Below are 115,343 nucleotides of genomic sequence, written 5' to 3'. Positions count from 1 at the left end.
GCCATGCAGATCAGGGAGGGCCGGGTGCGCGGGCTCCGGCTGCACCTGGACCGGCTGGACAGCGCGAACCGGGCACTCTTCGAACTCCCGCTGGACGGCGGGCGGGTACGTGAACTGATCCGGCACGCGCTACGGGGCGCGGGGGTCGCGGACGGCTCGGTGCGGGTGCACGGGTTCCTGCCGCCGGGCGCCACCGCGACGACCGTCATGGTCACGGTGCGCGGACCGGCGAGGATGCCCGCGGAACCGAAGAGCATGATGTCGGTGCCGTACGCCCGCGCCGTGCCGCACCTCAAGCGCCCCGGCGAGTTCGGCCAGACGTACTACGCGAATCTCGCCTCCCGCGCGGGCTTCGACGATGCGCTGCTGACCCTGCCGGACGGCTCGGTGACCGAGGGGGCGTTCACCAACATCGGTTTCTGGGACGGCGATTCGGTCGTCTGGCCACAGGCTCCCGCGCTGCTCGGCACCACCATGGCACTGCTGGAGCAGGAGTTCCCCGGCACCGGGATCCGGTCGCGGCGGAGTCCGGTGACGCTGGACGGGCTGGCGGCCTACCGGTCGGCGTTCGTCACCAACTCGCAGGGCATCGCGCCGGTCCGGCGGATCGATGACACCGCGTTCACGGTGGACGAGGAGCTGATGACGCGGCTGGCGGCGGCCTACGACGGGGCACCCAGGGACACCGTCTGAGCGCTGCCGGCTCCGGCGGAGTGCGGGGGCGGGCCGCCGAGAGGGGACCATGGAAGGCATGGAGATCCCCACCGAAGGCCCGCAGTCGCGCATGCAGATCCACATCGAGGGCTCACGCCTGCCCGGCCGCGCCTGCGGGCCCGGCGGTGACTTCGACGGGTACGAGAACATCCACGTGGGCGTCCAGCGCAAGGACCGGCCCGGCGAACTCCTCGGGCTGCTTCCGGGCGACGCCCCGTCCGCCTCCTGGACCCTGGACTGCACGGCCGCCGCCACCGCGGACGGGGTCGGGATCAGCGGACCCTACGTGCAGAACAGGCTCGGCGGGCGGTTCGTCTACCTGTCGTGGGGCACGGTCGACGGGAACGGCCTCTTCTCGATGTTCCGGCGGGCCAAGCTGATGTTCTCCGACATCGGGGCGGACACCCTGCGGGCAGCCGCGCGCTCCGGCCACCTCACCGCCCGGCTGCCGCTCTCCGACGCCAAGGGCCAGCCGCTCTGCGCCCGGGTCCGGCCCCCGGTCGTCGAGTGGTCCGCCACCGCGCCGGAGTGAGCGCCCCGGCCTCCGCGGGGGACACCGGGCAAGGAGCCGCCCTTATCGGGCCCAGGGGGGGCGGGCCCGATAAGGGCGACGGCCGGGGGCGGCAAGGGGGCGCCGTCCCGTGGGGGGTGTGATGCGTGTGCCCCTCGATCACGAGGTCATGCATGTGATGTGCGCCACATCCACTGCGGGCGCCATCACCCGATCGGCACCGGCTGCGGAAGGAGGCCGCACCTCCCCCGCCACGACCGCCCTGACCTGCACGCATACCGCGTGGCAAGGAGGCTGCGCCGGTCCGGACGGGTGACAGCTGACTCGGTGTCAGCAGGCGTGGGCGGCCACCCGGCCGTTAGCTCGGAGCCAGGACCCACCCGCCAGCGCCCCTTGCTCGGAGGAACCCCCCATGCGCAGTCCTGCCCGCCTCGTGACCGGCACCGCCGCCGCGGCCCTCACCGCCGCCGCGCTCGGCCTCTGCGCCGCCGCCCCGTCGGCGTACGCGGACGAATCGGGCCCGCTGGAGATCACCCCGGCGAGCGCGGCCCCCGGCACCACGGTCACCGTGAACACCAAGGCCTGCGGGAGCGACACCGGCGCGACGGGCGACGCCGGCTCCCTGGAGGCCTCGCGTTTCGCGCTGGCACCGGCCACCCTCAAGGAGGTCCTGGCCGGTTCGTTCCGGGTGCCGGGCAATGTCGAGCCCGGCCCGTACAGCATCGACGTGGCCTGCGAGAACGGCAAGAAGGCCAGCGGCCGGATCGAGGTGGAGGCGGCCGGCACCACGGGCGAGGACGGCGCCGCCTCCCGGACGGCCCCGGCCCCGGACGGTTCCGACGACCGCTCCCCCGCGGACACCGGCGACTCCTCCGCGTACGACTCCTCCACGTACGACTCCCCGGCCGATTCCCCGGCCGCCGATGCGGGCACCGACCCCTCGGCCTACGACTCGGCCGGGCTCGACGAGGCCGAGGCCGCCGGTTCCGCCCTCGTACCGGACTCCCCCACCGCTCCGGGCCAGGACCCCTCCAGCGAGCGGCCGAGCCCGTCCGGGCACGAGAGCACCGGCACGCACGACAGCTCCGCCGGACGCGACGACAGCTCCGCGTCCCACGACAGCTCCACCGGGCGCGACAGCTCCTCGGACCGCGAGACGCCCTCCGGCCACCGCACCTCGGCCGCCCCCACCGCCCCCACGGGGCACGTCAAGACCGGTATCGGCGGCAGCGTCGGACCGGACACCACCCAGATCGCGGCGGGCGCCGGCGTTCTCGCCGCGACCGCCGTCGGCGGAGCCTGGCTCCTGCGTCGCCGGGCGAGCGGCACGCGGGACGCCGGCTGACGGAGACTTCCACCTCTCCGTACCGCCTGGTCTCCGTCCCGGTGGCCCAGCGCCACCGGGACGGGACCGCACATCCACCTTCGTCACCCGGAGGACGACCGTGTCCCAGAAGGCCAAGGGCTGGCTGCTCGTCATCGCGGCGCTGGCCGGTGTCTGGCTGATCCGGAACGGCGCCGAAACCCGGCTGACCCCGCCGGGCCCGGCCTCCGCAGAGGCCTTCGCCGCCGGACCGGAACTGCTCCCGGGATCGCCGGTCGCCGAACCCCTGCGCCCCTCGGCCCCCGTCCGCATCCGGATTCCCGCCATCCGGGTGGACGCCCCGATGATGCGGCTCGGGCTCGGTCCGGACGGCAGCCTCGATGTGCCTCCGGCGGGGAACACCGACATCGTCGGCTGGTACAAGGACGGCACCCCGCCGGGCGCCAAGGGCAGTGCGATCGTGGCCGGCCATGTCGACAACGCGCAGGGCCCGTCCGTCTTCTACGACCTCGGTTCACTGAAGAAGGGCAGCACCGTCGAGGTGGACCGGCAGGACGGCCGGACCGCCGTCTTCGCGCTCGACGCCATCGAGGTCTACGACAGCGAGGACTTCCCCGACAAGCGGGTGTACGGGTCCTCCGGACACGCCTCGCTGCGGCTGATCACCTGCGGCGGCGGATTCTCCGAGTCGACGGGTTACGAGGGCAACGTGGTGGCGTACGCGCACCTCACCTCGGTGCGCTGACGCCCGGCCGCGCCCCGGCGCTCACCCGTTCCACTGGTCGAAGGCGAGCTTCGCGACCAGCGAGAACACCACGACCAGCAGCACCCCGCGGACGAACCCGCTGCCCCTGCTCAGCGCCATCCGCGCCCCCATCAGGCCGCCCGCCAGGTTGAACACCGCCATCAGACCGGCCAGCTGCCACATCACATTGCCCTGATAGGCGAACATCGCCAGCGCGCCGGCGTTGGTGCAGACGTTGACGATCTTCGCGGTGGCCGAGGCCGTCACCAGATCCAGGTGGAGCACCGCGGTCAGCGCCAGCACCAGGAAGGTGCCGGTGCCCGGCCCGAACAGGCCGTCGTACAGGCCGATGCCGCCGCCGACCAGGACGATCGCGGTGACGGTGCGGGCCCGGGTGACCCGCGGAGCCGTACCCTCCTGTGCCGTCCTGCCGAACCGGGGCCGCAGCATCACGAACGCCGCGACCGCCAGCAGCACCACCATGATCACCGGGCGGAGCACATCGCTGCTGATCCCGGCGGCGAAGAAGGCACCGGTCATCGATCCCGCCAGGGCCGCGAGGCCGATCCGCAACGCCGTGCCGACCCTCACCGGCGCCTTGCGGGCGTAGGTGACGGCGGCGCCCGACGTGCCGACGATGGCGACCGCCTTGTTGGTGCCGAGGATGTGCGCGGCGGGGACGTGCGGCAGCCCCAGCAGCAGTGCGGGCAGCAGGAGCAGTCCGCCGCCGCCGACCACCGCGTCGATCCAGCCGGCCGCGCCCGCGGCGAGGCACAGCACGACGAGGGTGGTCACGGTTATGTCAGGCATGATCGCGACCCTAGGGAAACGGCACGTGTCGCGTCCAACCCGTTCCCGCCTCACAAGCCCCCTCACAGGCCGCCGCCACCGGCGCTGAGCGCAAGGTTCCCGCCGGGAAACAGCGGAGATCCGGACGGGTAACACCCGCCGGACACGCTTCCCTCATGAGCAGACAGGCCGGGCTCCCCCGCTCCGGCGGCTCCACCCGCTCACCAACGACGGAGGCTCCCGAGATGCCGGTGTCCACTTCCCCGACCGCCCGCGCCTCCCGCTCCGCGGCCGTGCCGACCCTCGTGGTCGTCGGACACGGGATGGTCGGCCAGCGGTTCCTGGAGGCCCTCGCGGAGCGCGGGCTGACCGCCGCGGCCGGCACCGCCAGGGTCGTCGTCCTCTGCGAGGAGCCGCGCGCCGCCTACGACCGGGTCCGGCTGTCCTCGTACTTCTCCGGGCGCACCCCGGACGAACTGTCGCTGGCCGAGCCCGGCTTCATGGCGCGGCACGGCTTCGAGCTGCGCCTCGGTGACCCGGCGGAGTCCGTGGACCGGGCGGCGCGCACCGTCACCGCGCGCTCCGGCGAGACCTTCGGCTACGACACCCTGGTCCTGGCCACCGGCTCCTACCCGTTCGTCCCGCCGGTCCCCGGCAGGGACACCGAGGGCTGCTTCGTCTACCGCACCGTCGAGGACCTGCTCGCGATCGAGGAGTACGCGAGGACCGCGACGACCGGCGCGGTGGTCGGCGGCGGACTGCTCGGACTGGAGGCCGCGGGCGCCCTGAAGGGGCTCGGCCTCGACACGCACGTGGTGGAGTTCGCGCCCCGGCTGATGCCGGTGCAGGTGGACGAGGGCGGCGGCGCGGCGCTGCTGCGCACCGTCGAGGACATGGGCCTGACCGTGCACACGGGGGTCGGCACCCAGGAGGTGACCGCGGGCGAGGACGGCTCGGTGAACGGCGTGTCCCTCTCCGACGGCTCCGCGCTGGCCACCGATCTGGTGGTCTTCTCGGCCGGGGTACGGCCCCGCGACCAGCTGGCCCGGGAGTGCGGTCTGGCGGTCGGGCAGCGCGGCGGCATCGTCGTGGACGAGGAGTGCCGCACCTCGGACCCGGCGGTCTTCGCGATCGGTGAGTGCGCTCTCGCCCCGGACGGCCGGGTCTACGGACTGGTGGCGCCGGGCTACGAGATGGCACAGACCGCGGCCGAGGTGATCGCGGGCGGGAAGGCGTCGTTCACCGGTGCCGATATGTCGACGAAGCTGAAGCTGCTCGGAGTGGACGTGGCGTCCTTCGGCGACGCGCACGGCACCGCGGAGGGCTGCCTCGACGTGGTCTACGCGGACGCCCGCTCCGGCGTGTACAAGAAGCTGGTGATCGGGCGGGACGGCACGCTGCTCGGCGGGGTGCTCATCGGGGACGCCGACCAGTACGGCGTGCTGCGGCCGATGACGGGCACCGTCCTGCCGGTCGCCCCTGAACAGCTGGTGCTGCCCGCAGGCACGGGCGGCCCGGCGGTCCTCGGCCCCTCCGCGCTGCCCGACGACGCGGTGATCTGCTCCTGCCACAACGTCACCAAGGGCGCGGTCCGCGAGCACACCACACTGCCCGAGGTGAGGAAGTGCACCAAGGCGGGTACCGGCTGCGGCAGTTGCGTCAAGGTCATCGGGCAGCTGCTCCCGCAGAGCCGGGACAAGGGCCTGTGCGGCTGCTTCCCGTACACCCGCGGCGAGCTCTACGAGATCGTCCGCACCCTGGAGATCACCTCGTACGCCGAGCTGCTCGACGCGCACGGCCGGGAGGCGGCCCGGGGCGGCGACGGCTGCGAGGTCTGCAAGCCGACGGTCGGCTCCGTCATCGCCTCGCTGGCGCCCACGGTCGGCGCGAGCGGCTATGTACTGGACGGCGAGCAGGCCGCGCTCCAGGACACCAACGACCACTTCCTCGCCAACCTCCAGCGCAACGGCTCGTACTCGATCGTGCCGCGCATCCCCGGCGGTGAGATCACTCCGGAGAGACTGATCGTGATCGGCGAGGTGGCCCGGGACTTCGGCCTCTACACCAAGATCACCGGCGGCCAGCGCATCGATCTGTTCGGCGCCCGCGTCGAACAGCTGCCGCTGATCTGGACCCGGCTGGTCGACGCGGGCTTCGAGTCGGGGCACGCGTACGGGAAGTCGCTGCGGACGGTCAAGTCCTGTGTGGGGCAGACCTGGTGCCGCTACGGCGTGCAGGACTCGGTGAAGATGGCGATCGACCTGGAGCTGCGCTACCGGGGCCTGCGCTCCCCGCACAAGCTGAAGTCGGCGGTCTCGGGCTGTGCCCGGGAGTGCGCGGAGGCCCGCGGCAAGGACTTCGGGATCATCGCCACCGCCGGCGGCTGGAACCTGTACGTGGGCGGCAACGGCGGAGCCACCCCGCGCCACGCGGACCTGCTCGCCCAGGACCTGTCCGACGCCGAACTGGTGCGCCTGATCGACCGGTTCCTGATGTTCTACATCCGCACCGCGGACCGTCTTGAGCGCACCTCCACCTGGCTGGACCGCGTCGAGGGCGGCCTGGACCACGTACGCGACGTCGTCGTGCACGACTCGCTCGGGCTCTGCGACGAGCTGGAGCGGCTGATGGCCGACCACGTCCGCGGCTACCGCGACGAATGGGCCGAGACCATCAACGACCCGGAGCGGCTGCGCCGCTTCGTCACCTTCGTCAACGCACCCGACGCACCCGACCCGTCGGTGAGGTTCGTCCCGGAACGCGATCAGGTCAAGCCCGACCTGGACATCCTCGCCGGCCCGGTCCTCGCCGTCCGCACGCTCGAAGGGACCGCCTCATGACCGCCCGGACGACTACCGGGGCGGTGGAGACCGCGCGGGACACCCGGGTCGTGCGGCTCGCCGTCGGGGACGACTGGCTCGCCGTGTGCGACCGTTCGCTGCTCACCCCCGGCCGGGGGGTCGCGGCACTGCTCCCGGACGGCCGGCAGGTCGCGGTGTTCCTGGACCGTGCGGGACGTACGTACGCGATCGACAACCGCGACCCGTTCACCGGGGCCTGCGTCCTGTCGCGGGGCCTGGTCGGATCGGACGGCGGACAGCCTTTCGTCGCCTCCCCACTGCTGAAGCAGCGCTTCGACCTGGCGACGGGTGCCTGCCTGGACGACGACGGGGTCACCGTCGCGGTCTTCGAGGTCCGCGCGGACTGAACGGACTGAACGGACCCAGCGGACCGGACGGCCGGACGGGCCGGGCCGAGCGGCGGGCGGAGCCTGAGCGGGCGGACCGGGCCTGAGCGGGCGGGCGGAGCGGCCCCTTCCGGTCATCGGGCCGTCCGGTCGTACGCTTGATCCATGACCCAGCGCCGGTACGCGAACGACATTCCCGACCAGAGCGGCCGCACGGCCGTGGTGACCGGAGCCAACAGCGGTATCGGGCTGATCACCGCGCGGGAGCTGGCACGGCACGGTGCCCGGGTGCTGCTCGCCTGTCGTGACGAGCGGCGCGGCAAGGAGGCGGCGGCCCGCATCCGCGGCGCGGTGCCGGACGCGGACGTGGAGTTCGCCGGGCTGGATCTGGCCGATCTGTCGTCGGTACGGGAGTTCGCCGCGGCGTACACCCCGGACCGGCTCGATCTGCTGATCAACAACGCCGGGGTGATGGCCCTTCCGTACCGGAGGACCGCCGACGGGTTCGAGACCCAGTTCGGCGTGAACCACCTCGGGCACTTCGCCCTCACCGGGCTGCTGCTGCCGAAGCTGCTCGCCACCCCGGGCGCCCGGGTGGTGAGCGTGTCCAGCGGTCTCCACGCGCTGTCCAACATCGACATGGGCGACCTCAACAGCGAGCGGAACTACCGCCGCTGGATCGCCTACGGCCGCTCGAAGACGGCCAACCTGCTGTTCGTCCACGAGCTGGCCCGGCGGACCGCCGCCATCGGCAGCGGGCTGGTCGCCGCCGCCGCGCACCCGGGCTACGCGTCGACCAATCTGCAGACGGCGGGCGTCCGGATGGAGAACCGCAGGGCGGCGGAGCGGGTCATCGAGTTCGGCAACCGGATCATCGCCCAGCCGGCGGCCGCGGGCGCCCTGCCCACCCTGTACGCGGCCACCGCGCCCGGTGTCCGGCCCGACTCGTTCACCGGCCCGAGGCTGCTGGGGTGGCGCGGCGAACCGGCTCCGTCCTGGCGGGCGGGCTGGACGCTCAACGACGTGGCGAGCGAGCGGCTGTGGGTGGCGTCGGAACAGCTGACCGGGGTCACCTTCGCGGGCCTCGGGGTCTGATTTCGCCCGAGGCCCCGGCCCGGTGTGCTCAGCCCTGGCCCTCGACGGCGGACGGGTCCATCCACACGACCTCCCAGTTGTGGTGGTCGGGGTCCTGGAAGGACCGCCCGTACATGAATCCGAGGTCCTGCGTCTCACCGGCGGGGAATCCGCCGGAGGCGAGGGCGGTGTCGACCAGCTCGTCCACCTTCTCCCGGCTGTCGGCGCTGAGCGCGAGGATCACCTCGGTGGTCGTCGAGGCGTCCGCGATCTCCTTCTTGGTGAATTCCTTGAAGCGCGGTTCCTCCAGCAGCATGGCGAAGATCGTGTCGCTGATGACGAGACAGGCGGTGCGCTCGTCGCTGAACTGGGGATTGAACGAGTAGCCCAGTTTCCCGAAGAATCCCTTGGTCGTCTCCAGGTCCTTGACCGGCAGGTTCAAGAAGATCATCTGCGGCATGGCCGTCTCACTCTCCCGATGGGTCGATCCTGTGCGCCTGGCGTGAACGCGTTACGACAGTTAGACGCCGGGGCCGCCGGAAACTCATCGGTGCCGGGCGGGGAACGTACGCGAGCCGGGCCCCGCACCCTCACGACACGGCGAGCGGGGCGCCGCCCCGGAGCAGCGAGCCGCCCAGCGGGGTCACCGTGTGCAGGACCGCGCCGCCGTGGCGCAGGGTGTGCACCAGGCCCGCCTCGCGCAGCACACAGGCGTGCTGGCTGGCCGACGCCAGCGAGACCCCGGCCCGGCGGGCGAGCTCGCTGGTCGTGCAGCCGTCCCCGATGGTCCGCAGCACCGTCGAGCGGGTGTGGCCGAGGAGCCGGCCGAGCCAGGGGCCCGGTTCCGCGAAGACCGGGGCGTCGGCGTGGCCGACCGGGTAGACGAGCACCGGCGGCAGCAGCGGATCGCGCAGGACGACCGGGGCGCCCCGGCAGAAGAACGACGGCTGGAGGAGCAGTCCCCGGCCGTCCAGGCGCAGTTCGCGGTCGACCGGGTAGTCGGCCTCCAGCACCGGCGCCCGCCAGCGGATCACCGGCGGCAGCGAGGCCAGCAGCTCTTCCGGGCCGCCGTCCAGCAGGGCGCGTCCCCGGACCGCGCGGTCGGCCTCGACGCTCGCCTGGATATGCGGCCAGTACGGTTCGACCGCGGCGCGGTGGTAGCCGCGCAGGGCCCCGATGAGGCGGCCCAGAGGCTCGGAACGCCCTTCCCGCAGCGCGTCCAGCAGCACCGGCCGAACCGCGCGCCGGGCCGGGGCACTGCGGCCGTCGGCGCGTCCCTCGGCGCCCAGCATCGCCAGTTCGGCCCGCAGGCGTTCGGCCGGGGTGTCGCGCAGGACCTCCGTTCCGGCGCCGAAATCCAGCGGTTCCGAACCTTCCTGAGAAGGCGTCAGGAAGTCCGGGAAATAGCCGCGCGGTGGAACCACGGCGGACAGCAGACGTACTTCACCATTCAACCGGGGGCGGGTTTCCGTCCGCCATTTCCCGAACACCGTCGAAGCACGCCGGTCCCTCAGCCGGTGCAAACTGAGAATGGTCTCCCACAATGCGTCCGGCCCGGTGGCCATCCGCACCCTGGAAAGGTCCCACCCGGATATATGGATACGCAGCACCGAACCCCCACCCACTTGCACCCGCAATTACCCCCACGTCAGAGTATGCGAACAGTCACACCACGTCACCACGGGGTTTCGGCCAGAGGTGAAACGTCTCGCCCTGACCTGGCATCACCCGAAAGGCTGTACGACGTCGGGTTGCGATTCCAGAGCCACCGGAAGAGCGAGTGAAGGCCGTGGGGGGTTTCGCTCGCTCGGCGGCGGTCGGCAATGGTGCGGCTCCGTACCCGATGGGGGTAAGCGGGGTGCGGTTCGTGGATGGGGATCCATGAACCGCACCCCGGTCCGTTCCGAACTACCTCTTTGCGCATTGAACGAAGCAATGGATGGCGGACATGGCGAGGCGGCGGCACCCCCGCACAGGGTGCCGCCGCCTCCGGGGAATTCCGCGCCGGACGCCGGTCCGGTGAGGGTCGCCCCGACCGGCGGCCCCCGCGGAATCAGTGGTTCAGGTGGTTCAGCGGCTGTCGCTGCCGCGCGACTCCGCCGCCGCCCGGCCCGCCTCAAGGCGGGCCACCGGAATGCGGAAGGGCGAGCAGGAGACGTAGTCCAGGCCCACCTCGTGGAAGAAGTGCACCGACTCCGGGTCGCCGCCGTGCTCGCCGCAGATGCCGAGCTTCAGGTCGGGCCGGGTGGCCCGGCCGGCCGCGACGGCGCTGCGTACCAGCGAGCCGACACCGTCCTTGTCGATCGTCTCGAACGGCGACACCCCGAAGATGCCCTTCTCCAGGTACGCGGTGAAGAACGAGGCCTCCACGTCGTCGCGGGAGAAGCCCCACACCGTCTGGGTCAGGTCGTTGGTGCCGAACGAGAAGAACTCCGCCGCCTCGGCGATCTGGCCGGCGGTCAGCGCGGCGCGGGGCAGCTCGATCATGGTGCCGATCTTCAGCTTGAGGTTCGTGCCGGTGGCGGCCTGGACCTCCGCGATGACCCGGTCCGCCTCCTCGCGGACGATCTCCAGCTCCTGGACCGTGCCGACGAGCGGGATCATGATCTCGGCGCGCGGATCGCCCTTGGCGTTCCTGCGCTCGGCGGCGGCCTCCGCGATCGCCCTCACCTGCATGGCGAACAGGCCCGGGATGACCAGCCCGAGCCGGACCCCGCGCAGACCGAGCATCGGGTTCTGCTCATGCAGCTTGTGCACCGCCTGGAGGAGCCTGAGGTCGTTCTCGTTGGCGTCCTTGCGGGACTCCGCGAGCGCCACCCGGACCGACAGTTCGGTGATGTCGGGCAGGAACTCGTGCAGCGGCGGGTCGAGCAGCCGCACGGTGACGGGCAGTCCGTCCATCGCCTCGAACAGCTCGATGAAGTCGGCCTTCTGGAGCGGCAGCAGCTGCTCCAGGGCCGTCTCGCGCTCCTGGTCGGTGTCGGCCAGGATCAGCTTCTCGACCATCTCGCGGCGCTCGCCGAGGAACATGTGCTCGGTGCGGCACAGCCCGATGCCCTGGGCACCGAAGCGACGGGCCCGCAGGGCGTCCTCCGCGTTGTCCGCGTTGGCCCGCACCCGCAGCCGGCGCACCCGGTCCGCGTACGCCATGATCCGGTGCACGGCGGCGACCAGTTCGTCGGCGTCGTCGGCGCCCGCGTGCATCCGGCCCTCGAAGTACTCGACGACCGGCGAGGGCACGACGGGTACCTCACCGAGGTAGACCTTGCCGGTCGAACCGTCGACGGAGACGAGGTCGCCCTCCTCCACCACCGTGCTGCCGACCGTCAGCCGGCGCCGCTTGGTGTCGACCTCGATCTCCTCGGCGCCGCAGACACAGGTCTTGCCCATGCCCCGGGCGACGACGGCGGCGTGCGAGGTCTTGCCGCCGCGCGAGGTCAGGATGCCCTCGGCGGCGATCATGCCGTCCAGGTCGTCGGGGTTGGTCTCCCGGCGGATCAGGATGACCTTCTCGCCGGAACGGGACCACTTGATCGCGGTGTACGAGTCGAAGACGGCCTTGCCGACCGCCGCGCCCGGCGAGGCGGCGATGCCCCGGCCGAGCAGCCGCACCTCGGCCTCGTCGTCGAAGCGCGGGAACATCAGCTGGGCCAGCTGGGCTCCGTTGACCCGCTGGAGGGCCTCGGCCTCGTCGATGAGGCCCTGGTCGACGAGCTGGGTGGCGATCCGGAAGGCGGCACCGGCGGTGCGCTTGCCGACCCGTGTCTGGAGCATCCAGAGCCGGCCGCGCTCGATGGTGAACTCGATGTCGCAGAGATCCTTGTAGTGGGTCTCCAGCGTCTCCATGATCGCGATCAGCTCGTCGTACGACTTCTTGTCGATGGACTCCAGATCGGCGAGCGCCACGGTGTTGCGGATACCGGCGACGACGTCCTCGCCCTGGGCGTTCTGCAGGTAGTCGCCGTAGACGCCCTGGTGGCCGCTGGCCGGGTCGCGGGTGAACGCGACACCCGTGCCGGAGTCGGGGCCGAGGTTGCCGAAGACCATGGAGCAGACGTTGACCGCGGTGCCCAGATCGCCGGGGATGCGCTCCTGGCGGCGGTAGAGCTTGGCGCGGTCGGTGTTCCACGAGTCGAAGACGGCCTTTATGGCCAGGTCCATCTGCTCGCGCGGGTCCTGCGGGAAGTCGCGTCCGGCGTCCCGGGTGACGATCTTCTTGAACTGCTTGACCAGCTTCTTGAGGTCGGCCGCGTCGAGGTCCACGTCGACGCTGACGCCCTTGGCCTCCTTGGCGGCCTCCAGCGCCTCCTCGAAGAGGTCGCCGTCGACGCCGAGGACGGTCTTGCCGAACATCTGGATGAGGCGGCGGTAGGAGTCCCACGCGAACCGCTCGTCGCCGGACTGGGCGACGAGGCCGATGACGGACGCGTCGGAGAGGCCGATGTTGAGGACCGTGTCCATCATGCCGGGCATGGAGAACTTCGCGCCGGAGCGGACGGAGACCAGCAGCGGGTCGTCCGACTGGCCGAGCTTCTTGGCCATCCGCGTCTCAAGGGCGTCGAGGTGCGCACTCACCTCGTCGCGCAGCGCGGCCGGCTCCTCGCCGCTGCCGAGGTACACCTTGCACGCCTCGGTGGTGATCGTGAAGCCCGGAGGGACGGGGAGCCCGAGGTTGGTCATCTCGGCGAGGTTGGCACCCTTCCCGCCGAGCAGGTCCTTCAGATCCTTGTTGCCCTCGGTGAAGTCGTAGACGAACTTCTGCGGGTCTTCGTTTTCCGACACGGGTCTCGACTCCTCGACGACGCGGTGGACTGCCCTGACGGCGAGGAACATACCCAGATCAAAGGTGTCTGGGTACGTCCACTCGGCCGTCGTGCGGTCGCAACCACCTGTCCGCCAGCAGATCCAAAGAATCGCTCCGCCGATCAGGCCGAGGCTCTTCGTTCAGCTCTTGAAGGCAGCATGGTCATTCCTTGAGGAACGTCACTCGTTTGAGCAACCACCCGCGCACCTGAGTGCACTTTTCGAAGGCTAAAACATGGCACTGAGTGCCAGACCTTCCAGAAATGCAGTCACCTTCACGACGCTCGTTTGAGCGGGCACCTCATCAAAGGTGGCGCGAATCACGCTGCTTCCGTACCCCGGATTTCAGGATTCGGACGCCTCGGGCAGCCACCCGGCACCCCGGGGTCCGCCCGCCCGTCTCAGCCGCCCGACGTGTCCAGTTCCGCGTCCTCGCCGACGCCCGCGCAGTCGTAGGGGTCCTTCAGCCAGCCGTCCGGGAGCACCACCCGGTTGTTGCCCGAGGTGCGGCCGCGCGGGCCGTCGGCGCCGTCCGGCCACGGCTGGTCCAGCCGCAGCTCGTTCAGCTGCGAACCCAGCTCCTCCAGCGAGGAGGTGATCGCGAGGTTCCTGCGCATCTCGGAGCCGACCGCGAAGCCCTTGAGGTACCAGGCCACGTGCTTACGGAAGTCGATCACGCCCCGGGTCTCGTCGCCGATCCACTCCCCCAGCAGCGTCGCGTGCCGCAGCATGACGTCCGCGACGGTGCGCAGGGAGGGCGTCTGCCGCGTCTCCGTACCCTCGAACGCGCTCACCAGATCACCGAAGAGCCAGGGGCGGCCCAGGCAGCCGCGGCCCACGACCACGCCGTCGCAGCCGGTCTCGCGCATCATCCGCAGGGCGTCGTCCGCACACCAGATGTCGCCGTTGCCGAGGACGGGGATCTCGGGGACGTGCTCCTTGAGCCGGGCGATGGCGTCCCAGTCGGCGGTGCCGCCGTAGTGCTGGGCGGCGGTCCTGCCGTGCAGGGCCATCGCCGTGACGCCCTCCTCCACGGCGATCCGGCCGGCGTCGAGGTAGGTGAGGTGGTCGTCGTCGATGCCCTTGCGCATCTTGATGGTGACCGGCAGATCGCCCGCGTTGGAGACGGCCTGGTGCAGGATCGCGCGCAGCAGCGGCCGCTTGTACGGGAGCGCGGAGCCGCCGCCCTTGCGGGTGACCTTGGGAACCGGGCAGCCGAAGTTCAGGTCGATGTGGTCGGCGAGGTTCTCGTCGACGATCATGCGGACGGCCTTGCCGACCGTGACCGGGTCCACTCCGTACAGCTGGATGGAGCGCGGGGTCTCGCTCGCGTCGAACCGGATGAGCTGCATGGTCTTCTCGTTGCGCTCGACCAGTGCCCGGGTCGTGATCATCTCGCTGACGAACAGCCCCTTGCCGCCCGAGAACTCCCGGCACAGCGTGCGGAAGGGTGCGTTGGTGATGCCTGCCATGGGGGCGAGGACCACCGGCGGCTGCACGGTGTGCGGGCCGATACGGAGCAGCTGGGGCGCGGGGGCGAGCGTGGTCATTCCCCCATTGTCGCGTACGCGGGAAACTGCTCCGGGCGGGCGCCCGGCCGGCCCCTGCTTCGCGGCGGGCCCGGCCGCCGCCGGGGCGGGCCCGTCAGCGGGGTTCGTTAGTTAGCCGTACTATCCATGCATGCCCGAGCTCAGCCACCGGAGACGGATGCTGGTGCTGGCGATCTGCTGCATGAGTCTGCTGATCGTCAGCCTGGACAGCACCGTCCTGAACGTCGCCCTCCCGTCCATGCGCCAGGACCTGCACGCGAGCGTCGCGGGGATGCAGTGGACGATCGACGCGTACACACTCGTCCTCGCCTCGCTGCTCATGCTCGCGGGCTCCACCGCCGACCGGATCGGCCGGCGCAAGGTCTTCCTGGCCGGGCTCGTCCTCTTCACCCTGGGCTCGGCGCTCTGCTCGGTCGCGCCCAGCCTGGAGACGCTGATCGTGTTCCGGATGGTGCAGGCCGTCGGCGGCTCCATGCTGAACCCGGTCGCGATGTCGATCATCACCAACACCTTCACCGAGCCGCGCGAACGCGCGCGGGCGATCGGCGTCTGGGGCGGTGTCGTCGGCATCTCGATGGCCGCGGGACCGGTGATCGGCGGGGCCCTGGTCGATTCGGTCGGCTGGCGGTCGATCTTCTGGATCAATCTGCCGGTCGGCATCGCCGCACTGCTGCTGACCTTGAAGTACGTCCCCGAGTCTCGCGCCGCGAAGGCCCGCCGCCCCGATCCGGTGGGCCAGTTGCTGGTGATCGCGCTGCTGGGCTCGCTGACGTACGCGATCATCGAGGCGCCGCAGAAGGGGTGGACCTCCACCGAGATCCTGCTGTTCGCCGCGGTCGCGGCGGCCTCGCTGATCGGCCTGCTGGTGTACGAACCCCGGCGCACCGATCCCCTGATCGACCTGCGGTTCTTCCACAGCGCCCCGTTCAGCGGAGCCACCGTCATCGCGGTCAGCGCCTTCGCCGCGCTCGGCGGCTTCCTCTTCGTCAACACGCTCTACCTCCAGGACGTACGGGGGATGAGCGCGCTGGGCGCCGGGCTGTACATGCTCCCGATGGCGGCGGTGGTCTGTGTCCTGCCGCCGCTCTCGGGACGCGTCGTCGCCACCCGGGGGCCACGTGTCCCGCTCCTGGTCGCGGGGGTCGCGATGGCGGCGAGCGGGCTGATGTTCGCGCTGTTCGACGCGGAGACCGACAACGCGCTGATGTTCACCGGCTATGTGCTGTTCGGGCTCGGCTTCGGCGCGGTGAACGCGCCCATCACCAACACCGCCGTCTCCGGTATGCCCCGCTCCCAGGCGGGCGTGGCCGCGGCGGTCGCCTCGACCAGCCGCCAGATCGGTCAGACGCTGGGCGTCGCGGTGATCGGCGCGGTGCTGGCGGCCGGCGTGTCCGGCGCCGGCTCCTCGGGCGGCATCGGCCCTTCCGGTGACTTCGTGGCGGCGAGCAAGCCCGCCTGGTGGATCATCACCGGCTGCGGGATGTGCGTCCTGCTGGTCGGGGCGCTGACCAGCGGGCGCTGGGCACGGGGCACCGCGCGCCGGACGGCGGAACTGCTGGAGGGGGCGGCGCCGTCGGGCCACGGTCCGGGCGGCGGGCGGCCCGGGGCCTCGTCGGGGAGCACGCCGGAGGACGGGACCGGGGGTCAGTCCTCGTCCGCGAGCACCAGGGCCTGAAGCCGCTGGAGCCGTTCCCTGGTCTCCTCGTCGCGCGGTACGTAGCTGACCAGCCGCGGACCGGCCGACGGGCCCAGCCACAGATCCGACGTCTCCACCCGCAGCAGCCCCACGTGCGCGTTCCGGAAGATCTTGGACCGGCCGCCGGATCTGACGACCTCGTGCCTCGCCCAGGTCTCCCGGAACTCCGGCGACGCCGCCTCCAGCCGCTTGAGCAGGGCCTTCCACGAGGGCTCCGCCAGGTGCTCGGCCATCGCGGCACGGAACTTCGCCGTGAGGAAGCGGGTCACCTCCGCGATGTCCATGACGGTGGAACGCCACTGCTCGTTCGTATAGGCCAGCAGCATGATGTTGCGGTCCTCCGGCGCCACGGCGTCCAGCTCGCAGAGCAGCCTGCCGTACGTCCGGTTGTGGGCGAGCACGTCGTAGCGGCTGTTCTGGACGCAGGCGGGGATCGGCTCCAGCTGCCGCAGCATGGCGCGCAGCGCCGGGGTGATGCTCGGGCACTCCGTGCCGGGAGCCGGATCGATGGCCCCGGCGAGGGAGAAGAGGTGGCTGCGCTCGCTGCGGTCGAGCAGCAGTGCGCGGGCGAGCGCGTCCAGGACCTGGGGCGAGACCTGGATGTCACGGGCCTGTTCGAGCCAGGTGTACCAGGTGACACCGACGGCGGAGAGCTGGGCCACCTCCTCACGGCGCAGTCCCGGCGTGCGCCTGCGGCGGCCCCGGACCAGGCCCACCTGCTCGGGGGTGATCCGCTCCCGGCGGCTGCGCAGGAAGTCCGCGAGCTCGTGCCGCCGGACCTCGGTCGCGGTGACCTCCGGGGCCTCGGTGGCCTCCGGAGGTGCTGAAGCCGCCGGGGCCGCGAGGCCTGTCCGGGCTGCGGTCGCCATCGTCGTCATTCCTCCAGCGTGCGGGACGGCCCGACGCCATGCCGGGTGCTATTTGTACCAGGATAAAGAGACTCTGGTACCAGGCTTCGGGAAGAGCGATCGTCGATGCCGTGAGTGAATCCTCTGTACGGCCGAAGGTCCGGCCGAAGACATCCGCCGCCACCGCCGCGCCCGTGGTGCGGCACGACCACCCCACGCCGGTGCTCGGCGCGCTGGGGCTGTTCACCGTGCTGCTGGGCGCGGCCCTCCCCCTGATCGACTTCTTCATCGTGAACGTCGCCCTGCCCACCATCGACCATGATCTGGACGCGGGCCCGGCCCTGCTGGAACTGGTCGTCGCGGGCTACGGACTCGCCTATGCCGTGCTGCTCGTACTCGGTGGCCGGCTCGGTGACATGGCCGGCCGGCGCAGACTCTTCCTGCTCGGCATCGCGGCCTTCGGGATCACCTCGCTGGCCTGCGGCCTCGCGCCGGACGCCTGGACGCTGGTCGGCGCACGGGTGGCCCAGGGCGCGGCGGCGGCGCTGATGCTGCCGCAGGTGCTCGCCACCATCCAGGCGGCCACCTCGGGGCACCGACGGGCCAGGGCGATGAGCCTCTACGGGGCGACGGCCGGGCTCTCCATGGTCGCGGGCCAGATCCTGGGCGGCGTGCTGGTCGCCGCCGCGCCGCTCTCGTCGGTGCTCGGCGAGAGCGCGGGCTGGCGTTCGGTGTTCCTGGTCAACGTTCCGGTGGCGGCGGTGGGGCTGGTGCTGGCGGCCCGCTCGGTGCCCGAGACGCGGTCGGAGCGGCCCGCGCCGATCGACGTACCGGGCACGCTGCTGCTGGCCGCGTCACTGGTCACGCTGCTGGCCCCGCTGACCGAGGGGCGGGCGGCCGGCTGGCCGCTGTGGACCTGGGTCTCGCTGGCGCTGTTCCCGTTCGCCGCGGCCGCCTTCTACCGGGTGGAGCGGCGGGCCGACCGGAAGGGCCTGATCCCGCTGGTCCCGCCGAGCCTGCTGCGGCTCGACTCGCTGCGGCGCGGGCTGTCGCTGGTGCTGCCGTTCTCGGTCGGCTTCGGCGGCTTCATGTTCGTCATCGCGGTGGCCCTCCAGCAGGGCCTGGAGCTGGGTCCGGCGGCTTCCGGCCTGTCGATGGCCCCGATGGCGGCGGCCTTCTTCGCCGCCTCGCTGGCGGGGCCGGGGCTGGTCCGGCGGTACGGCAGCCGGGTCGTGACGGCCGGCGGGATCATCCAGGCGCTCGGCGTGGTGGTGCTGGTGATCACCGTGTGGCGCGACTGGTCCGGTCTCGGAATGCTCGGGCTGCTCCCCGGGATGGCGATCGCCGGTCTCGGCCAGGGGCTCCAGCTGCCCGTCCTGTTCCGCATCGTGCTCTCCGACGTACCGCCGGAGCGGGCCGGGGTCGGGGGCGGGGTCATGACGACGACTCAGCAGGCGGCGCTGGCACTGGGGGTGGCGACGCTCGGTTCGCTGTTCCTGTCACTGGCTCCGGGGTCGGGAATGCGGGACGCGCTGGCCGTGACCCTGCTGGTGCAGCTGGGCGCGGTGGTACTGACAACGCTGCTGAGCCTGCGGCTGCCGCGCGCCGTGGCGTGAGCGCGGGGCTCCGCCACAGCCGTGGGCCCGGAACACCTGAGGTGTTCCGGGCCCACGGTCGTTCGAGTGGTGCGGTCCGCGCTCCGCGGGGAGCGTCAGCTCTTCGCCGGGGCGTCCTGCTCCGGGGCGTCCTGTGCCGGGGCGTCCTGCCCGGCTGCCGCGTCGTCCGACGGCGCGGGGTGACCGGCGCGCTCCCGCATCTTGCGCAGCAGCTCCTGCTTCTGCTCCACCGCCGTCTTCCGGTCGGTGTTGCGCTCGGGACCTGCGCCCTGCTGCTCGGCGCGGGACAGCTTCTTCCGCTGTCCGCCGACGCCGAGGAGGTTATTCCGACTCTTGGCCACGGGGTTCTCCCATTCGTGGTGAAAGTGAGGTCTGAAACGACCCTGGATCGATCCGGTGGGCGGCGGGTGCTCGTACCCTCCGCGCACTCACTCGTAGATCTGGAAGAACGAAGACATGCCGGAACGGTACCCCGCTCCGAACCGGTCCGGCACCGGATTTTCCGTCGACCGGAACCACCCCGCAGTCGGCCGGGTTCACCCTACAGAAGGAACATGGACTGACAGATATTGAAAGTTGTCATCACGCATGTCATGGTCGATGTGTACGCATGACATCCGATCCCGGCCCACACCCACACCCACACCCACACCCACACCCACCCAGCCCCAGCCCCAGGCTCCGACCCCGACCCAGACCTCTCCTTGTCTCGCGCCGCCTTTCGCCTTCCGCCCGCCTCCGCCGCCGTCCTCCGTCCATCCGGGAGTTCCTCATGACCGCCCTCCGCCCCCGCACCCTCGGCTCCACCGGCCCGCAGGTCTCCATGCTCGGCCTCGGCTGCATGGGCATGTCCGCGCTGTACGGCGAGACCGACCGCACCGAGTCGATCGCCACCATCCACGCCGCGCTCGACACCGGCATCAACCTGCTCGACACCGGCGACTTCTACGGCATGGGGCACAACGAGCTGCTGATCAACGAAGCCCTGCGCACCGCCCCCGCAGCCGCTCGGGAACAGGCCCTGACCAGCGTGAAGTTCGGCGCGCTGCGGACCGTAGAGGGCGGCTTCACCGGCTACGACGGCCGACCGGCGGCGGTCAAGAACTTCGCGGCCTACTCACTCCAGCGGCTGGGCCTCGACCACATCGACGTCTACCGGATCGCCCGGCTCGACCCCGACGTGCCGGTCGAGGAGACGGTCGGCGCCATCGCCGAGCTGGTCGAGGCCGGACACGTCCGTCACATCGGCCTCTCCGAAGTCGGCGCGCAGACCATCCGACGGGCGGCGTCCGTCGCCCCGATCTCCGATCTGCAGATCGAGTACTCACTGATCTCCCGCTCCATCGAGGCGGAGATCCTGCCGGTCTGCCGCGAGCTGGGCATCGGTGTCACTGCCTACGGGGTGCTCTCACGAGGACTGATCAGCGGACACTTCACCCGTGACCGCGAGCTGGCCGCCGGTGACTTCCGGGCCATGAGCCCGCGCTTCCAGGACGAGAACCTCCGGCACAACCTCGGTCTGGTCGAGGCGCTCCGCAAGATCGCCGAGCGGAAGGGCGTCACGGTCGCGCAGATCGCCATCGCCTGGGTCCTCGCCCAGGGTGCGGACATCGTGCCGCTGGTCGGCGCCCGCAGGCGCGACCGGCTGACCGAGGCCGTCGGCTCCCTCGACGTCGAGCTGACCCCGGCCGACCTCGCCGCGATCGAGGAGGCGGTCCCGGCCGGCGCGGCGGCGGGCGCCCGCTACCCCGACAGCCAGATGGCACACCTGGACAGCGAGCGCTGACGTCCGGGTACGGTCAAAGCCGCCCGAAGGCGCCCTGACCCGCTCGACGCCCCCGCCCCGAAAGGCAGCACACCCACCATGACGCCGCCGTCCGACCCGCTGACCCCCGAGCGCATCCTCGAAGCCACCGAGGACGTACTGCGCCGCTACGGCCCCGCCAAGGCCACCGTGGTCGACGTGGCCCGAGCGCTCGGCGTCAGCCACGGCAGCGTGTACCGCCACTTCCGTACGAAGGCCGCCCTGCGCGAGGCCGTGACCGGCCGCTGGCTGACCCGCACGGAGCTGGCACTCACCGAGATCCTGCGCGCCCCGGCCCAGCCCGCCCCGGCGAAGCTGCGGCAGTGGCTGGAGACGCTGTTCGAGGCCAAGCGGCACAAGGCGGGCGATGATCCGGAGCTGTTCGCCACCTACGAGGTGCTCATGGGCGAGAGCACCGTGGTCGAGGAACACATCCGCGAACTGGTGGGCCAGCTGCGGGAGATGATCGAGGAGGGGGCGGCCGACGGGCAGTTCACGGTGGCCGACCCCGCGGCGGCCGCCCAGGCGGTCTTCGACGCGACGGCCCGCTTCCACGATCCGGCGTATGCCGCCGAGTGGCAGAAACCCGCCATCGCCGCCGAGTTCACCGCCGTCACGGATCTGCTGCTACGCGGCCTGCGGACCTGACGGCGGCCAAGGGGACTACGACGCCGTCGGGTCGACCGTCGCCTGGTGTGCCTGCGCGAGGTGCTCCTCGGCCTTGAGCCAGGGCAGGAACTGCACCCCCTTGCGCCAGTCGCAGGTGTCGCAGCTCAACTGCCGCTGCATCCCCGACTTCCTTACGTGGACTACGTGTTCACGGCCGTGCTGGTCCCATCTGCTGACCTTGCTCGTGGTCATGGACGGCATCCGAGCCTCCTGTGGACGATTGTGCCCAGTGTGCACGAAGCCCCCGGTTCCGTTCGGGGAACCGGGGGCTTCGTCCAGCGGATGCGAGGCGTCAGCAGCCGAGCAGCCGCGCGCCCAGGTACGCCTGGATCTGGTCCAGGGAGACGCGCTCCTGCTTCATGGTGTCGCGCTCGCGCACCGTCACCGCGTTGTCGTCGAGGGTGTCGAAGTCGACGGTGACGCAGAACGGCGTACCGATCTCGTCCTGACGGCGGTAGCGGCGGCCGATGGCGCCCGCGTCGTCGAACTCGATGTTCCAGTTCTGCCGGAGGTCGGCCGCGAGGCCCTTGGCCTTCGGCGAGAGCTGCGGGTTGCGGGACAGCGGCAGGACCGCGACCTTGACCGGCGCCAGGCGCGGGTCGAGGCGCATCACGGTGCGCTTCTCCATGACGCCCTTGGCGTTGGGCGCCTCGTCCTCGATGTAGGCGTCCAGCAGGAAGGCCAGGACCGAGCGGCCCACACCGGCCGCCGGCTCGATGACGTAGGGGGTCCAGCGCTCGCCGGCCTCCTGGTCGAAGAAGGACAGGTCCGTGCCCGAGGCCTTGGAGTGCGCCTTCAGGTCGTAGTCCGTGCGGTTGGCGACGCCCTCCAGCTCGCCCCACTCGCTGCCGCCGAAGCGGAAGCGGTACTCGATGTCAGCGGTGCGCTTGGAGTAGTGGGAGAGCTTCTCCGCCGGGTGCTCGAACCAGCGCATGTTCTCCTCGCGCATGCCGAGGCCGGTGTACCAGTTCCAGCGCTGCTCCATCCAGTACTCCTGCCACTGCTCGTCTTCGCCCGGCTTGACGAAGAACTCCATCTCCATCTGCTCGAACTCGCGGGTGCGGAAGATGAAGTTGCCCGGAGTGATCTCGTTCCGGAAGGACTTGCCCATCTGCGCGATGCCGAACGGCGGCTTCTTGCGCGAGGTCTGCTGCACCTGACCGAAGTTGGTGAAGATGCCCTGGGCGGTCTCGGGACGCAGATAGGCGACCGAGCCGGAGTCCTGGGTCGGACCGAGGTGCGTGGAGAGCAGGCCCGAGAACTGCTTGGGCTCGGTGAACGTACCCTTGTTGCCACAGTTGGGGCAGTTGAGGTCGGCGAGGCCGTTGACCGGCGGCTTGCCGTGCTTCTCCTCGTACGCCTCCTCCAGGTGGTCCGCGCGGTAGCGCTTGTGGCAGGAGGTGCACTCGGTCAGCGGGTCGGAGAACGTGGCGACGTGGCCGGAGGCCACCCACACCTCGGGGGCCAGGATGACCGACGAGTCGAGCCCGACCACGTCCTCGCGCGAAGTGACCATGTAGCGCCACCACTGGCGCTTGAGGTTCTCCTTGAGCTCAACGCCCAGCGGCCCGTAGTCCCAGGCGGCGCGCTGACCACCGTAGATCTCACTGCAGGGGAAAACGAAGCCACGGCGCTTGCTCAGGCTGACGATGGAGTCGATCTTGTCGGCGGCCACGGTGCTCTCTTCATTACGACGGCGACGAACGGAGAAGACCTCAGATTACCGGCGGGCACGCCCCTTCGATCAAATCGGTATCGGGACAGTCACTTCCGGAGGCATCTCATCAGCCTTGTTGACAATCGTTTCCATTTTTGTTGAAAATGACTGTCATGAACGAACGCCGCCTCATACCCACCGCCGCCGTCGCCGGAGCAGTCGTCCTCGGCCTCACCGCGCTCTCCGCCTGCTCGTCGTCCGACGCCGCCGACCACAGGAGCGGCGACAAGCTGAACGTGGTGGCGTCGTTCTACCCGATGCAGTTCCTGGCCGAGCGAATAGGCGGCGGCCACGTCTCCGTCTCCACCCTCACCAAGCCGGGCGTGGAGCCGCACGACCTGGAGCTCAGCCCCCGGCAGATCGGCGGCCTCAGCGACGCCGACTACATCCTCTACCTCAAGGGCATCCAGCCCGCCGTGGACGACGCGATCAAGCTCTCCGAGTCCAAGCACACGGTCGACGCCGCGAGCCTGACCACGCTGGAGGACCACGGCGCCGAGGTCGGCGGCGAGGAGCACGGCCACGAGCACGAGGGCACGGAAGCCGGCGCCGACCCGCACATCTGGCTCGACCCCGTGAAGTACGCCGAGGTCGCCAAGGGGGTCGGGAAGTCCCTGGAGAAGACCGACCCGGACCACGCCGCGGACTACCGCAAGAACACGGACGCCCTGGTCAAGGAGCTCGGCGCGCTCAACACCGGGTACGAGAAGGGGCTGGCGAACACCGCCACCAAGACCTTCATCACCACCCACTCCGCCTTCGGATACCTGGCCGAGCGCTACGGCCTCACCCAGGAGGGCATCGCCGGCATCGACCCGGAGGCCGAGCCCAGCCCCGCCAGGATCAGCGCCCTGCACGCCATCGCGGAGAAGAAGAAGGTCACCACCGTCTTCTTCGAGACGCTGGCCAGCGACAAGACGGCCAGGACCGTGGCCCGGGACACCGGCCTGCGCACCGACGTCCTGGACCCGCTGGAGGGAATTACGGACAAGTCCAAGGGCGATGACTACATCGAGGTCATGAAGTCCAACCTCGCCGCGCTGCAGAAGGCGCTCGGCGCGAAGTGAGCGACGACCCCACAGAACCGGCCGGCCCGAACCCCGCAGCACCGGAGGCGCTCATGCCCGAGCCCGCGAGCTCCACCCCCGAACCCGTGATCGTCCTGCGCGACGCCACGGCCACCCTCGGGGCGCGCCCCGTACTGCGCGGCATCGACCTGACCGTGCACCGCGGCGAGGTCGTCGCGCTGCTCGGCGCCAACGGCTCCGGCAAGTCGACCGCCGTACGCTCCGCCATCGGCCAGGTCCCGCTCACCGGCGGCGCCGTCGAGCTCTTCGGCACCCCGCTGCGCCGGTTCCGCGACTGGGCCCGGGTCGGCTACGTACCGCAGCGCACCACGGCGGCCGGCGGCGTACCGGCCACCATCCGCGAGGTCGTCTCCTCCGGGCGGCTGTCCCGCACCAGGCTGGGCCTGCCCCGCAAGGCCGACCGCGCCGCCGTCGACCGGGCCATCGAGCTCGTCGGCCTCACCGACCGCGCCAGGGACTCGGTGGACGCCCTCTCCGGCGGCCAGCACCAGCGCGTCCTGATCGCCCGCGCGCTCGCCGCCGAACCCGAACTGCTGATCATGGACGAGCCGATGGCCGGCGTCGACCTGGCCAGCCAGGAGATCCTCGCCGCGACCCTGCGCGACCAGGTCGCGGCCGGCACCACCGTGCTGCTCGTCCTGCACGAGCTGGGCCCGCTGGAGCCGCTGATCGACCGCGCGGTCGTCCTGCGCGACGGCTGCGTGATGCACGACGGACCGCCCCCGAAGGCCCTCGGGCAGCACGCGCTGCCCGGCCACGACCACGTACACCCCCACGCGGCTTCCGAGCCCGTCCGGACGGGACTGCTGAGCTGATCATGGAATTCCTCACCCCTCCCTTCATGCAGCGGGCGCTGATCGCCGCCGTGCTGGTCGGCGTCATCGCCCCCGCCGTCGGCATCTACCTGGTGCAGCGCCGGCAGGCCCTGATGGGCGACGGCATCGGCCACATCGCGATGACCGGCGTCGGCCTCGGCTTCCTGCTCTCCACCAGCCCGGTCTGGATGGCCACCGCCGTCGCCGTCGCCGGCGCGGTCGTCATGGAGCTGATCCGCTGGTACGGACGCACCCGGGGCGACATCGCGCTGGCGATGCTCTTCTACGGCGGCATGGCGGGCGGTGTCCTGCTGATCAACCTCTCCGACACCGGCTCCAACGCCAACCTCACCTCGTACCTCTTCGGCTCCCTCTCCACGGTCTCCTCCGAGGACATCACCGCGATCGGCCTGCTGGCCGCGTTCGTGCTGCTGGTGACGGTGGGGCTGCGCAGGCAGCTGTTCGCGGTCAGTCAGGACGAGGAGTTCGCCCGGGTCACCGGGCTGCCGGTGCGGGTGCTGAACCTGCTGATCGCGGTCACCGCGGCGGTCACCGTCACCGTCGCGATGCGGGTCGTCGGGCTGCTGCTGGTCAGCGCCCTGATGGTGGTCCCGGTCGCCGCCGCGCAGCAGATCAGCCGGTCCTTCAAGGTGACCTTCGTGCTCTCGGTCGTCATCGGGGTGGCGGTGACGCTGGCCGGCACCGTGACCTCGTACTACCAGGACGTACCGCCCGGGGCGACGATCGTGCTGCTGGCCATCGGCGTCTTCATCGCGCTGACCCTGCTCGCCACCCCGCTGGGAAGAAGGCGCGCGCGCATCCGCGAATCGGCCGCGGAGCGGTGCACCCTGGAGGTACCGGCCACCCGCCGCGCCGCGGACGACGTCCGCGTCTGACCCCGCGGCCCGGCCGGGCTGGCACAATGGCCCGACAAACGTACGGGCGACACGAGGAGGCTCCTGTGGCGACGGCGCCGAGCAGCGGAACCAACGCGGCCCCGGTACGCGGCCGCTCGACGCGGCAGCGGACCGCGGTGGCCGCGGCGCTCGACGAGGTGGACGAGTTCCGCAGCGCGCAGGAGCTGCACGACGTGCTCAAGCACCGCGGCGACTCGGTCGGGCTGACCACGGTCTACCGCACCCTGCAGTCCCTCGCGGACGCGGGCGAGGTCGACGTACTGCGCACCACGGAGGGCGAGTCCGTCTACCGCCGGTGCTCGACCGGCGACCACCACCACCATCTGGTCTGCCGGATGTGCGGCAAGGCCGTCGAGGTGGAGGGTCCGGCGGTGGAGCAGTGGGCGGAGACGATCGCGGCGCAGCACGGCTACGTCAACGTGGCGCACACGGTGGAGGTCTTCGGCACCTGCGCGGACTGCGCGAGCACACAGAAGTGATCCGGGTGCGCGGGGGCGCCTCCGCCCCCGCGCACCCGCCCGCTCAGCTGCCGGTCTCCGCCGCCTCCTCCGCACCGCCGAAGCGCCGGTCGCGCTGGGCGAATTCGAGGCAGGCCCGCCACAGGTCGCGGCGGTCGAAGTCCGGCCACAGCACGTCCTGGAAGACCATCTCGGCGTACGCGCTCTGCCAGATCAGGTAGTTGGACGTGCGCTGCTCGCCGCTCGGCCGGACGAAGAGGTCGACGTCCGGCATGTCCGGGTAGTAGGTGTACTTCGCGAAGGTCTTCTCGTTGACCTTCGACGGGTCGAGCTTCCCGGCCGCGACGTCCTGGGCGATCCGCTGCGCGGCGTCGGCGATCTCGGCCCGGCCGCCGTAGTTGACGCAGAAGTACAGCGTCATCTTGTCGTTGTCCTTGGTCTGCTCCTGGGCGACCTGGAGCTCCTGGACGACGGACTTCCACAGCTTCGGCATGCGGCCGACCCAGCGGATCCGGATGCCGAGCTCGTCCATCTCGTCGCGGCGGCGGCGGATGACGTCCCGGTTGAAGTTCATCAGGAACTTCACCTCGTCCGGGGAGCGCTTCCAGTTCTCGGTGGAGAAGGCGTACAGCGAGAGGTTCTTGACGCCCATCTCGATGCAGCCCTTGAGCACGTCCATGACGACGCCCTCACCGACCTTGTGGCCCTCGGTACGAGGCAGCCCGCGCTCCTTGGCCCAGCGGCCGTTGCCGTCCATCACCACGGCGACGTGCTTGGGCACCAGCTCACCGGGGATCTTCGGCGGCACGGCACCGGACGGGTGAGGTTCCGGGGTCTTGTGGTCGCGCCGGTTACGGCCGCCGAGGATTCCGCGTACTGCCATGAGCTTCTCAGTCTCCCTGTGTCACTTTTCCACGTACCGCAGCGAGCGCAGCCCGCGCTCCAGATGCCAGTGCAGATAGGCGGACACCAGCCCGCTCCCCTCCCTGACGTGACGCGCCTCGCACGCGTCCGCCGTCTCCCAGTCGCCGGTGAGCAGTGCGCTCAGCAGGGTGACGGCCTCAGCCGAGGGTACGACGCTGCCCGGTACCCGGCAGTCGCCGCATATGACGCCGCCCGCCGCGACGGAGAAGAACCGGTTCGGTCCGGGCATTCCGCACCGGGCGCAGCCGTCGAAGCTGGGTGCGTAGCCGTTCACGGCGAGGGAGCGCAGCAGGAAGGCGTCGAGGATGAGGTGGGGATCGTGTTCGCCGCGGGAGAGCGTGCGCAGTCCGCCCACCAGGAGCAGGTACTGCTGGACGGCGGGTTCGCCCTCGTGGTCGGTGAAGCGCTCGGCGGTCTCCAGCATCGCGGTGCCGGCGGTGTAGCGCCCGTAGTCGGTGACGATCCCGCCGCCGTAGGGGGCGATGGTCTCGCTCTGGGTGCAGAGCGGCAGGCCGCGTCCGATCAGCTCGCTGCCCCGGGCGAAGAACTGCACGTCGACGTGGGAGAACGGCTCAAGCCGGGCCCCGAACTTCGACTTCGTGCGCCGCACGCCGCGTGCGACGGCCCGTACCCGGCCGTGGCCGCGGGTCAGGATCGTGATGATCCGGTCGGCCTCGCCCAGCTTCTGCGTGCGGAGCACCACGCCGTCGTCCCGGAACAAGCTCATGGCTCCATTGTCCGGTACGCGGGTGGCCCGCCGGGTCCGCCCCCTCGACCCGGGCCGTTCAGTCCCCGGCCGCCGCGCCGCCGACGGCCGCGGCCAGCCCGGATTCGTCGGCGATGATCACCAGCCGGGCGCGGGCGCCGGGTCTGCCCATGATCCGGCTGACGTGGGTCTTGGCGGTGAGCGGGCTGAGGCCGGGGGTCCCGTCGGCCCGGACGGTGGGGGCGAGCGCGGTGATCGGCCGGCTGGAGCGGGCGGGGCAGACGGTGCCGGCGAGTGTCGCCATGGCGGTGACCGAGTCCGGCCTGCTGGTGAAGGAGTCCTCGCGCTGGAGGCCGCCGGGGCGGCCGAGCACGCCGGGGGCAGGGCGCCCAGCAACCCCCCGCCGGTCACGAGCAGCGCGACGGGCCGCGTCCGGGCCGCTCCGAGCCGCCCACGGCGGCGCGGAGCGGGCGCCGGCGCACGGGGTCGCTGCCGTACGCCGGCGCGAGCGGCCAGAACACCCGGCGGCCCGGGAGCACCAGGGGCGCGGGAAGCAGCGCCGGCGTGGCCAGGAGCGCGCACAGCACCCCGACGGCGGCGGTGGGGCCCATTCCCCGGCTGCTGGCGAGATCGGCCGCCAGAAGGCACAGGAGGCCCGCCTCGACGGTGGCGGAGGGGGCCACGACGGCGGAGCCACGGCCGCGCAGCGCCGCCGCCATCGCTTCTCGCGGCGGATCTTCGCCGCCCGCGTCGAGTCGGCGCTCGCCGGCAGGTAGTCGACGGCGTGGTTGGCCCGTACGTCCGAGACGTCTCCCGGCGAAGGGCCCGGTGATCGCGATGACGGCGGTCCGGAGCGCGACGACCGCCCAGGGCAGCTGCGGCCACCGGCTCCCTGCCCACGGCCGCGCCGGTCCGCCCCTGTCCTGTGTTGCGGCCCGTATACGGGCCCCCCGTCCGTCCGGGTGTCTGGATTCATGTCCGGACACCCGCCGGGCCGGGGCGGGTCCGTCGCGCCGGAGACCGGCCTCCCCGCCACTGCCGGGGAGGGTGCCGTGCGCCGGCGTACTCCCTCGGGGGCAACGGCCGGTGGGGCGGAGGTGGTTCAGGAGGGCGTACGGGCCGCCGCGGCGAGCAGCCGGGCCGTGTCCTGCGCGCAGAGCTGGAGCGCGCCGCCGACGGTGGTCAGCACCTCGCGTTCGGCCTGGCTGTACGGGCCGTCGGCGAGCGCGATCCTGGCGCCCTGCAGCAGAATCGATTCGCGGCCGGTCTGGGCCAGGTGCGGGGCGAGGGGCTCCAGCGCCTCGTGGAGCTCGATGGCGAGGGCCGCGCCGCACGCCTCCGCGGCCGGGTCGAACGCCGAGCCGTGGCCGATGTCGACGGAGAGGACCTCGACGACGGTGGCGAGCTGCTCCTGCGTGCAGCCGTCGAACCCGGCGCCGCGCACGGTGGCGACGGCGGCGTCCAGGACCGTGCGGGAGGTGGTCCCGCCGGCCGCCAGGACACCGAGGGCGACGGTGTGGACGCCGTCCTTGAGCATCGCGGAGAACCGGGTGGTGGTGGGGTGGTCGAGCGTGTCGGTGCCGAAGTGGTGCCGGCACGCGGCGCATTCGACGACCGGGCCCACGGTGCCGCGCCGCAGCAGCGGCACGCCGAGGAAGGTGAACCGGCGACGTCCGGTGAGGCGGCGGTAGTTGCGGTCGCCTCCGCAGCCGGCGCAGAAGAACTCGCCGTCCCCGACGGTGTCCCACATCGTACGGATGCCGCAGATACGCAGCTTCATGGCGCGTTGTCCCAGGGCTGACCGCACGTCGCACACCTCCGTAACTCCCCCGTAGCCCTGCGGACACGGGAGGTACCAACGCGGCAACATTGCCGTGTTGGACGTGATGTTAACCACATCCGTGAAGCGGCGTCAGCACCTCGCCCGTCACAACCACCCGAGATGGCCGAACCCCGCCCCCCGGGTGCGGGGGACGGGGCTCACGGACCGTACTGATTCATGCCCTTTCGGGCGGGCTCGGGTCAGCGGGTGGCGCGGTTGACCGCCGAGACGACCGCCTTCAGCGAGGCCCGGGTGGTGTTGGCGTCGATGCCGATGCCCCACAGGACCTTTCCGTCGATCGCGCACTCGATGTACGAGGCGGCCTGGGCGCTCGCGCCCTCGCTCATCGTGTGCTCGGTGTAGTCCAGCAGCCGGGCGTCGATGCCGATGGTCTGCAGCGCCTCGAAGAACGCCGAGATCGGGCCGTTCCCGGTGCCGGTGAGCACGGTGTCCGCGCCGTCCACGGTCGCCTCGACGGTGATCGTGTCCTGACCGTCGGAGCCGATGGTGCTCTGGCCGGAGCGGATCTGTACGCGACCCCACTGGGCCTCGGCGTTCTCGGGGTTGGGCAGGTACTCGTCCTGGAACGTCGTCCAGATCTGCGCCGGCGTGACCTCGCCGCCCTCGGCGTCGGTCTTGGCCTGAATGATCCGGGAGTACTCGATCTGCATCCGGCGCGGCAGGTCCAGCTTGTGGTCGTTCTTCAGGACGTAGGCGATTCCGCCCTTGCCGGACTGCGAGTTGACCCGGATGACGGCCTCGTAGGAGCGGCCGACGTCCTTCGGGTCGATCGGCAGGTAGGGCACCGCCCACTTGAGATCATCGACGGTGATCCCCCCGCCCTGGGCGGCCGCGTCGGCCTCCATGGCGTCGAAGCCCTTCTTGATGGCGTCCTGGTGGGAGCCGGAGAAGGCGGTGTAGACCAGGTCGCCCGCGTAGGGGTGGCGCGGGTGGACCTCCATCTGGTTGCAGTACTCGCTGGTGCGGCGGATCTCGTCGATCTGCGAGAAGTCGATCTGCGGGTCGACGCCCTGCGAGAAGAGGTTCATGCCCAGCGTGACCAGGTCGACGTTGCCGGTGCGCTCGCCCTGGCCGAACAGGCAGCCCTCGACCCGGTCGGCCCCCGCCATCAGCGCCAGCTCGGCGGCGGCGACGGCGGTGCCGCGGTCGTTGTGCGGGTGGACGGACAGGCAGACGAACTCGCGGCGCGACAGGTTGCGCGACATCCACTCGAACCGGTCGGCGTGCGTGGACGGCGTCGAGCGCTCCACGGTGGCGGGCAGGTTGAGGATGATCTCGCGGCCCGCCTCCGGCTGCCAGACGTCGCACACCGCCTCGCAGACCTCCAGGGCGAAGTCCAGCTCGGTGTCGGTGAAGATCTCCGGGCTGTACTGGTAGCCGAAGATCGTCTCCTCGCCCAGGATCTTCTCGGCGTACTCCATGACCAGCCGGGTGCCGTCCACCGCGATCTGCTTGACCTGCTCCTTGGAGCCGCGGAAGACCACGCGCCGGAAGGTCGGGGCGGTCGCGTTGTACAGGTGGACGGTGGCGCGGTGGGCGCCGCGCAGCGATTCGACGGTGCGCTCGATCAGCTCCTCGCGGGCCTGCGTCAGGACGGAGATCGTCACGTCCTCGGGGATCGCGCCCTCTTCGATGATGGAGCGGACGAACGCGAAGTCGGTCTCGCCGGAGGACGGGAAGCCGACCTCGATCTCCTTGTAGCCCATGCGTACGAGCAGGTCGAACATCTCGCGCTTGCGGGCCGGCGACATCGGGTCGATCAGCGCCTGGTTGCCGTCGCGCAGGTCCGTGGAGAGCCAGCGGGGTGCGACCGTGATCCGCTTGTCCGGCCAGGTGCGGTCGGGGATCTCGACGGCCTCGTACTGCCCGTACTTGCCGGTCGGCATCCCGGAGGGCTTCTGGAGCCCGGTGGCGTTGGTGATCGGCGTGGGGCGGCCGACGGCGTTCGCGACGGGGTTCTGAGCGGGATTCACTGCGGTCATGGCGTGGGGCTCCTCGGAGTCCGGCAAGAAGGGTTCCCCTGCTCCTCGGGAGCTGGGGAAGGCCGACTGTGTCGCTGCAACACAAGACTCCGCGGGGAGGGGGTCGGCCTACGACTACAGACCCTCGCCGCGGCAGCTAAGAAGAAGCAGCCCGAAACGCATGATGCGAAGACACTAGCCGAGCGACGCCCGAGGCGTCTGTGCGTATCAGTATGCGGGACCGGAGGCCGGTAACGGTTAAACAGTGACCGATCACTCTAATTCGTCAATCCTGGTGGCAACCAGTGACAGAGGGATCACGCGCTGCCACAGTCGAGTGCATGCAGCCTCGAACCCAGCACAGCTCCCAGCCCGTCTTCTGCACCATCGTGCCGCCCCACGTCCTCGACAAGCTGTCCCAGTCCGACGATCCCGTCCTGGCGGCCCCGGCCCGCCGGACCCTGGAGGCCGACGCCGCCCGGCGCACCCGCCGCCAGGTGACGACCCCCGTCCCGGCCCGCGTCGCCCCCGCCCCGGAGGACGACCGTTCCGGCAAGCCCGACCGCACCCTCTACGACTGCCGGCACAGCACCGAGCTGCCCGGTACCAAGGTCCGCGCCGAGGGCGAGGACCCCACGTCCGACGCCAGCGTCAACCGCGCGTACGCCGGCCTCGGCGCCACCTTCGAACTGCTGCTCAAGGCCTACGGGTGGCGTTCGATCGACGGCAAGGGGCTGCCGCTGATCGGCTCGGTGCACTACGACGAGAAGTACAACAACGCCTTCTTCGACGGCGAGCAGATGGTGTTCGGCGACGGGGACGGGGAGATCTTCCTGGACTTCACCGTCGCCATCGACGTCATCGCCCACGAACTGGCGCACGGCCTGACCCAGTACACGGCCAACCTGAGCTACTACGGCCAGTCCGGCGCGCTGAACGAGTCCGTCTCCGACGTGTTCGGCTCCCTGGTCAAGCAGTACTCGCTGGGCCAGACCGCGGAGCAGGCCGACTGGCTGATCGGCGCGGGCCTGCTGGCGCCGCGCGTCCAGGGGGTGGCGCTGCGCTCGATGAAGGCGCCCGGCACCGCGTACGACGACGACGTGCTCGGCAAGGACCCGCAGCCCGCGTCCATGGACGACTACATCCGCACCGGCGACGACAACGGCGGTGTCCACCTCAACTCCGGCATCCCCAACCGGGCGTTCTACCTGCTCGCGACCGCGCTCGGCGGAAGTTCCTGGGAGAAGGCCGGACAGCTCTGGTTCGATGTGCTCACCGGTGGTGAACTGGCGGTGGACGCCGACTTCGCGGCCTTCGCCCGGCTGACCGTCGCGGCGGCACGCAGCCGCTACGGTGCGGGCGACGAGGTGGAGGCGGTTCTCAAGGCCTGGTCGGAGGTGGGCGTACCGACCGCGTAGGCAGCACCCAGGGCGCGTCCGCAGGGGAAGGACACCGTATGCGGATCAAGGTGAGCAGGACCGGCGGCTTCGCAGGTATCGCACGCCACGGCGAGATCGACACCTCCGGGCGGGCCGACGCCGGTGAATGGGAGGCCCTGGCCGAATCGGCGCTCACCGGCGGCCGGGACGCCCCGCCGGCCGGCGTTCCGGACGGCTTCGGCTACCGGATCACGGTCGGCGACCGGACGGTGCACTGCGCGGATCCCCGGCTGACCGACGCCCAGCGCGCACTGGTCTCACGCGTCCTGAAGGAGGGCGCGTGAGACCGGCGGCGTACCGCTGAGAAGCCTGGCGGCGCTGACGGGGGGGGCCGGACCCCAGCTTGTGCAGCTGCTTCGGAACCCATCCCCACCGCCGCCCCCGCACCCCTCGGCCCCGGGGGGCCTCAGCGGCTTCGCTCGGTTGCGCCGGCCTCCGGCCGTCGGACCGGGCCCGCTCAGAACCCCAGCTTGCGCAGCTGCTTGGGATCGCGCTGCCAGTCCTTGGCGACCTTCACGTGGAGGTCCAGGAAGACCGGTGTGCCGAGCAGGGCCTCGATGTGCTTGCGGGACTTGGTGCCGACGTCCTTGAGCCGCTGGCCCTTCGGGCCGATGATGATGCCCTTCTGGCTGGGCCGCTCGATGTAGACGTTGGCGTGGATGTCGAGCAGCGGCTTGTCCGCCGGCCGGTCCTCGCGCGGCAGCATCTCCTCGACGACGACCGCGATGGAGTGCGGCAGCTCGTCGCGCACGCCTTCGAGCGCCGCCTCCCGGATCAGCTCGGCGACCATGACCATCTCGGGCTCGTCCGTGAGGTCGCCCTCCGGGTAGAGCGGCGGGCTCTCGGGGAGCAGCGGGGCGATCAGGTCGGCCAGCAGGCCGACCTGGTCGTCCTTGACGGCCGAGACCGGGATGATCTCCGCCCATTCGAAGCCGAGCTCCTCGCCGAGGCGGGAGACGGCCAGCAGCTGTTCGGCGAGCTGCTTGGACTCGACCAGGTCGGACTTGGTGATGATGGCGATCTTGGGCGTCTTCTTGATGCCGGCGAGTTCCTTGACGATGTACTTGTCGCCGGGGCCGAGCTTCTGGTCGGCGGGCAGGCAGAAGCCGATGACGTCGACCTCCGCCCAGGTGGTGCGTACGACGTCGTTGAGACGCTCGCCCAGCAGGGTGCGCGGCTTGTGGAGGCCGGGGGTGTCGACCAGGATCAGCTGCGCGTCCGGCCGGTGCACGATGCCGCGGACCGTGTGCCTGGTGGTCTGTGGCCGGTTGGACGTGATCGCCACCTTCTGGCCGACCAGAGCGTTCGTAAGGGTGGACTTGCCCGCGTTGGGACGGCCCACGAAGCAGGCGAAGCCGGCCCGGTGCGGGGCGGTGTTCTCTGCCTGCTGCGCAGCAGCTTCTGGGTTAGGTCGAGCGCTCATGGCGCCCATTGTCCCCGATCCCGGCGGCACTGCCGCACCACGGCGGCCGGCGGCGCCGCCGGGTCGCTCGTCTCAGGCCCTGCGGCGACGGCTCCGACGTGCCCGTATCCACAGCCCCGCGCCCCCGGCGAGCAGCGCCAGGAGCACCCCGGCGACCAGCCAGGGCAGCGCGAAGTACCCGGCGGCGGCGGACTCGCGGGTGTCGCGGGCGCTGGCGGTCAGCTTGACCTCGCCCCACTCCAGCTGCGGCGCGCCCTTCCACTCCTCGGTGAGCCGGACCTCCTGCCGGGGCAGCAGCTCGGACGGGATCCGTTTCAGGTCACGGGCGAGCAGGGTGCGGCCGAAGAGCCCCTCGGCCTTGAGCGCGACCTTGGGGCTGAGGGTGACGTTGCCCCGGTTGTGGAGCGTGTACGAGATGACGGCGCGGGATCTTCCGGTGCCCGGGACGAGCGGCTGGGTGTGCTCGACCCTGACGTCGTCGACGGAGAGCGCGGGCATCGTCGGGCCGTTGACCCGCAGATAGATCCGGGCGCCGACGGCCTGCTGGATGCCGACGGCCACCGCGCCCGCGTCGGCGGGGTCGATGCGCTCGTCCAGCGCGACGAGGGCGCCGGGGTGGTCGCCCGGTTCGGCGTCCTCGGGGACCTTGATCGTGAGGGGCACGGTGACCGAGCCGTGCGGCTTCACGGTGACCCGGTCGCGGTCGGTCGTGGCCCAGGCGCCGACGGAGCGCTGTTTCTCGTTCAGCGCGCGGACCGCGAATCCGCCGTCGCGTTCGGTGTTGTACGCGTCGGCCGCGTAGAGCCGGAAGGTCAGCGGGGCGGCGGTCTTGTTCTTGACGGTCACCTTGTCGGTGAGGGTGGCTCCGGGGTCGGCCGAGAGGTAGAAGTACGGCCGGGTGCCGGTGGCGGCGGTGGCCGGGAAGACCGACCAGCTGCCGTTGTCGGCGGCGCCCGCCGCGGGGGCGCCCAGCAGGAGCAGTGCTGTGGACAGCACGGACGACAGGAGTACGGACAGCTTGCGCACGGTGCGGGCCCCCAGGGTGCACGCGTTGGCGGGGTGGGTGGACCGGCCGGGTGCGCGCCCGGCCCACCGGTTGATCAGCGCTCCCGGCTCACGTCAGGGTGAGGGTGAGCACTCCGGAGTAGGTGCCGGCGGCGGCGTACGCCGGTACGTCCAGCGACAGCCCGGCGTCGACGGTGAACTCGCCTCCGGTGAAGGCGCCGTTCGGCGTGGAGGCCAGGGTGGCTCCCGCGCTGCCGACCGAACCCTGTGAGCCCGCCGCGCAGGTGCTCGGGCTGCCGGCCTTCGTCGTGCAGGCCGGGCTCCAGCCGAGCGCGGAGGCGCCGATCGTGGCACCGGCCGGGCCCTTGAAGTCGGTGACCTTGCCGGTCAGCGACCAGCCCGCGGGGCCGCCGCGGAAGTCCTTGACCGTGACCGTCCGCAGGTCGCCGGTGGATGCGCCGCCCTTGCCGAAGTCGACCGCCGACAGTTCGACGGAGTCCCCGGCCTGCGACATGGAGAGCGTGCCCGCCTTGACGGTCGAGGTCAGCTTCTGGCTGCCGTCCGGTGTCTCCCCGCCGCCTCCGGTGACGGTGTAGGCCTGGGGGCCCGCGCCCTTGGCGGCGTCCCAGGCGGCGCCCTCGTAGGCGACGATTCCGGTGGTCGCGGGGTCGTTGACGGTGAGCCGTCCGGTGAAGCCGCCCGAACCGTCCGCGGTGGCCGTCGCGGTGTCACCGGTCTGGGCGTCCCCGGCCCGGCCGGCGAGGGTGACGGACGCGCCCGCGGTGAACTTCGACCCGACCACGCCGACCTGGTCGCCGGCCGCGCCGGAGGCCGCCCCGAGCTGGATGGCGCGCTCGTTGACCTGGCCGCCGCCGTCCGTCGCGATGACCGTCTGGGAGACCGGCGCGGGCGGATCGGTGACCGTGCAGGGGGTGTCCAGCTCCATGATGTAGCTGGTGTGGATGTTGTAGTCGCCGGGCGAGAGGGTGATCTCTCCGGGCGCGGTGACCGTGAACGTGCCGGTCATGGAGAACGACGGGAACTCTCCCTTGCCGGGCACCGGACCGTTCTTCTTCGGACCCGCCACCGTGATGTCGGCGGACTGCGCACCGGCGACGGTGACCTTGCCGGTCGGCGTCATGATGTCGGCGGGCAGCGCCAGATCGACCGGGTTGCTCGCGGCCGGTTTGACGACGGTGTACGTCACGGTGACCGTGTCGCCGACCTTCGGGGCCGCGTTGTCGACGCTGATCTGCGCGGACGTCGTCCCGTCGATCGGCGGGATCCCGGCGATCGCGGGCGGGATGCAGTGGGTCGGGAAGTCGACCGCCACGGACGCCGCCGCCATGGCCTGGGCGGGTCCGGCGAGCAGTCCTCCCCCGGTGACGACGAGCGCGCCCACCCCCAGCGCGGCGGCCCAGCGGCGGCTTCCGCGCCGCGTTCCCGGGCTGTCGGATCTTCGAATGGCTGGACTCATGGAGCCCCCTCCTGCGGATGTGCGGCGCGGCGGCTCTTCCGCGCCGGCAGGGGGCCATTGATGACTCCGGCCGAAAAGAAGTCAATGGAAGCGAAATGCGCTGACTGATGGACCATCAGATACTGTCAAGATCGACGCTCCCCGCACGTCGTGTGCGCACGCCCGGCACCGATGGGGCGCCGGGCGTACGCACACGACGTGCCGGTCCTGCGAAGGTCAGCCCGCCGTCACGGTGAGCCGCAGCACCCCGTCCGGCCCGGCGAGCAGCACCGGGGTGTCCGCCCCTCCCAGGTCCCGTACCGCGGCCCGGTCCTCCGGTGAGGGCGTCTCGGCCTCGGAGACGACCGCGGCCGCCTCCAGCGAGGTGGCGCCGCTCGCCACGGCCATGGCCACGGCCGTCCGCAGCGCGCTCAGGCGCAGCGACTCCAGCTCCACCGTGCCCGCCACATACGTACGTCCGGTCTCGTCCCGTACGGCCGCGCCCTCCGGCACACCGTTGCGGGCGCGGGCGCTGCGCGCCAGCGTGACGATCTTGCGGTCCTCGGCGCCGAGGTCGGTGCTATCGCTCATGTGCCGAGCATACGAAGAGCGCGGCCGGACACGGCACCGGGGCGCCCGGCCGTCTCACCCCTGGACCTGGCGCATCATGCCCCGGCGGCCCTCCGGCGAGGCCAGCAGGCGGAACTTCTCCTCTGTGCCGGTGCCCGGCCACGGGTTGTGCAGCACGATCACCAGGTCCGGGCGGGCCGGGATGCGCAGCTGGGTGGCCTCCACGACCAGGGTGCCCACCACCGGGTGGTTCAGCTCCTTGCGCATCTGGCCGCCGGGCGCGATGTCCCGGCGCTCCCAGAGCGCGGCGAACTCGGGGCTGCGCTCCCGCGCCTCGGCCACGATCGCCCGGAATCCCTCGTCGTCGGGGCATTCGGAACAGGCGGCCCGGAACTGGGCGACGACCTGGGCCGCGATCTCCTGCCAGTCCTTGCGCCGGGCGCGGTGGACCGGGTCCGTGAAGAAGTCGATCACGCAGTTCTGCGTCCGGCCCGGCCCCATCCCCATCACCGTCGCGGCCGCGTCGTTGTACAGGATGACGTTCCAGTACGCGTCCATGATGTGGGCCGGGAACGGCATCCAGCGGTCCAGCAGCCGCTGCAGGCCGTCGCACATGTCCGCGTGGGCCGGATCGACCTGTGCGGCGGGCGGGTTGAGCCCGGCGAGGACGTAGAGGTGCCGGCGTTCCGCGCTGCTGAGCCGCAGCACCCGGGCCACCGAGTCCAGCACCTGCGGCGACACGGTGATGTCCCGGCCCTGCTCCAGCCACTGGTACCAGGAGACGCCCACCCCGGCGAGGACGGCGACCTCCTCGCGACGCAGCCCCGGGGTGCGGCGCCGGGCACCGCCGTCCGGGAGGCCCGCCTGTGACGGGGTGACCCGCGCCCGCCGGCTCATCAGGAATTCCCGCAGCTCGCCCAGACGGTGCGCCTTGCCCGCGTCCGCCGTGATCCGGGCCGGTGTGCCCACGTACTCCCCCTGGTGTCCGGGCCCGCGCCTGCCTGGTGGTGCGGCCAACAGGATAAGTTCCCGCTCCCCACGGATATTCCGGCGCCCGCAGGCTCATGGGCATGGCGATCCATCCCCCGGCTCAAGAAGCTGTCATTCCTCCCGCGCCCCCTGCCCCGGACCGGCTCTCCGGCCGGGCCCGGCTGGTGCTCCTCGTCCTGTGCGCCGCCCAGTTCATGGTGTCGCTCGACTTCTCCGTACTGAACGTGGCGCTGCCCGTCCTCGGTGACGACCTCGGCCTCGGCCGGTCCGGTCTGCAGTGGGCGATCACGGCGTTCGCGCTGCCGTCCGGCGGATTCCTGCTCCTCTTCGGCCGGATCGCGGACCTCTACGGCCGCCGCCGGATGTTCCTCACCGGCCTCGCCGTCTTCGGGGCCGCGTCCCTGCTGGCCACCCTCGCCTGGAACCCGGCCGCGTTCCTCACCGGGCGGGCGCTCCAGGGGCTCGGCGCCGCGGTGATCGTGCCGACCGGGATGTCCCTGCTCACCACCACCTTCCCGGAGGGTCCGCAGCGGGACCGGGCGCTCGGCATCAGCGGCACGCTGCTCTCCCTCGGCTTCACCGTCGGCATGGTGGCCGGCGGGACGCTCACCGACACCCTGGGCTGGCGCTCCACGATGGGGCTGCTGACGGTGGCCGCGGTCGCGGTGCTCGCGACGGCCCCCGCACTGCTCGCCGAGTCCCGCACGCCGGACCGGCCCCGGCTCGACATCCCCGGTGCGGCAACGGTCACCGGCGGACTCCTCGCCCTGATCTACGCCCTGTCCACGGCGGCCGAGCACGGCTTCGGGCGCGGGGACGTACAGATCGCCCTCACCCTCGGGGTCGCGCTGTTCATCGCCTTCGGGGCCGTCGAGTCGCGTGCGACGGCCCCGCTGGTCTCGCTGCCGATGCTGCGCCGCCGCACGGTGGCCTTCGGCAACCTGGGCGGGCTGCTCACCTTCTCGATGATGAGCACCATCGTCTTCGTCCTGACCCTGTACCTCCAGGAGGTGCTGGACCTGTCGGCGTTCGGGACCGGGCTGGTCTTCGGGGTGCAGGGCCTCGCCTCCGTGGCGGCCGGGGTGTACGCCCCCAAGGTGATCGGCCGGATCGGCGCCCGGCGGACCCTGTCCTTCTCGCTCCTCGGTCAGGGCCTGTTCATCGCGGCGCTGCTGGGCCTCGGCACGGACTCGGGCGTCTGGCTGGCGACCGCCGCGGTCTCGCTGTCCAGCGTCTGCCATCTGGGCGCGATCATCGCGTACGGACTGACCGTCACCTCTGGTGTGCCGAACGAGGAGCAGGGCCTGGCGACGGGCCTCGTGACGACGACCCAGCAGGTGGGGCTCACGGTCGGCATCCCGCTGCTCGGCGTGGTGGCGACCGCCCAGGTGTCGCTGTTCGACGGCGTACGGACCGTGGTCGCGGTGGCCGCGGGACTGCTGATCGTCGGGGCAGGAGTGGTGGCCGCGGGGCTGCGGCGGGCCTCGTAGAGGGAACAGCGGGGGTGCTCGGTGCGGTGAGAACGGGTCTTGACCTCAAGTTCCCTTGAGGTAAAAGAGTGTTCCGCATGGACACCGAAAGCGCAGACATCAAAGCCATCGAGCAGGTCGTCACCACGGTCGAGCACACCCAGCGCGCCAAGGACGTCGAGGGGTTCCTCGCGCTCTTCCACCCCGAAGCGATCTGGACCACCGGCCACGGCAAGGTCCTGATCGGCTTCGACGCGATCGCCGAGTTCACCCGCGCCGTGCTGCCCGCGGCCAGCTGGGACGGCGAGATCACGTACGAGGCGGTGCACACGGAATTCCTGAGGCCCGACGTGGCGGCCGTCAAGGTCCGGCAGGTCTACCACGCGCCGGAGGGCGAGTCGGAGGGCGCTCCGCTCTACGTCATGACGAAGCAGGATGACGGGAGGTGGCTGCTGCACGCCTGCCAGAACACCGAAGTGCGGCTCTCCTAGACCCCGGCCGGCTCCGCGGCGTGGGGTGACCGGCACCGTGCCGGTCACCCCACGCCACCCGGCCGAAAGACCCTAGGCCCTGTCGAGCTTCAGCCGCTCCGCCCGGGGCAACCCCGCCACCACCAGGTCGTAACTGTCCTCGATCAGCTCACGCAGCTTCGCCGCCGGCAGCCCCGACACCGTCACGGTGTTCCAGTGCCGCTTGTTCATGTGCCACCCCGGCGCCACGGCCTCGTACTCCTCCCGGAGCCGCTCCGCGTCGTCGGGGTCGCACTTGAGGTTCACCGTCAGCGGCCGGGTGTCCAGCGAGCTCAGCGCGAACATCTTTCCGAGCACCTTGAAGACGGACGCCTCCGGCCCGAACGGGAACTCCTCGGTGCTCGCGTTGAACTCCAGGCAGAACGCCCTCAGCTCCTTCGGAGTCATGCCGCCGCCTCCTCCTCCGGCGGGGCCAGCGGCTCCACCAGCACCGTAACGATCTTGTTCCGGCGGCCCGCCGGGGACTCGGCGGTGAGCCGAAGCCGGCGCCCGTCGGGCAGCTCCACCTCGGAGGACGCACCGGCGATCGGGACCCGGCCCAGCGCCTTCGCGAGCAGCCCGCCGACCGTCTCCACGTCCTCGTCGTCGTACTCGTCGAGGCCGAACAGCCCGCCGAGGTCCCCGATGTCCAGGCGCGCGGTGACCCGGAAGCAGCCGTTCTCCAGCTCCTGGACCGGCGGGAGTTCGCGGTCGTACTCGTCGGTGATCTCGCCGACGATCTCCTCCAGGATGTCCTCGATGGTGACGATGCCCGCCGTGCCGCCGTACTCGTCGATCACGACGGCCACATGGCTGCGGTCCTGCTGCATCTCGCGCAGCAGGTCCCCGGCGTTCTTCGTGTCCGGCACGAACGCCGCGGGACGCATCGCGGTGGAGACCAGATCGGCCTCCGACTCCCGGTTGATGTGCGTCTTGCGGACCAAGTCCTTGAGATAGACGATCCCGACGATGTCGTCCTCGTTCTCCCCGGTGACCGGGATCCGCGAGAAACCGGAGCGCAGCGCGAGGGTGAGCGCCTGCCGGATCGTCTTGTAGCGCTCGATGCAGACCAGGTCGGTGCGCGGCACCATCACCTCGCGCACGAGCGTGTCACCGAGCTCGAAGACGGAGTGCACCATGCGGCGTTCCTCGTCCTCGATCAGCGACTCCTGCTCCGCGAGGTCGACCATGGCCCGCAGCTCCGCCTCGCTGGCGAACGGGCCCTTGCGGAACCCCTTGCCCGGCGTCAGCGCGTTGCCGATGAGGATCAGCAGCTGCGGGATCGGGCCCATGATCCTGGCCAGCGGCAGCAGGACGTACGCCGCCGCCGTGGCCGTGTTCAGCGGGTGCTGGCGGCCGATGGTGCGCGGCGAGACCCCGATGGCCACGTAGGAGACGAGGACCATGACCCCCATGGCGACGGCCAGCGCCTCCCAGGTCTCGGGGAGCTCCTTGAGACAGGCGTAGGTGACCAGCACCCCGGCGGCCATCTCGCAGGCGACCCGTACCAGCAGGGCGACATTGAGATAGCGGGTGGGGTCGGCCGCGACCTGTTCCAGCTTGTCGCCGCCGCGCCGGCCCGAGCGGACCGCCTCGGCCGCCCGGAAGCTGGACGTACGCGCGATACCGGCCTCGGCACACGCCGCCAGCCAGCCGACGACGACCAGCAGGACGACACCGAGGACGAGCGGCAGGCTCACGAGACGGTGGGGGCGGGCGAGGGGCCGGTCATGCCGCGCTCACCGCGCCAGCCGTCCACGATCGCCGCCTGGAGGCCGAACATCTCGGCCTTCTCGTCCGGCTCCTCGTGGTCGTAACCGAGCAGGTGCAGCACCCCGTGGACGGTGAGGAGCTGGAGCTCCTCGTCCATGGAGTGCCGCGTCTCGGCGTCCTCGCCCTGCTTCTTGGCGACCTCCGGGCAGAGCACGATGTCGCCGAGGAGCCCCTGCGGGGGCTCCTCCTCGTCCTTGGCCGGCGGACGCAGCTCGTCCATCGGGAAGGACATGACATCGGTCGGACCCGTCAGATCCATCCACTGGATGTGGAGCTGTTCCATGGCGTCGGTGTCCACCACGATCACCGAGAGCTCGGAGAGCGGGTGGATCCGCATCCGGGCGAGTGCGTAGCGGGCGATGTCGAGGATCGCCTGCTCGTCGACCTCGGTTCCGGACTCGTTGTTGACGTCGATCGACATGGTGCGCTGCTACTGCTTCCCGTTGTGACGGCCCTGGCCCTTGCCGGCCGGGCCGTGCTGCTCGCCTTGGCTGTCGTACTTCTCGTACGCGTCGACGATACGGCCGACCAGCTTGTGCCGGACGACATCCTGGGACGTGAGCCGGGAGAAGTGCACATCGTCGACGCCCTCCAGGATGTCCTGCACCTGGCGCAGACCGCTCTTCGTCCCGTTCGGCAGGTCGACCTGGGTGACGTCACCGGTGACGACGATCTTCGAGTCGAAGCCGAGCCGGGTGAGGAACATCTTCATCTGCTCGGCGCTGGTGTTCTGCGCCTCGTCCAGAATGATGAAGGCGTCGTTGAGGGTACGGCCCCGCATATACGCCAGCGGCGCGACCTCGATCGTGCCCGCCGCCATCAGCCGCGGGATCGAGTCGGGGTCGAGCATGTCGTGCAGCGCGTCGTAGAGCGGGCGCAGGTACGGGTCGATCTTGTCGAAGAGCGTGCCGGGCAGGAAGCCGAGCCGCTCCCCCGCCTCGACCGCGGGCCGGGTCAGGATGATCCGGCTGACCTGCTTGGACTGCAGGGCCTGGACCGCCTTGGCCATGGCGAGGTAGGTCTTGCCGGTACCGGCGGGGCCGATGCCGAACACGATCGTGTGCTTGTCGATCGCGTCGACGTACCGCTTCTGGTTGAGGGTCTTCGGGCGGATCGTGCGGCCCCGGCTGGAGAGGATGTTCTGGGTGAGCACCTCGGCCGGCGTCTCCGCACCGTCCGCCTGGCCGTTGTCCGTGGCCCTGAGCATCGCGATCGAACGTTCCACAGCGTCCTCCGTCATCGGCTGACCGGTGCGGAGCACCAGCACCATCTCGTCGAACAGGCGCTGGATCAGGGCGATTTCCGCCGTGTTTCCCGTCGCGCTTATCTCATTGCCCCGGACGTGGATGTCGGCTTCCGGGAACGCCGCTTCGATCACGCGCAGCAGCGAGTCGCCCGATCCCAGGAGCATCACCATGGGGTGTGCGGCCGGGATCCTGATGTGGGCACGCGCCTGCGGCTGTGTTGGTGTCTGAGTCATGGGCCGGCCCTCGGGCCTGCGCATACCTCCCGTTGCAGGGTTCTCGCTGCTCGACAACCTCTGGAGTACCAAGCCTACGACTCCGTCACGACAACTCGGAGAGGTTTTCCCGGGCGGGGCGCGGCCCGCCCGGTCACGGCCGGAAGCCGATCGTCGGGACGGCCCTGCGCAGCGGCCAGTGGCGGGCCGTGGCCGGGAGCAGGTCCTGGAGGAACGCGTACCGCTGGAGCGCCGCCGGGTCCTGGCCGGCGCAGGTGCGGACCTGCTGCCACCAGGCGGCGATCTCCGCCCAGCCGGGGGCCGACAGCGAGCCGCCGAACTCCTGGACGGAGAGGGCGGCGGTGAGTCCGGCGAAGGCGAGCCGGTCCGCGAGCGGCCAGTTGGCCAGGGTGCCGGTGACGAACCCGGCGACGAAGACGTCGCCCGCGCCGGTCGGGTCGAGCGCCTCGACCCCGATCGCGGGGACCTCTGCGGCGGTCCCGGTGGCCGAGTCGACCGCGTAGGCGCCCTCCGCACCGAGGGTGACGACGGCGAGCGGTACGTGCTCGGCGAGCGCGTGCGCGGCGGCGCGGGGGCAGTCGGTGCGGGTGTAGCGCATGGCCTCCTGCGCGTTGGGGAGGAACGCCTGGCAGTGCGCCAGGTCGGTCAGGCCCGCCAGGTCCCAGCGGCCGGTCTCGTCCCAGCCGACGTCCGCGAAGACCTTGGCGCCGCTGCGGGCGGCCGCGGCCACCCACGGCTCGCTGCGGCCCGGGACGAGCGAGGCGACGGCGGCGCGGGCCCGGGGCGGGCACTGCGGGAAGGCGGCGGCGGCCGGGTCGGGCGCGGCGGGCGGCGGGGCCTCGTGGCCGTGCGAGACCATCGTCCGCTCGCCCTCGTACGCCATGGAGACGGTGACCGGGGAGTGCCAGCCGCGCACGGTGTGCGACATCGAGAGGTCGATGCCCTCGCCCTGCTCCAGGGCGTCCCAGCAGTACTCGCCGTAGTGGTCGTCGCCGAAGGCCGCGGCCAGCGAGGTGTGCAGGCCGAGCCGGGCCAGCGCGGTGGCCATGTTGGCGACCCCGCCGGGGCTGGAGCCCATGCCGCGGGCCCAGGACTCGGTGCCGCGCACGGGGGCGCTGTCCAGGCCGGTGAAGATGATGTCGAGGAAGACCGTGCCGGTGAGGAAGACGTCGCAGTCCGGGTCCTGCGGCGCGCGCAGCCCGTCCAGTGGGTCGATTCCTGGCATCCCAGTGCTCACCTTGCACTCCCCGGTCGTGGCAGTTCCGGCCAGTGTGCCCGATTCACTCCGCCGTTCGGGGGGTCCACGCCGGGTCCGGTCACACAGAGCCTGACCTGCATAAACATGCGTTGCTACCCGCATACGAACGCGACAAACACATAAGTGGCTTAGATCACAGCGAGGCGGCTTTCGGTCAGGCGGGGGCGCTTGATACAAATTGGCCCGCGAGCACCGTTGGAGGCGTTTTCCGACGAGTGCGTCGACTTCTTCGCATTTCCTTCATTTTCTGCGTTTTCGCCTTACCCCCTCTCTGTCTTCTCCCGCCTCTTCTGGCATGTCTTCAGGAACGCCCATGTCCTCGCGCCCTCGCGCCGCGTGGCCGCTGGTCGCCGTGTTCACCGCCGGCTACCTCGCCTCATATCTGCTCCCCACCATCGTGGGGAGGCTCTCCGTCTATCTGGGCCTCAGCCCGGCCCAGGGCGGTCTGGTCGGCAGCACCCTGCTGCTGAGTTCGGCCTGTGCCGGGTTCTGCCTGGCGGGCCGGGTCGAGACGTACGGGCCGCGCAGACCCGCGCGGATCGGGCTGGTCCTGGCCGCGCTCGGCTACGGCTGCGCGGCGCTGGCCGGTTCCGTACCGCTGGTGGTCCTGGGCGTGGTGGTCGGCGGCTTCGGATCCGGCACGGCGACCGCGGTCGCCGCGGCGGGCATCGCCGCCCAGCGCGATCCGCACCGGACCTCGTCCCTGGGGCTGCTCAGCGTCTCCGCGACCGCCGGGCTCCTCTACCTGACGATCCCTCACCTGGGCGGCGGGCACCGGCTGCCGTTCGCCTCGATCGCCCTGGTCGCGCTCCTCGTCTGGCCCGCCACGTCCCGGCTGGGCGGCGCGGTGCCCGCGGGTCCCGCCGTTCCCGCCGCCGGACGGCTGCCGCACCGCCGCTCCGGACTGGTGCTGGCGGGCGGCATGCTCATCTGGTCGATGGCGCAGAACGCGCTCTGGGGCGTCAGCAGCCGCATCGGGATAGTCCAGGTCGGGCTCTCCGAAGTCTCCATAGGAGCGGTCTTCGCCGCCGCCCTCGGCGCCGGACTGCTCGGCGTGATGGGCGCCGGACTGCTGGGCGCACGGCTCGGACGCGCGGTCCCGATCGGGCTGGGCACCGTGATCATCGCGGCGATGATCGTGGTCAGCTCCTCCGCGGACGGCCTCCGCTCGTTCGCGACCGGCGAGATCGTGTGGAACACCTTCTACCCGGTGGTCCTGTCGTATCTGATCGGTCTGGCCGCCTCACTGGACGTACGCGGCCGCTGGGCGGTCCTCGCCGGCTCGGCCTCCTCGGTGGGCGTGGCCTGCGGGCCGCTGCTGGGCAGCGTGCTGTCCGAGGCGTCCGGCTACCCGGTGATGGGGCTGGTCCTGGGCGCCGTGACCCTGGTGGTCGCGGTCCCGGTGACGGCCGTCGCGCTGCACAGCGGTGGCCGGCCGCTGGTGCCGGGATCTGTGCGCCGCAGGGGCGGTGCTCCGGCCGCCCTGCTCGCCGTCACCACCGGCGCGGTGCCCGGCGCCGTGCCCAGGCTGGGCGCGCCCGAGCAGGCCGTCACGGAGCTCAGCCTGCCCGAGCTGCGCCGCAGGCGACTGGTCAGGAGTGCGTTCCGGACGGCCGGCCCGGCCGGCGGGGACGGTCAGTCGAACGCGTACGCCTCGACCTCGGAGAGGTAGCGCGCCCGGCGCTCCTCGTCGTGGTCGAGGAAGGCCGCCTCGAAGGAGTTGCGGGCCAGGGTGCGCAGCTGTTCGCGCTCCAGGCCGAGCGCCTCGTGGACGGCGTGGAAGGTGTCCCCGACGTACCCGCCGAAGTAGGCGGGGTCGTCGGAGTTCACCGTGCAGAGCAGCCCGGCGTCCATCATGGCCCGCAGCGGGTGCTCCTCCAGGGTGTCGATGGCCCGCAGCCGCACGTTGGACAGCGGGCAGAGGGTGAGCGGCACCCGTTCCGCGACCAGCCGCTCCACCAGCTCCGGGTCCTCCATGCAGCGCAGCCCGTGGTCGATGCGCTCCACCCCGAGTACGTCGAGGGCTTCTCGGATGTAGGCGGGCGGGCCCTCCTCGCCGGCGTGCGCGACCTTGCGCAGCCCGAGCGCCTCCGCGGCGGCGTACACCTCGCGGAACTCGGCGGGCGGGTGGCCGACCTCCGCCGAGTCCAGGCCGATGGCGCTGATGCGGTGCAGATGCGGCTTCGCGGCCTCCAGGGTCTCCAGCGCGGAGTCGGCGGACCGGTCGCGCAGGAAGCACATGATCAGCTGGGTGGAGACCCCGTGCTTCTCCTCGCTGCGCTCCAGCGCCCGGCCGAGCCCTTCGACGACCGTGCCGATCGGGACACCTCTGGCGGTGTGCGCCTGCGGGTCGAAGAAGATCTCCGCGTGCCGCACACCCTGCGCCGCGGCGCGGGCGAGATAGGCGTCGGCGAGCTCGGTGAAGTCGTCCTCTGTCCGCAACACCGCCATCAGCGCGTAGTACAGGTCGAGGAAGCTCTGCAGATCGTCGAAGAGGTAGGCGGTGCGCAGCTCCTCGGTGTCCGCGTAGGGCAGTCGCACGCCGTTGCGGGCGGCGAGCGCGAAGGCCAGCTCGGGTTCGAGGGTTCCTTCGATGTGGAGGTGGAGTTCCGCTTTGGGGAGGTGCACGGTTTCTCGCTAACGCAGGTGGTACTGGTGCTGTTACTGGTGACGCGTGGGGACCGGGACCGTGATCAGGTCCTGGGCGACGGTGAGTTCGCCCTCGAATCCGGCGGCGCGGGCCTGTGCCTCGAACGCCTCCTGGTCCGGGTAGCGCTGCGAGAAGTGGGTGAGCACGAGGTGCCGTACGCCCGCTTCCCGCGCCACCCCGGCCGCCTGTCCGGCGGTGAGGTGGCCGTGGTCGGTGGCGAGCCGTTCGTCCTCGTCGAGGAAGGTCGACTCGATGACCAGCATGTCGCATCCCTCGGCCAGGGCGTACACGCCGTCGCAGAGCCTGGTGTCCATGATGAACGCGAACCGCTGTCCGCGCCTGTGCTCGGAGACGGCGTCGAGGGTGACTCCGCCGAGGGCGCCCTCGCGCTGGATCCGGCCGATGTCGGGCCCGGTGATCGAGTGTTCGGCGAGCCGGGCGGGCAGCATGCGGCGCCTGTCGGGTTCGACGAGGCGGTAGCCGTACGACTCGACGGGGTGGGACAGCTTGTGGGCGCTGAGCGTGTACGCGTCCGTGGTGGCCAGCGGCCCGTCGGCGGCGACCGGGGCCTGGTCCAGCTCGACGGACTCGCGGTAGGCGGTCGCGTACCGCAGCCGGTCGAAGAAGTGCTGTCCGCTCGCCGGGTAGTGCGCGGCGACGGGGTGCGGGACCTGGTCGAGGTTGATCCGCTGGATCACCCCGGCCAGCCCGAGCGAGTGGTCGCCGTGGAAGTGCGTGACGCAGATCCGGTTGATGTCGTGCGCGGCGACACCGGCCCGCAGCATCTGGCGCTGGGTGCCCTCGCCGGGGTCGAAGAGGAGGCCCTCGCCGTCCCAGCGGAGCAGGTAGCCGTTGTGGTTGCGGTGCCGGGTCGGGACCTGGCTGGCGGTGCCGAGGACGACGAGTTCACGTGCGGACACGGTGTGCGGCGGCCCTAGCCGGGGGGCCACTGGAGGCCTCGGCCGCCCAGGACGTGGGCGTGCGCGTGGAAGACGGTCTGTCCGGCGCCCGCACCGGTGTTGAACACGATCCGGTAGCCGCTGTCCGTGATCTTCTCGTCGGCGGCGACCTGCCCGGCCTCGCGCACCACGTCCGCGAGGACCTGCGGTTCCGCGGCGGCCAGGGAGGCCGCGTCGGGGTGGTGCAGGCGCGGGATGACGAGTACGTGGGTGGGGGCCTGGGGGTTGATGTCACGGAAGGCGACGGTGGTGTCGGTCTCCCGGACGATCGTGGCCGGGATCTCACCCGAGACGATCTTGCAGAACAGGCAGTCGGGCTGCGGTTCTCCCGCCATGGTGGTGCTCCTTCTGTCTCGGTGATCCGTCACGGAGCAGCCTAGCGGGACGGCTCACCCGGCCTCGCCGGTGTTCGAGGCGCGGGGGCCGGGGCGGCCCCCGGTCCCCGCCACCACGTCACTCCGGCAGCGACGGCGCCGTCTTCGCCGGGGTCCTGGTCAGCGACTCCAGCGCGATCCGGATCGCCTCGTCCAGCTGCGGATCCCGCCCCGCCGCCCGGTCCTGCGGCGTCATGACGACCTCGACGTCCGGATCGACGCCGTGGTTCTCGACGCCCCAGCCGTACCCCTCCATCCAGAAGGCGTACTTGGGCTGGGTGACCAGCGTGCCGTCCACCAGCCGGTACCGGCTGTCGATGCCCACCACGCCGCCCCAGGTGCGGGTGCCGACCACCGGGCCGATGCCCATCAGCTTGATCGCCGCGTTCACGATGTCGCCGTCGGAACCGGAGAACTCGTCCGCCACCGCGACGACCGGCCCGCGCGGCGCGTCGCCCGGGTAGCTGTGGGGCTGCCTGCCGCGGGGCAGGTCCCAGCCGACGATGCGGCGGCCCAGCTTCTCCACGATCAGCTGCGAGATGTGGCCGCCCCGGTTCTCCCGGACGTCCACCACCAGCCCCTCGCGGGCGACCTCGGTGCGCAGGTCGCGGTGGATCTGGGCCCAGCCGGGGCCGGCCATGTCGGGGACGTGGACGTAGCCGAGGCGCCCGCCGGAGTGCTCGTGGACGTAACGGCGCCGGTCGGCGACCCAGTCGTGGTAGCGCAGCGGCTCCTCGTCCGCGATCGGTACGACGACGACATGGCGCGGGTCGCCGCCGCCGGCCGGTGAGACGGTCAGCTCGACCGGGTGGCCGGCCGAGCCGGTGAGCAGCGGTCCGGGGCCGCTCACACGGTCCACCGGGTGGCCGTCGACCGCGAGGATCGCGTCCCCCGCGCGGACGGCGACGCCCGGTGCGGCGAGCGGTGCGCGGGCGGCCGGGTCGGAGGTCTCGGAGGGCAGGATCCGGTCGACGCGCCAGCTCCCGTCCTCGGCGCGGGAGATGTCGGCGCCGAGCAGGCCCTGGCGGGCCGAGTCGTCGTGCCAGCCGCCGGCCGGATGCACATAGGCGTGGGAGGTGCCGAGTTCGCCCTGTACCTCCCACAGCAGGTCGATGAGGTCGTCGTGGGTGGCGACGCGCTCCAGCACCGGGCGGTAGCGGTCCAGGACACCGGTCCAGTCGGTGCCGCCCATGTCGGGGCGCCAGAAGTTGTCCCGCATGATGCGGCCGGCCTCTTCGTACATCTGCCGCCATTCGGCGGCCGGGTCCAGGGTGCGGCGGATCCGGGAGAGGTCGACGGTGACGCTGCCGTCGCCGTCGTGGTCGTCGTCGGAGCCCGCCGCCACCCGGCTGTCGGACGGTACGACGCGCAGGGTGCCCCGGCTGTGCAGCACCAGCCGCTTGCCGTCGCCGCTGACCGCGAACCGGGCGATGTCGGAGGCGAGTTCCTCGCGGCGCAGCCTCTCCAGGTCGTACCGCTCCAGCACGGTCTCCGGGCGGCGGGCGTCGGGCGTGGCGGCGCTCGTGCCGAGGACCCCGACGACCGGGTGGCGCAGCCAGAGCAGCCCGTCCTTCGCGGCCCGCAGCGAGGAGTAGCTGGCCGCCTCGACGGGCAGGGCGACGATCCGGTCCGCGAGGCCGTCCAGGTCGATGCGGGTGACCGGGAGCGCGGTGGGGTTGTCGTCGCCGTCGCCGCCCTTCTCCCGCTCGGTCGGGCGGCCGTGCAGCTGCGGCCCGAACGGGGACGGGGTGGTCGCGGCGAGCGTCAGCAGGTGCGGTCGGCAGCCGCCGATGAAGGCCAGGTCGAAGACGTGTGAGTCGTAGACCGGGTCGAAGGCCCGCTCGGAGAGGAAGGCCAGGTGCTTCCCGTCGGCGGTGAAGGCGGGTGCGAAGTCGCGGAACCGCAGCGGGGTCGCCTCCGCGACCGTCAGGTCTGCCAGGTGGGCGAGCTTGAGCTGGCTCAGCGGCTCGGGGCCGGGGTGCGACCAGGCGAGCCAGGAGGAGTCGGGCGAGAAGACGAGCCCGGAGGCGTCGCCGTGCTCGCTGCGGTCCACCTCGTGGACCTCGCCGCTCTCCCGCTCGACGATCAGTACCCGTCCGTCGTGGGCGGCGACGGCGAACCGGCTGCCGTCGGGGGCGGGCGCCAGGTCGAGGACCCGGCCGATCCGGCCCGCGGCGAGGCGGCGCGGTACGGCGTCGGGCGAGGTGCCGGTGGCGGGGGCGCACTCCAGCGCGTCGTCGCCCTCCGCGTCGGTGACCCAGACGACGTGCTGGTCGCCGTCGGCCTGGAAGGTACGGGGCAGCCGGGCCCGTACGCCGGGTTCGACAGCGAGCGCGCGGGCCGGGCCCTCGCGGTGGGTGACCCAGTGGACGGCTCCGCGGGACCCGACCGCGCTGCCCCGCCCGGTACGGTCCGGGGAGGCGGCGCTCAGGTGGCTGCCGGCGTGCACGGGGTGCGGCTGGAGGTCGGCGCGCTGGCCGCCGAGGCGGATGTCGAGGCGGCGGGGGCCGTCGCTCTCCAGGCTGTCCAGGAGCCACAGTTCACCGGCGGACGCGTAGGCGACGCGGGTGCCGTCGGTGGTGGCGTGCCGGGCGTAGAAGCCGTCGATGCCGGTGTGGCGGCGCAGATCGGCGCCGTCCGGGAGCGAGGAGTAGAGCGCTCCGACGCCTTCGTGGTCGGAGAGGAAGGCGATGCGCCCGCCCACCCACATCGGGCACTCGATGTTGCCGTCGAGCTCCTCGTTGACCCGGACGAACTCCTGCGGCTCCCCGTCCGCCGGCGCCTCCTCCGCCGCGATCCAGAGCTTGCCGGCCGTGCCGCCCCGGTAGCGCTTCCACTTGGCGGCCTCGCGCCCCATGGTGGCCGAAAGCAGCAGGATCCGGCCGCCGGGTCCCCAGGCGAGGGAGCCGACCGGACCGTACGGCAGGGTCCGGGCGGGCCCGCCGTCGACCGGTACGGCGCGGGCCCAGGTGCGGCGCAGCGAGACCTGTCCCTGGGTACTGAGGACCAGGACCTCGCCCTCCGGGGTCCAGCCGTGCACGGCTGTCCGCGCGTCGCCCCAGTAGGTCAGCCGCTCGGAGGGGCCGCCGTCGACGGGGGCCAGGTGCACCTCGGGCGCCCCGTCCCGGGTGGACGCCCAGGCGACGAGGGTGCCGTCGGGAGATATCCGCGGCTGGGCCACGGGGCGGTTGTCCGCGCTGACCCGCCAGGCTCGGCCGCCGTCGAGCGGCGCGAGCCAGACGTCGTCCTCGGCGGTGAAGGCGATCAGGTCGCCCTGGACATGGGGATACCGGAGGTAGGAAGGCTGTGTCACAGCGATCACCCTAGGCCGAGGCCGCAGCCGGGGAAACGGAGTTGGCCGGAGTCCGACGCAGTCGGTGTCCCCCGCACTCACTTGCCCTGCGGCGTTTCGGTCACGGTGACCGTGACCGTCACGGTCGGCCGGGCGCCTCCACCGCTGTCTCCCCCGCTGCCGCCCGCCGGGGGCCGTGGCGGCGCGGCCGAGGAGGGCGCGGCGTCGCAGTTGCCGAGCATCGTGGCGCGGAAGACGGTCTTCCCGGCCGCCTTCGCGGTCATGTCACCGCTGACGCACCGGCCTTCGACCTCCCGGTCGACCTTGCCGTCGAGGCTGATGTCCTGGCCCTCCTTGGTGCGGCCGTTGCAGTCCACGTCCGCGATCCGGCTGGTGGCCGGGGCGGACGAACCGGTCCGGGTGCCGGCACTCGCGCCCCCGCTGATCCGTGCCGTGCAGCTCAGCCACTGCACGTGCACGCCTTCGTGCTCCAGCGCGCGGGTGGCGGTCTGATCGGTCGTCACCGCGATGGACGCGGAGTCCAGGTCGTTGACCGGGTCGCAGGCCGAGAGTCCGGCGACGACCGTGCCGGTGAGGCAGATCACGGCCGGAAAGCGTCGGATCCCTCGATTGCGCCATGCCCTTGATGTCCCCATACGGGCAGCTTCCCACCGCTCCTGACGGTGCGGTAGACCGCTTGCGGCCAGAACCGGCCAAGGTTCGGGGAAACGGCCCGATTCATGACCAGCGGCCGGTGCGGCCCAGCAGCAGGGCCGTCGCCGCCGTGCCCGCCGTGGACGTCCGCAGGACGGTCGGCCCGAGCCGGCAGGTCCGGGCCCCGGCGGCGGCGAACGCGGCCAGCTCCTCGGGCGAGACGCCGCCCTCCGGGCCGACGACCAGCACGATGTCACCCGCCTCGGGCAGCTCCACGGTGGCCAGCGGTTCGCCGGGGTACCCGCGGTCCTCGTGCAGCACGGCCGCGAAGTCGGCGGTGGCCAGAAACGCGGCGACCTGCTTGGTCGTCATCGCGTCCGCCACCTCGGGGAACCGCACCCGGCGCGACTGCTTGCCGGCCTCGCGGGCGGTGCCGCGCCATTTCGCCAGCGCCTTGAGACCCCGGTCGCCCTTCCACTGGGTGATGCAGCGCCCGGCCTGCCAGGGGACGATCGCGTCGACGCCGGTCTCCGTCATCGTCTCGACGGCGAGCTCGCCCCGGTCGCCCTTGGGCAGGGCCTGGACGACGGTGATGCGGAGGCCGGGGCGGGGTTCCTCGCGGACCGGCTCCAGACCGCCGAGCACCAGCCGGTCCTTGCCCTCGGCGGCGGACACCACGCCCTGTGCCCAGCGGCCCCGGCCGTCCGTCAGGACGACCTCCTCCCCGGCGTGCAGGCGCCGGACCGAGACGGCGTGCCGCCCCTCCGGGCCGTCCAGGACGAACCCGGGCCCCGCGGGCATCTCCTCGACGACGAAGACGGGTGCCGTCACTGCGTGCTCCTTGTGCTCACTGCCGCCCGTGCGGCGTCCAGTTCCTCGACGAGCAGGGCGACGAGCCGGCCGGCCGTCAGCTCGCGTGCCATCCGGTGCCCCTGGCCGGCCCACAGCGCCATGCCCTGCGCGTCCCCGGCCCTGGCCGCCGCCTTGCGCAGCGGCGCGGTCAGCTGGTGGATCTGCGGGTAGGCGGCCGGGGCGTACGGCCCGTGCTCGCGGACGAAGCGGTTGACCAGGCCGCGGGCCGGGCGCCCGGAGAAGGCCCGGGTCAGGGTGGTGCGGACGAACAGCGGGTTGGTCAGGGCCTGCTTGTGCAGCAGGTGGGCGCCGGACTCCGGGCAGATCAGGAAGGCGGTGCCGAGCTGCGCGGCATCGGCCCCGGCCGCGAGCACCGCCGCGATCTGGGAGCCGCGCATCAGCCCGCCGGCGGCGATGACCGGGATCTGCACGGTCTCGCGGACCTGGGCCACCAGGCTGAGCAGCCCGGTGCCGATCCCGTCGGCCTGCGGGTCGTCGCGGTGGGTGGACTGGTGGCCGCCCGCCTCGACGCCCTGGGCGCAGACCGCGTCGGCGCCGGCCCACTGGGCGGCCTGGGCCTCCTCGGGCGTGGTGACCGTCACGACGGTGTACGTGCCCACGGCGGCGAACGCGTCGAGGGTGTCCCGGGTCGGGCAGCCGAAGGTGAAGGAGACGACCGGGACCGGGTCCTCCAGCAGGATGGCGAGCTTGGCCTCGTAGCCGTCGTCCCCGTCGGATTCGGTCTCGCCGAGCGGGGTCTCGTACCAGGTGGCCTCGCCCGCGAGCTGATCCCGGTAGACCTCGACGGCGCTCGGGTCGGCGAGGTTGGGCTGCGGCATGAAGAGGTTGACGCCGAAGGGCTGGCCGGTCAGTCCGCGGACCTGCTTGACGTCGTTGTACATGCCGTCCGCCGTCTTGTACCCGGCGGCCAGGAAGCCGAGCCCGCCGGCCTCGGCCACGGCTCCGACGAGCTGCGGGCAGGAGACGCCGCCCGCCATCGGGGCCTGCACGATCGGATACCGGCAGAGATCGGTCAACGCGGATGGCATGACGGCATCGTGTCATGCCCGTCCTGTCCCGTGATGCGCACCCCGTGGCCACGTTTTGTCCGCAATGCCGTACGGGCCCGGAAATCCGGGCCCGTACGGTGGTGACGCGTGGGATCAGCGGCCGTTGAACGCGTCCTTCAGACGGGAGAACAGCCCCTGCTGGCCGGGCTGGAACTGGCCGGTGGGCCGCTCCTCGCCGCGCAGTTTCGCCAGCTCCCGCAGGAGGCGTTCCTGCTCGGGGTCCATCTTCGTCGGGGTCATCACCTCGACGTGCACGATCAGGTCGCCGCGACCGCCGCCCCGCAGGTGCGTGATGCCGCGCCCGTGCAGCGGGACGGACTGGCCGGACTGGGTGCCCGGCCTGATGTCGACCTCCTCCAGCCCGTCGAGCGTCTCCAGCGGCACCTTGGTGCCGATGGCAGCCGCCGTCATGGGGATGGTGACCGTGCAGTGCAGATCGTCGCCGCGCCGCTGGAACACCGCGTGCGGCAGCTCGTGGATCTCGACGTAGAGGTCACCGGCCGGGCCGCCGCCGGGGCCGACCTCGCCCTCGCCGGCGAGCTGGATGCGGGTGCCGTTGTCGACACCCGCGGGGATCTTCACGGTGAGGGTGCGCCGCGAGCGGATGCGGCCGTCGCCTGCGCACTCCGGGCAGGGCGTCGGCACGACGGTGCCGAAGCCCTGGCACTGCGGGCAGGGCCGCGAGGTCATGACCTGGCCGAGGAACGACCGGGTGACCTGGGAGACCTCGCCCCGGCCGCGGCACATGTCGCAGGTCTGGGCCGAGGTGCCGGGCGCCGCGCCCTCTCCGCTACAGGTCGTACAGACGACGGCCGTGTCGACCTGGATGTCCTTGGTCGTGCCGAAGGCCGCCTCCGAGAGGTCGATCTCCAGCCGGATCATGGCGTCCTGGCCGCGCCGGGTGCGCGAACGGGGTCCGCGCTGCGAGGCGGTGCCGAAGAACGCGTCCATGATGTCGGAGAAGTTGCCGAAGCCGCCCTGTCCGAATCCGCCCGCGCCACCTCCGCCCGAGGCGGAGAGCGGGTCGCCGCCGAGGTCGTACACCTGTTTCTTCTGTGCGTCCGAGAGGACCTCGTAAGCGGCGTTGATCTCCTTGAACCGCTCCTGGGTCTTCGGATCGGGGTTCACATCCGGGTGCAGCTCGCGTGCGAGCCGCCGGAAGGCCTTCTTGATCTCGTCCTGCGAAGCGTCGCGGCGCACGCCGAGTACGGCGTAGTAGTCCGTGGCCACTTACGACTCCGCCAGGATCTGTCCGACGTAACGTGCCACTGCGCGTACCGCTCCCATCGTTCCGGGGTAGTCCATGCGGGTCGGTCCGACCACGCCGAGTTTGGCGACTGCCTCGTCGCCCGAACCGTAGCCGACCGCGACGACGGACGTGGAGTTGAGTCCCTCGTGGGCGTTCTCGTGCCCGATTCGTACGGTCATGCCCGAGTCCTTGGCCTCGCCGAGCAGCTTCAGCAGGACGACCTGCTCCTCCAATGCCTCCAGCACCGGCCGGATCATCACGGGGAAGTCGTGCCCGAAGCGGGTGAGGTTGGAGGTGCCGCCGATCATCAGCCGCTCCTCCGTCTCCTCGACGAGGGTTTCGAGCAGGATCGAGAGCACGGTGGACACGGTCGCCCGGTCCTCGCTCTCGAAGGATTCCGGCAGGTCCTGCACCAGCTGCGGGACGTCCGCGAAACGGCGCCCCACCACCCGGCTGTTGAGCCGGGCCCGCAGATCGGCGAGAGAGGTCTCACCGAACGGTGTCTGGCAGTCGACCAGCCGCTGTTCGACCCGGCCGGTGTCCGTGATCAGCACGAGCATCAGCCGGGCGGGAGCCAGGAGCAGCAGTTCCACGTGCCGCACCGTCGAGCGGGTCAGCGAGGGGTACTGCACGACGGCGACCTGCCGGGTCAGCTGCGCGAGCAGCCGTACGGTACGTCCCACGACATCGTCGAGGTCGACCGCGCCGTCGAGGAAATTCTGAATGGCCCGGCGCTCCGGCGACGACAGGGGCTTGACGCCCGCGAGCCGGTCGACGAAGAGCCGGTAGCCCTTGTCCGTCGGGATGCGTCCCGCGCTGGTGTGGGGCTGGGCGATGAAGCCCTCGTCCTCCAGCACCGCCATGTCGTTGCGGACGGTGGCCGGGGAGACCCCCAGCTTGTGCCGTTCCGTGAGCGCCTTGGAGCCGACGGGCTCCTCGGTGCCGACATAGTCCTGGACGATGGCGCGCAGCACTTCGAGTCTGCGTTCGCTGAGCATCGCGCACACCTCCAGCTGTCTACCTCGGTCGATCTCGGGTCGTTCCCGGGACTCCTCCTGGCACTCTGTCCATTCGAGTGCCAGCAATCTCCCCGGTCAGTGTACGGCGACGGGGTGGGCCCCTAGCAAGGGCGACCGGCCACGCTACCGCGAGACCGCGCAGGTCGTTGCCGATAGCGTCGCCGTATGGACGTCGCTTGGGAAGAGTTCGGCTGGGAGCGGTTGGGTGACGGAACGGGCCGGCGGCGGCTGCCGGGCTGGGACGCGACGGCCGCGCTGGTGGCCGGAGCGGACGGGGTACTGCTCTGCGACACCGGCTCGACGCTCCGGGAGGGCGCGGAACTGCGTGACCAGATCGACCGGCTGACCGGCCGGAGCGTGACACATGTCGCACTGAGCCATCCGCATTTCGACCACGTGCTGGGCACGGCCGCCTTCCCCGGGGCGCGGGTGTACGGGGCCGCCGGACTGGCGGAGCTGCTGCGGGCGGAGGCGGCGGAGCTGCACCGCTCGGCCGTCACGCACGGGGTGCCGGAGCGGGAGGCGGCGGAGGCGGCGGAGGCGCTGGTGGTCCCGCACCACGAGGTGCGCGGGGAGCTGACGCTCGACCTGGGCGGCGGCCGCCGGGTGCTGCTGGCCGAGGTGGGTCCTGCGCACAGCGGGCACGATCTGGCGGTGCTGGTGCCCGGCTCGCGCCCGGTCGTCCTCTGCGGCGACCTGGTCGAGGAGTCCGGCGAGCCGCAGGCCGGTCCGGACGCGGTGGTCTCCCGCTGGCCGGCCGCGCTGGACCGGCTGCTGGCGCTGGGCGGCGAGGACGCGCTGTACGTGCCGGGTCACGGAGCGGTGGTGGACGCCGCGTTCGTCCGGTCACAGCGCGACGCCCTGGCGCGCCGCTACGGCGTGTCGTGAGGCCGTCGCGTCCTATCGTCGTGCGATGCGCAGCTATCAGCCGGACCTGACCCCGCCGTGGAAGAAGTCCGCCCCCGCCCCCGAGGTGCCCGCAGAGCCGGATCTGGTCGTGGAGGAGGCCGTCACCGGTTTCTGCGGTGCGGTGATCCGTTGCGAGAAGACGGCCGAGGGGCCGACGGTGACCCTGGAGGACCGGTTCGGCAAGCACCGGGTCTTCCCGATGACGCCGCGCGGCTTCCTGCTGGAGGGCCGGGTGGTGACACTGGTGCGGCCGTCGCCCGGCGGCCCGGTCCGGCCCGCCCGTACGGCCTCCGGCTCGGTGGCGGTCCCCGGGGCGCGGGCGCGGGTGGCGCGGGCCGGGCGGATCTACGTGGAGGGGCGGCACGACGCGGAGCTGGTCGAGCGGGTCTGGGGCGACGACCTCCGGATCGAGGGCGTGGTCGTCGAGTACCTGGAGGGCATCGACGACCTCCCGGCGATCGTGCGCGAGTTCTCCCCCGGACCGGACGCGCGCCTGGGCGTGCTGGTCGACCACCTGGTGCCGGGTTCCAAGGAGTCCCGCATCGCGGCACAGGTGACGGACGGGAACGTCCTGGTGGTCGGTCATCCGTACATCGACGTGTGGGAGGCGGTGAAGCCGTCGTCCGTGGGGATCGGCGGCTGGCCGGTGGTGCCGCGCGGCCAGGACTGGAAGACCGGTGTGTGCCGTTCGCTGGGGTGGCCGGAAAACACCGGCGCGGCCTGGCAGCGCGTTCTGTCGTCGGTCCGCTCCTACCGGGATTTGGAGCCCGAACTCCTGGGCCGGGTCGAGGAATTGATTGATTTCGTCACGCTTCCCGCCTGATGTCCGGCGGGTCTTCCCGCCAATCCCGGGCTGATCCCTACAATTCCCTGCGCCTCGCACGCATCATCGGTTATTGAGTGTTTCCTGGCTCTTTTCGCGAGGGAAGGCACGGGGGCGATGGCGCGCGAGGTATGGCTGGACAGTGCGGACAACGAGGCGGCCTCGGCCGTCTTCCACTTCGTGCAGCAGCTCATCGACCGGTACCGGGACAACCGGCCGGTGATGCCGTTGGTGGTCCTCCAGGCCGCCGACGCCGACGTCCCGTCCGCCGTGGACGCCAGGGTCGAGCAGATCGTGCGCCAGATCCACCACGCGAACCAGCTGCGCCGGGTGCCGCTGAAGCTGCTCGACGGCCGTGGCGAGACGCCGTACGAGGCGGCCCTGGACATGGTCCGCACGCTGACCGAGAAGCCGTGGGAGACCCGGAGCAGCTCGCAGTTCAAGCCCTTCGCCTTTCCCCGCTCGCGGCTGCTCGGCGCCATCGAGCAGGCCACCGCCGCCGTGGTGCGGGAGCCGGACCGGGGCGGCTCTCCGGCGGAGCGCGACGAACGGATCCTGGAACAGCTGAGCACCCTGCGCTGGCGGGTCAGCCGGCACGGCCCGCGCAACTGGCTGGGCGCGTTCCGGGAGTCGGTGCGGCCGGAGACGTTCCTCGGAGCCGTCGTCATCGCGGTGCTCGGTGTGCTGCTCGGCGAGATCGGCTGGGTGCCCACCGCCCTGGTGGCCGTGGGCGCGGTGCTGGGGCTCGCCGTCGTGCGGCTGGTGACGACGTCGGCGCCGCCGCTGCTGTGGCTGCGGCGGGCCAGCAGGTGGTTCGCCACCACCTCCTCGCTGGCCGCGGCCAGTACCGGGTACCCGTCCGACGGCTGGTCCCGGTTCTCGCCCAGCGGTTCGTGGCGGGTCATCCGGGTCCGGGCCGCCGTGGTCGCGGGGCGGGTGGCCGACGCGGCGGCGGGCGACGAGCAGTCCCGCCAGTTCCATCTGGAGCTGCGGGTCCAGGCACTGCTGGAGGACCTGCGGAACAACTACCGCCCCCACGCGCTGGACTGGCGGGCCGGGAAGCGCACCGTGCCTCCGGTGGTGTTCCTTCCCACCGCCTGCCAGAGCAACGGCGGCATCCAGCTGATCAACGCCATCAACAACGTCCGGTCCCGGCGCAGCGAGGTGGACCCGCTGCTGCTGCTGGCCTCGCTGCCGGCCGCCGAGATACTGCGGCACACCCCGCCGCTGCCCGCGGTGCCGCTGCCCACGCACACCGGCGCGGCGCGGGCCCGTTACGACGACTGGATCAGCCATCTCAGCATCGGGCAGTCCCCCACGGCCGCCGCCACCCTCGCCTGGGTGCTGCGGCTGCCGCTCTCGACCGAGCAGCTGACCCACGAGCACGCGCACGCCCAGCTGGTCACGGAGCGCGTGCGCCGGACGTGGGTCTGGTGGCTGATGTCGCGTACGACCCTGGCCTGCCTCCTGGTCGGCGCCCTGCTGGCCACCTTCCTGGTGAGCGGGGAGCTGGCGGACCGCTACTGCCACGGTCCGCTCACCGATGTGAACACGGACTCGGTGAGGCTCGCGGCCCCCGGCGGCGGGCCGAAGGAGTGCATAGGCGTCTCGACGACGACGCAGGTGCGTTTCGCGGCGGGCAACGGCCTGTCGCTGGACGGCTCCGGGAAGGGCGTCACGTTCGACCGGATCGAGCGGGCGGTGGAGGAGGAGAACGCCGCCATCGTGCCCGGGGACGACTTCGTCACCGTCATCTACGCGGGCCCGTTCACCGCCGCCTCCCCCGAGGGCACCCGTAAGGCCCTGGAGGAGCTGACGGGCGTGTATCTGTACCAGCACCACACCAACAAGCTGGACTTCTCCGTCAAGCTCAAGGTGCTGACCGCCAACGGCGGGCAGGACATGCTCCAGCAGATACCGGCGGTGAAGAAGATCATCGAGGTGGCCGCGAAGGACCCCAGCGTCGTCGGTGTGGTCGGGCTCGGGCGCGACACGACCGACAGCCCCGAGGCGACCGAGCTGCTCCAGGAGGCCGGTCTTCCGGTGGTGGACACGACCAACTCCGGCGGCTACCTGGCCAAGGGCTACTCGAACTACTTCGGCATCGCGGCGACCGACGAGGAACAGGCGGACGCGATGGCCCTGGTGGCCCGGCAGGTGGCCGCGAAGTCCGCGCACCCGCGAGCCCTCGTGCTCTCCCGGCGCCTCGGCAACAACGACAAGGACCAGTACACGGTCGAGCAGCGCAAGGTGGGCAGCACGATGCTGAGGAAGGCCGGGTTCAAGCTGTCGGAACTGGCGGAGTACAGCCTCGGCCGCCGCAACAGCGCCGATCTCGACAAGCCGGTCCAGAAGATCTGCGAGGCGGACCCGGCACCGGACGCCCTGTACTTCGCCGGCCGGGTCGAGGACGTCAACAATCTGATGGGCCGGCTCGCCCAGGGCTGCGCGGGCAAGCCGATCACGGTCTTCACCGGCGACGACCTGACCAAGGCGCGCTTCGCGGACAGCACGGACCTCGCGGAGGACGTCACGCTCTACCACACGGCGCTCGCCCCGATGGGCCGCGGCCGGGCCGACGGTTTCTACCCGGAGGCGCACCGGACCCTGGAGGGCCTGCTGCCGGAGGGCCGGACCCTGCCCCGGCTGCCCGCCACCAAGGCCTACCAGGACGGCCTGTTCGCCAGCGGGCAGTCGGTCATCTCGTACAGCGCGACGGCCGCCCTCTACGACGCCGCCAGCCACGGCGACAAGAGGAACAGCGCCGCCGAGACGTGGGCGAACCTGTACGCGGTCAATCTGCAGTCGATGCCCACCGGCACCGTCACGTTCCGCGGTTTCATCCCGTACGAGGCCCAGGCGGGCCACGGTCTCGACGTCGTCGAGATCACCTATCCGGACGGCCGGATCCACAGCAGGGTGATCTGCGGCCGGCCCGCGGGGGCCGAAAGGATCACCCCGGCCGGGTGCCCGGTGGGGTGAGCTCGTGGGCCCGCGGGCCGGTGGGGTGAGCTCGTGGGCCCGCCGGGTGCCGGTGGGGTGAGCTCGTGGGTCCGCGGGCCGGCCGGGTGCCGGTGGGGTGAGCGGCCTCGGGGGCGGTCCCGGCGGGAGCCCGCTCAGTCCACCAGGTCCCGCACCACCGCGTCGGCCAGCAGCCGCCCGCGCAGGGTCAGCACGGCCAGGCCCGCCGCGAACGGTCCGGGCTCCAGCAGACCGTCGTCCACCGCACGCCGGGCGGCCGCGAGCCCGGCCGGGGCGAGCAGGGACAGCGGGCAGCCGTCGGAGAGCCGCAGCTCCAGCAGGATGCGCTCGACGCGGCGGTCCTCGGCGGAGAGGATCTCGCGTCCCGCCCCGGGCGAGCGGCCCTCGGCCAGCGCCTGCGCGTACGCCCCCGGGTGTTTCACGTTCCACCAGCGCACGCCGCCGACGTGGCTGTGCGCCCCGGGTCCGGCGCCCCACCAGTCGGCGCCGCGCCAGTACAGCTCGTTGTGCAGGCAGCGGCCCTCGGGCGTCCTGGACCAGTTCGACACCTCGTACCAGGAGAAGCCCGCCGCGGCCATCGCCTCGTCCGCGATGAGATAGCGGTCGGCGTGCGCGTCGTCGTCCGTCATCGGGATCTCGCCGCGCTTGATCCGGCGGGCCAGCTGGGTGCCCTCCTCGACGATCAGGGCGTACGCGGAGACGTGGTCGGGCCCGGCGCCGATCGCCGCGTCCAGCGAGGCCCGCCAGTCGTCGTCGGACTCGCCGGGGGTGCCGTAGATCAGGTCGAGGTTGACGTGCTCGAAGCCGGCCGCCCGCGCCTCGGCGACACAGGCCTCCGGGCGGCCCGGGGTGTGCGTGCGGTCGAGGATCTCCAGTACGTGCTGCCGGGCGCTCTGCATCCCGAAGGAGATCCGGTTGAAGCCGCCCTCGCGCAGCTCGGCCAGGTAGGCCGGGCCGACCGACTCGGGGTTGGCCTCCGTGGTGATCTCGGCGTCGTCCGCGAGACCGAACTCCTCGCGGATCGCTCCCAGCATGGAGACGAGATCGGCGGCGGCCAGCAGGGTCGGCGTACCGCCGCCGACGAAGACGGTACGGACCGGCCGGGGGTCGTCACCGAGGACCTTGCGGGCCTGGCGGACCTCACCGATCAGGTGGGAGGCGTAGTTGTCCCGGGAGGCCAGTGCGCCGCCGGAGCCGCGCAGCTCGGTGGCGGTGTAGGTGTTGAAGTCGCAGTAGCCGCAGCGGGTCGCGCAGTACGGCACATGCAGGTAGAAGCCGAGCGGCCGGTCCGCGGCGCCTTCCAGGGCGTGGCGGGGCAGCGCCCCGTCGTCGGGCACGGGTTCACCATCGGGCAGTACGGAAGGCATACCGTCCATTGTCGCGCGCCGCCCGGCGACCGGACGCCACCCCGGCGGCCGGCCCGCTGCGGGCCCTACAGGGCCTGGAGGACCAGCAGCGCCAGGTCGTCGTCCGGCGGGCGTTCCGCGAAGGAGTGCACCGCCTGGTTGATGCGGTCCGCGATCCCCTCGGCGCTGAGCCCGGTGCAGTCGGCCAGCGCCTGCGCCAGCCCGTCGCCGTCGTCGAACATCACCGGCCCCGAGCGCCGCTCCGTCACCCCGTCGGTGACGCACAGCAGGCTGTCGCCGGGGGCCAGGTCGAAGCTCTGGCTCTCGTACGTCGCGTCGTCGACGACACCGAGCAGCAGCTGCGGCTCCGCGGCGATCCGCACCGTGCCGTCGGGGCGCAGCAGCAGCGGCAGCGGGTGGCCGGCGCTCGCCAGGGTGCAGCGCGCGCCCCCGTCCGGCAACGGCACGAGCTCCCCGTACAGCAGGGAGAGGAACCGGGGCCCGCTCTCCGCCGACTGCTGGCCGCCCGCCGCGGCGACCATCAGCGCCGCCGCCTCCGCGGCCTCCATGGCGTCGTCGAGGAGCAGCCGGTTGAGCCGGACCAGCACCTCACCGACCTGGAAGCCCTCGCGGGCCAGCAGCCGCAGCCAGGGGCGGGCGAGACCGGTGACGACGGCGGCCTCCGGACCGCTGCCCTGGACGTCTCCCAGGACGAAGCACCAGCGGTCACCGGGGCACGGGAAGATGTCGTAGAAGTCGCCCCCGACCACCCCGTCGTCGCTGGGTTCGTACACCAGCGAACTGGCCACACCCGGTATGTCGGCGACCTTGCTGGGCAGCAGTCCGCGCTGCAGGATGCGGCTGATGGTGGCCTGCCGGGTGTAGGCGCGGGCCGCGCCCACGGCGAGGCCGACCCGGCGCACGAAGTCCTCTATCAGCGCGGTCACCTCGTCGGGGACGCGGGCGATGCCCTCGCGGCCGACGAGTACGGCGCCGAGGGTGCGGCCGCCCGAGGTGATCCGGTACGCGAGGGCGACGCCTTCGCTCCCGTCCGGCTTCTCGCCGTCCTCCGCGCTGCCGGGCCACGGGATCGAGACGGGGCCGGTGCCGACCCGCTCGGGGAGCCGGAGCGGGTCGCCCTCCAGCACCTCGCGCAACGGGTCGGTGCGGTCCTCGTCGATGTGCCAGACCTTGGCGAGCCGGGGGACGGCCGCCCGGCCGCCGCTCTCCGGCTCCAGCCAGATCGCGCACCAGTCGGCGAGCCTGGGAACCAGTAACTGTCCGGCGAGCGCGGCCACGATGTCCTCGTCGAGCTGCCCGGCCAGCAGGTCGGAGGCCTCCGCGAGGAACGAGAGCGCGCCGCGTCCGGCCCAGTCCGCGTCGTCCCGCAGAGCGCGCCGGGCGGTCGGGGCGAGGAGTTCGGCGGCGCGCAGCCCCTGCTGGAAGCCGGGTTCCGTGCGGGCGTCGGCGAAGGGGTTCCAGTCGTCGACGGGGAGCCGGGCCCAGACGGTCTTGAGGCCGGTGCGGTAGGTGATGCCCCAGCGCTCGGAGAGGGTGGCGACGAGTTCCAGCCCGCGCCCGTACTCGGCGGGCTCCCCCGGTCCGGCCGCGCCGTCGGATCCGGCGCCGTTCTCGCTGCCGTCGCTGCGCACGGCACGGGCCGGGTGGTGGTCGGAGACCTCCAGCACCAGTGCGGACGCCTCGTCCTCTGTCGCCTCCTCCAGCCGGAAGAGCAGTTCGACGTTGGTCCCCGCGTGCACGACGGCGTTGGTGACCAGCTCGCTGACGATCACCGTCGCGTCGTCGGACAGCCGGTCGCTGAACCCCACCGCGGCTGGCAGGCCCAGCCCGCTCCACTCGGTGAGCGCCGCCGCGACGAACCGCCGGGCCGCGGCGGGCGCGAGCAGGTTCCCGGGCAGACTCGTACGGGCGACCGGCTGGGTGCCCGTGGACTCGGCGCTGGTTCCGGGACGTTGCACGATGTCCCGCTGCAAGGGAATGGACCCCACCGGGCGGCTCCTGACCTGTTCTGGCTCTGCCTGTTCTCGCTCTTGCGCCGCTGACGACAGGGACAGAGTGACAGATCGGCCAACCCCGCACGCGCCGAGTTACCGAAGTGAGCGAAGAAGCGAGCGCCGGAGCGCACGCCGGGGCGGGCGCGGGGGCGCATTCGGTCCCCGCGCCGGAGCGCGGGGACCGGACGGCCAGAACGGGGCGGCGCGGGCCGGCCGGAAGCGGCTGGCGGGCCGGGATCGGGGGCGGGCCCGAGGGGGCGGGCGGGCCGGAGGGAGCCGCCCTCAGGCCTCGCGGGAGCCCGCGTACATGTCCTCGATCAGGTTCTTGTAGGCGCGCTCCACGACGGGCCGCTTCAGCTTGAGGCTGGGCGTCACCTCACCGTGCTCGATGTCCAGGTCACGCGGGAGCAGCCGGAACTTCTTGATGGTCTGCCAGCGCTGGAGCCCCTCGTTGAGGCGCTTCACATAGCCGTCGATCAGCTCGACGGTCTGCGGGGCCGCCACGACGTCCGCGTACGACTTGCCCGCCAGGCCGTTCTCGGCGGCCCAGCCGAGGATGGTCGGCTCGTCGAGGGCGATCAGCGCGGTGCAGAAGTTACGGTCCGCGCCGTGCACCAGGATGTTGGAGACGAACGGACACACCGCCTTGAACTGGCCCTCGACCTCGGCCGGGGCGATGTACTTGCCGCCCGACGTCTTGATCAGGTCCTTCTTGCGGTCGGTGATCCGGAGGTAGCCGTCCACGGACAGCTCACCGATGTCCCCGGTGTGGAACCAGCCGTCGGCCTCCAGCACCTCTGCGGTCTTTTCCGGCAGCCCCTGGTAGCCCTGCATCAGACCGGGGCCGCGCAGCATGATCTCGCCGTCGTCCGCGATCCGCACCTCGGTGCCGGGGAGCGGCTTGCCGACCGTGCCGGTGCGGTAGGCCTCGCCGGGGTTGACGAAGGAGGCGGCGCTGGTCTCGGTGAGCCCGTAGCCCTCCAGGATGTGGATCCCGGCGCCCGCGAAGAAGAAGCCGATGTCGGGTGCGAGGGCCGCGGAACCGGAGACGCAGGCGCGGAGCCGGCCGCCGAAGGCCTCGCGGATCTTCGCGAAGACCAGGGTGTCCGCGACCTTGTGCTTGGCGCCGAGCGCGAAGGGCACGGAGGCGGTGCCGGTGCGCCGGAAGTTGTCCTGGGAGACCTTCGCGTACTCACGGGCGACCCCGGCCGCCCACTGGAAGATCTTGTACTTGGCCGCGCCACCGGCACGGGCCTTGGCCGCGACGCCGTTGTAGACCTTCTCGAAGATGCGCGGGACGGCGGCCATGTACGTCGGCTGGACGACCGGCAGGTTCTCGATGATCTTGTCGACCCGGCCGTCGACGGCGGTGACGTGCCCCACCTCGATCTGACCGGAGGTGAGGACCTTGCCGAAGACGTGCGCGAGCGGCAGCCAGAGGTACTGGACGTCGTCCTTGGTGATCAGGCCGGTGGAGACGGTGGCCTTGGCCATGTACGACCAGTTGTCGTGCGGCAGCCGCACGCCCTTGGGGCGGCCGGTGGTGCCGGAGGTGTAGATGAGGGTCGCGAGCTGCTCGGCGGTGATCGCGTCAACCCGCTCGGTGATCGCGGCGGGGTTCTTCGCCAGGTGCTCGGTGCCCCGCGCCTCCAGATCGGCCAGCGTGAGCACCCAGCCCTCCGGGTCGCCCTCGGCCGGTCCGGCGCCCTCGGCGTCGATGACGACGACATGGGCGAGGTCCGGCAGCTCGGCACGGCGCTCCCGGGCCTTGGCGAGCTGTACGGCGTCCTCGGCGATCAGGACCCGGCTCTGGGAGTCGGAGAGGATGAACGCCGACTCCTCGGTGTTGGTGGAGGGGTAGATCGTGGTGGTGGCGGCGCCCGCGCACATCACGCCGAGGTCGGCCAGGATCCACTCGACCCGGGTGGACGCGGCGAGCGCGACGCGCTCCTCGGGCAGTACCCCCAGCGAGATCAGCCCGGCCCCGATGGCGTACACCCGCTCGGCCGCCTGCGCCCAGCTGAGTGACTTCCACTCGTCGGCGCCCCCGCCGTCGGCGGCGGGGACGGGGTAGCGGTACGCCTCGGCGTCCGGGGTGGCGGCCACCCGGTCGATGAAGAGGGTCGCCACGGACGGCGGACGGTTCTCGATCATGGTCTGTGCGTCGCTCACGACATCCTCCGGGCCTACGGCAGTGCTTCACGACCGGCTGCTGGTTCGCGGTGTGTTCTCCGCGTGTGTCTGGTGCTTGATCCTGCTTGTTTAACTCATGAGTAACTACGAAGTCGTGATCAGGGTAGAGCGCCCGCGTCCGCCGCGTAAGAGGCAATCGAACCCCGCTTCATAACGAACGGGCCCCCGCTCCGCAGCTTTCTGCGATGCGGGGGCCCATGGTTCTACCGATCAGTAGGGTCGGCGGGCGGGCACCAGGGTCACTTCTTGGCCTTGCCTTCCCCGGCGGACTCGTCGGTCGACAGTACGGAGATGAACGCGTCCTGCGGCACCTCCACGTTGCCGACCATCTTCATCCGCTTCTTGCCTTCCTTCTGCTTCTCCAGCAGCTTCCGCTTACGGGAGATGTCACCGCCGTAGCACTTGGCGAGGACGTCCTTGCGGATGGCGCGGACCGTCTCACGGGCGATGACCCGGGAGCCGATGGCCGCCTGGATCGGCACCTCGAAGTTCTGCCGCGGGATGAGCTTCTGCAGCTTGGCGACGAGCCGGACGCCGTACGCGTACGCCTTGTCCTTGTGCGTGACCGCGGAGAACGCGTCGACCTTGTCGCCGTGCAGCAGGATGTCGACCTTGACGAGGTCGGCGGACTGCTCGCCGGTGGGCTCGTAGTCGAGCGAGGCGTAGCCGCGGGTCTTGGACTTCAGCTGGTCGAAGAAGTCGAAGACGATCTCCGCGAGCGGCAGGGTGTAGCGGATCTCGACCCGGTCCTCGGAGAGGTAGTCCATGCCGAGGAGGGTGCCCCGGCGCTGCTGGCACAGCTCCATGATCGCGCCGATGAACTCGCTGGGCGCCAGGACGGTGGCCCGGACGACCGGCTCGTGCACCTTGTCGATCTTGCCCTCGGGGAATTCACTCGGGTTGGTGACGGTGTGCTCGGCCCCGTCCTCCATCTCGACCCGGTAGACCACGTTGGGCGCGGTGGCGATGAGGTCGAGGCCGAACTCCCGCTCCAGCCGCTCCCGGACCACGTCGAGGTGGAGCAGGCCGAGGAAGCCGACGCGGAAGCCGAAGCCGAGCGCCGCGGAGGTCTCGGGCTCGTACACCAGGGCGGCGTCGTTGAGCTGGAGCTTGTCGAGGGCCTCGCGCAGGTCCGGGTAGTCCGATCCGTCCAGCGGGTACAGGCCGGAGAACACCATCGGCTTGGGGTCCTTGTAGCCGCCCAGCGCCTCGGTCGCCCCCTTGTTCAGGGAGGTGATCGTGTCACCGACCTTGGACTGCCGGACGTCCTTCACGCCGGTGATGATGTAGCCGACCTCACCCACGCCGATGCCGTCGGACGGCGTCATCTCCGGGGAGGAGACGCCGATCTCCAGCAGCTCGTGGGTGGCGCCGGTGGACATCATGCGGATGCGCTCACGCTTGTTCAGCGAACCGTCGACGACCCGGACGTACGTCACGACGCCCCGGTACGAGTCGTAGACCGAGTCGAAGATCATCGCGCGGGCCGGGGCGTCGGCCTTGCCGACCGGCGCCGGGACGTCCCTGACCACCCGGTCCAGCAGCGCGTCCACGCCGACGCCGGTCTTGGCGGAGACCTTCAGCACATCCTCCGGCTGGCAGCCGATGAGATTGGCCAGCTCCTCGGAGAACTTCTCGGGCTGGGCGGCCGGAAGGTCGATCTTGTTGAGCACCGGGACGATGGTGAGGTCGTTCTCCATCGCCAGGTAGAGGTTGGCGAGGGTCTGGGCCTCGATGCCCTGCGCGGCGTCGACCAGCAGGACCGTGCCCTCACAGGCGGCGAGCGAGCGGGAGACCTCGTAGGTGAAGTCGACGTGCCCCGGGGTGTCGATCATGTTGAGGACGTGGGTGCGGCCCTGGTCCTCGCCGACGGTGGGCGCCCAGGGCAGCCGTACCGCCTGGGACTTGATGGTGATGCCACGCTCGCGCTCGATGTCCATCCGGTCGAGGTACTGAGCGCGCATCTGCCGCTGGTCGACCACACCGGTCAGCTGGAGCATCCGGTCGGCAAGGGTCGACTTGCCGTGGTCGATGTGCGCGATGATGCAGAAATTGCGGATCAGCGCCGGGTCGGTACGGCTCGGCTCGGGCACGTGGAGAGGAGTCGCGGGCACGCAGGGTCCTGATTCTTGAGACGCCGAACGCCGTGTCTCGGGTCGATGTCGGGTCGGTCGGATCTGTACTCGGATCTGTACGTAGCTCCCATCGTCCCACGCCCGGGGAGCGGAGACCGGTTTGGGCCGGTCGGAGCGCGGCTGCTACCGTGGACAGCTGTGCCTCGTGGCATTCCTGCCGCAGGGCGCACATCGAAGATCCAACGAACCTGAAAAGGCTCTTTCGTGGCGAACATCAAGTCCCAGATCAAGCGGAACAAGACCAACGAGAAGGCGCGCCTGCGCAACAAGGCCGTCAAGTCGTCGCTCAAGACCGCAATCCGCAAGGCCCGCGAGGCCGTCGTCGCGGGTGACGCCGAGAAGGCCACTGTGGCCGTCCGCGACGCCTCCCGTGCGCTCGACAAGGCTGTCTCGAAGGGTGTCATCCACAAGAACGCCGCCGCCAACAAGAAGTCGGCGCTGGCCATCAAGGTTGCCACCCTCCAGGGCTGAGCATTCCCGATGTGATCGCCGGAACGGACCCAGCGGGCCCTCTCTCCCGCTCCTGACCGGCACCCCGCGCCGCACACCGAACCTGCGTTCGCCACGCGGGTGCGGCGCACCAAGCACAGACCGAAGGCCCCGTCCGTTCCCCTCCCCAGGGAAACACCCGGGGCCTTCGTCATGCGCGCACCCAGTCCGGCCAGGCCCAGCCCGCCCGGCGCTTGAGGACACGCACCGGCCACAGGCCAAGGCACACCCCGGCACAGCCCAGCCGTCCGCCGACTGAGAACACACACCGACCGCACCTCAAAGCCGACCCCGGCAGTCCCAGTCCTCCGGCGCTTGAAGACACGCGCGCCGAGCACAGGCCAGCCCACTCGGCACAGCCCAGCCCGTCCGCCGATCGAGGACCGCCCGGACGGCAGGTTCAGGCCCGTCCGGCGCTTGAGGACACCACCGCCGGCCCCCGAACGGCGCCGCGCCCCCTACCGCCCCGTGCGAGCGGCCCGCGCCACCGCCACCACGGCCTTCTCCAGCGCGTACGCCGGATCGTCCCCACCGCCCTTGACCCCCGCATCCGCGTCCGCGACCGCCCGCAGCGCCACCGCGACCCCGTCAGGCGTCCACCCGCGCATCTGCTGCCGCACCCGGTCGATCTTCCACGGCGGCATGCCCAGCTCACGGGCGAGATCCGCCGGCCGCCCCCCGCGCGCCGACGACAGCTTGCCGATCGCCCGCACGCCCTGAGCGAGCGCGCTGGTGATCAGGACGGCCGCCACCCCCGTCGACAGCGACCAGCGCAGCGCCTCCAGCGCCTCCGCCGCCCGCCCCTCGACCGCCCGGTCGGCGACCGTGAAGCTCGACGCTTCCGCACGCCCCGTGTAGTAGCGCGCGACGACCGCCTCGTCGATCGTGCCCTCGACGTCCGCGACGAGCTGCGACACCGCACTCGCCAGTTCCCGCAGATCGCTGCCGATGGAATCGACCAGCGACTGGCACGCCTCCGGTGTCGCCGAGCGCCCCAGCGTCCGGAACTCACCCCGTACGAACGAGAGCCGCTCGGCCGGCTTGGTGGTCTTCGGACAGGCGACCTCCCGGGCACCCGCCTTGCGTGCCGCCTCCAGCAGCCCCTTGCCCTTGGCGCCGCCCGCGTGCAACAGCACGAGCGTGATCTCCTCGACCGGATCGTCCAGGTACTTCTTGACGTCCTTGACCGTGTCGGCGGCGAGATCCTGCGCGTTGCGCACGATCACCACCTTGCGCTCCGCGAAGAGCGACGGGCTGGTCAGCTCGGCGAGCGTGCCCGGCTGGAGCTGGTCGGAGGTGAGGTCCCGGACATCCGTATCGGCGTCGGACGCACGGGCCGCCGCCACCACCTGCTGCACGGCGCGGTCCAGGAGCAGGTCCTCCTGGCCCACGGCGAGCGTGAGCGGGGCGAGCGGGTCGTCGGTGGAATTCCTTCTGGTGGCCATCGCCGTCCAGCATCCCACGCGCCACTGACAGCCCGGCCGGCCACTGCCGGGCCGCGACCGTCCGGGCTGCCGCTGTCGGGGCCGCCGCCACCCGTGCCGGAGAATGGGCGGGTGAGCGATGAGAGACATGTGCTGGTGCTGCCCGACCGCGATACGGCGCAGGAGGTGGCGGACGAGCTGTCCGACCGGTTCGGGGTCACCGAGGAGCCGCAGCTCGTGCGCGACGCCCTGGCCGGCGAGGACGACGCGGAGGACGCCCAGTGGCTGGTGGTCGTGGAGGACCCGGACCGGCGGCTGGACGCCGCCGCTCTCGACGGGTTCGCCGCGGAGTACGAGGGGTGGCTGGAGACCCCTTAGGGAACGCCGGACGGGCTCCGGCTCCTCGGGACCCGTCCGGACGGGCTCAGCCCTTCGGGACTATCTGGATGTCCATGTCTATGGAGATGCTGGAGCCGACAGCGGCGATCCCACGGCCCAGCATGGTCTGCCAGGTGAGGGTGAAGTCCTCGCGGTGCAGCTCGGTGGTGGCCCGGCAGGCGGCCCTCGTCTCGCCCTCCAGGCCGTTGCCGAGGCCGAGGTAGTGGGTGTCCAGCGTGACCGTACGGCTTACGCCGTGCAGGGTGAGCGCGCCGCTCACGCCCCAACGGGTGCCGCCGCGGTGGACGAACCGGTCGCTGTAGAACTCCAGCGTCGGATAACGGCCGACGTCGAGGAAGTCGCCGGAGCGCAGGTGGTCGTCGCGCATCTGGACGTTCGTGTCGATCGAGGCGGCGTCGATGATCACGTGCATGGCCGAGTTCTCCATGCGGTCGGCGATCCGGACCGCGCCCGCGAAGGTGTTGAACCGGCCGTGGATGCGGGCCATGCCGATGTGCCGGGCCGTGAAGCCGATCTGCGAGTGCATCGGCTCGATCTCCCACTCGCCCGGGTCGGGCAGCTGCGGAGGCGCGGACATCTGAAGGGTCACATCGCCCAGACCCGCGTGCTCGCCCTCGGTGACCGAGGCCGCGCCGTGGAACGGGGTGAAGCCCTCAGCCGTGACGGCCAGCCGGTACTCCCCCGCCGGGACGGTGGCGAGGACGTTGCCGTACGGGTCCGTCTCACCGGCGACGATCTTGCGCCCCGTGGCGTCCGTGACCACGAAGTCGGCCTGCCGGACGGCTTCGTTGACCGGGTCGAGCACTCGGCAGCTGAGGACTCCCGCCGAGTCCGGTACGGCGAGTCCCGCGAGGGCGCTGCCGCGCACGGCACCCGTCGCTCCCTTGTTTCCGAGCCAACGGCCGAACATGTTCACGTACTCCCCGGGGGCGTCTTCACCTTGGGGCCGGACGGCTGGACTTCGTTGTCGGAGCAGCGGCCCGCCGACGATCATGCATTCGATCACCCTTGTGGCGTTCGAGGCAAACAGAGCATCTCTGCGACGGTTGGGCGGAGGTGTTACCGAAGGTCCGACTTTTTCACTCCGTTTGTGTGTGTCACCCATTCGGGGCGGCCGGACCGTCCCTGCGGACGGTGGGCAGCCGGTCGAGGTCGAGCCCGAAGTGCTCGCGGTACGCGGCGAGCACCTCCGCGTCGCCCCCCAGCGGGGTCTCGTGCCGCTCGCCGCCGGCCGTGGTGACGAGCTTGCGGCCGCTGAGCGTGATCCGGCCGGTGGCGGTGAACCGGGAGCAGACCGTGGACCGGGTGAAGCCGGAGTCGGGTGAGGTGCGGTGGTACCAGGCACCGGCCCGGAAGTCCGCCAGCACCCGGGGCCGCGGGTCCAGCAGGAACTGCGGCACACCGTCACGCAGCACCTCGACGTCTCCGTAGCGCTCTCCGTCCTCCCCGGCGGCCCGACTGATCCGGAAGGTGCCTCGCGGGTCCTCCTGCCCGGTGCGGTCGTCGAGCGCGAGCGGCTGCTGTGCGTGGTCACCGAAGCCGACGTCCGCGAGCCACGGACCGGTGCCGTCGTCCGTCCCCACCCGGAGCGCCAGGTGGTCGTAGGGAATGCCGGGCTTCCCGTCCTTGCCTTGGACCCGGCCCTGGAGCAGCGTGACCTCGAAGCCCAGCTCCCGCAGCAACACGGCGAATGCCCCGTTGAGTTCGTAGCAGAACCCGCCGCGGCGGCCGGCCACGATCTTGTCGAGGAGTGCCCGCTCCTCCAGCACGATGTCCTCGCCGAGATGGATCGAGAGGTTCTCGAAGGGCACGGCGGTGAGGTGGCGCAGTTGGAGCTCGCGCAGTGCCGCCGCGTCGGCGCGGGCGGGCCGGGTGGCGCCGATGCGTGCGAGGTAGGAGTCGACGGTGTGCGGCAGATGCGGGTCCATCCCGGCAGTCTGTCCCGGTGTGGGGTGGCCCGCCATGAGGCGGTGGTCCTAGGACCGGCGGCGGAGGCGCGGTGCCGGGTGCACTGGCTAGCGTGCGGGACATGACGAAGCACGAGCCGGCCCGCGGCCGGGAGCAGCGCAAGCAGGATGCGCTCGACCGCCTGGAGCAGGACGAGGACGCCTGGGTGTCCACCGCCTCGCCGGACGGCGTACCGACCCTGGTGCCGCTGTGGTTCCTGTGGGACCGGGGGACGTTGTTGATGGCCACCCGGCGCACCAACCCCACCGCGGTCAACGTGACATCGACCGGGCAGGCCCGGATCGCGGTGGGACACACCCGCGATGTGGTCCTCGTCGAGGCGACGGCCGAGGTGATCGAAGGGGCGGACCTCGCCCCGGAGTCGGGCGACGCCTTCGCCGCCAAGTTCGACTGGGATCCGCGGAACAGCCCCGCCTGGGTGTACCTGCGCTTCGCTCCGACCGCGATCAGGGCGTGGCGCGAGGCGAACGAGCAGGCCGGCCGCGAACTGATGGCCGATGGCCGATGGCTGGACTGAGCCCGGCACGGTGGACCGGCGCCCCGAAGAAGGTGGCTGGAGTGACGGTGAGGTCATGACCGGCCCACCGCCCGCAGCCCCGGCCCGGCGCCCGTCACCGCGATCGCACCGTCCCTGTCGGTGCGGAGCACCACCGCTCCCCCGGCCCTGAGCGTCTCGACCGTCCCGGCGGCCGGATGCCCGTACGGATTGTCCCCACCCACGCTGACCAGGGCGAACCTCGGACGCACGGCCCGGAGCAGGGCGGCATCCTGGTATGCCGAGCCGTGGTGGGCGACCTTGAGCACATCCACCCGGGGCAGGGCCGGATAGCTGCGCAACAGCCGCTGCTGAGCGGGGGGTTCGAGGTCACCGGGGAGCAGCAGCGTGAGCCCGCCGGTCCGCACGAACAGGGTGACACTGGCATCGTTCGGCCCCTGCGGCAGGGGCTCCGCCACCAGACCCGCCGGGCCCGCAGACGCACCGCCCACCGGCCACAGCACCTGCCAGTCGAGCGTGCCGATCCGGCGGCGCTCACCGGGGACGGTCCGCACCACGGAGACCCGGGCCGCCGCTGCCGTTCTCCTCACGAACGCGGCCTGCTCCGGCGGTTCGTCCAGGCTCGTCGTCTGGATCACGCCCACCGCCCGGCCCCGCAGAACACCGGGCAGACCCCGGACGTGGTCTGCGTGAAAATGGGTCAGCAGCAACAACGGGACCCGGGTGATCCCCAGGTCACGCAGGCACCGGTCCGCGAGCCGGGGATCCGGTCCGGTGTCGACGACCACACCCGAGCCGGGCCCCGCCGCGAGCACCAGGGCATCGCCCTGGCCCACGTCGCACATCGCGAACGCCCACCCGGGCGGCGGCCATCCGGTCAGCACCCGGGTCAGCGGTACCGGGCGCACCACCGCGAGCACCAGGAGCAGCGCCGCGGCGCAACAGACCCAGGGGTGCCGTCCGACGCGTCGGGCGCACAGCACCACCAGCCCGGTCAGCACGGCCAGCAGCAGCGCGCCCGTCCGGCCGTCGGGCCAGTCGATCTCCGCACCCGGCAGCGCCGCACCGGTCCGGGCCACAGAGGCGATCCACCCGGCCGGCCACCCCGCCACCCGGGCGAGCAGCCCGGCCACCGGCATGGCCACCGGAGCCAGGGCCAGCGCGGCGAACCCGAGCACCGTGGCAGGCGCCACCGCGAACTCGGCCAGCAGGTTGCACGGGATCGCCACCAGGCTCACCCGGGAGGCGAGCAGCACCACAACGGGCGAGCACACCGCCTGCGCCGCCGCCGCGGCAGCCAGTGCCTCGGCCAACCGGGGCGGCACCCGGCGCCGTTGCAGGGCGCCACTCCACCGCGGGGCGATGGTCAGGAGCGCGCCGGTGGCCAGCACCGACAGAACGAATCCGTAGCCGCGCGCCAGCCAGGGGTCGTAGAGCACCAGCAGCAGAACGGCGGCTGCCAGCGCGGGGATCAGTGTCCTGCGCCGCCCGGTGCCGATGGCGAGCAGAGTGATCAGACCGCAGGCCGCGGCCCGCAGCACACTGGGTTCGGGCCGGCAGACGAGGACGAACGCGAGCGTCAGGCCGCCGCCGAGCAGGGCGGTCATCCGCAACGAGATCCCCAGCACGGGTGCCAGTCCGCGGCGTTCGGCCCGCAGTGCGCTGCCGGGCGGTCCGATGAGCAGGACCAGCAGGATCGCCAGGTTGGCACCCGAGACCGCCATCAGATGGGTGAGGTCGGTCGCCCTGAACGCGTCGTGCAGTTCCGGCGTGATCCGGGTGGTGTCACCGACGACCAGTCCGGGCAGGAGCGCCCGCGCATCGGGGCCGAGCCCCTCGGTCGCGGTGCGCAGCCCGGCGCGCAGTCTGCCCGCCGTGCGCTGGACGAGCGTGGGCGGGCCGGTGACGCGGGGCGGTCCCTTGCCGACGGGGCGAAGAACCGCGACGGCCCGCTCCCCGCCGTGCAGCGGGGGCGCCAGCCGGCCGCTGATCCGTAACCGGGTGGAGGGCAGCAGCCGCTGCCAGCGCTCCGCCGCACCGCCGGGTGTGACGACGAGCAGCACCGGTGTGCGCAGCCGGGCAGCCTTGCCGCCGGGCCCCGTCCGCAGCCGGGTGATCTCGGCGTCCAGGAGCAGGGCTGCGGGAGTGCTGCGGTCACCGCGTACCCGGGGGAAGGTCTGGCGGGCGTCGGAGGTGAGGGTGATCTCCGCCTCGATCCTCGCGAACTGCCGGGCCAGCTCGGGCACCGGCCCCTGCCGCACGTCGGCGCTGTGTAGCCCGGCCGACGCCGCCCCGGCGGCCGCACAGAGGAGCACCGCCGCAGCCGTCGTCGCGTGCGGACGCCACCGCCCGTCGCCCACCGTGTCCGCACGCCGCCGGACGGAACGGACGGACGGACATCCCGACGGAGGCCGGACTCCCGACCCAGCCGGGGCTCCTGGCACAGGCCGGGCGCCCGCCCCGGACGGGGCTCCCGGCACAGATCGGGCGCCCGCCCCGGACTGGACCCCCGACCCGGACGGGACCCCCGACCCGGACCGGAACCCAGGCAGACGCCGGAATCCAGGCACACGCCGGGGTCCAGCCACGGCCAGGAGGACCATGGCCGCTCCGAGGCAGAGCACCACCCCGGCCGCCGCCCACCGGCCCGGCGCTCCCACCGTCAGCGCGGCCGAGGCCCAGGCCGCCAGTGCCGGAGGGACCAGTCGCAGATCGGCCGGACCCTCCTGCCGGGGATCGGCGTCCCCGAGCCGTCGGCCCGACGCCGTGTGGACGTCCCCGGCGCTCACGGTCGCACCAGCGGCTGGAGGTCGGCGAACCGGCGGTCGCCGATCCCCGTGACCTCGTGGAGTTCGTCGACGGACCGGAAACCACCGTGCTGGGTGCGGTAGTCGACGATGTGCTGGGCGAGAACGGGCCCCACTCCGGGCAGGGTTTCGAGCTGATCGGCGGTCGCGCCACTGAGGCTCACCGGTCCGGTCGCGGGACCCGTGGCCGCCGGACCCGCGCCGCCGGCCGCACCGCCCGCACCTCCCGTAACCACGCCGGGCGGTGCGCCCACCAGGATCTGTTCCCCGTCCACGAGCACCCGGGCCCGGTTGAGGCCGTCGAGATCCACACCGGGCCGGACCCCGCCCGCCGCCTCCAGTGCGTCAGTGACCCGGGCGCCGGACGGCAGCCGGTGAATGCCGGGCCGCCGCACCTTCCCGCTCACATCCACCACGATCCGACCGCCGGTCCCCCCGACGGCGGGCGGCGGCGCGGGGGACGGCTCGGGTACCCCCGCCCCGCCGGCCGCCGGGTCCACGTCGGCGCGCGGCACAGCGGCGTGCCTGGCCTCGCTGACGGAATCCGGGGCACGTACGCCTTCGGGGCGCGCGGACCAGAAGTGCATCCCGGCTAAGACGGCCGCCGCCACCAGGACAACGGTCAGCGCGGCGAGGGCCCTTGGCTCCAGACCGCATCTGAGCTGCACCCACATCGGCAGCCGATCCCGCAGCGCGGGAACCGCCCGCGCCCACCACCCCTCCCGTTCCGACCGCGGCGCCGGGCCGACCGGCGGCTCCGGGGTCGCCGCTTCCACCGCTTTCACTTCCGCAGCGGAGACCGCGTCCACTGCGGAAGCCGTGTCCGCTACGGAAGCCGTGTCCACTGCGGAAGCCGTGTCCGCTACGGAAGCCGTGTCCACTGCGGAAGCCGTCTCCACTGCGGAAGCCGTCTCCACTGCGGAAGCCGTGTCCACCACCTCTGACGTGCCCGCCACGCCCGCCGCCGGAACCGGACCCGGGTCCACGCCTGCCGTATGCCGGGCCACCCGCCCCTCGTATCCGCCCGCCATGAGCGCGTCCGCGCGGGAGCGCGAGGCCATAGCGGCAGCGGCTCGGTCCGGTGGGCGCCGCCGGCCGGGTCCGTAGCCCGCCCCGCTCCGGGCGGCGCGCCCGTCCGAGCCGGGAGCGCGTCCGGGCCCGCTGCCGGCCCCGCCGCCTCGTCCGCCGGTCCTGCCGAAGGAGCCGGTCCTGCCGAAGGGGGCGCTACGGCGGATTCCACCGCCGGGTCCACTGGTTGCACGATCTGATCGGGAAGCCATGCCTCACGACGTTAGGCACTTCCGCCGGAACCCGCCGAGCCCACCCAATTACGGTGGAAAACCTGCCCGTTGTGGATAACTCCACCACTCCGGACGGTGACATCAGCGCGGCGAGATCACAGCTCCCAGCAGCCCCGGTCCGGTGTGCGCGCCGATCACCGCACCCACCTCGCTGACGTGGAGATCGACCAGCCCGGGAACGCGCTCGGCCAGCCGCTCGGCCAGCCGCTCGGCCCGTTCCGGGGCCGCCAGGTGATGCACCGCGATGTCCACCCGCCCGCTGCCCGCCCGCTCGACGACGATCTCCTCCAGCCGGGCGATGGCCTTCGAGGCCGTTCGGACCTTCTCCAGCAGTTCGATGCGCCCGCCGTCCAGCTGGAGCAGCGGCTTCACGGCCAGGGCCGAGCCGAGCAGTGCCTGTGCGGCACCGATCCTGCCGCCGCGGCGCAGGTAGTCCAGGGTGTCGACGTAGAAGTACGCGGACGTGCCCGCCGCACGCTTCTCGGCGGCCGCCACCGCATCGTCCAGGCTGCCGCCCCCGTTTACGGCCTCCGCCGCCGCCAGGGCGCAGAAACCGAGGGCCATGGCGACCATCCCGGTGTCCACCACCCGCACCGGAACCGGCGCGTCCTTCGCCGCGAGCACGGCGGCGTCGTAGGTGCCGGAGAACTCCCCGGACAGGTGCAGCGAGACGACGCCGTTCGCACCGGCGTCGGCGGCCGCACGGTAGGTGGCGGCGAACACCTCGGGGCTCGGCCGGGACGTCGTCACGGGGCGGCGCTTCTGGAGCGCCAGCGCGAGGGAGCGGGCCGAGATCTCGGTACCCTCCTCCAGCGCCTGGTCACCGAGGACGACGGTCAGCGGCACCGCGGTGATGCCATGCCGTTCCATCGCCTCGGGCGGCAGGTAGGCCGTTGAATCGGTGACGATCGCGACATGGCGGGACATGAGCGGGAGGTTACCTTCCGGCGTGGTGGCTCGGCAGTCCGACCCTGCCCGAATGATCAGTTCCGGTCGCTTCGAGCCGCATCCTGCCATGCCCGGTACCGTTCGACGTGCCGGTCAGCGCCATGGCCCCGGCACGCGCCGCGCCTCTGCCCAGCCGCACAGGACGTCCGGTACTTCAGTTCGTGGTCCCGGGCCGCGGCTTCAGTTCATGGTTCCGGACCGTGACTCGGACCGCGCTTCAGTTCATGGTCCCGGACCGCGGCTTCAGTTCGTGGTCTCTGGCCGGGCCGACTTCTGCCACGGATAGGTGGTCTGCTGCCTCGGGTCCGCAGCCGTGATGGCCTCCGCGACCCCAGCGTCTCCCGACAGCCCGTTCCCGTTCCACTGCCCCTGCCCCTGCCCCTGCCCCTGCGGATGGGCGCTCCGGAAGGTTCCAGGGGCTCCGGGCGCTCCCGTCGGGTCCTGTCCGCCCGGCACCGGCTCCTCCGTCGTCCAGTGCCGCAGCGCACCGGCCTCCACGTCGATCTGCTCGTTCAGCGCGGCCAGATCGTCATCGGCGAACTGACGGGCCCGGTCACGCGCGGCCCAGCGCAACGAGTCCGCGGAGCGAGTGATCTCACCGGTGCGCTTCTTGAGGCTGGGCAGCAACGAGGCCACCGTCTTCTTGTCGGGCTCCCGCTCCAGCCTCTTCAGCTCGTCGTCCAGCTCACGGCCGTGCACGCTCAGCCGCTGGAAGAGACCCAGCGACTCGGACAGCGAGGCGTCCTCGGTCACGCCCGTCTGCAGGGCCTCCTGGGTGGCCCGCATCGAGGTGCGCAGCGAGAGGCGCAGCTGTGCCAGCTCCCCGGCGACGCCCACCTGTCCGTAGGTCTTCGCGCGCAGCGTGGTGTCCTCCACAGCGCGGCGCGCCTGCGTGATCGTGCGGTCCACCCCACGGCTGGCCGCTCGGATGAGCTTGACACTCACATAGATGCCCAGGGCCACGAACGCGACGACGAGCAGCCCCAGGATCAGGATCACGGCTTCCATGAGCGCCCCTCGGATGGTGTGACGGCTGCCGACACGTGTTTACCGGCCCCTCCACCGTAAACGGAACGGGCAGGCGGAGGGTTCCATCGGAACCCCCAACCTGCCCGTAGGGGAAAGCCCTCACACCGTGGCGAAGAGGCCGAACAGCTGGTGCGGCCTAGTGCCTGTCCGGCGGACAGGCACTAGGCCGGGACGATGTTCACCAGCTTCGGCGCCCGGACGATCACCTTGCGGATGCCCGCCCCGCCCAGCGCGGCGACGACGGCCGGGTCAGCCAGTGCCAGGGTCTCCAGCTCCGCGTCCGTGATCGACGGGGAGATCTCCAGGCGCGCCTTGACCTTGCCCTTGATCTGCACCACGCAGGTGACGGTCTCGTCGATGACGTACGCCGGGTCGGCCACCGGGAAGTCCTGGTGCACGACCGAGTCGGTGTGGCCCAGCCTGCGCCACAGCTCCTCGGCGATGTGCGGCGCCAGCGGCGCCACCAGCAGCACCAGCGGCTCCGCGACGGAGCGCGGCAGCGGGCCGCCCGCCTTGGTCAGGTGGTTGTTCAGCTCGGTGACCTTGGCGATGGCCGTGTTGAAGCGCATCCCGGCCATGTCACCGCCGACGCCGTCGATCGCCTTGTGCAGGGCGCGCAGCGTGTCCTCGCCGGGCTCGCTTTCGACGACGGTGACCTCGCCGCTCTCCTCGTCCACGATGTTGCGCCACAGCCGCTGCAGCAGCCGGTACTGGCCGACGACCGCGCGGGTGTCCCAGGGGCGCGAGACGTCCAGCGGGCCCATCGCCATCTCGTACAGGCGCAGGGTGTCCGCGCCGTACTCGCCGCAGATCTCGTCGGGCGTCACAGCGTTCTTCAGGGACTTGCCCATCTTGCCCAGGACGCGGGAGACCTTCTCGCCCTGGAAGTAGTAGGCCCCGTCGCGCTCCTCGACCTCGGCCGCCGGGACCGCGATGCCGCGGCTGTCCCGGTAGACGAACGCCTGGATCATGCCCTGGTTGTACAGCTTGTGGAACGGCTCTGCGGAGGAGATGTGTCCCAGGTCGTGCAGCACCTTGGACCAGAAGCGCGCGTACAGCAGGTGCAGTACGGCGTGCTCCGCGCCGCCCACGTACAGGTCGACACCACCGGTCGGCTGCCCCTCGCGCGGGCCCATCCAGTACTGCTCGATCGCCGGGTCGACCAGCTTGTCGCTGTTGTTCGGGTCCAGGTAGCGCAGCTCGTACCAGCAGGAACCGGCCCAGTTGGGCATGGTGTTGGTCTCGCGGCGGTACTTCTTCGGGCCGGCGCCGTCGCCCAGGTCCAGCGTGACGTTGACCCAGTCGGCGTTGCGGGACAGCGGGGTCTCGGGCTGGGTGTCGGCGTCGTCCGGGTCGAAGGTGCGCGGCGAGTAGTCGTCGACCTCCGGCAGCTCCAGGGGCAGCATCGACTCGGGCAGCGGGTGGGCGATGCCGTCCTCGTCGTACACGATCGGGAAGGGCTCGCCCCAGTAGCGCTGGCGGCTGAACAGCCAGTCGCGCAGCCGGAAGTTGACGGTGCCCTCACCGACACCGTGCTCCTTCAGCCACTCGGTGATGCGCGCCTTCGCGTCGACGACGCCCAGGCCGTCCAGCGAGATCTCGTCGTTCGCGGAGTTGACCAGCTTCGCGTCGTACGAACCGAAGGCGTCCTCCCACGTCGAGGCGTCCGTGCCGCGGTCGTCCGACGGCTCGACGACGCAGCGCATCGGCAGCTCGAAGGCGCGTGCGAAGGCGAAGTCGCGCGCGTCGTGCGCCGGTACGGCCATGATCGCGCCGGTGCCGTAGCCCATCAGCACATAGTCGGCGATGAAGACGGGGATCTGCTCGCCGCTGACCGGGTTGGTCGCGTACGCGCCGGTGAAGACGCCGGTCTTGTCCTTGGCCTCGGCCTGCCGCTCCACGTCGGACTTGGCGGCGGCCTGCTTGCGGTACGCGGTGACGGCCTCGGCCGGGTTCGCGTGTCCGCCGGTCCAGACCGGGTGGGTGCCCTCGGGCCAGGCGGCCGGGATGATCCGCTCGACCAGCTCGTGCTCGGGCGCCAGCACCATGTAGGTGGCACCGAACAAGGTGTCCTGGCGGGTGGTGAAGACGGTGATGCCGCCGGCGCCGTCGACCGGGAAGTCGACGCGCGCACCCTCGGAGCGCCCGATCCAGTTGCGCTGCTGCAGCTTGATGGCCTCGGGCCAGTCCAGCCCGTCCAGGTCGTTCAGCAGCCGGTCGGCGTAGGCGGTGATGCGCATGTTCCACTGGCGCAGCTTGGCCTTGAAGACGGGGAAGTTGCCGCGCTCGGAGCGGCCGTCGGCGGTGACCTCTTCGTTGGCCAGGACGGTGCCCAGGCCCGGGGACCAGTTGACGGGCGCGTCGGAGGCGTAGGCCAGGCGGTGGCCGCTCAGCACGTCGGCACGCTCGGCCGCGCTCAGCGCGCTCCAGTCGCGGCCGTCCGGGGTCGGGCGCTCACCGCTCTCGAACTGGGCGACCAGCTCGGCGATCGGCCGGGCCCGGTCGGCGTCCGCGTCGTACCAGGAGTTGAAGATCTGCAGGAAGATCCACTGGGTCCACTTGTAGTACTCGGACTCGATGGTGGCGAACGAGCGGCGCTTGTCGTGGCCCAGGCCCAGCCGGCGCAGCTGCGCCGTCATGTTCTCGATATTGGATTCGGTGGACAGCCGCGGGTGCGTGCCGGTCTGCACGGCGTACTGCTCCGCGGGCAGGCCGAAGGCGTCGAAGCCCAGGGTGTGCAGCACGTTGTGGCCGGTCATCCGCTGGTGACGGGCGAAGACATCGGTGGCGATGTAGCCCAGCGGGTGGCCCACGTGCAGGCCCGCACCCGAGGGATACGGGAACATGTCCATGATGAATTTCTTCGGCTTGGCGGCCAGCTCCGGATCGTCCGCCAGGTCGCCCGACGGATTGGGCGCCTCGTACGTGCCCTCGGCGTCCCAGAAGTCCTGCCAGCGTGCCTCGATGTCGGCGGCCATCGCTGCCGTGTAGCGGTGCGGCGCAGCAACGTCGGCTGCGGAATTCGTCTCGCTCATGATCCTCAAAGCTCCATCGATCGTCATCTGCCGGCGCCCACGTCTACGGACACGCGTCTACGGAAACGAAAAATCCCCTCGCACAGGAGGGGACGCCGCGCCGATGCCGACCAGGCATTCTCACCGGTCGGGAGTGATCAGCGCGGCTCGCTAAGCAGAAGGCGTACGGCACGCATGGCGTCAGGGTACCGCAATGACCCGGCCGCGGGGGGCCGGGGCCCACTCACCGGCGTGACCCGGCACATACGAGCAGCGGGCCATCCGATTCGGATGGCCCGCTGTTCGATCTTCACTGTGGAGCTAAGGAGAATTGAACTCCTGACCTCCTGCATGCCATGCAGGCGCTCTACCAACTGAGCTATAGCCCCGTGCTGCGCCGCCCGGTCTCCCGTGGCGACATCGAGAACATTACCGGTCACCCCGGCCGTCCACCAAATCGTTTCCGGTCCGCCCGGTTCCGGCTCGTCGGCGGGGCCGGGTCAGGCGGTGGCGAAGGAGTAGAAGCGCTTGAGCGTGCAGTGCTCCTCCAGCAGACGGCCGTAGATCGGCTCGCCCTCCAGCTCCCGGTAGGTCTCGATGGGGTCGCCCTTTATGACGAGTGCCCGCGCGCACTCCTCGCACCAGTACTGGTAGTCCGGGTTGACCGGATCCATGTCCCTGACGATGGGCGTACCGCTGCCGCACCAGTCGCACTTCCGCCTGTGGGCACCCATGGGTCAGCTCCGGACCGTGGGGGGCGAACCGCCGGCGGGACAGCCGACGCGTACGCGGGCCTCGGGAACAGGGGGCAGGTCCGGGACCTCGTGGCGACTCGCAGACATCGCGCACTCCCTCCCGTTCGGTCCGTCGCCCCCTCCGGCGGTCCGATTCTGCCATGACCCCGCAAGAGGGTCAGCCCTGCCGGGATGCCGTCGCCCGCCGACGCCGTACGAGACCCGCGAGCACACCCGCGACGGCGGCCGCCGACAGTGCGAGAGCGCATACCCACAGCGCCTCTCCGGAACCCTGCGCCCCTGGCGTACCAAGGCGGTTGAGGTAGAGCGTGCCGAACCCCGCGACACCGATCAGCTGGCCGAGCTGGGTGACGGTGACGAGTACGCCGCTCGCATCGGCGGCGTCCTCCGGCCGTACGTTCGCCAGGGCACCCGTAAGCGTGGGACTGAAGCCCAGCGCCAGGCCCGCGCCGATGACAACGAAGGCCGCATACAGGCCGATACCACCGTCTCCGCCGTCGCGCAGCAGGGAGCCGAGCAGCACCGAGCCGATCGCCACGAGCGCGAATCCGGCCGGGGTCAGGGCTCCCTGGAGCCGGGCCGGCCAGCGCCTCCAGGTCAGTCCGACCGCTCCGAAGGTCACCGCGGTCGGCACGAACATCAGTCCGCTGCGCAGCGCCGAATAGCCCAGACCCCCCTGGACATGCAGCGTCATCACAAAGAGGAAGCCCGCGTTGACGCCCATCACCAACAGGACGCGCAGCGCCGCCCGCGCGATGCCGGGGATACGGAGCACCCCGGGTGCGATGAGCGGGGCGCCGCCGCGCGCGGCCAGCCGCGTCTCGTACGCCGCGAACCCGGCGAGGAACACCGCGGAGGCGAGCAGACAGATCCAGGTCCAGTCGGGCCAGCCCAGCTCCTGCCCGAGCACCAGCGGGACGGTGAACAGGACGACGGCCGCGGCAAGCATCAGCAGCCCCGCCAGGTCGAGTCCACGGGCCCGTGCCGCTCGCCGGGCCTGCCCGGCACGCGGCTCGACCGGCAGCACGCGGACGCCGAGCACCAGCAGAACCAGCCCGATCGGCACGTTGACCAGGAAGACCGGCCGCCAGCCCGTCCCGAACAGATCGGCGCTGACCAGCACGCCGCCCAGCACCTGCCCGGCGGCGGCTCCGGTGGCCAGCACCGCCGCGTAGGCGCCCAGCGCGCGCACCCTCGCCTCGCCGCTGAAGTGCCGCTGGATCAGGCTGAGCACCTGCGGGATCATCACCGCCGCACCGATCCCCTGGATCACCCTGAAGGCGATCAACTGGCCCGTTCCGGCGGCGAGTCCGCAGGCGAGCGAGGCGGCGGTGAACACGGCGAGGCCCGCCAGATGGGCGCGGCCGTGCCCGAAGACGCTGCCGAGCCGGGCACCGGTGATGAGCAGAACGGCGTAGGAGATGGTGTACCCGGCCACCACGAGCTGCAACCCGGCCCCGGAGGCGCCGAGTTCGGTGCGGATCGTCGGGGCGGCGACGTTGACGATGAAGATGTCGAGCAGCGCCATGAACTGGGCCGCCAGCACCAGGGCGAGCAGCCGTCCGGGGCGGCTGTCAGTGGTGGGGGCTTTACTGGGCAGGGAACGTGGAGTTGCCTCGGAAGCCGTGCCCGTGGTCGCGGTCGTGGTCATGGACTCAAGGCTGGCCCCAGTCGCATACGGGTAACGAGAGCCCGCTGATGCTGGTACTGACAGCACCTGGCAACGCCCGGCGGGAACACCGACGATGGGGGTGTGACGACGGTGACGGCACAACATCGGGCAGCACAGGAACGACCGGGCCGGCGGCCCGAGCTCGCCGACTTCCTGCGCAGCCGCCGGGCCAGGGTGACCCCGGCCGACGTGGGCATGGCGCCGGGATTCCGGCGCCGCACCCCTGGCCTGCGCCGCGAGGAGGTCGCCCAGCTCTCCGGCGTCGGCGTCACCTGGTACACCTGGCTGGAGCAGGGCCGCCCGATCAACGCCTCCCCGCAGGTCCTGGACGCGGTGGCGCGCACGCTCCGACTGGACGCGCCGGAGCGCGAGCACCTCTACCACCTGGCGGAGGTGGCGTACATACCGGGCAGACAGGGCGACACGATCGAGGTCGGCCAAGAGATCCAGGGCATCATCGACGCGCTCGACCCGCACCCGGCGGTCGTCTACAACACGCGGTACGACGTGCTGGCCACCAACCCCGCCTACCGGGACCTCTTCGGCGTACCCGAGATGATGGACACCGGGATCCGCAACGTGCTGTGGGCGCTGTTCACGGTGCCCGCGAAGGACTGCCCGATCGTCCACCGCACCCGGGAACTGCCGCTCATGGTGGCGACCCTGCGGAGCGGCTACGGACGCCATACGGGCGAGCCCGCCTGGGAGACGTTCGTCGCGGCCCTCTCGGCGGCGAGCCCGTACTTCGCCCAGCTGTGGCGCAGCGGGGACGTCGCCCCGCCCGGCCCCCGGGTGAAGACCTTCCGGCACCACGCGGCGTCCGCCGACATACGGATGACGTCGGTGTCGCTCTCCGTGAACGGGCTGCCGGAGTGCCGGATCGTCGCCTATACCGCGGCCGACCGGGAGAGCGAGCGGCAGATGACGATGCTGCGTGGTCGCCGACAAGAAGATCCCGCCCCCTGTCGGGGACGGGATCTTCATCGTCGATCTTGATTGTGGAGCTAAGGAGAATTGAACTCCTGACCTCCTGCATGCCATGCAGGCGCTCTACCAACTGAGCTATAGCCCCGCTGTCCGCTGTGTTTCCCTGCGTTTCCGCGCTGCGAACAAGAAGAACTTTAGCCTGTGACCAGCCGGAAAGTGAAATCCGGCGGATGCCGCCCGAAGGAGGCGTCCGGGCACCGTGTGGGTGTCCGGTCAGTCGTCGTCGCCGAGCACCGGCTCGGGCAGTGTGCCCGCGTTGTGCTCCAGCAGACGCCAGCCGCGCGCGCCCTCGCCCAGCACCGACCAACAGCAGTTGGTCAGCCCGCCGAGCCCTTCCCAGTGGTGCGACTCCAGGCCCAGCAGCCGGCCGATGGTGGTCCGGATGGTGCCACCGTGGCTGACGACGACGAGCGTGCCGTCTTCCGGCAGCTTGTCGGCGTGTGCGAGCACGACGGGGGCGGCCCGGTCGGCCACCTCGGTCTCCAGCTCACCGCCGCCGCGCCGCACCGGCTCGCCGCGCTTCCAGGCGGCGTACTGCTCGCCGAACCGCCCCACGATCTCCTCGTGGGTGAGGCCCTGCCACGCGCCCGCGTAGGTCTCACGCAGACCGGGGTCGTGCGCGATACCGAGACCGGTGATCGCGGCGAGCTCGGCGGCCGTGGCCGCCGCCCTGCGCAGATCGGAGGCGACGATCGCGTCCGGCTTCAGCGAGGCGAGCAGCCGGGCGGCCCGACGGGCCTGCCCGACGCCCGTCTCGGTCAGCTCGATGTCCGTGGAGCCCTGGAACCTGCGCTCCAGGTTCCACGCCGTCTGGCCGTGTCGCCAGAGGACGATCCTGCGGCCCCTGCCGCTTGCGCTGCCGTTCAGCTCTGGTCACCTTCCGTGCCGCCGGTGAGCTGTGCGTGCTCCTCGGCCTTGCCGCGGGTCTTCACGGCGTCCTCGGGCAGAGCGATCTCGGGGCAGTCCTTCCAGAGGCGCTCCAGCGCGTAGAAAACGCGCTCCTCGCTGTGCTGGACGTGGATGACGATGTCGACGTAGTCGAGGAGGATCCAGCGGGCGTCGCGGTCACCCTCGCGGCGGACCGGCTTGGCGCCGAGCTTCTTCTGGAGCTGCTCCTCGATCTCGTCGACGATCGACTTGACCTGGCGGTCGTTGGGGGCCGAGGCCAGCAGGAAGGCGTCCGTGATCGACAGCACATCGCTGACGTCGTACGCAATGATGTCGTGCGCGAGCCGGTCGGCGGCCGCCTGAGCGGCAGCGTTGATGAGCTCGATGGAGCGGTCCGTGGCGGTCACAAGCAGGCTTTCGTCGGCGGGCAGATCAACCTCTAGGGTCTCACGGACCGCCGACACCCCACGCAGCCATTTTTCCGGAGATCATCCCGGCGCCCGCGGCGCCGGTCCCGGAACCACCGCGTGGTGGTTCCGGGACCGGCGCCGACGGCTCCCGGCCGGGCGGGACCAGGCCCTAGTCGACCTTGTAGTCCTGTCCGAGGACCACGGACACGTCCGCGTTCCCGGCCGGCTTGCCCTGCTTCACCGCGGTCGCCGGCAGATCCAGGGTCTTGGCGACCTGGGTCGCCTTCTCCTTGCCCGCGGCGTCCTTGTAGACGACCTCGGAGGAAGCCTCGGCGCCGGACTTGCCGCCGTTGACGAAGACGTAGCCGCCGTTGACCAGCTTGATCCGGGCGGACTCCGTGCCGCGGTCGCTGCCGGTGGCGTTCTTGATCGCGACCCGGACCGCCGCGTCCGCCGACGGGGCCTTGACCGTGCCGCCCAGGATGTCCTTGACGACGCTGTCCGCGGCCGAGTCGGTGAGGCTGCCGTCTTCCTGGACCGGCAGCAGCGCCGTCTTGTAGTCCCCGACCTTGGCGTGCTCCGCGAGCTTGGCCAGGGAGGCCCCGAGGTCCTTCTCGGGAAGTGAGGGATCGAGGATCTGGGCCAGCGTCTGCACGGTGACGGTGGCGGCCTTCGGATCGTCCGAGATCTTCCGCAGCACTCCGCGCATGACCTGCCCGAACCGCATCAGCTGCTTGGCCTCGGCCTCGTCGGGACCGCGGTAGGTGGCGTACGCGACGGCCATCGGGCCGCTGAGCGTCTGCGCCTTGCCCTTCTTCACCAGGGGCGAGGCCCCCTTCTTGGCGTCGGGCACATCGGTGTCGGTGTCGACGTCGATGTTCCCGACCAGGTCGACGAGGTTCTCCAGATACGGGGTGTCGAGCCGCCAGGTGCCGCTGATCTCGGTGCCGAGCAGCGTGTCGATCGACTCACGTGTGCCGGTGGTGCCGTCGTCCTCGACCGACTTGCCGAGCGTGCTCGTGTTGCCCTCCTCGTCCGAGACGGCGAGGGAGTTGGGGAGCAGGACGGTGGCTCCCTGCTTGGTGGTGACGTTGTCGACGAGCAGTGCCGTGGACGTACCGCCGCCCTTGGTGTTGTGGAGGTGGACCACGATGACGTCGCGCCGCTGCGGGCCGGTCGTCGCCGTGTCCTCCTTCTCCGAGCCGGAGAACCCGGGCAGCTTGCCCGCGGCCCACAGGTAACCGACGCCGCCGACCACGACCAGGGCCACCACGACTATCAGCGCGACCATCCGGTTGTGGCCGCGCCGCCGCGCCTCCTCCCGGCGCTCGCTGCGGCTCTCGGTGAACTTGAGCCAGTCGATGACGTCCTCGGAGTCCTCGTCGGGCTCCTCGATGAAGGAGAACTGCTCGGTGCGGTAGTCACGGTCGCCGCGGCGCTGCCCCGGAACGGCCGCTTCCGGCTCGGGGTCCGGGGCGGGCGCTGGTTCCCTCGGCGGCGGAACGGGCGTGGCGGCGGGAGAGGGTGGCGCGCTCTGCTGCGGGACGTTCCACTGGGTGGTGTCGACCGCGGCGGGCTGCTGCCCGGTGTCGTAGCCGTAGCCGTCGTACCCGTACCCCTGCTGGGGTTGGGACTGGGGCTGCTGGGCGGCGTACGGGTCGTACTGCTGCTGCGGGTCGGGCTGCTGTTGCTGCTGCTGTTGCTGTTGCTGCTGGGCATACGGGTCGTAGCCGTAGCCCTGATCCGTCTGGGTCGCCTGCGGGGGCTGTTGAGCCTGCTGTTGCTGCTGGCCGTACGGGTCGTACTGCTGCTGCTGCACGGGCTGCTGATAAACCGGCTGCCCGTACTCGTCGTAGCCGACGATCTGTGGCTGCTGGTAGTACGGGTCGTACGGGCTCTGTCGGTCGTTCACCGGTGCCTCTCTCCGTGGCTCACTCGCCGCGGTAAAGCTGGCGCTTGTCGATGTAGCGGACCACGCCGTCCGGCACCAGGTACCAGACCGGATCGCCCGCGGCGACTCTCCCACGGCAGTCTGTGGAGGAGATGGCCAGCGCGGGAACCTCCACGAGAGAGACACCGCCCTCCGGCAGGCCGGCATCCGTGAGCACATGCCCCGGCCGTGTCACACCGATGAAGTGGGACAGCGAGAACAGCTCGTCGGCGTCCCGCCAGGTGAGGATCTGGGACAGCGCGTCGGCGCCGGTGATGAAGAAGAGGTCCGCGTCCCCGTGGGCCGCGCGCAGGTCCCGCAGGGTGTCGATCGTGTACGTGGGGCCCTTGCGGTCGATATCGCTGCGGCTGACCGAGAACTGCGGGTTCGACGCCGTCGCGATGACCGTCATCAGATACCGGTCCTCGGCCGCGGACACGTGCTTGTGGCTCTTCTGCCACGGCTGCCCGGTCGGGACGAAGACCACCTCGTCGAGGTGGAACTGGGCGGCCACTTCACTGGCCGCCACCAGGTGTCCATGATGAATCGGGTCAAACGTCCCGCCCATCACGCCGATTCGGCGCTTTCCGGGGCCGGTAGGCACTTCCTGCTCTCCCATGCGTGCAGAGCCTACTGGCACAGCTGTACGCCCCGGCCTCAGCGGTCGCGGTTGAAGCGCGTGGTGATCCACAGAAGGAGGAGAAGCGCGACAAACGCGCCGCCACCGGTGAGGTACGGGCTGAGGCTTTCGTGGTTGCCGCCGTGCTCGCCCTCGGCGGCGACGGTGACCAGCTGGTGTGCGGTGCTCGTGAGGCTCATCTTCGGCAGGACCTATCGATCGGGAGTCGGAGGGAAGACGTCGCGGACATCGTATGCGGCAGGCCTGGGCACGCTCACGCCGACTCAGTCGTTGTTGTCCTTGTTGTCGTCGTCGCGGTATCCGCGCAGCAGGAACCAGGCCAGCAGTGCGGCTCCGACCAGCGAGACGAGCAGCACGATGCGGAGTGTGTTGCCCGGTCCCTGCTCTTCGGATGCGGCGGCGAGCAGAGCAACGGTATGCGGCATGTCGGGCGTCTCCTCAGTTATCCACAGCCCCCCGCACACCGTAGCGCCAGCACCTAGGCTGGGATTTATCAGGGGGCGAGCAACATCTCGTACGAACAGGGGGCCTATTCATGACCGAGAGCAGTCACGAGAACGTGCCGAGCAGGCAGCGCAGGCGTTTCCCGGGAATCTCGTCCCGGGCGTACGAGCACCCGGCGGACCGTTCGGCCCTGGTCGCCCTGCGCAAGCTGACCGGTTTCGACACCGTCTTCAAGGCCCTGAGCGGGCTGCTGCCCGAGCGCAGCCTGCGACTGCTCTTCCTGTCGGACTCCGTCCGGGTGAGCGACGCCCAGTTCACCCATCTCAACAGCATGCTTCGGGACGCGTGTTACATCCTGGACCTGGAGAAGGTCCCGCCGATGTACGTGAACCAGGACCCCCAGCCCAACGCCATGTGCATCGGTCTCGACGAGCCGATCATCGTGGTGACGACGGGACTGGTGGAGCTCCTCGACGAGGAGGAGATGCGGGCGGTCGTCGGCCACGAGGTGGGCCACGCCCTCTCCGGTCACGCCGTGTACCGCACGATCCTGCTCTTCCTCACCAATCTCGCCCTGCGGGTGGCCTGGATCCCGCTGGGCAACGTCGCGATCATGGCGATCGTGACGGCGCTGCGCGAGTGGTTCCGCAAGTCGGAGCTGTCCGCCGACCGGGCCGGGCTGCTGGTCGGCCAGGATCTGCGGGCCTCGATGCGCGGGCTCATGAAGATCGCCGGAGGCAACCACCTCCACGAGATGAACGTGGACGCGTTCCTCGCCCAGGCCGACGAGTACGAGAAGGGCGGCGACCTGCGCGATTCCGTGCTCAAGATCCTCAATGTGCTGCCCCGCTCGCACCCGTTCACCACGGTCCGGGCGGCCGAGCTGAAGAAGTGGGCGGAGACCCGCGACTACCAGCGGATCATGGACGGGCACTACCCGCGCCGGGACGAGGACAAGGACACCTCGGTCACGGACGCCTTCAGGGAATCCGCCTCGCACTACGCCGATTCGGTGCGCGGCAGCAAGGATCCGCTGATGAAGCTGGTCGGCGACATAGCGGGCGGCGCCGGCGATCTGGGCGGCAAGCTGCGTGACAAGTTCACCGGCCAGGGAGGCAGTGGGGGCGGCACCGGCAGGGGCGGCGCTAAGGACGGCTCGCAGGACTCGACGAACCCCGAGGACCCTGAGCGGGGGCCCCAGGAGCCGGGCTCTGCGGGGAGCTGAGCTCCAGCGTCCCGCACAGTCCCGCGGTGGGCCGGCCCGTGTCGTACGGGTCGGTGCCCGCCGGCCCCCGGGAGACCGCTCTGCGGCCGGCCAGCAGCGGCCGCAGCGCACCGCGGGAGTCGGCCGCGCAGGACTGCGGTCCGGCCTGGACGTAGCTCGTCCGCACCTCCAGCCGGCCCAGCCGCAGGTCCTCCCGGTCGAGCCGGAAGCGCAGCTCCCGCCGCACGGTGAACAGCGACGCCCCGTCGTCCCGTTGGGGCCCCGACGCGGTCGGGCGGAGCGCGTAGGTGAAGGTGTGGTCGGACGCCACCTCCAGTGCGTCGGTCCCCACCTCGGCGTACCGCAGTGTGCCCCGGACGCGGACCTCGGGGGCGGGGGTGACCTCGGCGGGGTCGAACCGCACGAGCCAGCCCGTCTCGGCGTGCTGCCCGTCGTCGTACGGCTCGGTCATGCTCCGCTCGAACTGGGCCATCTGGTCCGGGTCGAGCAGTGATTCCACCGGCCGGACCGTGTTCCCGCCGAGGACGTCCGGGTCGAGCGAGGAGGCGACCAGGTAGTTCTTGACGGTGGCCAGGGCGGCGACCACCTGGCTCTCCGAGAAGTTGTCCGTCCGCCGGGCCACCGGCGGACTGATGCCCTGGGCGCCCTTCGGGTAGTCGGCGGCGGGGCTGCTCTCGAACAGGCCGGCCGGCGTGCCCGGGGGCACGGCGCCGCGCGGGGCCAGCGGGACGAAGATCATCCGCAGCGGCTCCGCCCGTCTGCCGACGGGAGCCTGGTAGGGGTGGCGGAAGCCCATGAAGACGGCCGTGCCGAAGGCCAGGGCGATCAGGACGACCAGGGCGAGCGCCGCCCGCGAGCCGGTACGCACGGCCCGGCCGGGCAGGCTCCGTACGGCACGGGCGTGCTCCCCCATCCGCTCCTGCGCGGAGAACTCCTGGAGCCGGGCGGCCCGGACGAAGGACTCGTCGAAGACGAGCGACCGGTACTCGTCCTCGCCGCCGCTCGCGCTGTTCCCCGCCGGGCCTTCGGGGGGATCTCCGTGGTCTGCCATGCCGTCTCCCGACTCCCACGTCACCGACCGGAGGCCGGTGCGGTGCGCCCTCCCCGGCCGAACGGCCTGGGCGGGGCCTGCCCGTGATGCGGGAGCATGCGCGGGCAGATGAGGAGCCCCCTCTTCGAGCAGGTGAGGGGTCATACCTTGAGAGTAGGTCGATTACGGCGAACGTAAACGCGGAGCCGGGCCCGGAACCACCGCGGGAAATACCCGCACCGATGGGGCGGGGCCTCACCAGGGGGTGACAGGGGCTTCGCCAGGGGGCGCGCTACAGGGACTTCGTCAGGGGGTGCGCGGGGCCATGGAGACCACCGGGCGGAGGTAGCTGTCCGGGGCGGGCGGGACCATGGACGGAACCACCGATGGCGCCGGGGCGCTGTCCACCCCGGTGGTGGCCGGTGGCGGGGCCGGGTCCTGCCGGTCGCCCGAGGTGTTGCGGTAGACGGCGCTGAAGGCCAGCGCCACCATGCCGATGCCCATCACCAGGGCGAGCAGCCAGGCCACCGGCCGGTGCCAGCGGGCCGCTCCCCGGTAGGGGCGCAGCGCGCCGCCGTGGCGCCCGTAGGGGCCGCTGTCGTAGTAGTCGTCGGCGTCCACGCCGGGACGGTCGTCGTAGGCGCTGCCGCGGCCGTAACCGGCGCCCGGCCCGTAGCCGTCGTCGTACAGCTCGTCGTCCAGCGGTCCGCCGCCGGACCTGGCCCGGAAGGCCTCCGCGTCGGCGCGTGCCTCGGCGGCCGCGGAGAGCCGCTCGACAGCGGTCGGTTCATGGAACGCGGCGGCCTGTACGAAGTCCTCGTCGAACACCACGGAGGCGAAGTTCTCGTCCGCGCCCCCGCGGTCGTCGTCGGGCTCCCAGCCGTTCGGGAACGGCCTGCCCCCCACGTCGTCCGGCACAGCTTCAGCCTAGCCCCGGAGGGTCGTTTTGGGCAGGGAGACCGCACATCCGGCACATCCCGAGCTCACCGCACGTGGCCGTCGCCGGTCACGATGTACTTCGTGGAGGTCAGCTCCGGCAGCCCCATCGGGCCCCTGGCGTGCAGCTTCTGGGTGGAGATTCCGATCTCGGCGCCGAAGCCGAACTGGCCGCCGTCGGTGAAACGCGTCGAGGCGTTCACAGTCACCGTCGTCGAATCGACCAACTGGGTGAAACGGCGGGCCGCGGCCTGCGAGGTGGTCACGATCGCCTCGGTGTGGCCGGACGACCAGAGCCGGATGTGCGCCACGGCCGCGTCCAGCGATTCCACGACGGCGGCAGCGATGTCGTACGAGAGGTACTCGGTCTCCCAGTCCTCCGGCGTCGCCGCCACCACGGTGGCCTTGGACCCCTCGGCGTACTCCATGACCCGCTCGTCACCGTGCACGGTGACACCGGCCTCGGCCAGGGCGTCCAGGGCCCTCGGCAGGAAGGCCTCTGCGACGTCCTTGTGGACCAGGAGCGTCTCGGCGGCGTTGCAGACGCTCGGGCGCTGCGCCTTGGAGTTGACCAGGATGTCGACGGCCATGTCGAGGTCGGTCCGCGCGTCCACGTACACGTGGCAGTTGCCGGTACCGGTCTCGATCACCGGGACGGTGGACTCCTCGACGACGGTGCGGATCAGGGAGGCCCCGCCGCGCGGGATGAGGACGTCGACCAGTCCGCGCGCCCGCATGAGTTCCCGTACGGAGTCGCGGTTCTCGCCCGGCACCAGTTGGACGGCGTCGGCCGGCAGTCCGGAGCCGCCGACCGCGTCACGCAGGACCCGGACCAGCGCCTTGTTGGACGCGTGGGCGGAGGACGAGCCGCGCAGCAGCACCGCGTTGCCCGACTTCAGGCAGAGCGCCGCGGCGTCCACCGTTACATTGGGCCGGGCCTCGTAGATGATCCCGACGACGCCGAGCGGCACCCGGACCTGGCGCAGGTCGATGCCGTTGGGCAGCGTGGAGCCGCGCACCACCTCACCGACCGGGTCGGGCAGCGCCGCCACGTCCCGCACGTCGGCGGCGATGGCGCGGATCCGCTCGGGGGTGAGAGTGAGCCGGTCGACGACCGACTCGCTGGTGCCGGCCTCGCGGGCACGCGCCACGTCCTCGGCGTTGGCCGCGATGATGTCGCTCGTCCGTACTTCAAGCGCGTCCGCGATCGCCAGCAGCGCGTCGTCCTTGGCCGCGCGCGGAAGCGGCGCGATATCGGCGGCCGCGGCGCGTGCGCGGTAGGCGGCCTGGGCGACCGGGGACATGTTGTCGTACGGCGAAAGCGTGGTCATGCCCGCAGAGTAGTGCGCACACTGCGGGCATCCGTCACGTATCCCGTGATGCGAGACGGCCGCCGCCCGCCGCGGCTGCCGGGTCAGTAGGGGTGCACCCCGACCGGGGCCGCCGGGGGCGGCCCGTATCCCTCGGCGATGCGCTGGTGGTACGTCTCGCGGTCGATGACCTCCAGGCCGACGATCTCCCACGGTGGCAGTCCGGCACTGGAACGGTGCTCACCCCACAGCCTCAGGGCGACCGCCGCCGCGTCGTGCAGATCGCGCGCCTCTTCCCAGTACCGGATCTCCGCGTGGTCGTTGGCGTATCTGCTCGTCAGCAGGAAGGGGTGGTCGTGCGCGAGCTGTTCGAGGCCGCGTCTGACCTCCTTCAGCGGAATCTCAGTACCTGAGACGCAGAGCGTGATGTGCCACAGCTTCGACTGGATGAGCTCTTGGCCCACCGCCGTCTGTTCGGCCCCGGCCGGCCGCTCCTCCCTCCGCTCCGCGGACCTTCTCCCGTCGAAGTCGGCACCTGCTCCGACGCTGGTCAGGGCGCGGCCACCCGTTCCTCGGGGCGGCGCCCCCGGGCGCGCTCGTCTCACCGGCGGCCTCCTGTGAATGTGTTGCTGAGCGGTCTACCCCGCAGTGTCCCTGCTACAAAGTGGACCAGTCCTCGGCCCGGCGTGGGGCGGTTTTCGTGAAGGTCTCTGCCCGAAGGCTGGACTTTCAGCCGTTTCAGGGGTCCGTCAGCCGTGCAGGACTACAAGATCGTCCCTGTGTACGACCTCGCGCTCGTAGGCGGGCCCCAGTTCGCGTGCCAGATCGCGGGTGGAGCGGCCGAGGAGCTGCGGGATCTCCTTCGCGTCGAAGTTGACGAGCCCCCGGGCCACCGGCCGGCCGCGCAGATCGCGCAGCTCCACCGGGTCGCCCGCGGCGAACTCGCCCTCGACCGAGGCGATCCCGGCCGGCAGCAGCGAGCTGTGGCGCTCGACGACCGCCTGCACGGCACCGTCGTCCAGGGTCAGCGCGCCCTGCGGGGTGGAGGCGTGCGCCAGCCACAGCAGCCGGTCCGCGCTGCGGCGCCCGGTGCGGTGGAAGTACGTACCGGTGTCGCGGCCGGCCAGCGCGTCCGCGGCGTGGCTGGCCGAGGTCAGCACGACCGGGACGCCCGCGGCGGTGGCGATCCTGGCGGCCTCGACCTTGGTGACCATGCCGCCGGTCCCGACGCCCGCCCTGCCCGCGCTGCCGATGCTGACCCCGGCCAGGTCGGCGGGGCCGGTGATCTCCGCGATGCGGGTGGTGCCGGGGATGCTCGGGTCGCCGTCGTAGAGGCCGTCCACGTCCGAGAGGAGGATCAGCAGATCGGCGCGGACCAGGTGGGCGACGAGCGCGGCGAGCCGGTCGTTGTCGCCGAACCGGATTTCGTCGGTGGCGACGGTGTCGTTCTCGTTGACGACCGGCAGCGCGCCCATGTCCAGGAGCTGGTCCAGGGTGCGGTAGGCGTTGCGGTAGTGGGCGCGGCGGCTGGTGTCGTTGCTGGTGAGCAGGACCTGGCCGACGCGGACGCCGTAGCGGGCGAAGGAGGCGGTGTAGCGGGCGACGAGCAGTCCCTGGCCGACGCTGGCGGCGGCCTGCTGCCTGGCCAGGTCCTTGGGCCTGCGGTGCAGTCCGAGCGGGGCGAGTCCGGCCGCGATGGCGCCGCTGGAGACCAGCACGACCTCCCGCTCACCGCCGCCGCGCACCTTGGCGAGGACGTCGACGAGCGCGTCGACGCGGTCCGCGTCGAGGCCGCCGGCGGCGGTGGTGAGGGAGGAGGAACCGACCTTGACGACGATCCTGCGGGCCTCCGTGACGCCCTGCCTTGCCCCTGACACGCGTATCCCCCGTGGTTCGCCCTCGATCGGAATCCGCAATCTACGCGAGCGCCGGAATCGGCGCGTGGGCGTTCCGCACGGTGGACCCCGGTACATCCTGATCCGTGCCACTCCGTGTCCGAAATGCCCCGCTTCTCGTTGCAGCGGTGTCGGCAGCACGGCCGGCGGCGGAGCCGGGGAACCCCAGAACTCCGGAACCCCAGAACTCCCGAACTCCAGAACCTCAGAACTTCAGAACCTCCAGCAACAAGGACGTGATCGCATGCGCCAGCTCTCCATCCCAGGGGCCTGGGTGCACGAGCCCGAGGTCCTCACGGACGGCCGGGGCAGCTTCCACGAGTGGTTCAGGGCCTCGGACCTCGATGCGGCGCAGGGGCACACGCTGGGGCTCGCCCAGGCCAACTTCTCCAGTTCCGCCCGGGGCACGCTGCGCGGGATCCACTTCGCCGATGTGCCGCCGGGCCAGGCGAAGTACGTGAAGTGCGTGCGCGGCGCGGTGCTCGACGTGATCGTGGACATCCGGGCCGGCTCGCCCACGTACAAGCGGTGGGAGGGGGTGCGTCTCGACGACAGCGGTCACCGGGCGGTCTACCTCGCGGAGGGGCTCGGCCACGCCTTCATGGCGCTGACGGACGACGCGTGCGTCCTGTACCTCTGCTCGGAGGGTTACGCGCCGGCGCGGGAGCACGGCATCGATCCGCTCGATCCTGAGCTGGCCATCGACTGGCCGCTGGACGTCGCCCCGTTGCTGTCCGGGAAGGACGCGGCGGCCCCGTCCCTGGCGGAGGCGGAGGAGCGGGGGCTGCTCCCCTCGTACGCGCAGTGCGAGGCGTACTACGCGCGGCTGCGGACGGCCGGTCCGCCGCCCGCCGGACCAGGGCCTGTCCGGGGGCCGGGCGGCTGGCCGGTGCTCAGCAGGGCCGGGGGCTGAGCAGGGCCCGGCCGCAGGTCAGGGGCGTTCCGCGGCGAGCAGCGCCGGGAACGCCTCGCCCAGGGCGGTGCGCCAGTCGCGGATCGGCTCGATGCCGGCCGCCTCGAAGCGGCTCTGCGCGAGCACGCTGAACGCGGGGCGGGGGGCGGGGCGGACGAAGGCCTCGCTGGTGGCCGGGCGGACCCGGGCCGGGTCGGCGCCGAGCAGCCGGAAGATCTCCTGGGTGAAGCCGAACCAGGTCGTCTCGCCGCCGCTGGTGCCGTGGTAGACGCCCGCCGGGGCGGTGCCCGCCAGCGCGGCCCGGCCGAGCCGGACCAGCCGGGCCGCCAGGTCGACGGTCCAGGTGGGCTGGCCGCGCTGGTCGTCCACCACGTCGAGGGTCTCCCTGGCACCCTCCAGCCTGATCATCGTCCGGACGAAGTTGCCGCCGCCGGCCCCGTAGAGCCAGGCGGTGCGGACCACGTAGCCGGTCTCGGGGAGGGTCTCCAGGACGGCGCGTTCACCCGCGAGTTTGGTGCGTCCGTAGGCGCTGCGCGGGCCGGTGGGGGCGTCCTCCCCGTACGGCCGGGCGGCGTCCCCGGCGAACACGTAGTCCGTGGAGACGTGGAGCAGCACGGCGCCGTGCTCGCGGCAGGCCCGCGCGAGGACCGCGGGTCCGGTGCCGTTGACCCGCAGTGCGGCGTCCTCCTGGCTCTCGGCGTCGTCGACGGCGGTCCAGGCGGCGCAGTTCACCACGACCGAGGGGCGGTGGGCGGCGAACGCCTCGCTGACGCGGTCCGGGTCTGCGATGTCCAGGGCCTCGCGGTCCGTCGCGACGGCGGTGACGTCCTCGTGGGCGAGGGCCGCCAGCAGGTCCCGCGCCAGCATTCCGGCAGCCCCGGTGACCAGCCAGACCGGGCTCACAGCGCAGCCCTCTCCTTGAGCGGCTCCCACCAGGCGCTGTTCTCGCGGTACCAGCGCACGGTCTCCGCGAGGCCTCTGCGGAAGTCCTTGCCCGGTTCGTACCCCAGCTCCTCGCGGATCTTGGTGCAGTCCACCGAGTAGCGCCGGTCGTGGCCCTTGCGGTCCTCGACGTAGGTGACGTCCGCGTCCCAGTCGGCGCCGCAGGCCTCCAGCAGCAGTCCGGTGAGTTCCTTGTTGGACAGCTCGGTGCCGCCGCCGATGTTGTAGACCTCGCCCGCCCGTCCCCGGGTGCGGACCAGTTCGATGGCCTGGACGTGGTCGTCGATGTGCAGCCAGTCGCGGACGTGGGCGCCGTCGCCGTACAGCGGTACCGGGCGGCCCTCCAGGAGGTTGGTGACGAAGAGCGGGATGACCTTCTCGGGGAAGTGGTGGTGTCCGTAGTTGTTGGAGCAGCGGGTCACCCGCACGTCGAGTCCGTGGGTGCGGTGGTACGAGAGCGCGATCAGGTCGCTCGACGCCTTGGAGGCGGAGTACGGGGAGTTGGGGGCGAGGGGTTCGCTCTCGGTCCAGGAGCCCTCGTCGATCGATCCGTAGACCTCGTCGGTGGAGATGTGCACGAAGGCCGAGACGCCCGCCAGGTGCGCGGCGTGGACGAGGGTGTGGGTTCCCACGACGTTGGTACGGACGAAGGCGGCGCCGCCGTCGATGGAGCGGTCCACGTGCGATTCCGCGGCGAAGTGCACGACCTGGTCGTGCCCGGCCATCAGTCCGCCGACCAGCTCCGCGTCGCAGATGTCGCCCTGGACGAAGGAGAAGCCCGGGTGGTCGCGGACGTCGTCGAGGTTGGCCGGGTTGCCCGCGTAGGTGAGCTTGTCGAGCACCGTGACGGCCACGTCACCGGGTCCGTCCGGGCCCAGGAGTGTGCGGACGTAGTGCGAGCCGATGAAACCGGCGCCGCCGGTCACCAGGATGTGGGTCGTCATGAGGAGATCTGCACCTTGCTGTGGTCGCCGAGGACGAGACGGTGGGCGGAGGGGCTCCGGGGCGCGGGGGTCACCTCGACCTCGTGGCCGATGAGGGAGGCCTCCACGCGGCGGACGCCGTCGATCGAGGCGCCCCGCAGGACGATGGAGTACTCGATCTCGCTGTCCTCGATCCGGCACTCCTGGGCGACCGAGGTGAACGGTCCGACGTAGGCGTCGCTGATCACCGAGCGGGCGCCGATGATGGCGGGCCCGACGATCCGGCTGCGGGTGACCCGGGCGCCGGGTTCGATGCGCACCCGGCCGATGATCTCGCTCTCGTCGTCGACGTGGGCGCCCTCGGTGGAGGGTTCGACGCTCTCCAGTACGGTCCGGTTGACCTCCAGCATGTCGGTGACGTTGCCGGTGTCCTTCCAGTACCCGCGGATCATGGTGGAGCGGACGTCGCGCTCCTGGTCGATCAGCCACTGGATGGCGTGGGTGATCTCCAGTTCTCCGCGCCAGGACGGGCGGATGGAGCGGACCGCCTCGTGGATGGCCCGGGTGAAGAGGTAGACGCCGACGAGCGCCAGATCGCTCTTGGGCTCCCTCGGCTTCTCCTCCAGAGCCACCACCCTGCCGTCGCCGTCGAGTTCGGCGACGCCGAACGAGGTCGGGTCGGGCACCTGGGTGAGCAGGATCTGGGCGTCGGGCCGGTCGGCCCGGAATCCCTCGACCAGGCCGGTGATCCCGCCGATGATGAAGTTGTCCCCGAGGTACATGACGAAGTCCTCGTCCCCGAGGAACCGCTGGGCGACCAGGACCGCGTGGGCGAGGCCGAGCGGCTCGGACTGCGGGATGTAGGTGACGTCGATGCCGAACCGGGAGCCGTCCCCGACCGCCGCGCGGATCTCCTCCTCGGTGTCGCCCACGATGATGCCGACCTCGGTGATGCCCGCCTCCGCGATGGCCTCCAGGCCGTAGAACAGCACAGGTTTGTTCGCCACCGGAACCAGCTGTTTGGCCGAGGTGTGGGTGATGGGACGGAGCCGGGTGCCTGCCCCACCGGAAAGTACGAGAGCCTTCACTGTTTCTGCCCCCACGATGAGATGGCGGTCCAGTCGCAGCTGCGACCTGTCGGGCGACCTTACTTAGATTCGCTGCCCCATCTATGGCAAAACAGCCTTCATGGTCCCATTACCGACACATCCGGACGAAAAGCAGTGGAAACCCGTAACCGGGGGTCACTTCTCCACGCCCGTCCGGCTGCCGGACGCGGAAATCCATTTCACTACGTCGAACTGAATGACGAATACATCGGTTCCCGGATCGACCGCGGAATCCCGGTGGCCGGTTGGCGTAATCCGCCCTTCCGGGGACACCTCGCACCAATTCGCGATCCCCGGAATGGGTTGCCCCCATCCGCTCGACTCTCACTGACTCTTCACGCCCGTCTCATGAACGGACGAGCCGCCCTCCCTATCGAGGGCCCCTCGACCCCCACACCATCCATACGCACCGGCCGCACCGGTCCCGGACCGTACCGCCCCGTGGGCCGCACCGATACGTCGGAGCGGCAGAGCGGCCCCACCGCGCGCGCGAGCGCTCGCGCTCATTGAGTCCCCCGGTGCAACCGCTCCCCCGCTCCTGCGGTCCGCCGCGCACGCCCTCCCGCTCGCCGTACTGGCCGCGTCCTTCGCCGCCCCGGCAGCCGCGGCCGCTGTCCCGCACCTCGCGCTGCCGGTCACCGCGACGGCCGCCAACCGGTCACGGACTACCTGGCGGCCGAGAAGCCGGACGCCGTCGTGAACACCGGCGAGCTGTCTCAGGAGCAGTTCCGCGAGGTGCTCCCGACGGTCCGGGCGGCGGAGGTCCTGGCCCCGGACGCGGCCGGTGTCGCCGCTCTCCTGGACTCGGTGCGCCACTCCGCCGGCGACGGGCTGGCGGCTGCCCGCGCCGAGCTGGAGCTCCCTCTCCTCCGCCCGTCCGCCCCGCCCTCCCGGACACGCTTCAACGAGGCCGCCCTCGGGCTGTGCGAGGTCGCGGACGAGCACCGCGTACGGATGGCCCGCCGGCTGCTCCCGGGGATACCGGCACAGCGGGGCGCGCCGGAGGAGGCCGACGCGGCGGGCGAGGAAGCGCTGGAGCCCGCGCCGGAGGCATAGCCCCCGGCGCCGCCGCCGTGGGCCCGGTGGCCCGGTGGCCCGGTGGCCCGGTGGCCCGGTGGCCCGGTGGCCCGGTGGCCCGGTGGCCCGGTGGCCCGGTGGCCCGGTGGCCCGGCCTACGGGTGGCGCAGCCGCCAGCCCTGCCAGGCGGAGTCGATCATCTCGTCCACGCCGTACCGGGCCGACCAGCCCAGCTCCGCCCGGATCCGGTCTGCGGCCGCGACCACCCGCGCCGGGTCGCCCGGCCGGCGGGCGGTCACCTCGGGGGCGATGTCCCCGTTGTCCGTCACCCGGAGGATCCGGTCGACCATCTCCCGTACGGAACTGCCCTCACCGCGCCCGATGTTGAGCGTGAGATCCGTACCGCGCTCCGCCTCTTCGAGCCGGCGCGCGGCCGCGAGGTGGGCGGAGGCGATGTCCTCGACGTGGATGTAGTCGCGGACGCAGGTGCCGTCCGGCGTCGCGTAGTCGTCGCCGAAGATCCGCGGGCCCTCACCGGCCTCCAGCCGCTCGAAGACCATCGGGATCAGGTTGAACACCCCGGCGTCGGCCAGCTCCGGCGACGCCGCGCCGGCCACGTTGAAGTAGCGCAGCGAGGCGCAGCGCAGCCCGTGGGCGCGGGCGGCGGCGTGGATCAGCCACTCCCCGACGAGCTTGGTCTCGCCGTACGGGCTCATCGGCGCGCACGGGGTGTCCTCGGTGACGAGGGTGACGTCGGGCATGCCGTAGACGGCGGCGGAGGAGGAGAACACCAGCCGGTCGACATCCGCGTCGACCATGCTCTCCAGCAGCGTCTCCAGCCCCGTCACGTTCTCCCGGTAGTAGTGCAGGGGCCGCTCGACGGACTCGCCCACCTGCTTCTTGCCCGCGATGTGCACCACACCGGTCACCCCGTGGTCGCGGATCGCCGCGTCCAGGGCCGCACGGTCCAGGACGCTGCCGGTCACCAGGGGCACTCCGGCGGGCACCTTCCCGGCGCTCCCGGTCGACAGATCGTCGTACACGACGACCCGCCGGCCGCCCGCGAGCATCGCGCGCACGACGTGTGCCCCGATGTATCCCGCTCCGCCCGTAACCATCCAGGTCATGTCGTGGGTCTCCCTCTCCGAGGCCATAACCGTCCCGTTCACCCTACGTGCCCGGAAAAGTCGGACCGGCGAGCCCGCCCTTGCCGCTCAAAGGCGGCTGACAGCAATCAATTACGCTGTCCGGGTGCTGGACTCCGCCGCACTGTTCGGCGGTGCGCACCGCGCACCTCGCACACACCCTCGGACAGCTTCTCTGGACTGGTGGACGATGCCTCGACTGACACTCATCGTGCCTGCGTACAACGTGCAGGGGTACATCGGGGAGTGTCTCGACTCCGTGCTCCAGCAGGACTTCACCGACTTCGAGGTCATCGGCGTCGACGACTGCTCGCCGGACGGCTCCGGCGCGATCCTCGACACGTACGCGGAACGCGACGCCCGCGTACGTGTGCTCCACCTCACCGAGAACGTGGGGCTGGGACACGCCCGCAACGCGGGGATGGACGAGGCGACCGGTGACTACCTGCTCTTCCTCGACAGCGACGACACCCTGGCCCCGGGATCGCTGGCGGCCATCGCGGCGCGCCTCGACGCGACGGACGACCCCGACGTCCTGGTCTACGACTACACCCGCACCTACTGGGACGGGCGGCATCTGCGCAACAAGCGCGCGGAGCTGCTGGACGAGAGCGGCCCCGCCGTCTTCGCGCTGGCGGACCGGCCGCAGCTGCTGGATCTGCTCCAGATCGTGTGGAACAAGGCCTACCGCCGCGCGTTCGTCACCGCGCACGGTTTCCGCTTCCCGCCCGGCTACTACGAGGACGCGCCGTGGACGTTCTCCTCGCTGATCTCGGCGGAGACCATCGCCGTCCTGGACCGCTCCTGCGTGCTGTACCGGCAGCGGCGCGAGGGCGGCAACATCCTGCGCACGGTCAGCCGCAAGCACTTCGACGTCTTCGACCAGTACGACCGCGTCTTCGCCTATCTGGACGAACGGCCTGAGCTGGACTCCTGGCGCCCGGCGCTCTTCAGGAAGATGACCGACCACTTCCTGACCGTCCTGGAGAAGCCCGGCCGGCTTCCGCGGAACGCCCGCGCCGAGTTCTTCCACCGCGCGGCCAAGGAGTACCGCAGCCGCCTCCCGGAGGGCTTCCGGCGGCCGCCGGGCGGCAAGGGCTACAAGTACGCCCTGCTCGGCCTCGGCTCCTACCCGGCACTGGTCGGTGTCACCCGGGTCAACAACGTGCGCAACCGGGCCAAGCTGGGCGGCCGGGCCCGCGCCGGCCGGGCCAAGCGCGCCGCCCTCGGCGTGTTCTACAGGTCCCAGCTGCGCATGCCGCTGGACGACAACCTCGCGGTGTTCTCCGCGTACTGGGGCCGCGGCTACTCCTGCAACCCCGCGGCCATCGAGGCGGAGCTGGGCCGGCTGGCCCCGGACATGCGCCGGGTCTGGGCGGTCAGGTCCGAGCACCGCGACCGGGTGCCCAAGGGCGTCGAGGCAGTGGTGGTCGGGTCCCGTGAGTACTGGTCGGTGATGGCCCGCGCGAAGTACCTCACGAACAACGTGAACTTCGGCGACACCGTGATCAAGCGCGACGGCCAGATCCACCTGCAGACCCACCACGGCACCCCGCTGAAGACGATGGGCCTCGACCAGGCCCAGTACCCGGCGTCCACCAGCATGGACATGGAGAAGCTGCTCCGCCGCTGCGACCGCTGGGACTACAGCCTGTCCGCCAACCGCTTCTCCACCACCGTGTGGGAGCGGGTGTACCCCTGCCGGTACACCTCGCTGGAGACCGGCTACCCGCGCAACGACGTACTGCTCAACGCCACCGCGGCGGATGTCTCACGGGCCAGGAGCGAACTCGGCCTGGCGGACGGCTCGACGGCCTTCCTCTACGCGCCGACCCACCGCGAGTACGAGAAGTCCTTCGCCCCGCGGCTCGACCTGCCGGGGCTGGCCGAGGAGCTGGGGCCCGACGTCACCCTGCTGGTGCGCGGCCACTACTTCTACAAGCCGACCGGCCGGCTCGCCGACCTCCAGGCCAGCGGCCGGATCATCGACGTCTCCGCGCACGGGAACGTCGAGCAGCTCTACCTCGCGGCGGACGCCCTGATCACGGACTACTCCTCGGCGATGTTCGACTACGCCAACCTGGACCGGCCGATCGTGATCTACGCCGACGACTGGGACACCTACCGGGCCGTGCGCGGCACCTACTTCGACCTGATGGCCGAGCCCCCGGGCGCCGTGGCGACCAGCCAGGCACAGCTGGCCTCCGTGCTGGGCTCCCGGGAGTGGCGGAGCGAGAGGTCGGCCGGGCTGCGCAAGGTGTTCCGGGAGCGCTTCTGCGACTACGACGACGGCCGCGCCGCCGAACGCGTCGTGCGCCGGGTGTTCCTGGGCGAGGAGACGATGCTCCCGTTCGTCCCGCTCGACGAGCGCACCCCGGCGCCCTCCCCCGCCGAAGCCCTGGAGCAGGCCGGCCGGTCCTGACGGCCCCGGCCTCCGGGAAAGCACGCGGTCCCGGCTCCCCGAGGACGTGTAGCCGCGGCAGACGGCAGTCTGGCGGCGCGTCCTCGGGGAACCGGGACCGGCGGAGGCTACCCGTCGCTCACGCGAACGGGTCGAACTCCTGGTACTCCTTGCTGATGTCGTCGCGCTCGTCCTCGCGGTCGCGACGGCGCTGCGCGGCCGGACGCGGCTCCTCCAGGCGGTGGTCCTCGCCTCGGCGGCCGAGCATCTCGGCGCCGGCCGTCACGGTCGGCTCCCAGTCGAAGACGACGGCGTTGTCCTCGGCGCCGATGGCCACTCCGTCGCCCGCGCGGGCACCCGCCTTGCGCAGCTCGTCCTCGACACCGAGCCGGTTCAGCCGGTCCGCGAGGTAGCCGACGGCCTCGTCGTTGTTGAAGTCGGTCTGGCGCACCCAGCGCTCCGGCTTCTCGCCGCGCACCCGGTAGATGCCGTCGTCCTCCAGCGTCACGGTGAAACCGGCGTCGTCCACGGCCTTGGGCCGGATGACGACGCGGGTCGCCTCCTCCACCGGCTTCGCGGCGCGCGCCTCGGCGATGACACCGGCCAGCGCGAAGGAGAGCTCCTTGAGCCCGGTGCGGGCGACGGCGGACACCTCGAAGACGCGGTAGCCGCGGGCCTCCAGGTCCGGGCGGATCATCTCCGCGAGGTCCTGGCCGTCCGGAATGTCGATCTTGTTGAGGACGACGATGCGGGGCCGGTCCTCCAGCCCGCCGTACAGCTTCAGCTCCTCCTCGATCATGTCGAGGTCGGAGAGCGGGTCGCGGTCGGACTCCAGCGTCGCCGTGTCCAGTACGTGCACGAGGACCGAGCAGCGCTCGACGTGGCGCAGGAACTCCAGGCCGAGGCCCTTGCCCTGGCTGGCTCCCGGGATCAGGCCCGGGACGTCCGCGATGGTGTAGACGGTGGAGCCCGCGGTGACGACCCCGAGGTTCGGGACCAGGGTCGTGAACGGGTAGTCGGCGATCTTCGGCTTGGCGGCCGACAGGACCGAGATCAGCGAGGACTTGCCCGCGCTCGGGTAGCCCACCAGGGCCACGTCGGCGACGGTCTTGAGCTCCAGGACGATGTCCCGGCTCTCACCGGGCTCACCGAGCAGCGCGAAGCCGGGGGCCTTGCGCCGGGCGGAGGCCAGCGCGCCGTTGCCGAGGCCGCCCCGGCCGCCCTGGCCGGCGACGAACATGGTGCCCTGGCCGACCAGGTCCGCGAGGACGTTGCCGTCCGTGTCGAGCACGACGGTGCCGTCCGGCACGGGCAGGATCAGGTCCTGGCCCTCCTTGCCGGTGCGGTTGTCACCGGCACCGGGCTGGCCGTTGGTGGCCTTGCGGTGGGGGTGGTGGTGGTAGTCGAGCAGCGTGGTGACGGCCTGGTCGACGATCAGGGTCACATCGCCGCCGCGGCCGCCGTTGCCGCCGTCCGGGCCGCCGAGCGGCTTGAACTTCTCACGGTGAACGGAGGCGCAGCCGTGGCCCCCGTTACCCGCGGCGGCATGCAGCTCGACGCGGTCCACGAAGGTGGTCATGGTTGGAACCTCCAGTTACATACGTGCAGAAAAGTCTCGCTCATGCCCCTCAGGAGCAACACGCGAAAGGCGGACCCACTTCCCGGAACAGGAAGTGAGGTCCGCCTCCACGTCAAACCGCTCTACGAGCGCCGGGAATCAGCCGGCGATCGGAACGATGTTCACGACCTTGCGGCCACGGTGCGTGCCGAACTCGACCGCACCGGCGGCGAGGGCGAACAGCGTGTCGTCGCCGCCACGGCCGACGCCCGTGCCCGGGTGGAAGTGGGTGCCGCGCTGGCGGACCAGGATCTCACCGGCGTTGACGGCCTGACCGCCGAAGCGCTTCACGCCGAGCCGCTGAGCATTGGAATCGCGCCCGTTCCGAGTGGACGATGCGCCCTTCTTATGTGCCATGTCTCCTCAGTCCCTTACTTCGCAGCCGCGGGGATACCGGTGACCTTGATCGCCGTGTACTGCTGGCGGTGACCCTGGCGACGGCGGTAGCCGGTCTTGTTCTTGTAGCGAAGGATGTCGATCTTCGCGCCCTTGTGGTGGTCCACGATCTCGGCCTGGACCTTGATGCCGTCAAGCACCCACGGGTCGCTGGTCACGGCGTCGCCGTCGACAACGAGCAGGGTAGAGAGCTCTACCGTGTCGCCAACACTGGCGGTGGGAATCTTGTCAACCTCAACGATGTCGCCGACAGCAACCTTGTGCTGGCGACCACCGCTGCGCACGATGGCGTACACGCGGATCTCACTCTCACTCGAAGCGGAAACCCCTGAAGCCAGCCGCTCACACGGGTCCGGGGACCCGAGACGATCCGGAGTGGACGAGCGGCCTCTCCCGTACGAGCGGGAGGTCAGTGCTCAGAGGTGTGGCGAAACAAACGCCGACGGTCAAGATTACGGGGCCCGGGACACCCCGGTCAAACCGGGCCCCGATTCAGGCCCCGGCCGCTGCGACGTAGCCGGCGTAGGCCTCCCTGATCCCGTCCGCGGAGAGGTTCAGGTGTTCCAGGATCGTGTACCGGCCCGGCCTGGTCCGGGGCGCGAACTCGACCACGGAGACGAACTCGTCCACGCTGAAACCGATCTCCTGCGCGGTGACCGGCAGGCCGTGGCGCCGCAGCGTCGCGGCCATCCGCGCGGACTCCTGGTGGGCGCCGCGCAGATACATGGCGAAGGCCGCGCCCAGTCCGCACTGCTCCCCGTGGCTGGCCGCCCGCCGGGGGAACAGCAGGTCGAAGGCGTGGTTGATCTCGTGGCAGGCACCGGAGGCGGGCCGGCTGTCGCCCGCGACCGACATCGAGATCCCGGTGAGCACCAGCCCCTCCGCCAGCACCTGGAGGAACCGGTCCTCGTCCAGGGACCCGGGGTGGCGCAGCACGGCCTCGCCGGCCTGCCGGGCCATCGCCGCGGCCAGTCCGTCGATGTCCTCGCCGTTGACCCGGTGGGCGAGCTCCCAGTCCGCCACGGCGGAGATGTTCGAGAGCGCGTCCCCGATCCCGGACCGCACGAAGCGGACCGGGGCCTCCCGGATGATGTCGAGGTCGATGACGACGGCGATCGGATTCGGGACCCCGTACGAGCCCCGGCCCGCGTCGTTGTCCAGCGTGGCCACCGGTGAGCACAGACCGTCGTGGGACAGGTTCGTCGCCACGGCGACCAGCGGCAGCCCGATGCGGGCCGCGGCGAACTTGGCACAGTCGATGATCTTGCCGCCGCCGAGGCCGACGACGGCGTCGTACCGCCCGGACTTCATGTCCTCCGCCAGCTTGACGGCATCGTTCAGCGTGCCGCCGCCGACCTCGAACCAGGAGGCACCGGGCAGGCTGCCCGACAGCCGCTCCCGCAGCGCCCGGCCGGAGCCCCCGCTGATCGCGACCGCCAGCTTCCCGGAGCCGGAGATGCGCTGATCGGCCAGGACACCCGCCAGATCCGCCAGCGCGCCGGCCCGGATGTCGACGACGACCGGCGCGGGGATCAGCCGGGTCAGTACTGGCACGCGATGGTCCTGCCCTTGGCCAGGTCCTCGTGGTTGTCGATCTCCACCCACTTGATGTCGCCGATCGGCTCCACGTCGACCTTGAAGCCGCGGTTGACGAGCTCCTGGTAGCCGTCCTCGTAGTAGAGGTCCGGGTCCCGCTCGAAGGTGGTCTTCAGCGCGTCGGCCAGCTCCGCGGCCGCCTCGCCCTCGATGAGGGTGACACCGATGTACTCGCCGGTGGCCTCGGCCGGGTCCATCAGCTTGGTGATCCGCTGAACTCCCTTGCCCTCCTCGACGACGACCTTCATCTCCTCGTCGGCGAGCTTCTTCACCGTGTCGAGGGCGAGGATGATCTTCTTGCCTTCGCCGCGGGCGGCCAGCAGCGTCTTCTCCACGGAGACGGGGTGCACGGTGTCGCCGTTGGCGAGGATCACGCCGTCCTTGAGGGCGTCACGGCCGCACCAGAGGGAGTAGGCGTTGTTCCACTCCTCGGCCTTGTCGTTGTCGATCAGCGTGAGGGTGACGCCGTACTTGGCCTCAAGGGCGGCCTTGCGCTCGTACAGGGCCTCCTTGCGGTAGCCCACGATGATCGCGACCTCGGTCAGGCCGACCTCGGCGAAGTTGCCCAGGGTCAGGTCGACGACGGTCAGGCTCTCCTCGTTCCCCTCGGGGCCGACCGGCACCAGGGCCTTGGGCAGCGTGTCGGTGTAGGGGCGCAGACGACGGCCTGCGCCGGCCGCCAGAATCATGCCGATCATGAGGTTCTCCTTGTTCCTTGGTGGGCCTTGGTGCGTGTGTCCCGGGTGGTGGGTCCGGGTGCCGTACGGGAACGGCCCCGACAGCCTCTCAGAGCTCGGCGGCCACGTAACCGCGAAGCCAGCTGCGGAATTCGGGGCCCAGGTCCTCGCGCTCGCAGGCGAGTCTGACGATGGCCTGCAGATAGTCGCCCCGGTCACCGGTGTCGTAGCGGCGGCCGCGGAAGACGACGCCGTGGACCGGGCCGCCGAGACTCTCGTCGACGGCCAGCCGCTGGAGCGCGTCCGTCAGCTGGATCTCACCGCCGCGGCCCGGCTCCGTCTCGCGCAGCACGCCGAAGACCGCGGGGTCCAGGACGTAGCGCCCGATGACGGCGAGGTTGCTGGGCGCCTCGCCGGGCTCCGGCTTCTCGACCAGCCCGGTGACCCGGACCACATCGTCCTGCGCGGTGGCCTCGGCCCCGGCGCAGCCGTACAGCTGGATCTGCTCGGGTGCCACCTCCATCAGCGCGACGACGCTGCCGCCCTCGCGCTCCTGGATCTCGGTCATCCGGGCCAGCAGCGGGTCGCGCGGGTCGATCAGGTCGTCGCCCAGCAGCACCGCGAACGGCTCGTCGCCCACATGGGGCTCCGCGCACAGGACGGCGTGGCCGAGTCCGCGCGGGTCGCCCTGGCGGACGTAGTGCATGGTCGCCAGATCGCTGGACTTCTGGACCCGGACCAGCCGTTCGGCGTCGCCCTTGCGGGTCAGCGCCGACTCCAGCTCGTAGTTCCGGTCGAAGTGGTCCTCCAGGGCGCGCTTGTTGCGCCCGGTGATCATCAGCACGTCGCTCAGTCCCGCGGCGGCGGCCTCCTCCACGACGTACTGGATCGCGGGCTTGTCGACGACCGGCAGCATCTCCTTGGGAGTCGCCTTCGTCGCCGGCAGGAACCGGGTGCCGAGCCCTGCCGCCGGTATGACGGCCTTCTGGATCTTGCGCATGTACTCGAACTTCCGTGTCCACGGGGACGGTTGTGGTGCGCCGGGGGGCGGCAGTACGCAGCCGGCCCGGTTCCTGTGGGGAACCGGTCCGGCTGCGTACGGGCACACGGTGCGCGGTCGGTCAGACCTCGTCCGCCGAAGCCGTGACGGAGGACGGCGACTGCTGCTCCGCCGCCACCGTCTTCTTCGCTGCCGCCTTCTTGGCCGTCGTCTTCTTCGCGGCGGTCTTCTTGGCGGCGGTCTTCGTGGTGGTGGCCGCCTTCTTCGTGGCCGCCTTCTTGGCCGTGGCCTTCTTGGCGGTCTTGCGGGCCGCCTTCTTGGCCGGTGCGGCCCCGGGCTCGGCGTCGGCGTCGGGCGCCGACTCGGCCTCGGTGGGCTCGGCCTTCGGATCGGCCTTGGGCTCGGCATCGGTGGAGGCCGTCACCACGACGGTCGCGGCCTCTTCGGTGCCGGCCGGAGAACCGGCGGGCGCGGTGGCCTTGCGGGTCGCCCGGCGGCGGGCACGCGGCGGTGCGGCCGGCTCCTCCGCCGGGACCTCCACGTGCGGGGCCTCGGCCACCGGGTCCTCCGCGGCGACCGGGTCGGCGTCGGAGACCGGCGCCTGGACGGCCGGGGCCTGCTCCGCCGGGGTGGACTCCGCCGGAGTGGACTCCGCCGCCACCGGCTCTGCCGGGGCCGGCGAACCCGCCGGGGCGGTCGCCTTACGGGTCGCACGGCGGCGCGTACGGCCCTGGGGCGCCTCGGCGGGGGGCGCCTCGACGGCCGGGGCCTCGGCGACCGGCTCCGGGGCGGGCTCGGGCTGCGGCTCGGGGGCCGCGACGGGCTCCCGCTCCGCGACGGGCTCGGCCGTCGGAGCGGGCGCGGACGCCTGCTTCGGTGCGCCTGCCGGGGCGGTCGCCTTACGGGTCGCCCGGCGACGGCCACGGCCTCGCCCTGCTGCCGCCTCGGCCTCCGCCGCGCTGCTGTACAGCTCCTCGTCCGCGACGAACTCCGGCTCGGGCAGCGCGACCGGAGCGGCGACCTCGGCCGCCACCTCGGCCTCGGTCTCGGTCTCGTTGTCGTGATCCTGCTCGTGCTCGTGGCCGTGCTCGTGGTCCTGGCCGGAACCGCCGCGGCGCTTCTTGGACCGCTTGCCGTTGCCGCCGCCACCGCCCACAGAGGTGGGCTGCTCCATGTGCACGATCACGCCGCGCCCGTTGCAGTGGACACAGGTCTCGGAGAAGGACTCCAGCAGACCCTGTCCGACCCGCTTACGGGTCATCTGGACCAGGCCCAGCGAAGTGACCTCCGCGACCTGGTGCTTCGTACGGTCGCGTCCCAGGCACTCCAGGAGGCGCCGCAGCACCAGGTCCCGGTTGGACTCCAGCACCATGTCGATGAAGTCCACGACGACGATGCCGCCGAGGTCGCGCAGCCGCAGCTGGCGCACGATCTCCTCGGCCGCCTCCAGGTTGTTCTTGGTGACGGTCTCCTCAAGGTTGCCGCCCTGACCGGTGAACTTGCCGGTGTTGACGTCGACGACGACCATCGCCTCGGTCTTGTCGATCACCAGCGAGCCACCGCTCGGCAGGTAGACCTTGCGGTCCAGCGCCTTCATGAGCTGCTCGTCGATCCGGTAGGTCGCGAAGATGTCGACCTCCGAGGTCCACCGCGACAGCCGGTCCGTCAGGTCGGGCGCCACGTGCGAGACGTAGCCGTGGATGGTGTCCCACGCCTCGTTGCCGCTGACGATGACCTTGGAGAAGTCCTCGTTGAAGATGTCGCGGACGACCCGGACGGTCATGTCCGGCTCGCCGTAGAGCAGCGTCGGCGCGTTGGAGCTGCCGCTGCTCTTCGACTTCTTCTGGATGTCCTCCCACTGTCCCTGGAGCCGCTCGACGTCGCGGCGCAGCTCGTCCTCGCTGGCGCCCTCCGCGGCGGTACGGACGATGACGCCCGCGTCCTCGGGGACGATCTTCTTGAGGATGGTCTTGAGCCGGGCACGCTCGGTGTCGGGCAGCTTGCGGCTGATCCCGGTCATCGAGCCCTCGGGCACGTAGACCAGGTAGCGGCCGGGCAGCGAGACCTGGCTGGTGAGGCGGGCGCCCTTGTGGCCGATCGGGTCCTTCGTCACCTGGACGAGGACGGACTGGCCGGACTTGAGCGCGGTCTCGATGCGGCGGGGCCCGTGGGCCATGCCGAGCGCCTCGAAGTTGACCTCGCCGGCGTACAGGACCGCGTTGCGGCCCTTGCCGATGTCGACGAAGGCGGCCTCCATGGACGGCAGGACGTTCTGGACCTTGCCCAGGTAGACGTTGCCTACGTAGCTGGTGGCCTGCTCCTTGTTGACGTAGTGCTCGACGAGCACGTTGTCCTCAAGGACGCCGATCTGGGTGCGCTCGCCGCTCTGGCGGACGACCATGACGCGCTCGACGGCCTCACGGCGGGCCAGGAACTCGGCCTCCGTGATGATCGGGACCCGGCGGCGGCCCTGCTCGCGGCCCTCGCGGCGGCGCTGCTTCTTGGCCTCCATACGCGTGGAGCCCTTGATGGACTGGACCTCGTCGAAGCCGGTGCCGGGCTCGCGCTCGGCCTCCTTCTTACGGGGCTCGCGGACCTTGACGACCGTGCGCTCTGGGTCGTCCGTGCCGTTCTCGGCGTCGGACGAGGAGTCACCGCTGCGACGGCGACGGCGACGGCGGCGACGGCTGCTGCTCGAACCGGCGGCACCGGAGTCGTTGTCGTCGCCGTCGTTGTCGTTCTCGTCGTTGTCGTTGTCGCTGTCGTCGTCGCCCTCGGACTCGTGGGCGCGCTCCTGCTCGTCCTCGGAGCGGTGGTCAGCGGTGTCGTCGGTGTGCTGCTGCTCCGTGCTCTCGTCCTCCGCGGACTCACCACGGCGGCGGCGACGGCCACCGCGACGGCGGCGGCGCGAGGGCCGGTCACCGTACTCGTCGGTGTCCTCGCCGTCGTGCTCCGCGTCGTGCTCGCCCGAGGGCTCGTCCTCCTGCGCCGCCTGCTCCTCCACCGGGGCGGCGGCCGGAGCGGGTGCGGCGGCGGGCTCGGCCTCCGCGGCCTCACCGCGGCGGCGGCGACGGCGGCGCGAACCGCCCTGCGCGGCCTCCGCGGGGGCGGGCGCCTCGGCGACCGGGGTCTGCTCCTCGGTCGTCCCGGTCTCTTCCTCGGGCTCCTCGTCGTGCGTGCCGGTCCCCGCGGCGGCGGCCGCGGCAGCGGTCTCCGGGGTCTGGAACATCGGCTCGGAGAAGACCGGGGCCTGGAACACGGCGACGGCGGGGCGGGCGGCGCCACGGCTCCTGCGCACGGGCTCCTCGACCTTGCCGGTGAACTCGGGGCGGCCCGCGGCGGCGGTGGCGCGGCGGCGCTGGCGGCCGCGCGGGGCGGCCTCCTCGACCTCCGCGGTCTCGGCTGCCAGCTCCTCGACGGCGGTCTCGGGCAGGCCCTCGCCGGTCTGGACCTCGGTGCGCTCCTCCGCGGCCTGCGGGGCACCGGCCGGGGAGGTGGCCTTGCGGACGGCACGGCGCCGGCCGCGCGGGGCCTCGGCCGGCTCGGCGGCCGGGGCGGCCTCCTCGGGCTCGGCGGCGACGGGCTCGGCGGTCTCGGTACGGGTGGCCTGCGGAGCGCCGGCCGGGGCGGAAGCCCGGCGGCGGGCACGGCCGCGCGGCGCCTCCGCGACGGGCTCGGGGCTCGCCACGGCGGCGGGCTCCTCGACGATCTCCACAGCCTCAGCGGCCTGCGGAGCACCCGCCGGAGCGGTCGCCTTACGGGACGCACGACGACGCGCACGCGGCGCCTCGACCGGCTCGCTCTGCGCAACCGGCTCGTCCGCGACGGGCTCGGAGCTCGCCACCGCGGCGGGCTCCTCCACGATCTCCACAGCCTCAGCGGCCTGCGGAGCACCCGCCGGAGCGGTCGCCTTACGGGACGCACGACGACGCGCACGCGGCGCCTCGACCGGCTCG

General features: G+C 71.6%; 99 protein-coding genes, 2 tRNA genes and 1 pseudogene (1 of these 102 only partly in view). 31 read left to right on the top strand and 71 right to left on the bottom strand.

Annotated elements, in window-relative coordinates; all coding sequences use genetic code 11:
• The 4 genes from ACIP89_RS02590 to ACIP89_RS02575 form a co-directional block, all read left to right on the top strand.
• Positions 1-693 carry the 3' portion of an aminotransferase class IV family protein gene (locus tag ACIP89_RS02590; protein WP_402112536.1) on the top strand. Its footprint begins 108 nt before the window's first position, so the window shows 693 of its 801 coding nt (coding positions 109-801); the start codon falls outside the window, past its left edge; its stop codon occupies positions 691-693.
• A 91-nt stretch (positions 694-784) separates the two neighbouring features.
• The gene (locus tag ACIP89_RS02585) at positions 785-1,246 is read left to right on the top strand and encodes a DUF5990 family protein (protein WP_402113468.1); all 462 of its coding nucleotides are present in this window, start codon (positions 785-787) and stop codon (positions 1,244-1,246) included.
• A 391-nt stretch (positions 1,247-1,637) separates the two neighbouring features.
• Positions 1,638-2,570, top strand: a complete 933-nt coding sequence (locus ACIP89_RS02580; RefSeq protein WP_402112533.1) for a hypothetical protein — start codon at positions 1,638-1,640, stop codon at positions 2,568-2,570.
• A 100-nt stretch (positions 2,571-2,670) separates the two neighbouring features.
• A complete protein-coding gene (locus tag ACIP89_RS02575) occupies positions 2,671-3,294 on the top strand; it encodes a class F sortase (protein WP_401921371.1) in 624 nt (207 codons plus the stop codon).
• A gap of 21 nt (positions 3,295-3,315) precedes the next feature.
• Here the strand turns inward: ACIP89_RS02575 and ACIP89_RS02570 are convergent, their stop codons facing one another.
• A complete protein-coding gene (locus ACIP89_RS02570; RefSeq protein ID WP_401921372.1) occupies positions 3,316-4,104 on the bottom strand; it encodes a sulfite exporter TauE/SafE family protein in 789 nt (262 codons plus the stop codon).
• 224 nt (positions 4,105-4,328) lie between these two features.
• Here ACIP89_RS02570 and nirB point away from each other — a divergent pair, with 224 nt between their 5' ends.
• The 3 genes from nirB to ACIP89_RS02555 all read left to right on the top strand — a co-directional run bounded on the left by nirB (position 4,329) and on the right by ACIP89_RS02555 (position 8,365).
• Positions 4,329-6,923, top strand: coding sequence for a nitrite reductase large subunit NirB (gene nirB, locus ACIP89_RS02565; protein ID WP_401922335.1), 2,595 nt, complete (start codon positions 4,329-4,331; stop codon positions 6,921-6,923).
• A complete protein-coding gene (gene nirD / locus ACIP89_RS02560; protein ID WP_402112532.1) occupies positions 6,920-7,291 on the top strand; it encodes a nitrite reductase small subunit NirD in 372 nt (123 codons plus the stop codon). The genes nirB and nirD overlap by 4 nt, the downstream gene beginning before the upstream one ends.
• A gap of 144 nt (positions 7,292-7,435) precedes the next feature.
• Positions 7,436-8,365, top strand: coding sequence for an oxidoreductase (locus ACIP89_RS02555; RefSeq protein ID WP_401921375.1), 930 nt, complete (start codon positions 7,436-7,438; stop codon positions 8,363-8,365).
• Positions 8,366-8,393: 28 nt separating this feature from the next.
• Here the strand turns inward: ACIP89_RS02555 and ACIP89_RS02550 are convergent, their stop codons facing one another.
• The 4 genes from ACIP89_RS02550 to dusB all read right to left on the bottom strand — a co-directional run bounded on the left by ACIP89_RS02550 (position 8,394) and on the right by dusB (position 14,697).
• On the bottom strand, positions 8,394-8,804 hold the full coding sequence (locus ACIP89_RS02550; protein ID WP_401921376.1) for a VOC family protein: 411 nt from the start codon (positions 8,802-8,804) through the stop codon (positions 8,394-8,396).
• Between the two features lie 130 nt (positions 8,805-8,934).
• Positions 8,935-9,954 carry an ArsR/SmtB family transcription factor gene (locus tag ACIP89_RS02545; protein ID WP_401921377.1) on the bottom strand — a complete coding sequence of 340 codons (1,020 nt, stop codon included), beginning with the start codon at positions 9,952-9,954 and terminating at the stop codon, positions 8,935-8,937.
• Positions 9,955-10,414: 460 nt separating this feature from the next.
• On the bottom strand, positions 10,415-13,126 hold the full coding sequence (ppdK, locus tag ACIP89_RS02540; RefSeq protein ID WP_401921378.1) for a pyruvate, phosphate dikinase: 2,712 nt from the start codon (positions 13,124-13,126) through the stop codon (positions 10,415-10,417).
• 422 nt (positions 13,127-13,548) lie between these two features.
• Positions 13,549-14,697, bottom strand: coding sequence for a tRNA dihydrouridine synthase DusB (dusB, locus tag ACIP89_RS02535; RefSeq protein ID WP_401921380.1), 1,149 nt, complete (start codon positions 14,695-14,697; stop codon positions 13,549-13,551).
• Positions 14,698-14,827: 130 nt separating this feature from the next.
• On the opposite strand from dusB, the gene ACIP89_RS02530 reads away from it, so the two are divergent.
• A complete protein-coding gene (locus ACIP89_RS02530; protein ID WP_401922178.1) occupies positions 14,828-16,372 on the top strand; it encodes an MFS transporter in 1,545 nt (514 codons plus the stop codon).
• Here ACIP89_RS02530 and ACIP89_RS02525 read toward each other — a convergent pair.
• On the bottom strand, positions 16,342-17,271 hold the full coding sequence (locus ACIP89_RS02525; protein ID WP_401922176.1) for a helix-turn-helix domain-containing protein: 930 nt from the start codon (positions 17,269-17,271) through the stop codon (positions 16,342-16,344). The two genes, ACIP89_RS02530 and ACIP89_RS02525, sit on opposite strands and share 31 nt — an antisense overlap.
• Positions 17,272-17,372: 101 nt before the next feature.
• Between ACIP89_RS02525 and ACIP89_RS02520 the strand changes: the two genes are divergently transcribed.
• Complete coding sequence (locus ACIP89_RS02520; protein WP_402112529.1) at positions 17,373-18,857, top strand: MFS transporter; 1,485 nt, start codon at positions 17,373-17,375, stop codon at positions 18,855-18,857.
• Between the two features lie 95 nt (positions 18,858-18,952).
• Here the strand turns inward: ACIP89_RS02520 and ACIP89_RS02515 are convergent, their stop codons facing one another.
• The gene (locus ACIP89_RS02515) at positions 18,953-19,198 is read right to left on the bottom strand and encodes a DUF6243 family protein (RefSeq protein ID WP_402112526.1); all 246 of its coding nucleotides are present in this window, start codon (positions 19,196-19,198) and stop codon (positions 18,953-18,955) included.
• 431 nt (positions 19,199-19,629) lie between these two features.
• Between ACIP89_RS02515 and ACIP89_RS02510 the strand changes: the two genes are divergently transcribed.
• Positions 19,630-20,643, top strand: coding sequence for an aldo/keto reductase (locus tag ACIP89_RS02510; protein WP_401921387.1), 1,014 nt, complete (start codon positions 19,630-19,632; stop codon positions 20,641-20,643).
• A gap of 78 nt (positions 20,644-20,721) precedes the next feature.
• A complete protein-coding gene (locus ACIP89_RS02505; protein ID WP_401922174.1) occupies positions 20,722-21,309 on the top strand; it encodes a TetR/AcrR family transcriptional regulator in 588 nt (195 codons plus the stop codon).
• 15 nt (positions 21,310-21,324) lie between these two features.
• Here ACIP89_RS02505 and ACIP89_RS02500 read toward each other — a convergent pair whose 3' ends face one another.
• Complete coding sequence (locus ACIP89_RS02500; RefSeq protein ID WP_401921389.1) at positions 21,325-21,531, bottom strand: hypothetical protein; 207 nt, start codon at positions 21,529-21,531, stop codon at positions 21,325-21,327.
• Between the two features lie 91 nt (positions 21,532-21,622).
• The gene (locus ACIP89_RS02495; RefSeq protein WP_024491652.1) at positions 21,623-23,005 is read right to left on the bottom strand and encodes a glycine--tRNA ligase; all 1,383 of its coding nucleotides are present in this window, start codon (positions 23,003-23,005) and stop codon (positions 21,623-21,625) included.
• 155 nt (positions 23,006-23,160) lie between these two features.
• On the opposite strand from ACIP89_RS02495, the gene ACIP89_RS02490 reads away from it, so the two are divergent.
• The 4 genes from ACIP89_RS02490 (at position 23,161) to ACIP89_RS02475 (ending at position 26,346) form a co-directional block, all read left to right on the top strand.
• Positions 23,161-24,114, top strand: a complete 954-nt coding sequence (locus ACIP89_RS02490) for a metal ABC transporter substrate-binding protein (RefSeq protein WP_401921391.1) — start codon at positions 23,161-23,163, stop codon at positions 24,112-24,114.
• Positions 24,115-24,167: 53 nt separating this feature from the next.
• Positions 24,168-24,950, top strand: a complete 783-nt coding sequence (locus ACIP89_RS02485) for a metal ABC transporter ATP-binding protein (RefSeq protein ID WP_402112523.1) — start codon at positions 24,168-24,170, stop codon at positions 24,948-24,950.
• Between the two features lie 2 nt (positions 24,951-24,952).
• A complete protein-coding gene (locus ACIP89_RS02480; protein ID WP_401921393.1) occupies positions 24,953-25,846 on the top strand; it encodes a metal ABC transporter permease in 894 nt (297 codons plus the stop codon).
• Positions 25,847-25,911: 65 nt separating this feature from the next.
• Positions 25,912-26,346 carry a Fur family transcriptional regulator gene (locus tag ACIP89_RS02475; RefSeq protein ID WP_401921394.1) on the top strand — a complete coding sequence of 145 codons (435 nt, stop codon included), beginning with the start codon at positions 25,912-25,914 and terminating at the stop codon, positions 26,344-26,346.
• Between the two features lie 43 nt (positions 26,347-26,389).
• Here ACIP89_RS02475 and ACIP89_RS02470 read toward each other — a convergent pair whose 3' ends face one another.
• The 5 genes and pseudogenes from ACIP89_RS02470 to leuA all read right to left on the bottom strand — a co-directional run bounded on the left by ACIP89_RS02470 (position 26,390) and on the right by leuA (position 31,780).
• Positions 26,390-27,208 carry an isoprenyl transferase gene (locus ACIP89_RS02470; protein WP_402112520.1) on the bottom strand — a complete coding sequence of 273 codons (819 nt, stop codon included), beginning with the start codon at positions 27,206-27,208 and terminating at the stop codon, positions 26,390-26,392.
• 21 nt (positions 27,209-27,229) lie between these two features.
• Positions 27,230-27,976 carry a DNA repair protein RecO gene (gene recO, locus ACIP89_RS02465; RefSeq protein ID WP_024491646.1) on the bottom strand — a complete coding sequence of 249 codons (747 nt, stop codon included), beginning with the start codon at positions 27,974-27,976 and terminating at the stop codon, positions 27,230-27,232.
• 196 nt (positions 27,977-28,172) lie between these two features.
• Positions 28,173-28,686: pseudogene (locus tag ACIP89_RS02460) on the bottom strand (MMPL family transporter); the annotation flags it as partial.
• Between the two features lie 371 nt (positions 28,687-29,057).
• Positions 29,058-29,735 (bottom strand): TerB family tellurite resistance protein, encoded by a 678-nt coding sequence (locus ACIP89_RS02455; protein ID WP_401921396.1) that lies wholly within the window; start codon positions 29,733-29,735, stop codon positions 29,058-29,060.
• Between the two features lie 242 nt (positions 29,736-29,977).
• Entirely contained in the window at positions 29,978-31,780 is a 1,803-nt protein-coding gene (gene leuA / locus ACIP89_RS02450; protein WP_401921398.1) for a 2-isopropylmalate synthase, read from the bottom strand.
• Between the two features lie 320 nt (positions 31,781-32,100).
• On the opposite strand from leuA, the gene ACIP89_RS02445 reads away from it, so the two are divergent.
• Together ACIP89_RS02445 and ACIP89_RS02440 are read left to right on the top strand one after the other, a co-directional pair.
• Positions 32,101-33,177 (top strand): M4 family metallopeptidase, encoded by a 1,077-nt coding sequence (locus ACIP89_RS02445; protein ID WP_401921400.1) that lies wholly within the window; start codon positions 32,101-32,103, stop codon positions 33,175-33,177.
• A gap of 38 nt (positions 33,178-33,215) precedes the next feature.
• The gene (locus ACIP89_RS02440; RefSeq protein ID WP_401921401.1) at positions 33,216-33,482 is read left to right on the top strand and encodes a protealysin inhibitor emfourin; all 267 of its coding nucleotides are present in this window, start codon (positions 33,216-33,218) and stop codon (positions 33,480-33,482) included.
• A gap of 173 nt (positions 33,483-33,655) precedes the next feature.
• Here ACIP89_RS02440 and era read toward each other — a convergent pair whose 3' ends face one another.
• The 5 genes from era to ACIP89_RS02415 form a co-directional block, all read right to left on the bottom strand.
• On the bottom strand, positions 33,656-34,630 hold the full coding sequence (era, locus tag ACIP89_RS02435) for a GTPase Era (RefSeq protein ID WP_199884410.1): 975 nt from the start codon (positions 34,628-34,630) through the stop codon (positions 33,656-33,658).
• A 63-nt stretch (positions 34,631-34,693) separates the two neighbouring features.
• Positions 34,694-35,647: a WxL protein peptidoglycan domain-containing protein gene (locus tag ACIP89_RS02430; RefSeq protein ID WP_401921402.1), complete on the bottom strand. Its 954-nt coding sequence runs from the start codon at positions 35,645-35,647 to the stop codon at positions 34,694-34,696.
• Between the two features lie 88 nt (positions 35,648-35,735).
• Positions 35,736-37,103 carry a beta-xylosidase gene (locus tag ACIP89_RS02425; protein ID WP_401921404.1) on the bottom strand — a complete coding sequence of 456 codons (1,368 nt, stop codon included), beginning with the start codon at positions 37,101-37,103 and terminating at the stop codon, positions 35,736-35,738.
• 216 nt (positions 37,104-37,319) lie between these two features.
• Positions 37,320-37,673, bottom strand: a complete 354-nt coding sequence (locus ACIP89_RS02420) for a cytidine deaminase (RefSeq protein WP_024491636.1) — start codon at positions 37,671-37,673, stop codon at positions 37,320-37,322.
• Positions 37,674-37,727: 54 nt separating this feature from the next.
• Positions 37,728-38,621 (bottom strand): helix-turn-helix transcriptional regulator, encoded by an 894-nt coding sequence (locus ACIP89_RS02415; RefSeq protein ID WP_401921406.1) that lies wholly within the window; start codon positions 38,619-38,621, stop codon positions 37,728-37,730.
• Between the two features lie 101 nt (positions 38,622-38,722).
• Here ACIP89_RS02415 and ACIP89_RS02410 point away from each other — a divergent pair, with 101 nt between their 5' ends.
• Complete coding sequence (locus ACIP89_RS02410) at positions 38,723-40,132, top strand: MFS transporter (protein WP_402112519.1); 1,410 nt, start codon at positions 38,723-38,725, stop codon at positions 40,130-40,132.
• A 77-nt stretch (positions 40,133-40,209) separates the two neighbouring features.
• Positions 40,210-40,602: an SgcJ/EcaC family oxidoreductase gene (locus ACIP89_RS02405; RefSeq protein ID WP_401921409.1), complete on the top strand. Its 393-nt coding sequence runs from the start codon at positions 40,210-40,212 to the stop codon at positions 40,600-40,602.
• 72 nt (positions 40,603-40,674) lie between these two features.
• On the opposite strand, the gene ACIP89_RS02400 is transcribed toward ACIP89_RS02405, so the two are convergent.
• The 5 genes from ACIP89_RS02400 to ACIP89_RS02380 all read right to left on the bottom strand — a co-directional run bounded on the left by ACIP89_RS02400 (position 40,675) and on the right by ACIP89_RS02380 (position 45,110).
• Positions 40,675-41,028: an MmcQ/YjbR family DNA-binding protein gene (locus ACIP89_RS02400; protein ID WP_401921410.1), complete on the bottom strand. Its 354-nt coding sequence runs from the start codon at positions 41,026-41,028 to the stop codon at positions 40,675-40,677.
• Entirely contained in the window at positions 41,025-42,320 is a 1,296-nt protein-coding gene (locus ACIP89_RS02395) for a hemolysin family protein (protein ID WP_401921411.1), read from the bottom strand. The genes ACIP89_RS02400 and ACIP89_RS02395 overlap by 4 nt, the downstream gene beginning before the upstream one ends.
• Positions 42,317-42,814 carry an rRNA maturation RNase YbeY gene (gene ybeY, locus ACIP89_RS02390; protein ID WP_311305765.1) on the bottom strand — a complete coding sequence of 166 codons (498 nt, stop codon included), beginning with the start codon at positions 42,812-42,814 and terminating at the stop codon, positions 42,317-42,319. The genes ACIP89_RS02395 and ybeY overlap by 4 nt, the downstream gene beginning before the upstream one ends.
• 9 nt (positions 42,815-42,823) lie before the next feature.
• Complete coding sequence (locus tag ACIP89_RS02385) at positions 42,824-43,873, bottom strand: PhoH family protein (RefSeq protein ID WP_401921412.1); 1,050 nt, start codon at positions 43,871-43,873, stop codon at positions 42,824-42,826.
• Positions 43,874-44,006: 133 nt separating this feature from the next.
• Positions 44,007-45,110, bottom strand: a complete 1,104-nt coding sequence (locus tag ACIP89_RS02380) for a carbohydrate kinase family protein (protein WP_401921413.1) — start codon at positions 45,108-45,110, stop codon at positions 44,007-44,009.
• Positions 45,111-45,444: 334 nt separating this feature from the next.
• Here ACIP89_RS02380 and ACIP89_RS02375 point away from each other — a divergent pair, with 334 nt between their 5' ends.
• On the top strand, positions 45,445-46,803 hold the full coding sequence (locus ACIP89_RS02375) for an MFS transporter (protein ID WP_401921414.1): 1,359 nt from the start codon (positions 45,445-45,447) through the stop codon (positions 46,801-46,803).
• Here ACIP89_RS02375 and ACIP89_RS02370 read toward each other — a convergent pair.
• The 9 genes from ACIP89_RS02370 to hrcA form a co-directional block, all read right to left on the bottom strand.
• The gene (locus ACIP89_RS02370; protein ID WP_401921415.1) at positions 46,767-47,759 is read right to left on the bottom strand and encodes an adenosine deaminase; all 993 of its coding nucleotides are present in this window, start codon (positions 47,757-47,759) and stop codon (positions 46,767-46,769) included. The two genes, ACIP89_RS02375 and ACIP89_RS02370, sit on opposite strands and share 37 nt — an antisense overlap.
• Positions 47,760-47,792: 33 nt before the next feature.
• Entirely contained in the window at positions 47,793-48,701 is a 909-nt protein-coding gene (locus ACIP89_RS02365; protein ID WP_402112517.1) for a ribonuclease Z, read from the bottom strand.
• Positions 48,702-48,715: 14 nt separating this feature from the next.
• Positions 48,716-49,075 (bottom strand): histidine triad nucleotide-binding protein, encoded by a 360-nt coding sequence (locus ACIP89_RS02360; protein ID WP_401921418.1) that lies wholly within the window; start codon positions 49,073-49,075, stop codon positions 48,716-48,718.
• Between the two features lie 118 nt (positions 49,076-49,193).
• Positions 49,194-52,427, bottom strand: coding sequence for a S41 family peptidase (locus tag ACIP89_RS02355; protein WP_401922163.1), 3,234 nt, complete (start codon positions 52,425-52,427; stop codon positions 49,194-49,196).
• A gap of 77 nt (positions 52,428-52,504) precedes the next feature.
• On the bottom strand, positions 52,505-53,011 hold the full coding sequence (locus ACIP89_RS02350) for a hypothetical protein (protein ID WP_402112513.1): 507 nt from the start codon (positions 53,009-53,011) through the stop codon (positions 52,505-52,507).
• A gap of 133 nt (positions 53,012-53,144) precedes the next feature.
• Entirely contained in the window at positions 53,145-53,891 is a 747-nt protein-coding gene (locus tag ACIP89_RS02345; RefSeq protein ID WP_401921421.1) for a 16S rRNA (uracil(1498)-N(3))-methyltransferase, read from the bottom strand.
• Entirely contained in the window at positions 53,888-54,961 is a 1,074-nt protein-coding gene (locus tag ACIP89_RS02340) for a nitronate monooxygenase (RefSeq protein ID WP_401921422.1), read from the bottom strand. Before ACIP89_RS02340 ends, ACIP89_RS02345 begins: the two co-directional genes overlap by 4 nt.
• A 114-nt stretch (positions 54,962-55,075) precedes the next feature.
• Positions 55,076-56,212: a molecular chaperone DnaJ gene (dnaJ, locus tag ACIP89_RS02335; protein WP_327336794.1), complete on the bottom strand. Its 1,137-nt coding sequence runs from the start codon at positions 56,210-56,212 to the stop codon at positions 55,076-55,078.
• Entirely contained in the window at positions 56,213-57,229 is a 1,017-nt protein-coding gene (gene hrcA / locus ACIP89_RS02330; RefSeq protein ID WP_073735980.1) for a heat-inducible transcriptional repressor HrcA, read from the bottom strand.
• Positions 57,230-57,415: 186 nt separating this feature from the next.
• On the opposite strand from hrcA, the gene ACIP89_RS02325 reads away from it, so the two are divergent.
• The 3 genes from ACIP89_RS02325 to ACIP89_RS02315 all read left to right on the top strand — a co-directional run bounded on the left by ACIP89_RS02325 (position 57,416) and on the right by ACIP89_RS02315 (position 61,964).
• Complete coding sequence (locus ACIP89_RS02325) at positions 57,416-58,138, top strand: MBL fold metallo-hydrolase (protein WP_401922159.1); 723 nt, start codon at positions 57,416-57,418, stop codon at positions 58,136-58,138.
• A 25-nt stretch (positions 58,139-58,163) separates the two neighbouring features.
• On the top strand, positions 58,164-58,982 hold the full coding sequence (locus tag ACIP89_RS02320; RefSeq protein ID WP_402112512.1) for a DUF3097 domain-containing protein: 819 nt from the start codon (positions 58,164-58,166) through the stop codon (positions 58,980-58,982).
• 117 nt (positions 58,983-59,099) lie between these two features.
• On the top strand, positions 59,100-61,964 hold the full coding sequence (locus ACIP89_RS02315; RefSeq protein WP_402112510.1) for a hypothetical protein: 2,865 nt from the start codon (positions 59,100-59,102) through the stop codon (positions 61,962-61,964).
• Between the two features lie 134 nt (positions 61,965-62,098).
• Here ACIP89_RS02315 and hemW read toward each other — a convergent pair whose 3' ends face one another.
• From hemW to lepA, 4 genes are all read right to left on the bottom strand, one after another.
• Entirely contained in the window at positions 62,099-63,331 is a 1,233-nt protein-coding gene (hemW, locus tag ACIP89_RS02310) for a radical SAM family heme chaperone HemW (protein WP_402112508.1), read from the bottom strand.
• A gap of 65 nt (positions 63,332-63,396) precedes the next feature.
• Positions 63,397-65,304 carry a SpoIIE family protein phosphatase gene (locus tag ACIP89_RS02305; protein ID WP_401922337.1) on the bottom strand — a complete coding sequence of 636 codons (1,908 nt, stop codon included), beginning with the start codon at positions 65,302-65,304 and terminating at the stop codon, positions 63,397-63,399.
• A gap of 303 nt (positions 65,305-65,607) precedes the next feature.
• The gene (locus ACIP89_RS02300) at positions 65,608-67,497 is read right to left on the bottom strand and encodes an AMP-dependent synthetase/ligase (RefSeq protein WP_401921429.1); all 1,890 of its coding nucleotides are present in this window, start codon (positions 67,495-67,497) and stop codon (positions 65,608-65,610) included.
• Between the two features lie 260 nt (positions 67,498-67,757).
• Positions 67,758-69,632: a translation elongation factor 4 gene (lepA, locus tag ACIP89_RS02295; RefSeq protein ID WP_401921431.1), complete on the bottom strand. Its 1,875-nt coding sequence runs from the start codon at positions 69,630-69,632 to the stop codon at positions 67,758-67,760.
• Between the two features lie 225 nt (positions 69,633-69,857).
• On the opposite strand from lepA, the gene rpsT reads away from it, so the two are divergent.
• Positions 69,858-70,124, top strand: a complete 267-nt coding sequence (rpsT, locus tag ACIP89_RS02290) for a 30S ribosomal protein S20 (protein WP_401921432.1) — start codon at positions 69,858-69,860, stop codon at positions 70,122-70,124.
• Between the two features lie 476 nt (positions 70,125-70,600).
• Here rpsT and holA read toward each other — a convergent pair whose 3' ends face one another.
• Positions 70,601-71,587 carry a DNA polymerase III subunit delta gene (gene holA / locus ACIP89_RS02285; RefSeq protein ID WP_401922154.1) on the bottom strand — a complete coding sequence of 329 codons (987 nt, stop codon included), beginning with the start codon at positions 71,585-71,587 and terminating at the stop codon, positions 70,601-70,603.
• Positions 71,588-71,698: 111 nt separating this feature from the next.
• Here holA and ACIP89_RS02280 point away from each other — a divergent pair, with 111 nt between their 5' ends.
• Positions 71,699-71,944 carry a hypothetical protein gene (locus ACIP89_RS02280; RefSeq protein ID WP_401921436.1) on the top strand — a complete coding sequence of 82 codons (246 nt, stop codon included), beginning with the start codon at positions 71,699-71,701 and terminating at the stop codon, positions 71,942-71,944.
• Between the two features lie 46 nt (positions 71,945-71,990).
• Here the strand turns inward: ACIP89_RS02280 and ACIP89_RS02275 are convergent, their stop codons facing one another.
• Positions 71,991-72,875: a YceI family protein gene (locus ACIP89_RS02275; RefSeq protein ID WP_402112505.1), complete on the bottom strand. Its 885-nt coding sequence runs from the start codon at positions 72,873-72,875 to the stop codon at positions 71,991-71,993.
• A 187-nt stretch (positions 72,876-73,062) separates the two neighbouring features.
• Entirely contained in the window at positions 73,063-73,893 is an 831-nt protein-coding gene (locus ACIP89_RS02270) for an arylamine N-acetyltransferase (RefSeq protein ID WP_402112504.1), read from the bottom strand.
• Positions 73,894-73,994: 101 nt separating this feature from the next.
• On the opposite strand from ACIP89_RS02270, the gene ACIP89_RS02265 reads away from it, so the two are divergent.
• A complete protein-coding gene (locus ACIP89_RS02265) occupies positions 73,995-74,450 on the top strand; it encodes a pyridoxamine 5'-phosphate oxidase family protein (protein WP_402112501.1) in 456 nt (151 codons plus the stop codon).
• A gap of 53 nt (positions 74,451-74,503) precedes the next feature.
• Here ACIP89_RS02265 and ACIP89_RS02260 read toward each other — a convergent pair whose 3' ends face one another.
• From ACIP89_RS02260 to ACIP89_RS02225, 8 genes are all read right to left on the bottom strand, one after another.
• Positions 74,504-77,218, bottom strand: coding sequence for a ComEC/Rec2 family competence protein (locus tag ACIP89_RS02260; RefSeq protein ID WP_402112498.1), 2,715 nt, complete (start codon positions 77,216-77,218; stop codon positions 74,504-74,506).
• A complete protein-coding gene (locus ACIP89_RS02255) occupies positions 77,215-77,910 on the bottom strand; it encodes a helix-hairpin-helix domain-containing protein (RefSeq protein ID WP_402113466.1) in 696 nt (231 codons plus the stop codon). Before ACIP89_RS02255 ends, ACIP89_RS02260 begins: the two co-directional genes overlap by 4 nt.
• Positions 77,911-78,618: 708 nt before the next feature.
• Positions 78,619-79,464, bottom strand: coding sequence for a DegV family protein (locus ACIP89_RS02250; RefSeq protein WP_402112495.1), 846 nt, complete (start codon positions 79,462-79,464; stop codon positions 78,619-78,621).
• A gap of 264 nt (positions 79,465-79,728) precedes the next feature.
• A complete protein-coding gene (locus ACIP89_RS02245) occupies positions 79,729-80,493 on the bottom strand; it encodes a hypothetical protein (RefSeq protein ID WP_402112492.1) in 765 nt (254 codons plus the stop codon).
• 182 nt (positions 80,494-80,675) lie between these two features.
• Positions 80,676-83,549 (bottom strand): leucine--tRNA ligase, encoded by a 2,874-nt coding sequence (gene leuS / locus ACIP89_RS02240; protein ID WP_402112491.1) that lies wholly within the window; start codon positions 83,547-83,549, stop codon positions 80,676-80,678.
• Between the two features lie 295 nt (positions 83,550-83,844).
• Positions 83,845-83,917: transfer RNA gene (locus ACIP89_RS02235), tRNA-Ala, on the bottom strand.
• A gap of 111 nt (positions 83,918-84,028) precedes the next feature.
• Positions 84,029-84,262, bottom strand: coding sequence for a hypothetical protein (locus ACIP89_RS02230; protein ID WP_024494568.1), 234 nt, complete (start codon positions 84,260-84,262; stop codon positions 84,029-84,031).
• Positions 84,263-84,440: 178 nt separating this feature from the next.
• Positions 84,441-85,934 carry an MFS transporter gene (locus ACIP89_RS02225; RefSeq protein WP_402112488.1) on the bottom strand — a complete coding sequence of 498 codons (1,494 nt, stop codon included), beginning with the start codon at positions 85,932-85,934 and terminating at the stop codon, positions 84,441-84,443.
• Between the two features lie 102 nt (positions 85,935-86,036).
• Between ACIP89_RS02225 and ACIP89_RS02220 the strand changes: the two genes are divergently transcribed.
• Positions 86,037-86,951, top strand: a complete 915-nt coding sequence (locus ACIP89_RS02220; protein WP_402112486.1) for a helix-turn-helix transcriptional regulator — start codon at positions 86,037-86,039, stop codon at positions 86,949-86,951.
• A gap of 3 nt (positions 86,952-86,954) precedes the next feature.
• Here ACIP89_RS02220 and ACIP89_RS02215 read toward each other — a convergent pair.
• From ACIP89_RS02215 to ACIP89_RS02185, 7 genes are all read right to left on the bottom strand, one after another.
• Positions 86,955-87,027, bottom strand: a tRNA-Ala gene (locus ACIP89_RS02215).
• A gap of 128 nt (positions 87,028-87,155) precedes the next feature.
• Entirely contained in the window at positions 87,156-87,809 is a 654-nt protein-coding gene (locus ACIP89_RS02210; protein ID WP_402113463.1) for a histidine phosphatase family protein, read from the bottom strand.
• On the bottom strand, positions 87,806-88,237 hold the full coding sequence (gene rsfS, locus ACIP89_RS02205) for a ribosome silencing factor (protein ID WP_311305738.1): 432 nt from the start codon (positions 88,235-88,237) through the stop codon (positions 87,806-87,808). The genes ACIP89_RS02210 and rsfS overlap by 4 nt, the downstream gene beginning before the upstream one ends.
• Before the next feature lie 172 nt (positions 88,238-88,409).
• Positions 88,410-90,152 (bottom strand): LCP family protein, encoded by a 1,743-nt coding sequence (locus ACIP89_RS02200; RefSeq protein WP_402112484.1) that lies wholly within the window; start codon positions 90,150-90,152, stop codon positions 88,410-88,412.
• A gap of 19 nt (positions 90,153-90,171) precedes the next feature.
• Positions 90,172-90,789, bottom strand: coding sequence for a nicotinate-nucleotide adenylyltransferase (nadD, locus tag ACIP89_RS02195; RefSeq protein WP_123526032.1), 618 nt, complete (start codon positions 90,787-90,789; stop codon positions 90,172-90,174).
• A gap of 38 nt (positions 90,790-90,827) precedes the next feature.
• On the bottom strand, positions 90,828-90,989 hold the full coding sequence (locus ACIP89_RS02190; protein ID WP_266778681.1) for a hypothetical protein: 162 nt from the start codon (positions 90,987-90,989) through the stop codon (positions 90,828-90,830).
• A gap of 84 nt (positions 90,990-91,073) precedes the next feature.
• The gene (locus ACIP89_RS02185) at positions 91,074-91,235 is read right to left on the bottom strand and encodes a hypothetical protein (protein WP_389209026.1); all 162 of its coding nucleotides are present in this window, start codon (positions 91,233-91,235) and stop codon (positions 91,074-91,076) included.
• A gap of 110 nt (positions 91,236-91,345) precedes the next feature.
• Between ACIP89_RS02185 and ACIP89_RS02180 the strand changes: the two genes are divergently transcribed.
• A complete protein-coding gene (locus ACIP89_RS02180; protein ID WP_402112482.1) occupies positions 91,346-92,479 on the top strand; it encodes a M48 family metallopeptidase in 1,134 nt (377 codons plus the stop codon).
• On the opposite strand, the gene ACIP89_RS02175 is transcribed toward ACIP89_RS02180, so the two are convergent.
• From ACIP89_RS02175 to proB, 5 genes are all read right to left on the bottom strand, one after another.
• Positions 92,400-93,530, bottom strand: a complete 1,131-nt coding sequence (locus ACIP89_RS02175; protein ID WP_401921454.1) for a hypothetical protein — start codon at positions 93,528-93,530, stop codon at positions 92,400-92,402. The two genes, ACIP89_RS02180 and ACIP89_RS02175, sit on opposite strands and share 80 nt — an antisense overlap.
• Positions 93,531-93,815: 285 nt before the next feature.
• A complete protein-coding gene (locus ACIP89_RS02170; protein WP_401921455.1) occupies positions 93,816-94,427 on the bottom strand; it encodes a hypothetical protein in 612 nt (203 codons plus the stop codon).
• Positions 94,428-94,492: 65 nt separating this feature from the next.
• The gene (locus ACIP89_RS02165; protein ID WP_401921457.1) at positions 94,493-95,776 is read right to left on the bottom strand and encodes a glutamate-5-semialdehyde dehydrogenase; all 1,284 of its coding nucleotides are present in this window, start codon (positions 95,774-95,776) and stop codon (positions 94,493-94,495) included.
• An 83-nt stretch (positions 95,777-95,859) separates the two neighbouring features.
• Complete coding sequence (locus ACIP89_RS02160; RefSeq protein WP_401921458.1) at positions 95,860-96,360, bottom strand: hypothetical protein; 501 nt, start codon at positions 96,358-96,360, stop codon at positions 95,860-95,862.
• A 144-nt stretch (positions 96,361-96,504) separates the two neighbouring features.
• Positions 96,505-97,632, bottom strand: a complete 1,128-nt coding sequence (gene proB / locus ACIP89_RS02155) for a glutamate 5-kinase (protein WP_402112479.1) — start codon at positions 97,630-97,632, stop codon at positions 96,505-96,507.
• Between the two features lie 262 nt (positions 97,633-97,894).
• Between proB and rfbC the strand changes: the two genes are divergently transcribed.
• Complete coding sequence (gene rfbC, locus ACIP89_RS02150; RefSeq protein WP_401921462.1) at positions 97,895-98,563, top strand: dTDP-4-dehydrorhamnose 3,5-epimerase; 669 nt, start codon at positions 97,895-97,897, stop codon at positions 98,561-98,563.
• An 18-nt stretch (positions 98,564-98,581) separates the two neighbouring features.
• Here the strand turns inward: rfbC and rfbD are convergent, their stop codons facing one another.
• The 3 genes from rfbD to ACIP89_RS02135 are packed head-to-tail and all read right to left on the bottom strand — an operon-like array spanning position 98,582 to position 101,516.
• Positions 98,582-99,430: a dTDP-4-dehydrorhamnose reductase gene (rfbD, locus tag ACIP89_RS02145; RefSeq protein WP_401922342.1), complete on the bottom strand. Its 849-nt coding sequence runs from the start codon at positions 99,428-99,430 to the stop codon at positions 98,582-98,584.
• Positions 99,431-99,462: 32 nt separating this feature from the next.
• Positions 99,463-100,449 carry a dTDP-glucose 4,6-dehydratase gene (gene rfbB, locus ACIP89_RS02140; protein ID WP_401921464.1) on the bottom strand — a complete coding sequence of 329 codons (987 nt, stop codon included), beginning with the start codon at positions 100,447-100,449 and terminating at the stop codon, positions 99,463-99,465.
• Positions 100,446-101,516: a glucose-1-phosphate thymidylyltransferase gene (locus ACIP89_RS02135; RefSeq protein WP_401922344.1), complete on the bottom strand. Its 1,071-nt coding sequence runs from the start codon at positions 101,514-101,516 to the stop codon at positions 100,446-100,448. Before ACIP89_RS02135 ends, rfbB begins: the two co-directional genes overlap by 4 nt.
• A 717-nt stretch (positions 101,517-102,233) precedes the next feature.
• Here ACIP89_RS02135 and ACIP89_RS02130 point away from each other — a divergent pair.
• Complete coding sequence (locus tag ACIP89_RS02130; RefSeq protein WP_402112476.1) at positions 102,234-102,593, top strand: hypothetical protein; 360 nt, start codon at positions 102,234-102,236, stop codon at positions 102,591-102,593.
• A 116-nt stretch (positions 102,594-102,709) separates the two neighbouring features.
• Here the strand turns inward: ACIP89_RS02130 and galE are convergent, their stop codons facing one another.
• Entirely contained in the window at positions 102,710-103,681 is a 972-nt protein-coding gene (gene galE / locus ACIP89_RS02125; RefSeq protein ID WP_402112474.1) for a UDP-glucose 4-epimerase GalE, read from the bottom strand.
• A gap of 208 nt (positions 103,682-103,889) precedes the next feature.
• On the opposite strand from galE, the gene ACIP89_RS02120 reads away from it, so the two are divergent.
• A complete protein-coding gene (locus ACIP89_RS02120) occupies positions 103,890-106,121 on the top strand; it encodes a CDP-glycerol glycerophosphotransferase family protein (protein ID WP_402112472.1) in 2,232 nt (743 codons plus the stop codon).
• Between the two features lie 118 nt (positions 106,122-106,239).
• Here ACIP89_RS02120 and obgE read toward each other — a convergent pair whose 3' ends face one another.
• The 7 genes from obgE to ACIP89_RS02085 all read right to left on the bottom strand — a co-directional run.
• Positions 106,240-107,679: a GTPase ObgE gene (gene obgE, locus ACIP89_RS02115; RefSeq protein ID WP_401921471.1), complete on the bottom strand. Its 1,440-nt coding sequence runs from the start codon at positions 107,677-107,679 to the stop codon at positions 106,240-106,242.
• 138 nt (positions 107,680-107,817) lie between these two features.
• The gene (gene rpmA / locus ACIP89_RS02110; RefSeq protein ID WP_018103204.1) at positions 107,818-108,075 is read right to left on the bottom strand and encodes a 50S ribosomal protein L27; all 258 of its coding nucleotides are present in this window, start codon (positions 108,073-108,075) and stop codon (positions 107,818-107,820) included.
• A gap of 14 nt (positions 108,076-108,089) precedes the next feature.
• Complete coding sequence (rplU, locus tag ACIP89_RS02105; protein ID WP_024494442.1) at positions 108,090-108,410, bottom strand: 50S ribosomal protein L21; 321 nt, start codon at positions 108,408-108,410, stop codon at positions 108,090-108,092.
• Positions 108,411-108,606: 196 nt separating this feature from the next.
• The gene (locus ACIP89_RS02100; protein WP_401921473.1) at positions 108,607-109,668 is read right to left on the bottom strand and encodes an iron-containing alcohol dehydrogenase family protein; all 1,062 of its coding nucleotides are present in this window, start codon (positions 109,666-109,668) and stop codon (positions 108,607-108,609) included.
• Positions 109,656-110,408, bottom strand: coding sequence for a sugar phosphate nucleotidyltransferase (locus ACIP89_RS02095; protein ID WP_401921475.1), 753 nt, complete (start codon positions 110,406-110,408; stop codon positions 109,656-109,658). The genes ACIP89_RS02100 and ACIP89_RS02095 overlap by 13 nt, the downstream gene beginning before the upstream one ends.
• A gap of 88 nt (positions 110,409-110,496) precedes the next feature.
• The gene (gene galU, locus ACIP89_RS02090; protein WP_402112470.1) at positions 110,497-111,387 is read right to left on the bottom strand and encodes a UTP--glucose-1-phosphate uridylyltransferase GalU; all 891 of its coding nucleotides are present in this window, start codon (positions 111,385-111,387) and stop codon (positions 110,497-110,499) included.
• Positions 111,388-111,508: 121 nt separating this feature from the next.
• On the bottom strand, positions 111,509-115,343 hold a 3,835-nt coding region (locus ACIP89_RS02085), incomplete at its 5' end, for an Rne/Rng family ribonuclease (protein ID WP_402112467.1).

Origin of the sequence: Streptomyces sp. NPDC088730 (genome assembly GCF_044751215.1) — a bacterium.
Taxonomy (GTDB): Bacteria; Actinomycetota; Actinomycetes; order Streptomycetales; family Streptomycetaceae; genus Streptomyces.
Note: the sequence above shows the minus strand (reverse complement) of the source record. Positions and strands in the feature narration are given on the sequence as shown.

Coding starts and splice junctions, on each gene's coding strand:
- rfbD (WP_401922342.1), bottom strand. CDS start 99,430: ATGCTGGCGCGGGACCTGCTGGCGGCCCTCGCCCACGAGGACGTCACC.
- dusB (WP_401921380.1), bottom strand. CDS start 14,697: ATGACCACGCTCGCCCCCGCGCCCCAGCTGCTCCGTATCGGCCCGCAC.
- ACIP89_RS02550 (WP_401921376.1), bottom strand. CDS start 8,804: ATGCCGCAGATGATCTTCTTGAACCTGCCGGTCAAGGACCTGGAGACG.
- ACIP89_RS02570 (WP_401921372.1), bottom strand. CDS start 4,104: ATGCCTGACATAACCGTGACCACCCTCGTCGTGCTGTGCCTCGCCGCG.
- ACIP89_RS02095 (WP_401921475.1), bottom strand. CDS start 110,408: ATGATCGGCATGATTCTGGCGGCCGGCGCAGGCCGTCGTCTGCGCCCC.
- ACIP89_RS02245 (WP_402112492.1), bottom strand. CDS start 80,493: ATGGAAGCCGTGATCCTGATCCTGGGGCTGCTCGTCGTCGCGTTCGTG.
- ACIP89_RS02385 (WP_401921412.1), bottom strand. CDS start 43,873: ATGACTCAGACACCAACACAGCCGCAGGCGCGTGCCCACATCAGGATC.
- ACIP89_RS02340 (WP_401921422.1), bottom strand. CDS start 54,961: ATGCCATCCGCGTTGACCGATCTCTGCCGGTATCCGATCGTGCAGGCC.
- ACIP89_RS02445 (WP_401921400.1), top strand. CDS start 32,101: ATGCAGCCTCGAACCCAGCACAGCTCCCAGCCCGTCTTCTGCACCATC.
- ACIP89_RS02485 (WP_402112523.1), top strand. CDS start 24,168: ATGCCCGAGCCCGCGAGCTCCACCCCCGAACCCGTGATCGTCCTGCGC.
- recO (WP_024491646.1), bottom strand. CDS start 27,976: ATGAGCTTGTTCCGGGACGACGGCGTGGTGCTCCGCACGCAGAAGCTG.
- ACIP89_RS02555 (WP_401921375.1), top strand. CDS start 7,436: ATGACCCAGCGCCGGTACGCGAACGACATTCCCGACCAGAGCGGCCGC.
- ACIP89_RS02175 (WP_401921454.1), bottom strand. CDS start 93,530: ATGGCAGACCACGGAGATCCCCCCGAAGGCCCGGCGGGGAACAGCGCG.
- ACIP89_RS02360 (WP_401921418.1), bottom strand. CDS start 49,075: ATGGCGGGAGAACCGCAGCCCGACTGCCTGTTCTGCAAGATCGTCTCG.
- ACIP89_RS02505 (WP_401922174.1), top strand. CDS start 20,722: ATGACGCCGCCGTCCGACCCGCTGACCCCCGAGCGCATCCTCGAAGCC.
- ACIP89_RS02270 (WP_402112504.1), bottom strand. CDS start 73,893: ATGGACCCGCATCTGCCGCACACCGTCGACTCCTACCTCGCACGCATC.
- nirD (WP_402112532.1), top strand. CDS start 6,920: ATGACCGCCCGGACGACTACCGGGGCGGTGGAGACCGCGCGGGACACC.
- galU (WP_402112470.1), bottom strand. CDS start 111,387: ATGCGCAAGATCCAGAAGGCCGTCATACCGGCGGCAGGGCTCGGCACC.
- ACIP89_RS02265 (WP_402112501.1), top strand. CDS start 73,995: ATGACGAAGCACGAGCCGGCCCGCGGCCGGGAGCAGCGCAAGCAGGAT.
- ACIP89_RS02120 (WP_402112472.1), top strand. CDS start 103,890: ATGCCTCGACTGACACTCATCGTGCCTGCGTACAACGTGCAGGGGTAC.
- ACIP89_RS02420 (WP_024491636.1), bottom strand. CDS start 37,673: ATGAGCGATAGCACCGACCTCGGCGCCGAGGACCGCAAGATCGTCACG.
- ACIP89_RS02510 (WP_401921387.1), top strand. CDS start 19,630: ATGACCGCCCTCCGCCCCCGCACCCTCGGCTCCACCGGCCCGCAGGTC.
- galE (WP_402112474.1), bottom strand. CDS start 103,681: ATGACCTGGATGGTTACGGGCGGAGCGGGATACATCGGGGCACACGTC.
- ACIP89_RS02585 (WP_402113468.1), top strand. CDS start 785: ATGCAGATCCACATCGAGGGCTCACGCCTGCCCGGCCGCGCCTGCGGG.
- ACIP89_RS02480 (WP_401921393.1), top strand. CDS start 24,953: ATGGAATTCCTCACCCCTCCCTTCATGCAGCGGGCGCTGATCGCCGCC.
- hemW (WP_402112508.1), bottom strand. CDS start 63,331: ATGCCTTCCGTACTGCCCGATGGTGAACCCGTGCCCGACGACGGGGCG.
- ACIP89_RS02275 (WP_402112505.1), bottom strand. CDS start 72,875: ATGTTCGGCCGTTGGCTCGGAAACAAGGGAGCGACGGGTGCCGTGCGC.
- ACIP89_RS02320 (WP_402112512.1), top strand. CDS start 58,164: ATGCGCAGCTATCAGCCGGACCTGACCCCGCCGTGGAAGAAGTCCGCC.
- ACIP89_RS02410 (WP_402112519.1), top strand. CDS start 38,723: ATGGCGATCCATCCCCCGGCTCAAGAAGCTGTCATTCCTCCCGCGCCC.
- ACIP89_RS02375 (WP_401921414.1), top strand. CDS start 45,445: ATGTCCTCGCGCCCTCGCGCCGCGTGGCCGCTGGTCGCCGTGTTCACC.
- holA (WP_401922154.1), bottom strand. CDS start 71,587: ATGGCCACCAGAAGGAATTCCACCGACGACCCGCTCGCCCCGCTCACG.
- ACIP89_RS02400 (WP_401921410.1), bottom strand. CDS start 41,028: ATGACTCCGAAGGAGCTGAGGGCGTTCTGCCTGGAGTTCAACGCGAGC.
- rfbC (WP_401921462.1), top strand. CDS start 97,895: ATGCGCCAGCTCTCCATCCCAGGGGCCTGGGTGCACGAGCCCGAGGTC.
- leuA (WP_401921398.1), bottom strand. CDS start 31,780: ATGACCGCAGTGAATCCCGCTCAGAACCCCGTCGCGAACGCCGTCGGC.
- ACIP89_RS02325 (WP_401922159.1), top strand. CDS start 57,416: ATGGACGTCGCTTGGGAAGAGTTCGGCTGGGAGCGGTTGGGTGACGGA.
- era (WP_199884410.1), bottom strand. CDS start 34,630: ATGGGCGCCATGAGCGCTCGACCTAACCCAGAAGCTGCTGCGCAGCAG.
- ybeY (WP_311305765.1), bottom strand. CDS start 42,814: ATGTCGATCGACGTCAACAACGAGTCCGGAACCGAGGTCGACGAGCAG.
- ACIP89_RS02455 (WP_401921396.1), bottom strand. CDS start 29,735: ATGAAGCTGCGTATCTGCGGCATCCGTACGATGTGGGACACCGTCGGG.
- ACIP89_RS02470 (WP_402112520.1), bottom strand. CDS start 27,208: ATGGCAGTACGCGGAATCCTCGGCGGCCGTAACCGGCGCGACCACAAG.
- nirB (WP_401922335.1), top strand. CDS start 4,329: ATGCCGGTGTCCACTTCCCCGACCGCCCGCGCCTCCCGCTCCGCGGCC.
- ACIP89_RS02405 (WP_401921409.1), top strand. CDS start 40,210: ATGGACACCGAAAGCGCAGACATCAAAGCCATCGAGCAGGTCGTCACC.
- ACIP89_RS02580 (WP_402112533.1), top strand. CDS start 1,638: ATGCGCAGTCCTGCCCGCCTCGTGACCGGCACCGCCGCCGCGGCCCTC.
- ACIP89_RS02255 (WP_402113466.1), bottom strand. CDS start 77,910: ATGTGGGTGCAGCTCAGATGCGGTCTGGAGCCAAGGGCCCTCGCCGCG.
- ACIP89_RS02230 (WP_024494568.1), bottom strand. CDS start 84,262: ATGGGTGCCCACAGGCGGAAGTGCGACTGGTGCGGCAGCGGTACGCCC.
- ACIP89_RS02250 (WP_402112495.1), bottom strand. CDS start 79,464: ATGTCCCGCCATGTCGCGATCGTCACCGATTCAACGGCCTACCTGCCG.
- ACIP89_RS02180 (WP_402112482.1), top strand. CDS start 91,346: ATGACCGAGAGCAGTCACGAGAACGTGCCGAGCAGGCAGCGCAGGCGT.
- rfbB (WP_401921464.1), bottom strand. CDS start 100,449: ATGACGACCCACATCCTGGTGACCGGCGGCGCCGGTTTCATCGGCTCG.
- ACIP89_RS02530 (WP_401922178.1), top strand. CDS start 14,828: ATGCCCGAGCTCAGCCACCGGAGACGGATGCTGGTGCTGGCGATCTGC.
- ACIP89_RS02440 (WP_401921401.1), top strand. CDS start 33,216: ATGCGGATCAAGGTGAGCAGGACCGGCGGCTTCGCAGGTATCGCACGC.
- obgE (WP_401921471.1), bottom strand. CDS start 107,679: ATGACCACCTTCGTGGACCGCGTCGAGCTGCATGCCGCCGCGGGTAAC.
- ACIP89_RS02225 (WP_402112488.1), bottom strand. CDS start 85,934: ATGACCACGACCGCGACCACGGGCACGGCTTCCGAGGCAACTCCACGT.
- ACIP89_RS02500 (WP_401921389.1), bottom strand. CDS start 21,531: ATGCCGTCCATGACCACGAGCAAGGTCAGCAGATGGGACCAGCACGGC.
- ACIP89_RS02425 (WP_401921404.1), bottom strand. CDS start 37,103: ATGAGTCCAGCCATTCGAAGATCCGACAGCCCGGGAACGCGGCGCGGA.
- rpmA (WP_018103204.1), bottom strand. CDS start 108,075: ATGGCACATAAGAAGGGCGCATCGTCCACTCGGAACGGGCGCGATTCC.
- nadD (WP_123526032.1), bottom strand. CDS start 90,789: ATGGGAGAGCAGGAAGTGCCTACCGGCCCCGGAAAGCGCCGAATCGGC.
- leuS (WP_402112491.1), bottom strand. CDS start 83,549: ATGAGCGAGACGAATTCCGCAGCCGACGTTGCTGCGCCGCACCGCTAC.
- ACIP89_RS02165 (WP_401921457.1), bottom strand. CDS start 95,776: ATGACCACGCTTTCGCCGTACGACAACATGTCCCCGGTCGCCCAGGCC.
- hrcA (WP_073735980.1), bottom strand. CDS start 57,229: ATGCTCAGCGAACGCAGACTCGAAGTGCTGCGCGCCATCGTCCAGGAC.
- ACIP89_RS02315 (WP_402112510.1), top strand. CDS start 59,100: ATGGCGCGCGAGGTATGGCTGGACAGTGCGGACAACGAGGCGGCCTCG.
- ACIP89_RS02490 (WP_401921391.1), top strand. CDS start 23,161: ATGAACGAACGCCGCCTCATACCCACCGCCGCCGTCGCCGGAGCAGTC.
- ACIP89_RS02185 (WP_389209026.1), bottom strand. CDS start 91,235: ATGCCGCATACCGTTGCTCTGCTCGCCGCCGCATCCGAAGAGCAGGGA.
- ACIP89_RS02190 (WP_266778681.1), bottom strand. CDS start 90,989: ATGAGCCTCACGAGCACCGCACACCAGCTGGTCACCGTCGCCGCCGAG.
- ACIP89_RS02525 (WP_401922176.1), bottom strand. CDS start 17,271: ATGACGACGATGGCGACCGCAGCCCGGACAGGCCTCGCGGCCCCGGCG.